The sequence below is a fragment of the Romboutsia sp. genome (assembly GCF_056995035.1).
In genome coordinates, this window is record NZ_JBXKIW010000051.1 from 1 (window position 1) to 115,343 (window position 115,343).

122 protein-coding genes, 1 tRNA gene and 1 riboswitch (1 of these 124 running past the window's edge) are annotated in these 115,343 nt (G+C 28.1%); of the genes, 15 read left to right on the forward strand and 108 right to left on the reverse strand.

Translation table 11 applies throughout. The features are described 5' to 3' along the window. From AC11VW_RS08035 to AC11VW_RS08095, 13 genes are all read right to left on the reverse strand, one after another. Positions 1 to 185 (reverse strand): flagellin N-terminal helical domain-containing protein (locus AC11VW_RS08035; RefSeq protein WP_484300891.1); only part of this gene is annotated, 185 nt, incomplete at its 3' end. 105 nt (positions 186 to 290) lie between these two features. Next, complete coding sequence (gene fliT / locus AC11VW_RS08040; RefSeq protein ID WP_484300892.1) at positions 291 to 617, reverse strand: flagellar protein FliT; 327 nt, start codon at positions 615 to 617, stop codon at positions 291 to 293. Between the two features lie 15 nt (positions 618 to 632). Then, the gene (fliD, locus tag AC11VW_RS08045; RefSeq protein ID WP_484300893.1) at positions 633 to 2,093 is read right to left on the reverse strand and encodes a flagellar filament capping protein FliD; all 1,461 of its coding nucleotides are present in this window, start codon (positions 2,091 to 2,093) and stop codon (positions 633 to 635) included. 11 nt (positions 2,094 to 2,104) lie between these two features. Continuing rightward, positions 2,105 to 2,488 carry a flagellar export chaperone FliS gene (gene fliS, locus AC11VW_RS08050; protein ID WP_484300894.1) on the reverse strand — a complete coding sequence of 128 codons (384 nt, stop codon included), beginning with the start codon at positions 2,486 to 2,488 and terminating at the stop codon, positions 2,105 to 2,107. A gap of 15 nt (positions 2,489 to 2,503) precedes the next feature. Then, positions 2,504 to 2,716, reverse strand: a complete 213-nt coding sequence (csrA, locus tag AC11VW_RS08055; protein WP_484300895.1) for a carbon storage regulator CsrA — start codon at positions 2,714 to 2,716, stop codon at positions 2,504 to 2,506. Beyond that, entirely contained in the window at positions 2,700 to 3,098 is a 399-nt protein-coding gene (fliW, locus tag AC11VW_RS08060; protein ID WP_484300896.1) for a flagellar assembly protein FliW, read from the reverse strand. The genes csrA and fliW overlap by 17 nt, the downstream gene beginning before the upstream one ends. A gap of 13 nt (positions 3,099 to 3,111) precedes the next feature. Then, on the reverse strand, positions 3,112 to 4,134 hold the full coding sequence (gene flgL / locus AC11VW_RS08065; protein WP_484300897.1) for a flagellar hook-associated protein FlgL: 1,023 nt from the start codon (positions 4,132 to 4,134) through the stop codon (positions 3,112 to 3,114). A gap of 13 nt (positions 4,135 to 4,147) precedes the next feature. Next, entirely contained in the window at positions 4,148 to 5,461 is a 1,314-nt protein-coding gene (gene flgK / locus AC11VW_RS08070; RefSeq protein WP_484300898.1) for a flagellar hook-associated protein FlgK, read from the reverse strand. A gap of 16 nt (positions 5,462 to 5,477) precedes the next feature. Beyond that, positions 5,478 to 5,891: a flagellar protein FlgN gene (locus AC11VW_RS08075; RefSeq protein ID WP_484300899.1), complete on the reverse strand. Its 414-nt coding sequence runs from the start codon at positions 5,889 to 5,891 to the stop codon at positions 5,478 to 5,480. Continuing rightward, complete coding sequence (gene flgM / locus AC11VW_RS08080) at positions 5,892 to 6,158, reverse strand: flagellar biosynthesis anti-sigma factor FlgM (RefSeq protein WP_484300900.1); 267 nt, start codon at positions 6,156 to 6,158, stop codon at positions 5,892 to 5,894. A gap of 89 nt (positions 6,159 to 6,247) precedes the next feature. Further along, positions 6,248 to 6,577 (reverse strand): FliM/FliN family flagellar motor switch protein, encoded by a 330-nt coding sequence (locus tag AC11VW_RS08085; RefSeq protein ID WP_484300901.1) that lies wholly within the window; start codon positions 6,575 to 6,577, stop codon positions 6,248 to 6,250. Between the two features lie 12 nt (positions 6,578 to 6,589). Then, positions 6,590 to 7,012, reverse strand: a complete 423-nt coding sequence (locus AC11VW_RS08090; RefSeq protein ID WP_484300902.1) for a YaaR family protein — start codon at positions 7,010 to 7,012, stop codon at positions 6,590 to 6,592. 170 nt (positions 7,013 to 7,182) lie between these two features. Beyond that, positions 7,183 to 8,505, reverse strand: a complete 1,323-nt coding sequence (locus AC11VW_RS08095; RefSeq protein WP_484300903.1) for an EAL domain-containing protein — start codon at positions 8,503 to 8,505, stop codon at positions 7,183 to 7,185. A gap of 280 nt (positions 8,506 to 8,785) precedes the next feature. On the opposite strand from AC11VW_RS08095, the gene AC11VW_RS08100 reads away from it, so the two are divergent. Beyond that, on the forward strand, positions 8,786 to 9,499 hold the full coding sequence (locus AC11VW_RS08100) for a LytR/AlgR family response regulator transcription factor (protein ID WP_484300904.1): 714 nt from the start codon (positions 8,786 to 8,788) through the stop codon (positions 9,497 to 9,499). Between the two features lie 116 nt (positions 9,500 to 9,615). On the opposite strand, the gene AC11VW_RS08105 is transcribed toward AC11VW_RS08100, so the two are convergent. Both AC11VW_RS08105 and AC11VW_RS08110 read right to left on the reverse strand, forming a co-directional pair. After that, positions 9,616 to 10,278, reverse strand: coding sequence for a lytic transglycosylase domain-containing protein (locus AC11VW_RS08105; RefSeq protein ID WP_484300905.1), 663 nt, complete (start codon positions 10,276 to 10,278; stop codon positions 9,616 to 9,618). A 238-nt stretch (positions 10,279 to 10,516) separates the two neighbouring features. Next, positions 10,517 to 11,113: a hypothetical protein gene (locus tag AC11VW_RS08110; protein WP_484300906.1), complete on the reverse strand. Its 597-nt coding sequence runs from the start codon at positions 11,111 to 11,113 to the stop codon at positions 10,517 to 10,519. A gap of 490 nt (positions 11,114 to 11,603) precedes the next feature. Here AC11VW_RS08110 and AC11VW_RS08115 point away from each other — a divergent pair, with 490 nt between their 5' ends. Then, positions 11,604 to 12,872, forward strand: a complete 1,269-nt coding sequence (locus AC11VW_RS08115) for a dicarboxylate/amino acid:cation symporter (protein ID WP_484300907.1) — start codon at positions 11,604 to 11,606, stop codon at positions 12,870 to 12,872. Positions 12,873 to 13,190: 318 nt separating this feature from the next. On the opposite strand, the gene AC11VW_RS08120 is transcribed toward AC11VW_RS08115, so the two are convergent. The 16 genes from AC11VW_RS08120 to AC11VW_RS08195 form a co-directional block, all read right to left on the reverse strand. Beyond that, positions 13,191 to 15,209: an FtsX-like permease family protein gene (locus AC11VW_RS08120; protein ID WP_484300908.1), complete on the reverse strand. Its 2,019-nt coding sequence runs from the start codon at positions 15,207 to 15,209 to the stop codon at positions 13,191 to 13,193. After that, positions 15,199 to 15,966, reverse strand: a complete 768-nt coding sequence (locus AC11VW_RS08125) for an ABC transporter ATP-binding protein (protein ID WP_484300909.1) — start codon at positions 15,964 to 15,966, stop codon at positions 15,199 to 15,201. Before AC11VW_RS08125 ends, AC11VW_RS08120 begins: the two co-directional genes overlap by 11 nt. A 101-nt stretch (positions 15,967 to 16,067) precedes the next feature. Continuing rightward, positions 16,068 to 17,105, reverse strand: coding sequence for an ATP-binding protein (locus AC11VW_RS08130; protein WP_484300910.1), 1,038 nt, complete (start codon positions 17,103 to 17,105; stop codon positions 16,068 to 16,070). A gap of 2 nt (positions 17,106 to 17,107) precedes the next feature. After that, positions 17,108 to 17,776 carry a response regulator transcription factor gene (locus tag AC11VW_RS08135; protein ID WP_484300911.1) on the reverse strand — a complete coding sequence of 223 codons (669 nt, stop codon included), beginning with the start codon at positions 17,774 to 17,776 and terminating at the stop codon, positions 17,108 to 17,110. A 218-nt stretch (positions 17,777 to 17,994) separates the two neighbouring features. Next, positions 17,995 to 18,645, reverse strand: a complete 651-nt coding sequence (gene fsa, locus AC11VW_RS08140; protein ID WP_484300912.1) for a fructose-6-phosphate aldolase — start codon at positions 18,643 to 18,645, stop codon at positions 17,995 to 17,997. Between the two features lie 336 nt (positions 18,646 to 18,981). Beyond that, on the reverse strand, positions 18,982 to 19,548 hold the full coding sequence (locus AC11VW_RS08145; RefSeq protein WP_484300913.1) for a chromate transporter: 567 nt from the start codon (positions 19,546 to 19,548) through the stop codon (positions 18,982 to 18,984). Further along, positions 19,545 to 20,084 carry a chromate transporter gene (locus tag AC11VW_RS08150; protein ID WP_484300914.1) on the reverse strand — a complete coding sequence of 180 codons (540 nt, stop codon included), beginning with the start codon at positions 20,082 to 20,084 and terminating at the stop codon, positions 19,545 to 19,547. Before AC11VW_RS08150 ends, AC11VW_RS08145 begins: the two co-directional genes overlap by 4 nt. A 183-nt stretch (positions 20,085 to 20,267) precedes the next feature. Next, entirely contained in the window at positions 20,268 to 21,410 is a 1,143-nt protein-coding gene (grdD, locus tag AC11VW_RS08155; RefSeq protein ID WP_484300915.1) for a glycine/sarcosine/betaine reductase complex component C subunit alpha, read from the reverse strand. 13 nt (positions 21,411 to 21,423) lie between these two features. Beyond that, positions 21,424 to 22,956, reverse strand: a complete 1,533-nt coding sequence (grdC, locus tag AC11VW_RS08160; RefSeq protein ID WP_484300916.1) for a glycine/sarcosine/betaine reductase complex component C subunit beta — start codon at positions 22,954 to 22,956, stop codon at positions 21,424 to 21,426. A 141-nt stretch (positions 22,957 to 23,097) separates the two neighbouring features. Beyond that, the gene (grdB, locus tag AC11VW_RS08165; protein WP_484300917.1) at positions 23,098 to 24,447 is read right to left on the reverse strand and encodes a glycine reductase complex selenoprotein B; all 1,350 of its coding nucleotides are present in this window, start codon (positions 24,445 to 24,447) and stop codon (positions 23,098 to 23,100) included. A 24-nt stretch (positions 24,448 to 24,471) separates the two neighbouring features. Further along, complete coding sequence (grdA, locus tag AC11VW_RS08170; RefSeq protein ID WP_484300918.1) at positions 24,472 to 24,951, reverse strand: glycine/sarcosine/betaine reductase complex selenoprotein A; 480 nt, start codon at positions 24,949 to 24,951, stop codon at positions 24,472 to 24,474. A 46-nt stretch (positions 24,952 to 24,997) separates the two neighbouring features. Next, entirely contained in the window at positions 24,998 to 26,284 is a 1,287-nt protein-coding gene (locus AC11VW_RS08175) for a glycine/sarcosine/betaine reductase component B subunit (protein WP_484300919.1), read from the reverse strand. A gap of 212 nt (positions 26,285 to 26,496) precedes the next feature. Further along, positions 26,497 to 26,814, reverse strand: a complete 318-nt coding sequence (gene trxA / locus AC11VW_RS08180) for a thioredoxin TrxA (RefSeq protein ID WP_484300920.1) — start codon at positions 26,812 to 26,814, stop codon at positions 26,497 to 26,499. Between the two features lie 53 nt (positions 26,815 to 26,867). Beyond that, the gene (gene trxB, locus AC11VW_RS08185; RefSeq protein WP_484300921.1) at positions 26,868 to 27,833 is read right to left on the reverse strand and encodes a thioredoxin-disulfide reductase; all 966 of its coding nucleotides are present in this window, start codon (positions 27,831 to 27,833) and stop codon (positions 26,868 to 26,870) included. A 108-nt stretch (positions 27,834 to 27,941) separates the two neighbouring features. Beyond that, the gene (locus AC11VW_RS08190) at positions 27,942 to 28,313 is read right to left on the reverse strand and encodes a GrdX family protein (RefSeq protein WP_484300922.1); all 372 of its coding nucleotides are present in this window, start codon (positions 28,311 to 28,313) and stop codon (positions 27,942 to 27,944) included. Positions 28,314 to 28,412: 99 nt separating this feature from the next. Further along, positions 28,413 to 28,527: riboswitch (glycine riboswitch) on the reverse strand. Between the two features lie 171 nt (positions 28,528 to 28,698). Continuing rightward, the gene (locus tag AC11VW_RS08195) at positions 28,699 to 30,393 is read right to left on the reverse strand and encodes a M3 family oligoendopeptidase (RefSeq protein ID WP_484300923.1); all 1,695 of its coding nucleotides are present in this window, start codon (positions 30,391 to 30,393) and stop codon (positions 28,699 to 28,701) included. A 282-nt stretch (positions 30,394 to 30,675) separates the two neighbouring features. Between AC11VW_RS08195 and yidA the strand changes: the two genes are divergently transcribed. Next, positions 30,676 to 31,491 (forward strand): sugar-phosphatase, encoded by an 816-nt coding sequence (gene yidA / locus AC11VW_RS08200; protein WP_484300924.1) that lies wholly within the window; start codon positions 30,676 to 30,678, stop codon positions 31,489 to 31,491. A 72-nt stretch (positions 31,492 to 31,563) separates the two neighbouring features. On the opposite strand, the gene AC11VW_RS08205 is transcribed toward yidA, so the two are convergent. The 15 genes from AC11VW_RS08205 to AC11VW_RS08275 form a co-directional block, all read right to left on the reverse strand. Continuing rightward, entirely contained in the window at positions 31,564 to 31,851 is a 288-nt protein-coding gene (locus AC11VW_RS08205; protein WP_484300925.1) for a hypothetical protein, read from the reverse strand. Positions 31,852 to 31,868: 17 nt separating this feature from the next. Next, positions 31,869 to 32,168, reverse strand: coding sequence for a hypothetical protein (locus AC11VW_RS08210; protein ID WP_484300926.1), 300 nt, complete (start codon positions 32,166 to 32,168; stop codon positions 31,869 to 31,871). Further along, a complete protein-coding gene (locus AC11VW_RS08215) occupies positions 32,165 to 32,491 on the reverse strand; it encodes a peptidase associated/transthyretin-like domain-containing protein (protein ID WP_484300927.1) in 327 nt (108 codons plus the stop codon). Before AC11VW_RS08215 ends, AC11VW_RS08210 begins: the two co-directional genes overlap by 4 nt. 13 nt (positions 32,492 to 32,504) lie before the next feature. Beyond that, positions 32,505 to 32,819, reverse strand: coding sequence for a hypothetical protein (locus tag AC11VW_RS08220; protein ID WP_484300928.1), 315 nt, complete (start codon positions 32,817 to 32,819; stop codon positions 32,505 to 32,507). Between the two features lie 50 nt (positions 32,820 to 32,869). After that, positions 32,870 to 34,597 carry a motility associated factor glycosyltransferase family protein gene (locus AC11VW_RS08225; RefSeq protein ID WP_484300929.1) on the reverse strand — a complete coding sequence of 576 codons (1,728 nt, stop codon included), beginning with the start codon at positions 34,595 to 34,597 and terminating at the stop codon, positions 32,870 to 32,872. Positions 34,598 to 34,673: 76 nt separating this feature from the next. Then, positions 34,674 to 34,979: a hypothetical protein gene (locus tag AC11VW_RS08230; RefSeq protein WP_484300930.1), complete on the reverse strand. Its 306-nt coding sequence runs from the start codon at positions 34,977 to 34,979 to the stop codon at positions 34,674 to 34,676. Between the two features lie 101 nt (positions 34,980 to 35,080). Beyond that, complete coding sequence (locus AC11VW_RS08235) at positions 35,081 to 35,380, reverse strand: hypothetical protein (RefSeq protein ID WP_484300931.1); 300 nt, start codon at positions 35,378 to 35,380, stop codon at positions 35,081 to 35,083. 15 nt (positions 35,381 to 35,395) lie between these two features. Further along, the gene (locus AC11VW_RS08240) at positions 35,396 to 36,217 is read right to left on the reverse strand and encodes an SPOCS domain-containing protein (RefSeq protein ID WP_484300932.1); all 822 of its coding nucleotides are present in this window, start codon (positions 36,215 to 36,217) and stop codon (positions 35,396 to 35,398) included. 38 nt (positions 36,218 to 36,255) lie between these two features. Then, positions 36,256 to 37,242, reverse strand: coding sequence for a hypothetical protein (locus tag AC11VW_RS08245; protein WP_484300933.1), 987 nt, complete (start codon positions 37,240 to 37,242; stop codon positions 36,256 to 36,258). Between the two features lie 203 nt (positions 37,243 to 37,445). Continuing rightward, positions 37,446 to 38,486 carry a pseudaminic acid synthase gene (gene pseI, locus AC11VW_RS08250; RefSeq protein ID WP_484300934.1) on the reverse strand — a complete coding sequence of 347 codons (1,041 nt, stop codon included), beginning with the start codon at positions 38,484 to 38,486 and terminating at the stop codon, positions 37,446 to 37,448. Positions 38,487 to 38,493: 7 nt separating this feature from the next. Further along, on the reverse strand, positions 38,494 to 39,525 hold the full coding sequence (gene pseG, locus AC11VW_RS08255; RefSeq protein WP_484300935.1) for a UDP-2,4-diacetamido-2,4,6-trideoxy-beta-L-altropyranose hydrolase: 1,032 nt from the start codon (positions 39,523 to 39,525) through the stop codon (positions 38,494 to 38,496). A gap of 14 nt (positions 39,526 to 39,539) precedes the next feature. Next, positions 39,540 to 40,721, reverse strand: coding sequence for a GNAT family N-acetyltransferase (locus AC11VW_RS08260; protein WP_484300936.1), 1,182 nt, complete (start codon positions 40,719 to 40,721; stop codon positions 39,540 to 39,542). A 7-nt stretch (positions 40,722 to 40,728) separates the two neighbouring features. Continuing rightward, a complete protein-coding gene (gene pseC / locus AC11VW_RS08265) occupies positions 40,729 to 41,925 on the reverse strand; it encodes a UDP-4-amino-4,6-dideoxy-N-acetyl-beta-L-altrosamine transaminase (RefSeq protein ID WP_484300937.1) in 1,197 nt (398 codons plus the stop codon). Positions 41,926 to 41,959: 34 nt separating this feature from the next. Continuing rightward, positions 41,960 to 42,964, reverse strand: a complete 1,005-nt coding sequence (pseB, locus tag AC11VW_RS08270) for a UDP-N-acetylglucosamine 4,6-dehydratase (inverting) (RefSeq protein ID WP_484300938.1) — start codon at positions 42,962 to 42,964, stop codon at positions 41,960 to 41,962. Positions 42,965 to 43,151: 187 nt separating this feature from the next. Then, positions 43,152 to 44,366: an ion channel gene (locus AC11VW_RS08275; protein WP_484300939.1), complete on the reverse strand. Its 1,215-nt coding sequence runs from the start codon at positions 44,364 to 44,366 to the stop codon at positions 43,152 to 43,154. 212 nt (positions 44,367 to 44,578) lie between these two features. Between AC11VW_RS08275 and AC11VW_RS08280 the strand changes: the two genes are divergently transcribed. Together AC11VW_RS08280 and AC11VW_RS08285 are read left to right on the forward strand one after the other, a co-directional pair. Beyond that, positions 44,579 to 45,010, forward strand: coding sequence for a hypothetical protein (locus AC11VW_RS08280; RefSeq protein WP_484300940.1), 432 nt, complete (start codon positions 44,579 to 44,581; stop codon positions 45,008 to 45,010). Positions 45,011 to 45,157: 147 nt separating this feature from the next. Beyond that, a complete protein-coding gene (locus AC11VW_RS08285) occupies positions 45,158 to 45,466 on the forward strand; it encodes a DUF1540 domain-containing protein (protein ID WP_484300941.1) in 309 nt (102 codons plus the stop codon). Positions 45,467 to 45,520: 54 nt separating this feature from the next. On the opposite strand, the gene buk is transcribed toward AC11VW_RS08285, so the two are convergent. From buk to AC11VW_RS08310, 5 genes are all read right to left on the reverse strand, one after another. Next, on the reverse strand, positions 45,521 to 46,606 hold the full coding sequence (buk, locus tag AC11VW_RS08290; RefSeq protein WP_484300942.1) for a butyrate kinase: 1,086 nt from the start codon (positions 46,604 to 46,606) through the stop codon (positions 45,521 to 45,523). 118 nt (positions 46,607 to 46,724) lie between these two features. Beyond that, a complete protein-coding gene (locus AC11VW_RS08295) occupies positions 46,725 to 47,318 on the reverse strand; it encodes an indolepyruvate oxidoreductase subunit beta (RefSeq protein WP_484300943.1) in 594 nt (197 codons plus the stop codon). Between the two features lies 1 nt (position 47,319). Next, on the reverse strand, positions 47,320 to 49,119 hold the full coding sequence (gene iorA / locus AC11VW_RS08300; RefSeq protein ID WP_484300944.1) for an indolepyruvate ferredoxin oxidoreductase subunit alpha: 1,800 nt from the start codon (positions 49,117 to 49,119) through the stop codon (positions 47,320 to 47,322). A gap of 68 nt (positions 49,120 to 49,187) precedes the next feature. Next, positions 49,188 to 50,456, reverse strand: coding sequence for a pyridoxal phosphate-dependent aminotransferase (locus AC11VW_RS08305; RefSeq protein ID WP_484300945.1), 1,269 nt, complete (start codon positions 50,454 to 50,456; stop codon positions 49,188 to 49,190). Positions 50,457 to 50,715: 259 nt separating this feature from the next. Continuing rightward, the gene (locus tag AC11VW_RS08310; RefSeq protein WP_484300946.1) at positions 50,716 to 52,677 is read right to left on the reverse strand and encodes a sigma 54-interacting transcriptional regulator; all 1,962 of its coding nucleotides are present in this window, start codon (positions 52,675 to 52,677) and stop codon (positions 50,716 to 50,718) included. A gap of 233 nt (positions 52,678 to 52,910) precedes the next feature. Here AC11VW_RS08310 and AC11VW_RS08315 point away from each other — a divergent pair, with 233 nt between their 5' ends. After that, entirely contained in the window at positions 52,911 to 53,558 is a 648-nt protein-coding gene (locus AC11VW_RS08315; protein ID WP_484300947.1) for an SIMPL domain-containing protein, read from the forward strand. Between the two features lie 56 nt (positions 53,559 to 53,614). Here AC11VW_RS08315 and AC11VW_RS08320 read toward each other — a convergent pair whose 3' ends face one another. Together AC11VW_RS08320 and AC11VW_RS08325 are read right to left on the reverse strand one after the other, a co-directional pair. After that, positions 53,615 to 54,034, reverse strand: coding sequence for a DUF3785 family protein (locus tag AC11VW_RS08320; protein ID WP_484300948.1), 420 nt, complete (start codon positions 54,032 to 54,034; stop codon positions 53,615 to 53,617). Positions 54,035 to 54,048: 14 nt separating this feature from the next. Further along, on the reverse strand, positions 54,049 to 54,987 hold the full coding sequence (locus AC11VW_RS08325; protein ID WP_484300949.1) for a transglycosylase domain-containing protein: 939 nt from the start codon (positions 54,985 to 54,987) through the stop codon (positions 54,049 to 54,051). A gap of 232 nt (positions 54,988 to 55,219) precedes the next feature. Here AC11VW_RS08325 and AC11VW_RS08330 point away from each other — a divergent pair, with 232 nt between their 5' ends. Next, positions 55,220 to 55,390 carry a 4Fe-4S binding protein gene (locus AC11VW_RS08330; protein WP_484300950.1) on the forward strand — a complete coding sequence of 57 codons (171 nt, stop codon included), beginning with the start codon at positions 55,220 to 55,222 and terminating at the stop codon, positions 55,388 to 55,390. Positions 55,391 to 55,471: 81 nt separating this feature from the next. Here the strand turns inward: AC11VW_RS08330 and AC11VW_RS08335 are convergent, their stop codons facing one another. From AC11VW_RS08335 to AC11VW_RS08395, 13 genes are all read right to left on the reverse strand, one after another. After that, on the reverse strand, positions 55,472 to 55,954 hold the full coding sequence (locus AC11VW_RS08335; RefSeq protein ID WP_484300951.1) for a hypothetical protein: 483 nt from the start codon (positions 55,952 to 55,954) through the stop codon (positions 55,472 to 55,474). A gap of 250 nt (positions 55,955 to 56,204) precedes the next feature. After that, positions 56,205 to 57,260: a serine/threonine-protein kinase gene (locus AC11VW_RS08340; protein ID WP_484300952.1), complete on the reverse strand. Its 1,056-nt coding sequence runs from the start codon at positions 57,258 to 57,260 to the stop codon at positions 56,205 to 56,207. After that, on the reverse strand, positions 57,251 to 57,550 hold the full coding sequence (locus AC11VW_RS08345) for a hypothetical protein (protein WP_484300953.1): 300 nt from the start codon (positions 57,548 to 57,550) through the stop codon (positions 57,251 to 57,253). Before AC11VW_RS08345 ends, AC11VW_RS08340 begins: the two co-directional genes overlap by 10 nt. A 149-nt stretch (positions 57,551 to 57,699) precedes the next feature. Continuing rightward, entirely contained in the window at positions 57,700 to 58,206 is a 507-nt protein-coding gene (locus AC11VW_RS08350) for a 3'-5' exonuclease (protein ID WP_484300954.1), read from the reverse strand. Positions 58,207 to 58,492: 286 nt separating this feature from the next. Then, positions 58,493 to 59,260 carry a hypothetical protein gene (locus AC11VW_RS08355; RefSeq protein WP_484300955.1) on the reverse strand — a complete coding sequence of 256 codons (768 nt, stop codon included), beginning with the start codon at positions 59,258 to 59,260 and terminating at the stop codon, positions 58,493 to 58,495. A gap of 155 nt (positions 59,261 to 59,415) precedes the next feature. Then, positions 59,416 to 60,504: a murein hydrolase activator EnvC family protein gene (locus AC11VW_RS08360; protein WP_484300956.1), complete on the reverse strand. Its 1,089-nt coding sequence runs from the start codon at positions 60,502 to 60,504 to the stop codon at positions 59,416 to 59,418. An 18-nt stretch (positions 60,505 to 60,522) separates the two neighbouring features. Continuing rightward, the gene (gene ftsX / locus AC11VW_RS08365; protein ID WP_484300957.1) at positions 60,523 to 61,419 is read right to left on the reverse strand and encodes a permease-like cell division protein FtsX; all 897 of its coding nucleotides are present in this window, start codon (positions 61,417 to 61,419) and stop codon (positions 60,523 to 60,525) included. Continuing rightward, entirely contained in the window at positions 61,403 to 62,089 is a 687-nt protein-coding gene (ftsE, locus tag AC11VW_RS08370; RefSeq protein WP_484300958.1) for a cell division ATP-binding protein FtsE, read from the reverse strand. Before ftsE ends, ftsX begins: the two co-directional genes overlap by 17 nt. 191 nt (positions 62,090 to 62,280) lie before the next feature. Then, positions 62,281 to 63,234, reverse strand: coding sequence for a S8 family peptidase (locus AC11VW_RS08375; RefSeq protein WP_484300959.1), 954 nt, complete (start codon positions 63,232 to 63,234; stop codon positions 62,281 to 62,283). A 67-nt stretch (positions 63,235 to 63,301) separates the two neighbouring features. Next, positions 63,302 to 64,480, reverse strand: coding sequence for an MORN repeat-containing protein (locus AC11VW_RS08380; protein WP_484300960.1), 1,179 nt, complete (start codon positions 64,478 to 64,480; stop codon positions 63,302 to 63,304). Between the two features lie 185 nt (positions 64,481 to 64,665). Continuing rightward, on the reverse strand, positions 64,666 to 64,935 hold the full coding sequence (locus AC11VW_RS08385) for a hypothetical protein (protein WP_484300961.1): 270 nt from the start codon (positions 64,933 to 64,935) through the stop codon (positions 64,666 to 64,668). A 130-nt stretch (positions 64,936 to 65,065) separates the two neighbouring features. Beyond that, positions 65,066 to 66,082, reverse strand: a complete 1,017-nt coding sequence (locus AC11VW_RS08390) for a 3'-5' exonuclease (protein WP_484300962.1) — start codon at positions 66,080 to 66,082, stop codon at positions 65,066 to 65,068. A 137-nt stretch (positions 66,083 to 66,219) separates the two neighbouring features. Further along, positions 66,220 to 67,080 carry a tRNA 2-thiocytidine biosynthesis TtcA family protein gene (locus AC11VW_RS08395; protein WP_484300963.1) on the reverse strand — a complete coding sequence of 287 codons (861 nt, stop codon included), beginning with the start codon at positions 67,078 to 67,080 and terminating at the stop codon, positions 66,220 to 66,222. 240 nt (positions 67,081 to 67,320) lie between these two features. Here AC11VW_RS08395 and AC11VW_RS08400 point away from each other — a divergent pair, with 240 nt between their 5' ends. The 3 genes from AC11VW_RS08400 to AC11VW_RS08410 are packed head-to-tail and all read left to right on the forward strand — an operon-like array spanning position 67,321 to position 68,395. Next, entirely contained in the window at positions 67,321 to 67,530 is a 210-nt protein-coding gene (locus AC11VW_RS08400) for a spore coat associated protein CotJA (protein WP_484300964.1), read from the forward strand. Continuing rightward, on the forward strand, positions 67,530 to 67,796 hold the full coding sequence (locus tag AC11VW_RS08405) for a spore coat protein CotJB (protein ID WP_484300965.1): 267 nt from the start codon (positions 67,530 to 67,532) through the stop codon (positions 67,794 to 67,796). Before AC11VW_RS08400 ends, AC11VW_RS08405 begins: the two co-directional genes overlap by 1 nt. A gap of 26 nt (positions 67,797 to 67,822) precedes the next feature. Further along, positions 67,823 to 68,395, forward strand: coding sequence for a manganese catalase family protein (locus AC11VW_RS08410; RefSeq protein WP_484300966.1), 573 nt, complete (start codon positions 67,823 to 67,825; stop codon positions 68,393 to 68,395). Between the two features lie 436 nt (positions 68,396 to 68,831). Here the strand turns inward: AC11VW_RS08410 and AC11VW_RS08415 are convergent, their stop codons facing one another. From AC11VW_RS08415 to dut, 5 genes are all read right to left on the reverse strand, one after another. Next, complete coding sequence (locus AC11VW_RS08415; RefSeq protein ID WP_484300967.1) at positions 68,832 to 69,182, reverse strand: PqqD family peptide modification chaperone; 351 nt, start codon at positions 69,180 to 69,182, stop codon at positions 68,832 to 68,834. Continuing rightward, positions 69,172 to 71,094 (reverse strand): OPT family oligopeptide transporter, encoded by a 1,923-nt coding sequence (locus AC11VW_RS08420; RefSeq protein WP_484300968.1) that lies wholly within the window; start codon positions 71,092 to 71,094, stop codon positions 69,172 to 69,174. The genes AC11VW_RS08415 and AC11VW_RS08420 overlap by 11 nt, the downstream gene beginning before the upstream one ends. A 519-nt stretch (positions 71,095 to 71,613) precedes the next feature. After that, complete coding sequence (locus tag AC11VW_RS08425; protein ID WP_484300969.1) at positions 71,614 to 72,021, reverse strand: hypothetical protein; 408 nt, start codon at positions 72,019 to 72,021, stop codon at positions 71,614 to 71,616. Positions 72,022 to 72,209: 188 nt separating this feature from the next. Then, positions 72,210 to 73,373 (reverse strand): C40 family peptidase, encoded by a 1,164-nt coding sequence (locus AC11VW_RS08430; protein ID WP_484300970.1) that lies wholly within the window; start codon positions 73,371 to 73,373, stop codon positions 72,210 to 72,212. A gap of 452 nt (positions 73,374 to 73,825) precedes the next feature. Beyond that, positions 73,826 to 74,257: a dUTP diphosphatase gene (gene dut / locus AC11VW_RS08435; protein ID WP_484300971.1), complete on the reverse strand. Its 432-nt coding sequence runs from the start codon at positions 74,255 to 74,257 to the stop codon at positions 73,826 to 73,828. Between the two features lie 124 nt (positions 74,258 to 74,381). On the opposite strand from dut, the gene AC11VW_RS08440 reads away from it, so the two are divergent. Then, positions 74,382 to 75,014, forward strand: a complete 633-nt coding sequence (locus tag AC11VW_RS08440; protein ID WP_484300972.1) for a hypothetical protein — start codon at positions 74,382 to 74,384, stop codon at positions 75,012 to 75,014. Positions 75,015 to 75,097: 83 nt separating this feature from the next. Continuing rightward, a complete protein-coding gene (locus tag AC11VW_RS08445) occupies positions 75,098 to 77,302 on the forward strand; it encodes a type IA DNA topoisomerase (RefSeq protein ID WP_484300973.1) in 2,205 nt (734 codons plus the stop codon). Positions 77,303 to 77,338: 36 nt separating this feature from the next. Here AC11VW_RS08445 and AC11VW_RS08450 read toward each other — a convergent pair whose 3' ends face one another. The 16 genes from AC11VW_RS08450 to AC11VW_RS08525 all read right to left on the reverse strand — a co-directional run bounded on the left by AC11VW_RS08450 (position 77,339) and on the right by AC11VW_RS08525 (position 92,749). Then, on the reverse strand, positions 77,339 to 77,587 hold the full coding sequence (locus AC11VW_RS08450) for a hypothetical protein (RefSeq protein WP_484300974.1): 249 nt from the start codon (positions 77,585 to 77,587) through the stop codon (positions 77,339 to 77,341). A 244-nt stretch (positions 77,588 to 77,831) separates the two neighbouring features. Beyond that, the gene (gene ppdK, locus AC11VW_RS08455) at positions 77,832 to 80,456 is read right to left on the reverse strand and encodes a pyruvate, phosphate dikinase (RefSeq protein ID WP_484301018.1); all 2,625 of its coding nucleotides are present in this window, start codon (positions 80,454 to 80,456) and stop codon (positions 77,832 to 77,834) included. A 34-nt stretch (positions 80,457 to 80,490) separates the two neighbouring features. Then, complete coding sequence (locus AC11VW_RS08460; RefSeq protein WP_484300975.1) at positions 80,491 to 81,327, reverse strand: pyruvate, water dikinase regulatory protein; 837 nt, start codon at positions 81,325 to 81,327, stop codon at positions 80,491 to 80,493. Positions 81,328 to 81,337: 10 nt separating this feature from the next. Next, positions 81,338 to 81,976 (reverse strand): transcriptional regulator CcpN, encoded by a 639-nt coding sequence (gene ccpN, locus AC11VW_RS08465; protein ID WP_484300976.1) that lies wholly within the window; start codon positions 81,974 to 81,976, stop codon positions 81,338 to 81,340. Between the two features lie 383 nt (positions 81,977 to 82,359). Continuing rightward, on the reverse strand, positions 82,360 to 84,426 hold the full coding sequence (gene glyS / locus AC11VW_RS08470) for a glycine--tRNA ligase subunit beta (RefSeq protein ID WP_484300977.1): 2,067 nt from the start codon (positions 84,424 to 84,426) through the stop codon (positions 82,360 to 82,362). Then, positions 84,426 to 85,304 carry a glycine--tRNA ligase subunit alpha gene (gene glyQ / locus AC11VW_RS08475; RefSeq protein WP_484300978.1) on the reverse strand — a complete coding sequence of 293 codons (879 nt, stop codon included), beginning with the start codon at positions 85,302 to 85,304 and terminating at the stop codon, positions 84,426 to 84,428. The genes glyS and glyQ overlap by 1 nt, the downstream gene beginning before the upstream one ends. Before the next feature lie 182 nt (positions 85,305 to 85,486). Beyond that, complete coding sequence (locus tag AC11VW_RS08480) at positions 85,487 to 86,080, reverse strand: DUF4342 domain-containing protein (RefSeq protein WP_484300979.1); 594 nt, start codon at positions 86,078 to 86,080, stop codon at positions 85,487 to 85,489. Further along, on the reverse strand, positions 86,073 to 86,846 hold the full coding sequence (recO, locus tag AC11VW_RS08485) for a DNA repair protein RecO (RefSeq protein ID WP_484300980.1): 774 nt from the start codon (positions 86,844 to 86,846) through the stop codon (positions 86,073 to 86,075). The genes AC11VW_RS08480 and recO overlap by 8 nt, the downstream gene beginning before the upstream one ends. Next, a complete protein-coding gene (locus tag AC11VW_RS08490) occupies positions 86,812 to 86,967 on the reverse strand; it encodes a YqzL family protein (protein ID WP_484300981.1) in 156 nt (51 codons plus the stop codon). The genes recO and AC11VW_RS08490 overlap by 35 nt, the downstream gene beginning before the upstream one ends. 72 nt (positions 86,968 to 87,039) lie before the next feature. After that, a complete protein-coding gene (mgtE, locus tag AC11VW_RS08495; RefSeq protein ID WP_484300982.1) occupies positions 87,040 to 88,419 on the reverse strand; it encodes a magnesium transporter in 1,380 nt (459 codons plus the stop codon). 11 nt (positions 88,420 to 88,430) lie between these two features. Beyond that, positions 88,431 to 89,321 carry a GTPase Era gene (gene era, locus AC11VW_RS08500; RefSeq protein WP_484300983.1) on the reverse strand — a complete coding sequence of 297 codons (891 nt, stop codon included), beginning with the start codon at positions 89,319 to 89,321 and terminating at the stop codon, positions 88,431 to 88,433. 31 nt (positions 89,322 to 89,352) lie between these two features. Continuing rightward, complete coding sequence (locus tag AC11VW_RS08505) at positions 89,353 to 89,763, reverse strand: cytidine deaminase (protein ID WP_484300984.1); 411 nt, start codon at positions 89,761 to 89,763, stop codon at positions 89,353 to 89,355. Between the two features lie 189 nt (positions 89,764 to 89,952). Beyond that, positions 89,953 to 90,675, reverse strand: a complete 723-nt coding sequence (locus tag AC11VW_RS08510) for a diacylglycerol kinase (protein WP_484300985.1) — start codon at positions 90,673 to 90,675, stop codon at positions 89,953 to 89,955. Between the two features lie 5 nt (positions 90,676 to 90,680). Beyond that, positions 90,681 to 91,139 carry an rRNA maturation RNase YbeY gene (ybeY, locus tag AC11VW_RS08515; protein ID WP_484300986.1) on the reverse strand — a complete coding sequence of 153 codons (459 nt, stop codon included), beginning with the start codon at positions 91,137 to 91,139 and terminating at the stop codon, positions 90,681 to 90,683. A 68-nt stretch (positions 91,140 to 91,207) separates the two neighbouring features. Then, on the reverse strand, positions 91,208 to 92,500 hold the full coding sequence (locus tag AC11VW_RS08520) for a sporulation protein YqfD (RefSeq protein WP_484300987.1): 1,293 nt from the start codon (positions 92,498 to 92,500) through the stop codon (positions 91,208 to 91,210). Between the two features lie 12 nt (positions 92,501 to 92,512). Continuing rightward, positions 92,513 to 92,749, reverse strand: a complete 237-nt coding sequence (locus AC11VW_RS08525) for a YabP/YqfC family sporulation protein (RefSeq protein ID WP_484300988.1) — start codon at positions 92,747 to 92,749, stop codon at positions 92,513 to 92,515. A 197-nt stretch (positions 92,750 to 92,946) separates the two neighbouring features. Here AC11VW_RS08525 and AC11VW_RS08530 point away from each other — a divergent pair, with 197 nt between their 5' ends. Further along, positions 92,947 to 93,951: a hypothetical protein gene (locus tag AC11VW_RS08530; protein ID WP_484300989.1), complete on the forward strand. Its 1,005-nt coding sequence runs from the start codon at positions 92,947 to 92,949 to the stop codon at positions 93,949 to 93,951. A gap of 89 nt (positions 93,952 to 94,040) precedes the next feature. Here AC11VW_RS08530 and AC11VW_RS08535 read toward each other — a convergent pair whose 3' ends face one another. From AC11VW_RS08535 to AC11VW_RS08580, 10 genes are all read right to left on the reverse strand, one after another. Then, positions 94,041 to 94,538 carry a TspO/MBR family protein gene (locus AC11VW_RS08535; protein WP_484300990.1) on the reverse strand — a complete coding sequence of 166 codons (498 nt, stop codon included), beginning with the start codon at positions 94,536 to 94,538 and terminating at the stop codon, positions 94,041 to 94,043. A 117-nt stretch (positions 94,539 to 94,655) separates the two neighbouring features. Then, positions 94,656 to 95,099 (reverse strand): GatB/YqeY domain-containing protein, encoded by a 444-nt coding sequence (locus tag AC11VW_RS08540; RefSeq protein WP_484300991.1) that lies wholly within the window; start codon positions 95,097 to 95,099, stop codon positions 94,656 to 94,658. Positions 95,100 to 95,125: 26 nt separating this feature from the next. Then, positions 95,126 to 95,305 (reverse strand): 30S ribosomal protein S21, encoded by a 180-nt coding sequence (gene rpsU / locus AC11VW_RS08545; RefSeq protein WP_021125460.1) that lies wholly within the window; start codon positions 95,303 to 95,305, stop codon positions 95,126 to 95,128. Between the two features lie 160 nt (positions 95,306 to 95,465). Then, a complete protein-coding gene (locus AC11VW_RS08550) occupies positions 95,466 to 95,816 on the reverse strand; it encodes a histidine triad nucleotide-binding protein (protein WP_484300992.1) in 351 nt (116 codons plus the stop codon). Between the two features lie 140 nt (positions 95,817 to 95,956). Next, complete coding sequence (gene mtaB / locus AC11VW_RS08555) at positions 95,957 to 97,258, reverse strand: tRNA (N(6)-L-threonylcarbamoyladenosine(37)-C(2))-methylthiotransferase MtaB (protein WP_484301019.1); 1,302 nt, start codon at positions 97,256 to 97,258, stop codon at positions 95,957 to 95,959. 1 nt (position 97,259) lies between these two features. Next, a complete protein-coding gene (locus AC11VW_RS08560) occupies positions 97,260 to 98,012 on the reverse strand; it encodes a 16S rRNA (uracil(1498)-N(3))-methyltransferase (RefSeq protein WP_484300993.1) in 753 nt (250 codons plus the stop codon). A gap of 8 nt (positions 98,013 to 98,020) precedes the next feature. Then, positions 98,021 to 98,959 carry a 50S ribosomal protein L11 methyltransferase gene (prmA, locus tag AC11VW_RS08565; RefSeq protein ID WP_484300994.1) on the reverse strand — a complete coding sequence of 313 codons (939 nt, stop codon included), beginning with the start codon at positions 98,957 to 98,959 and terminating at the stop codon, positions 98,021 to 98,023. Between the two features lie 273 nt (positions 98,960 to 99,232). Further along, positions 99,233 to 99,550, reverse strand: coding sequence for a DUF1540 domain-containing protein (locus AC11VW_RS08570; protein ID WP_484300995.1), 318 nt, complete (start codon positions 99,548 to 99,550; stop codon positions 99,233 to 99,235). Between the two features lie 369 nt (positions 99,551 to 99,919). Beyond that, positions 99,920 to 99,995: transfer RNA gene (locus tag AC11VW_RS08575), tRNA-Lys, on the reverse strand. Positions 99,996 to 100,215: 220 nt separating this feature from the next. Further along, on the reverse strand, positions 100,216 to 100,950 hold the full coding sequence (locus AC11VW_RS08580) for a hypothetical protein (protein ID WP_484300996.1): 735 nt from the start codon (positions 100,948 to 100,950) through the stop codon (positions 100,216 to 100,218). A 250-nt stretch (positions 100,951 to 101,200) separates the two neighbouring features. Between AC11VW_RS08580 and AC11VW_RS08585 the strand changes: the two genes are divergently transcribed. Further along, positions 101,201 to 101,749, forward strand: a complete 549-nt coding sequence (locus AC11VW_RS08585) for a hypothetical protein (RefSeq protein ID WP_484300997.1) — start codon at positions 101,201 to 101,203, stop codon at positions 101,747 to 101,749. Positions 101,750 to 102,117: 368 nt separating this feature from the next. Here AC11VW_RS08585 and AC11VW_RS08590 read toward each other — a convergent pair whose 3' ends face one another. The 10 genes from AC11VW_RS08590 to gpr all read right to left on the reverse strand — a co-directional run bounded on the left by AC11VW_RS08590 (position 102,118) and on the right by gpr (position 114,426). Further along, complete coding sequence (locus AC11VW_RS08590) at positions 102,118 to 103,506, reverse strand: metallophosphoesterase (protein WP_484300998.1); 1,389 nt, start codon at positions 103,504 to 103,506, stop codon at positions 102,118 to 102,120. 473 nt (positions 103,507 to 103,979) lie between these two features. After that, positions 103,980 to 105,125 (reverse strand): molecular chaperone DnaJ, encoded by a 1,146-nt coding sequence (dnaJ, locus tag AC11VW_RS08595; protein WP_484300999.1) that lies wholly within the window; start codon positions 105,123 to 105,125, stop codon positions 103,980 to 103,982. Positions 105,126 to 105,301: 176 nt separating this feature from the next. Next, positions 105,302 to 107,140 carry a molecular chaperone DnaK gene (dnaK, locus tag AC11VW_RS08600; protein WP_484301000.1) on the reverse strand — a complete coding sequence of 613 codons (1,839 nt, stop codon included), beginning with the start codon at positions 107,138 to 107,140 and terminating at the stop codon, positions 105,302 to 105,304. A gap of 129 nt (positions 107,141 to 107,269) precedes the next feature. Next, the gene (grpE, locus tag AC11VW_RS08605) at positions 107,270 to 107,848 is read right to left on the reverse strand and encodes a nucleotide exchange factor GrpE (RefSeq protein WP_484301001.1); all 579 of its coding nucleotides are present in this window, start codon (positions 107,846 to 107,848) and stop codon (positions 107,270 to 107,272) included. 18 nt (positions 107,849 to 107,866) lie between these two features. Then, positions 107,867 to 108,886, reverse strand: a complete 1,020-nt coding sequence (gene hrcA / locus AC11VW_RS08610) for a heat-inducible transcriptional repressor HrcA (protein WP_484301002.1) — start codon at positions 108,884 to 108,886, stop codon at positions 107,867 to 107,869. Positions 108,887 to 108,984: 98 nt separating this feature from the next. Then, complete coding sequence (hemW, locus tag AC11VW_RS08615; RefSeq protein WP_484301020.1) at positions 108,985 to 110,124, reverse strand: radical SAM family heme chaperone HemW; 1,140 nt, start codon at positions 110,122 to 110,124, stop codon at positions 108,985 to 108,987. A gap of 182 nt (positions 110,125 to 110,306) precedes the next feature. Continuing rightward, complete coding sequence (gene lepA, locus AC11VW_RS08620) at positions 110,307 to 112,112, reverse strand: translation elongation factor 4 (RefSeq protein WP_484301003.1); 1,806 nt, start codon at positions 112,110 to 112,112, stop codon at positions 110,307 to 110,309. A gap of 117 nt (positions 112,113 to 112,229) precedes the next feature. Further along, complete coding sequence (locus AC11VW_RS08625; RefSeq protein WP_484301004.1) at positions 112,230 to 112,490, reverse strand: hypothetical protein; 261 nt, start codon at positions 112,488 to 112,490, stop codon at positions 112,230 to 112,232. Between the two features lie 25 nt (positions 112,491 to 112,515). Beyond that, positions 112,516 to 113,457 (reverse strand): stage II sporulation protein P, encoded by a 942-nt coding sequence (gene spoIIP / locus AC11VW_RS08630; RefSeq protein WP_484301005.1) that lies wholly within the window; start codon positions 113,455 to 113,457, stop codon positions 112,516 to 112,518. A 12-nt stretch (positions 113,458 to 113,469) separates the two neighbouring features. After that, a complete protein-coding gene (gene gpr / locus AC11VW_RS08635; protein WP_484301006.1) occupies positions 113,470 to 114,426 on the reverse strand; it encodes a GPR endopeptidase in 957 nt (318 codons plus the stop codon). Positions 114,427 to 114,800: 374 nt separating this feature from the next. On the opposite strand from gpr, the gene rpsT reads away from it, so the two are divergent. Beyond that, positions 114,801 to 115,067: a 30S ribosomal protein S20 gene (gene rpsT, locus AC11VW_RS08640; protein WP_484301007.1), complete on the forward strand. Its 267-nt coding sequence runs from the start codon at positions 114,801 to 114,803 to the stop codon at positions 115,065 to 115,067. 109 nt (positions 115,068 to 115,176) lie between these two features. On the opposite strand, the gene holA is transcribed toward rpsT, so the two are convergent. Further along, positions 115,177 to 115,343 carry the final stretch of a DNA polymerase III subunit delta gene (gene holA, locus AC11VW_RS08645; protein WP_484301008.1) on the reverse strand. The gene runs 877 nt beyond the window's last position, so the window shows 167 of its 1,044 coding nt (coding positions 878-1,044); its start codon lies beyond the right edge, outside the window; its stop codon occupies positions 115,177 to 115,179.

Below are 115,343 nucleotides of genomic sequence, written 5' to 3' on the forward strand. Positions count from 1 at the left end.
GCTTGTTCCATACCTCTTATTTGACTTCTCATCTTTTCAGATATAGCAAGTCCTGCTGCATCATCACCAGCTTTGTTTATTCTTAATCCTGATGATAATTTCTCCATTGCATTTCCTGCTAATGCAGTATTCTTAGTCATATTATTTGTAGCTAGCATTGCGTTCATATTAGTGTTTATTCTCATGTTTTTACTCTCCTTAGTTTTTTATTGACATCCTTGTCATTTTTTTGTGTAATACTTTACAAAGTATCCTTTACAATATATATATCGTCATTATACTTTGAAACTTTATACTTTTTCGTTAAAAATATTTAGGTTTTCTTTACTTGTTTTTATATATGAATAGTTTACTTGTTTTATTTTTTTTTGAGTCTTTATTTCATTCTTTATATTGGATATTTTTTTTCCAAATATATTCTTTAGTTCTTTATCTATTTCAAATACATCACTTTTAACATATAATTCTTTAAACTCAGAGTTTTGTTTTTTATCTAATGCTTCAATTATGAAACTTCTTTTATCTAATATCTCATCTATTTCATCAAATTTATCTTCTTTTAATATTTTCAAAAGTTCCATCGATAAATTTTTATATAAATCTAACTGTTTATACATTTTATCTCCTTAAACCTATTGGCCCATTAAATGATTCATTTGTGAATTAAACTTATTCATAGATGCTTCTAGTGCTGCAAATTTTTGATATAATTGTTGTTCTTTGTCTTGCATCTTTCTTTGTATATTTTTTATATTTTCTTGTTGTTGTTTTATCTGATCTGAGTAAAAATTATTTGCAACTGATGCTGTTTTTTCAATACCTGCTTTTTTCGCAAACAAAGATGATGAAGTGCCTACATATTTATACATACCATCTTTCATTTTCGCCATTACACTATTGTCACCTGATGTAAATATATCATATACTTTTTCACCATTGTCTTGAATCGCTTTCGTAAACTTTGCTGTATCTAATGATAACTGACCCTTTTTGTTATAATCCGGGTGAGTTGTTAATCCAAATTCATTTAAAGTTTTTGAATGTTCTCCAAATATAGCATTTTGCATATGATCCATGAATCTTCTCATTTCAGAATCATTTCTAAGTACACCTTTTTTAGCTTTTTCTTCCCATATTTTTATTTCATCTTCATCCATATCTTTTTTTTGTTCTTCTGTTAGTGGTTTATAGTCTCTATTTCCTTTTTCAGTTACAAGGTCATATACTTTGTCCATTATTTTATTGTAGTCTTCAACAAACTTTTTCATATTATCTACAACAGGTTGTGCATCTGTTTTAGATGTTATATGAGCAGTTCCTATCGCACTAGCATTGTATGTGATATTATCTATAGTAAATGAATTGGTTTCTTTAGTTAAAGTGTCAATAGGTTTACCTTGCGAAGTTACTACTATTTTGGAATCGCTACCTTTTGTATCAGTAATATCAAAGCCTATAGTTTTTAATTGTGAAGCAGCATCTCCTTTTTCATTTACAATTGTAAGTTTAGAATTAGCTCCTGTTTTTTGCGTTTCTATAGTAAGTTTGCCTGTCATTTCACTATATGATGCTTTAACTTCACCCTTCATTTTTTCATTTATGGTTTTTACCATAGTTTCGACAGTATCTCCTGAACTAAGATTTATTGGATCATATGTTTTACCATCACCTAAATCTATTTTAAAACTAATATCTCCTGTTAATCCTAGATTTTGATTTTTACTAGCAAATGATGCACTCATTTTAGCAGGTTGAGCTAATTCTTGTACATCAAAATCATAATCTACTTTGCTAGCTCCTGCACTTCCACTTGCAGTTATAACATTAGAATCCGAACTACTTACACTTAATGTATTCCAAGATTTACTACTTATTATTGAATTAGGAGAAGTTATTGAAAAATAATCATCTTGAAATCCTTTTACATCTTTTATAATATTCCTATATATTTCTTGTTGCCATTTTATAGTTTGTTCTTTTTGTTTTACTTTATCTATTTTATTCTGTTCTCCAGTTAGCATATCTTTTATTATCTTATCCGTATCCATACCTGTTGCAAGACCTGGAATTCTTACAGAATTTACTGATGCCATATAATTTCCCCCTATCTAATTTGTTTAGCTTTTTTTGCTACTTCATGCCACATATCTCTTATTTCCTCTATAACTGGCAATATCTTATCTATTATTTCTATATCTTTTTTTATATTAGCTTTTGATAGCTCTTTTTTTATAAAATCATACAAGTTATATAGATCTTGCATATAATTCCCTACACTCTTATCCATAGTTACCATTAGCTCCGTAAATATATCTTGGACTCTTATCAATTCTTGATGCGCTCTTGGTATATCTTTTTGTATTATAGCTAATCTTGCTATTTTCGTGTATTTAACAGCACCATCTACTAACATTAATAATAATTGATCTTTTGATGCCATGTTTACTGAATTTTGTTTATATGCATTGTATGGATTTGCTGTATACATATTTTTCTCCCTCTCTTACTTAAATAACTTTAAAATTTCATCTGTATTTATTATAGCTTCTGAATTTTCTTTTTTAACTTTTTCATACACTTCTTTTCTAAGTATTATTTTATCTTTTGGAGCATCTATTGCTATTTTGACACTTCCATCTTCTATTTTAGTTATTTTTATTTCGATATCATCTCCTATCAATAGAGATTCACCTTTTTTTCTAGTAATTACTAACATGTTTTCCACTCCCTATTAAAGGTTCTTTTATTTGATGTTTATCATCTTGTAATATTAATTGTTTACCTTTATGGTTGTTTATATTTATTACTAAAGGAGCTTTTAAATTAACCGTGCTAGTTTCTAGAGTTTTTCCTAATGTTATTATGTTTAATAATAATACATCTTCTGGCTTTTGTATTTTTAATGTTTTTATCATTTCATCATTTAATTCTATTTCGTAATCTTTTTTCACTTCAAAAGGATATATCGCTACAAATCCTATATTTTCATCTTCTGTTGAAGTTATCATTTTTAATTTTTCATTTCCTTCTATATCATTTATTATGAATGTTTTATATTCTTCAAATCCAGGAATTCCTTTTTCAAACAATATTTCCATATAGCCCTCCACATTATCTCATATAGTCTAGTATTGTAGGTTGGATTAATTTAGTTCCAACTTGTATCGATGCTTGATAAACCAACTCTGCCGATTTTAATTCTATAAATTTTTCGACATGGTCTACATCTTGGTCTAGTGAGAGTACACCTTTCATATTTAATATGTTGTCATCATTAAGGTTTCTTACTTTCTCTGCTGTACTTACTCTTACACCAAGAGAAGTTCTTTCATCTAAAGCATGATTGAATAATTTGTCTATATTTTCTTTTGTAGTTCCTAATAGTTTTTCTTTGACTTTATTTTTTTCCTCTTCATCAATTTCTATTACAGTGCCATCCTCTTCAGTTCTTTTACCTGTAGCTATTTCATTCATATATTTTGATAGGTTATTTATATCATTAAGGAATCCATTATCTGTGATTTTCCCAGTAGCTTCATCAATTTTAACATTAAATATTTCTCCGACTGATACATTGTAATCTATATTTATGCCGTCTGATATATCCGCCTTTAAATCCCCTGTATTCGGTATGTCTTTATCAGATTCATCTTTGTTAAATTGTAACGTTACTGTTCCGTCTGGATTTTCTATCCTTTTAATCGGTGGCTCATCTACACTTGTACCACCAAACATATATTTACCTCCATAAGTAGTGTTTAAAATATCTCCAAGTTCTTTTATTTTCTCATTCATCTCTGCATTTAGAGCTTTCATTTCTTCTTCTGAATATGCACCATTTCCAACTTTTATTATACCGTCCTTTATATCTCCAAGTAAGTTACCGAAATTTTCTAACGACCCATCTGTAGTATTCATCCATCCTACAGTTTCATCTATATTGTAATTATATTTTTCTGTATATTTTATTTCATTATTTAAATTCATTATTCTTATAGCTTTATGTGGATCATCAGAAACTCTATTAATTACTTTCCCAGAGTTAATTTGTTCATTTATTTTATTCATTCTTGTTAAATTTTCTTGTGTATCATACATATGATTTCTTATCATTGAAGTGTTGGTTATTCTCATATTTATCTCCTAATTATCTCTTCAGACCATTTATTACTACATCTAATAAAGAGTCGATTGTTGATATTACTTTAGCACTTGCATTGTATGCATGTTGGAATTGTACCAGGTTTACCATTTCTTCATCTAATGATACTCCAGATACATTAGTTCTTAAGTTTTCTATTTCTTTTAATATTTTACTTTGATTTTTTTCATTTCTTATCACTTCTTGTGCTTCATTTCCTAGTTTTTGTATTATGTTATTATAGAATTTATCTATAGTCGTTTTTTCTGTACCTGTACCTATAGTTATTTTTTCATCTTTTAGTTTATACATTGCTGATGCTATATCTGTTGTTATATTCCATGCTTTAGGATCTTTTATTATCTCATCATTTACTTCAATTACAGGGTTTTTATATTCTCCTGTGACAGTATCTTTATTAATAATAAATAAATCTTTCCCAGGTGGGTTAAGTATTTCATTTACCCCTTTTGCTAAACCTTCAGCTAATTCATTTAGACTATCTGTATATTCTTTAATCTTATCTATCATGTCTATAGAACCTTGAACTTCTCCAGAAACATCACCAAGCGCTTTTATCTCATCAGGCGTAACGTCACTTCCATCTTTTATTTTTTCATCAACCAATTTCTTAACTGCATCATTTTCTATATTCATTTTAAAACTTAAATCATCAAGTATCTTATCTCTTTCATCCATCAAGTCATTAGGAGATTTTCCACTTCCTTGAACTATATTTATATGCTTATCTAGTTCTTTTAATTGTTTAAGCATATCATTTATTCCATCAACGTCATTATTAAGTTTTTCATTAGCTTGTGAACTTAAATCTTCTAATTTTTCTTTTATATGACTTATATTATTTGCTAAGTACTTACTATTTTGTATAACTATATCCTTAGATCCAGCATCATTTGGATTTTTAGAAAGTTCTTGCCAGCTAGAAAAGAAATTACTTATTGATGCAGATATAGATGTGTCTGACGGCTCATTAAATATTTTCTCCATATTTGTATAGTGTTCATATTTAGCACCTGTTTCTCCTTGATTATGAGATTCATTTCTAAATTGGAAATCATAAAAAGTATTTCTTATTCTTATAACATCAGTGGCTTCAACACCCGTTCCTAATTGTCCAGCACCCATGCTACTGTTGTACCCTGGATAACTATATGCACTTTTTGCACTTTGTTCTACTTCTTGTCTTGAGTATCCAGGTGTATTCATATTATTTATATTGTGTGAAGTTGTTTGTATTGATGTTTGACTTACTCTCATTCCCGAACTTGCTGATTGTAAGCTTCCTAATAGTCCTGACATATATTCCCTCCAATATTTATTTCCCTACTTGCCCATATGCATTATAGGTTCCTACACCTTTACTTGGCTTTATACAATTTATCATTTTCTTTGTGAAAAATAGTCTTTTCTTTATAAGCATTGCGTTTGCTTCTTTTTGTATTTCTATCATATTCAAAGTGCTTTTTATATCTTCATATGCTTGCTTTATGTTTTCATCATCACAGTTTTCTACAACTATTTTCATACTAGCTTCTCCGCCCATTATTTTTCTTCTTTTTATTTCTTTAGTTGCAAGCTCTTTTGCTAAGCTGTCTAGCTCTTGAGCTATTTTATCCATTTTCATAACTTCTTGATCTATAACTAGTTCGTATTGTTCGTCTAATAAGTTTAATAATTTATTTAGTATGTTTTTTTCTTCATATATTACTACTTTTAGCTCTGGACTCAATTATTTTTCTCTCCTCATATGTTCTATTATTTTTTTTGCTAAATCTTTTGAATCTACTTTATAAGTTCCATTTTCTATTTTTTGTTTTAGTTCATTTACTTTATCCATATTAACTTCTTCTTTATTTGTATTCATTTTATTTAAGTATTTTCCTAATTCGGATATTTCTATCACATCCGTTTTTTTATTTATTACAGGTTTTACTTGCATTTTATTAGCCTTATATATATTTTCAATATTTCTATAGTTAACTGTACTTACATTCATTAACATACCTCCTCACGAATTTGAGTCCACCGAATCTTTGAGCAACGGGCCTGTTTTTTAGACCGTTGGCGACATGAGCGCAGCGAATTTTAGTTCTCCTCATCCTCATCTGAATCTTTTATCTTTGATAATTTTATTGCTAGTTTATTGTCTAGTATTATACTTTCTCCACTTGCTATAAGTTTTCCGTTCACATTTATATCTAACGCTTCTTCTACATGTTTATCCAGTTCTATTACGTCTCCGATTTTTAGGTTTACTATTTTTTCTATCTTAGCTCTTGTAGATCCCATTGATACTGTTATGTCCATTTGAGCATTCATTGTCTCTTGCGTACTATTTATAGGTTCTTTTTCACCCTCTACTAATTGTTCAAATTCCACTTCATATATTAAATCATTTTTTTCTATTACTTTCATGTTAATTTCTCCTTACATGTATATATCTATTAAAAGCCCATTTATTTCATCTATTTTAGCTGCTACATCAATATTTTCTTTTTGTTCATATATTAGTTCTTTTGTTATTTCTTCTAGCTTTTCATTTACTGTTTTTACTGTTGTGAAATAATTTTTATCCCAAAAACTATCATTTTTATTCAAATCATAAACATAATCTACTATTGATTTTAAATATCCTTTTATGACTTGTTTATACTTTATCACATCAGTGTAGTTTTGTGTTACTGTTAGCCGTTCACCTGTTGTTTTTATTTCCTTTATATATGCCTCTAGTTCTTCTTTTGTTTTTGATCTATTTGTTTGATTAAAGCTATCACTAAAATCTAGTTTAGTTTTATTATTTTTACTTTCTATACTTAATCCTGCGTTCAGTCCTATATTTCTTACTTTCATATTTAACCTCTACAATGTTTTTTATAGCGCATAGGAAATTATATTCATTTTGAAATTGTAGATAAATATAATTTTCGTATATGTGCTTCAAAAAAGTCTTCCTTATAAATCTTCAATTAAAGACTTTTTTATAGCGAATTTTTATGTTATTAAAATAATACGGTTGTATATTATATTACTTGAGATAAGTTTAATCTTACTATTTCTAAGAGTTTCTCTAACTCCATAGGTTTATAACAATAGTAACCTTGAACTAAGTCGCATCCCATGTCTTGTAGACTCATATATTGAGATTTTTGTTCTACCCCTTCTGCTACTACTGATGTGTTTGTTGTATGAATCATACTAATTAAGTTTTCTATAAACATTGGGTTATTGCTAAGATATTCTATTAATGTTTTATCTATCTTTATTTCATCTATATTATAATTTTTTATGTAATCAATTGAATTGAATCCTTTGCCAAAGTCATCTATAGATACCTTTATTCCTGTATTTTTTATTTCTCCCAGTATGTCGTGTATCCTATCTATTGATTCCATATTTTCATTCTCTGTTATTTCAAGTTTTAATAATTTATAGTCGAATTTTACCTCTTCTATTATTTCTTTTATGCCTTGTACAAATTGTTTATCTTCTAACTGATATGGCGATATATTTATAGATAAGTCTATATTTTCATCCAATAATACATTAAGTTTTTGTATATCTTCACAAGCTCTTTTTATAATCCATTTTCCAAGTGTATTTATATATCCACATTTTTCTGAAAATCCAATTAGTTTTTCTGGAGTTATATATCCATGTTCTTTATTAAACCATCTTACTAACGCTTCTACACCTTTTATCTGTCCTGTTTTAGCATCAACTTTAGGCTGGTAATATAGTATTATTTCGCCTTCTTCAATTGCATTTTCTATAGCCCCTATATTTATATGTGTTTCATATTTTTCATTATATATTTCGTATTTATTGTTACCTTTTTTAATTGCATCCGACATGGACATGTCTAATTTATTTATAGCATCCGATAAATTAAAGTCATCATATTTATATATAACTGCTGCAACATTAGCTGATAATTTTACACTTTCTGAGGAATCACTTACATTTGATGCTATTAAAAATATATCATTTATTAATTTTTTTATATAATTTACATCAGTGTTTTCTGTATATACTCCAAATTTACTTCCTGATAATCTTGCTACTAAAGACTCATGTTGCATATTTTTTAAGTCTTCAGCTATATGCTTTATTATATCATCTCCTTCTTTTCTGCCACACTGTAAATTAACGTAGCTAATTCCAATAAATCTAATTCTTATCAGCGTTCCATTTTTTTTTCCCCTTAAGCAATAAAAGAAATAATTTCTATTATATAAATTCGTAAACTTATCTTTTTTGTTTATTTTTATCCTTATATTATCAACTATATATTTAATACCCCATTTATTTTCATCATCGTTTAATACTACGTTTTTATAATACATATATAGTATCTATCTCCTAATTTCATTTTTATTTACTCTCGCTCTTTATTCTTACTTTTATTCATCCTATCTCCCTATCTCCCTATTAACTAATTAAATTGTACGTACACTTACTTTTTTTCTTTAGTTTTTTATTATTTTATTTTTTAGGAATATAAGTTAAATTTTACATCTATAATTAGATATGTGATTAGATTTTTAAAGGTTTTTTTAGTTTATTGAAGAATTATATATATATTGATTGATGATATATTGAAAATTTTTTTTAAAGGAGTCTTCTATGTTAAATGTAACTATATGTTGCGATGATTTGGACCAGGTGACTATCTTGAATAGTTATTTAGTTAAGTTTTCTTCATGTCATAATTTTAAATACAAGCTTTCTAGTTTTAACTCTTTTGATGATTTGATAAATAAACCTCCTAAGCAGATAGATATCTTATTACTTAATGTTAACTTAACTAATAAACAAACTGCTTTTAATGCTTATAAGAAAATCGAATCTTTATATAATGGTACTCAAATAATTTTCATACCTGAGATAGTCGATTTTATGATTAATGGTTTTCATTTAAAGGACTTTAAGTATATACTTAAGCCTTTAAAATACACATCTTTTGAAGAAGAATTTTTATTATGCATTAAAGATTTTGGCGATACAAACAAACCTATAAAAAGTATACACAAAAGTCTTCTAACACTATTAGAAGGGGTATCTACTAGATCTATTTTATTTATAGAATCTAGAGGTAATAGTTGTATAGCTTATACTAATAGCACTTCTGTTAATATAGATCATACTATTGATTTATTAGAAAAGAATTTAGATTCTTCTACTTTTTTTAGATGCCACAATAATTACTTAATTAACCTAAATAAAATAAGTAAACTTAATAGAACCTCTGTAATTATAAATACTAAAATAATCCCTGTGTGTAAGTGTAGGTTTAATGAATTAAAAAATAGATTATTATTTATACTTAAAATAATATAAAAATCAGTTCTCGATGTGCTAATTTTTATATTATTTTATTATTCTTCTTTAATTCAAATAATAGATAATAATAAATATTGAAATCTATTATCTAAATCACATTGGATATAATATTTTTATTCTCTATAATATTTCATTACTTTTGGAACATAGTTTTGAGTTTCTTTTGGCATTTTATATATATCTTCTATAGATTTAACACCTCTTCTTGACATTCTGCTCGGCCCGCCGTTGTAAGCCATAAGGGCCATTTCTACGTCACCATTATACTTATTTAAATATTCTTTTATATGTCTAGTTCCACCATCTATATTTTCTTCTATATTAAATGGATCACCTACCTTTAAATCCCTACAGTTTTCTGGCATAAGTTGCATAAGTCCCTTTGCGCCTGCTGATGATGTACAGCTTGGATTAAAATTTGATTCAACCTTTATTATGGATTTTATTAAACTTTCATCTATTCCATATTTTTTAGATGCTATACTAACAGCATTATCTATCCTTTGATTTACATTTGAATCTTTCGATGTTGACTTTATCTTATTAGCATTTTGAATGCTATTTTCTGTTTCTAATGTTGTATTTTCATTGTGTGTATTGGTAGTATTAGTGATATTAGTATTTATACTATTAGTTATTTCTTTTTGAGCTACTGCTTTTAGTAAACTTATCATTATCATATCAAATGCACCTTTGTTCGAATTGCAATCACAGTTATTTGAATTACTCATCGATAATTTAGACGTCATTCCTAATAATTGTATTTTATCAATCATTTTATCACCTCAGATATTTTATTACTTTAATAGTACGGATAGATATAAAATTACTTTATAAAAAAGTCTTTAATTTAAGCGTTATATAAGGAAGACTTTTTTGAAGCACATATACGAAAATTATATTTATCAACAATTTTAAAATGAATATAATTTTCTATGTGCTATAAAAAACCCCTAATTTAAATTGAAACTAGGGGTTTTTTATAAGTTTTAATTTAAAGCTTATATCAATATCCTACATAGCTAATTCAAGATATCCACTTGGGTGGAAGTAGTATATACTAGCAGTATTCTTATCAACGAAGAATCCTAAATCCGTATCATAATTTGGGAAAAATACATATCCACTTAATCCTTTTTGACTTAAAACTTCAAAAGTATTTTCATCACCTTGGAATTCATAATTTACGCCTTTATTGTACATTTCTAATAATTCTTTAGCTTGTTCTTGGTTTAATACTTCTATAACTTCAACAGTATTTACGTCTTCTATTCGTTCTTTCTCTATAACCTCTTGTTTATTATTTTCAGTTGTTTGATTATTTTCATCTTTTTCTATTTCACTATTTATTTTCGATTCCACTTCACTATTAACTTCTGGCTTTACTATATTTTCGTTAGCTATATTTTCTTCATTCTTTACTATATTTTTATTAGCTATATCTTCTTCATTCTTTACTATCATTTCTTTATTTGTACTTGTATCCATGCTTTCAACTAACTCCGTAGCCAGTTTATTATTTGTATTTTGTGCAAATATTGTATTTGTAATTGGATTTATAAATAATAATCCTCCGCATAATAATGATAATGTTGTTATTGCTCTTTTCATGTTCATCCCATCCTCTGTTATTAATATTTATGTAAAAATTTCACTTCACTCATGTCGCCAACAACCTTGGAAGTCGGGTCTATTGCTGAAATTTAGTTTCTATATTTTCTATGATTTAATATTATCATATAGGGGTTACATATAACAGTTACACCACTGTTACTTTAGATTACAAATTCGTAATTAAAGTTACATAGCTGTTACTTTTCAGATTCGCAATGAATCACTTTTTTAAAATGAATATTCAATTTAAAATATTTCATTTTTGAAATTCCAAGTTTTAATTCAATATTTTATTTTTCATTGATAATAGTTTAGTTATTAACTATTTTCCAGTATATTCACTATATTTTACAAATTATATTTCATTGAAATCTACAGAGTCTTTTTTTGCATTATTGAATACTTTTTTTTATAACTTGCATTTTTTCAATAATTCATGTTATTATATTAATAATATATTAATATAAAATTATTTGAGGTGATCTGCATGAAAAAAAAATTAGGACTTACAAGTAAAATTTTCATAGGAATATTATTAGGAGCAATTCTAGGATTAATACTAAAAGGTATGCCAGATGGTACATTTAAAAATACAATCTTGTTAGATGGTTTATTAAAAGTTATGGGAAACGGGTTTATAAGTTCCATAAAAATGCTAGTAGTTCCCCTAGTATTTGTTTCTTTAGTATGTGGGTCATCTTCTATGGGTGATGTAAAAAAAATTGGTAGAATTGGTATTAAAACTTTAGGTTTTTATCTAATGACTACTGCAATTGCAATAACATTAGCTCTTGGAGTTGGTAAGTTAATAAATCCAGGTATAGGACTTGATATGTCAAATTTAATAACTCAAAACCCTACTATAGGAGAAAGTAAATCTTTAGTTGATGTAGTACTTGCAATGATTCCAGAAAATCCTATCCAATCTCTAGCGAGCGGCGAGATGCTACAAATAATAATATTCTCTTTATTACTTGGTGTATCTATTAGTATGATTGGTGAAAAAGCAGAACCAGTTAAAAAATTATTTGAATCTGCTAATGAAATATGTATGAAAATGGTTAGTATAATAATGTTATTAGCTCCATACGGTGTATTTGCTTTAATAACAAATACATTTGCTACAACTGGATTTGATGCTATCTTATCACTACTTAAATATATGTTTGCTGTTTCTTTAACTTTAGTTTTACAAGGATTTGTAATTTATACTGGTATGATTAAACTTTATACTGGCCTTAAATTAAAACCATTTTTCAAGAAATTTGTAAAGGTAGCTGCTGTAACATTTTCTACAGCTTCAAGTAATGCTGCTCTTCCCGTAACTATTGAAAGTATGGAAGAATTAGGTGTCGATAATTCTGTTGCTTCATTTACTCTTCCATTAGGTGCTACTGTTAATATGGATGGTACTGCTATAATGCAAGGGGTTGCTTGTATATTTATATCTCAAATATACGGTATAGATTTAGGCATCAGTTCATTACTTACAATAATTTTAACTGCTACATTAGCGTCTGTTGGAACTGCTGGGGTACCTGGGGTTGGTATGATAACTTTATCTATGGTATTAACTTCTGTTGGTCTTCCACTCGAAGGTATAGGGTTAATAATGGGTGTTGATAGATTATTAGATATGGCTAGAACTACTGTAAATGTTATGGGGGATTGTGCTTGTACTTTAGTTGTAAGTAATGGTGAAGGTGAATTAGATAAATCTATGTACTATGGAGAATCTGGTAAAATTGATGCTTAATTATAAATATAGTTTATAATCATTTAACGTAAAAAATTCGCTTCGCTCATGTCGCCAACGATATATCTTCGCTCTCGCTTCAGATACATCCGTTGCTCAAAATGTCATTTTTTACGTTTCTAAATGCATTAGTATTACTGTCATTCATAGTTTATCCACAGTTTTTTAGTGAATATAAAATCTTTGTACGTAAAAAATAAAGGGACTGTCTCAAAAAGTATTTTGAGATAGTTCCTTTATCTGTATTTTACTTAAATATCTATATTTTCACTACAACGTAACATTGATTTTTAATATTTTTCAAAATCAAAATTAACACTACTTATTAACTATTCTTTTATAACCATTATATGTTGTTACAAAGTAAATCGCATATACTATTAAAATAGCGACTATTGCAAATAAATTATTTTTTACTACATTAATATCTCCAAACATTTTCACAAAATCATTCGCTACTTTTATTCCAAATATACTATGAACTAATGCTAATAATATAGGTAAACTAAAATATAATAATACTTGAGTAAATATTGATTTATTTATCATTTCAGAACTTACACCAAGCTTTCTTAAAACTTTATATCTATTTAAACTTTCAGTTGCACCTGACAATTGACTAAGTGCAAGTACTGCTGCACTAGCTATTAAAAATACCATACCTACATAAATTCCTACATATAAAAACATAGTCGACATTCCAATAGTACCATCATAAGATTCTATTTTACTCAATCCATGTATGTTTAAATTTTGAACTTCTTTTGAATTGCTTTCAAGTTCATCAAAATCTTTTAATATTTTTTCTTCTGTTAATGTTTTTTCACCTTTATAATTTAAATTCAAACAATTTGTATGTACACTTAAATCTTTTACATACTTATCATTAACTATTAATGTTAAAAGATTCATACTCATAGTTGATGTATAAATTGCTTCGTACTCATAGTTATTTTTTAATTCAAATTCTTTATTAGTAAGTTTTATACTTTTGTTTTGTGATAAGTATTCTTCTATTGCTGGTTTCATAATAGGTACATCATTTAATAATAAAACTTCATTTTCATTTAAACCAATTTGTTCTTGTTTTTTCATTTTCTTTAATTTATTATAATCTGATAATTTTATTACTTCTACATTTAAATCTTTGATAAATTGAAATTGTTGTTTTGAAATTTTATCAGAATTGTTTTTAAATAATTCTCCATAGGTTATGTCACTAATATACACATTATAATCAACAAATTCTTCACTATATTTATTTATATCAAAGCCTTTTTGATTTAATAAATTACTTAAATTTTCATTACTACCATTTTTAGCTATATTTTCACTTAAAACATTAAAGCTTATATCATAAGGCGTTTTAAATTGCATTGATGTTTCTAAGGATTTTTTTATTCCAATCCCTGCCGATGTCATTCCTATTGCTATAAACAACATTATACATATAACACTCATAGACATATAATGAGTATTTATTTTGCTGTTTAGTTGTCTTAATGTGAAAGTATTTAAGTTTTTAAAATAATAATTTTTACTACTTTGAATAACTATTATTAAAAATCCTGCTAATGCTCTAAAAAATAATATTGTTCCTAAAACTCCTAAAATTATATACTTAAAATCTATTCCACCATTACTATATATTAATTGTTCGCCTAGAGTTGATTTATAAGCAACATATAAACATATTATTGATAAAACAAACAATACTAATGATAAAATTAAATTATTTCCTTTTAATTTTTCACTACGTTTTTCATTATTTATTAAATTTATTAATTTATATCTAGATACAACAATAAAATTTAATAAAATTACAACAATAAACATTATACTAAAATAAAGAATTGTTTTTAAACAAGCATCTTTTGAAAATATAAATTCATACTTACTCATATTAGCGTCAAACATTTTAGCAGTTAAACTAGCCATTCCTTGTGATAAAAATACACCTATAAATAATCCAACTAACAAAGATATAATACCTATTATTAATGTTTCAAAAAACAACATATATGATATTTTATTTTTGCTAATTCCTAATGTCATATAAACTCCAAATTCTTTACTTCTTCGCTTTATTATAAAGTTATTTGCATACATAACCAAAAATCCTAAAATAAATGATACAAATACTGATACATAAGACATCATTTTTGTAACCAACTTAGCTTGTTCTCTTTTACTTTCTGATAGTTCTATCATTACAGTTTGAGATTCTAGTGAGTTAAATACATAAAATATACAAACCCCTATTACTAAAGTTAAAAAGTATATACTATAATCTGCTACACTTCTTTTTACATTTCTTGAAGATAATTTAAATAACATTTTCAGTATCACCTCCAAGAAGTGTCACTACTTCTATTATTCTTTTGAAAAATTCCTTTCTACTATCATTTCCTCTTATAATTTCATTAAAAATTTTACCATCTTTTATAAATAATATTCTCTTACAATAACTTGCTGTAAAAGCATCGTGAGTTACCATCATTATAGTTGAATTTAAACTTTCATTTAGATTTTCTAAACTTTCAAGCAGTATTCTTGAAGACTTTGAATCTAGGGCTCCTGTTGGTTCATCTGCAAGTATTAATGATGGATTCGTAATTATTGCTCTTGCTGATGCTACTCTTTGTTTTTGACCTCCTGATATTTCATAAGGAAATTTATTTAATATATCAGAAATATTTAATTTATTAGCCACTTGATTTACACGAGTATTTATATCATTACCTTTTACTCCTGTTACAGATAATGCTAATGATATATTTTCATAAACAGTTAATGTATCTAACAAGTTAAAATCTTGGAATATAAATCCTAGATTTTCTCTCCTAAATTTTTCTATGTTTTTTCTACTTAAAGTTGTTATATCTTTGTCCTCTATTTTTATACTTCCTGTTGTTACATTATCTATTGTAGCTATACAATTTAATAATGTTGTTTTACCACTCCCACTAGGTCCCATTATTCCTACAAACTCACCTTTTTCAACTTCAAAAGATATATTGTTTACTGCTTTTGTTAAATTTCTTTTGTTCCCATAATATTTTTCTATATTCTTCGCTTGTAATACTGTACTCATATTTTCCCCTCCATATTTACTTTATAGTTATATTTTACACATATTAGAGGTTTACTTTAATAACTTAAACTTACATAAACCTTACATAAATGTAAGGTTTGCTAAATTTGAGTCATCTTACTTTGTGGAAGTGTAATTTTAACAATCGTGTACTCGTTTATTTTAGAATTTATATCAATACCTAAATACATCTTTTTGCATAATTTTTTAGAAATATAAAGACCCATACCAGTAGATTTGCTCATTTTTCTTCCATTTAATCCTGTAAAACCTTTTTCAAATACCTTTTTTAAATCCTTTTCATCTATTCCAATGCCATTATCTTCTATAAACAACTCTATATTAGTATTGTTTTCTTTTGTATAAATTTTAATTTTTCCATTTTGTTTTTCTAATTTTTTGTTTATATTTTTATTTCCTATATACTTTATAGAATTTATTATTATTTGATTAAATATAAATTCTAACCACTTGCTATCACAATAAACTTTATTTTCAAAATCCTCTATTTCTATCAAAATATTCTTTTCTCTTATAGATTTTTTATTTCTTTTTATTGTATTATTTATACTTTTTCTTACGTTTATTTCTTTTATTATGTAATCTTTTTCTAATTCATTACCTTTTGAATAATATAAAACTTGTTCTATAAAATTTTCTATTTTTTCGATTTCTTCTAATATACTTAATGTATTTTCATTTTTATTATTTTCTATTATCAACTTACTTGATGATATAGGTATTTTTATTTCATGTATCCACATATCTATATATTCCTTGTACTCTTCTTGAGAAAATATATATTTATTTACTTCTTCATTCATTGCTTTATCAGTAATGCTCAACACATCATATAATATTTGTCCTTCTAAGAAATTTGGAGATTCTATTAATACAGGTAATAAATATTTTTTATCTAAATCTTGCAATGAACTTATTACTTTATTATAATAACTAAATTTTCTATTATAATCATATAGAATTTCAATACTTGTCAAAGCTATCCATAAAATCATTATGAAATTTTTAGTTGTTTTATCTATTTGAAGCAAATTTAATATATAAATTATAAATAATATAAATATTAACCTTAAAATTATAGATAATTTCTTGTCTTTAATATAACTTTTTATATTCATAGTTATGGCATTATATAGCCTATCCCCCTTCTTGTTTGTATATAGTCTTTACAATTAACTAATTCTAATTTTTTTCTAAGCCTATTTATGTTAACTGTTAATGTATTATCATCTACAAATAAATCCAAGTCCCATAAATAATCCATCAAATTCCCTCTAGAAACTATTTTACCTTTATTTTTCATTAAACAATTAAGTATTCTAAATTCATTTTTAGTTAATTCTAATTCTTCATTATCAAAATATATACTGTTTCTTGATAAATCCAGTTCTAGTTTTTTATATCTAAGAACTTCTATGGAATTTTTTTTATATGTTCTTTTTAATATAGAATTTATATGTGCAAGTAATATTTGAGTATTATATGGCTTTGTTATAAAATCATCAGCCCCTAAATTCATACTCATTAGCTCATCCATTTCACTATCTCTGCTAGTAACTACTATTATAGGAATATCTGATTTTTTTCTTATTTCTCTGCATACATAATACCCATCATATATAGGTAAATTTATGTCTAATAACAATAGATGTGCTTTTTCATTTAAAGTATTTTCTATTATATTTTCAAACTCTGTCATTACTATTACTTCATAATTATAACTAGTTAAAAATTTTTTTAACTCTATTCTTATTTTTTCATCATCCTCAATTATAATGATTTTTTCCAATTTAATCCCCCATCCAGTATAATTACATTATATATATTATATCAATCGATTCCATATTTATCCAATTATATAATATATATTTATAGACTTATCACAATTAACCTTCATAATTTCACTATATCGTGACAAACTAAAATTATTATTAAAAATATATACAAAAAAAGTGTAAACTATTTAATTAGTCTACACTTTTGTATTTAAAATTAACTTTTTATTTATTATAACTTTAATGAAGCACCTTCCCAGTCTTTTATAAAATTCTCGATTCCTTTATCTGTTAAAGGATGCTTAATCATTTGGTTTATAACTTTAAGTGGTACTGTAGCTATATCTGCACCTGCTCTAGCTGCTTGTGTTACATGTATAGCATTTCTTACACTTGCAACTATTATTTGAGTTTCTATAGCATTTACACTGAATATATCTACTATTTCTTCTATTAAATCTAATCCATTTTGTCCTATATCATCTAATCTACCTACGAATGGGCTTACGTATGTTGCACCCGCTCTAGCTGCTAAAAGTGCTTGACCTGCAGAGAATATTAAAGTTACATTAGTCTTTATTCCCCTTTGAGATAATATCTTAGTAGCTTTTAAACCTTCTGCTGTCATAGGTAATTTTATAACTATATTTTTATGTATTTGCACTAATTTATCAGCTTCAGTTACCATTCCCTCATGATTTAAGCTTATTACTTCTGCACTTATTGGTCCATCTACTATTTCAGTAATTTCTTTAACTACCTCGATAAAATCTCTTCCTTCTCTAGCTATTAAAGATGGATTTGTAGTTACTCCACATATAACACCTAAATCATTTGCTTCTTTTATTTCTTCTATGTTTGCTGTGTCTATAAAAAATCTCATTATATAATCCTCCTAAAATTTAATTATTATATTTATGTAATTATAATTTGTCTCAATATTTAACAATTATTAGTATTTACCTATCAGTATTAAATATTCTAATAATTGTTAAATATCTAATACTATTATAGTCTAGATTACTATATCATACTTTTTTATTCTTTTCACGTTAATTTACTATTTAACTTTTTAATCAATTTTAAATAGTTTACATTATATTCAAATATTTTTGTGCCTTTATAATATATATCTTTAACAAAAAGTTGGTATCATTATACCAGCATTTAGTACTACCTAAATTTTATATGTATGTTCTAAAAAAATGCCTATCATATTTTATAATTTAAATACTATTCCTACTACTGCTCCTATTGCAAGAAATAGCTCTGGATGTTTTTTATACTTATTTGAAGCAATGAACAACATTACGAATAAAATTAGCGCCTTATAATCAAAAATATCTAATATATTTTTACTAGCTAAATATCTCTCAAAAGTAATAACAGATAATTTCATTACCTCAAGCCATGCAATTGCTATCAGTCCTGTTACTGTAGGTCTAAGTCCCCCAAATACTCCATTTACCAGCTTACTTTCTTTAAATTTATCTAGGAAATGAGCTACTATTAAAATTATAATAAATGATGGCATTACAATTCCTGTGGTTGCTATAAGAGATCCTAATATTCCTTTAGCTTCAAATCCTGCGTAAGTTGCCATATTTATACCTATAGGCCCTGGTGTTGATTGAGATACTGCTATCATATCTGCAAGCATAGCCTTATCAAACCATGGATACTTTTCTGCAATATCATATAAAAAAGGTAATGTTGCTAAGCCTCCACCAATAGAAAATAGTCCAATCTTTGCAAACTCAAAAAATAGTTGTATATATGTAATCATGATTTTTCTCTCCTATATGTTATTATAAGCCCTAATATACATGCTGCTATAACTATATATATAGGTGAAATATCAAAAAATGCTCCTAACACAAACGTTACAATAAAAATCATAATTCCAATTTTATCTACTATTGATGTTTTAAATAAAGTTATAACTGCATTTAATATTAGAACTCCGACAGCTACTCTTATTCCTGAAAATGCATGTTGCACTACTGCATATTTAGAAAGGTTTTGTAAAAATGTTGCTATAGCCATTATTATTATAAATGAAGGAAACACGACTCCAAGTGTTGCAAAAAAGGCTCCTATTGAACCTCTTACTTTATACCCTACTAAGGTAGCAGTATTGACTGCTATTATCCCCGGTGTTGCTTGACTAACAGCATAATAGTCTAACAATTCTTCGCTCGTTGCCCATTCTTTTTCTTCAACTACTTCTTTTTGTAACATAGGAAGCATTGCATATCCTCCACCAAAGGTTAACCCACCTATTCTACAAAATGCTTTAAACAAATCAAATAATTCGTTCAATTTTAACCCCTCCATATACTCAGCTATAAAATCATATTATATTTAACTCTTATATATTATCATAACATCGAATTGTATAATAATATATAAGAGTTAAATATATGTTTTAAAATTGTATATCTTAAAATACTATAAAGAGGCATGAAATCAATTGATTTTATACCTCTTTATATTTATATCTATTTACTTAGCAGTATATCCAGCTTTTATAAGAGTTTCAACAGCCACTTCTCCATTAGCATCATTAACTAATACTATAGGTCCTGTACATCCCATTCCACTTTCTGCATATATTCCATTTTTCCATAATTCTTTAACTGCTTCTTCTAAATCCATTATATCTATACCAGATATTTGAGTAGTAACTACTTGCTTTCGGGGCATTTTAACTTCTCCACTAGTTTTAACTTCTTTCTTAGTAACAGTAGTTATTATATCCTCAAATTTAGAACTCCTAGCACTCATAAATTCACTCTTAGCAACTTCACTTACATTTCCTTTTGCTACATCATAAGCATATTTTAGGGCATTTGCAACTACTGGAGTTCCTGAGGCTCTTGATAATATAAGTATCTTTCTATCGTAATCTTGCCCTACTCCAGGCCCATACCCATATCCACTAGCTTCATATTCTCCACCTGTGGTGAAAGAAGAAAATACCTTCATAAATATGTTTCCACTTAAAGTATCCGTAACCATAACATCTGGTGCACCTGCTAATAAATCATTACCTCTCATAACACATCCACCATCTGCTCTTATAGATTCTGCAAACTCTATGTCATATCCATTATCTTTTAATTCTTTTAAACATTTTTCAACTTGTCTAGCTCCATCAACATTAAGTATACCAATTTTAGGATTTCTTATTCCTATACTTTTAGCAGTAGCAACTCCATATATAGCATTTCTAACCATTGCTTCTATTCTATTAGTTGCACTAGTTCCTGTTGTAGTGGCTAATATCATTTCTTTTCCTTTGCCTGGTGTTATTACTCTACCAACTGTAGATACCCCTATTGGAAAATTATAATGCATCGTTACGCATGCATCTATATATCCACTATCTAATAATTCTTCCATTTTTGTATGCATTTCTTTTTCACAGTTTACTTCAACAACCTCAAGATCAGTATCTCCCTTAGGCCCTATAAGAACTATATCAAATAAATTAGACTTTGCTAAATGCGCTCCGTCTACTAAATTATCTACTCCATGCTCACTTCCGAGTGTAGTTAATCCTATTTTTATTTTCTTTCCAAATTCTCCGCTTTCTATTGCATTAGCGATTTCTAGGAGAGTTTCACCTATTATCTTTTTAGCCATAATATTGTTCCCCCTATTCTTCTATCATATCTAATGCTAATTTTTTAAGAGACTTCGCTATTATTTTCTTTATCTCTTCCTTAGATACTCCATTAGTTTCTTCAGTTATTCCATTGTTTCTTTCTACTACAAATGATACTCCATCAAATAAGTTAGTCATTCTTCCTAAGAATAAGCTTCCCTTTCCAACTATCATAGCTCTATTTTTATCCCCAGTGCTTAAATCATCTATTGCAAATCCTATATAAGGAACTCCTGATGGTATATGACCTTGAGTTGGAGCCCATCCTGGTAATCCTTTATTAGCTACGAAATCTTTTAAGTCTTTCTTTTCCATATCTCCACGCTTAACAGCTAATGCACCTATCATTTTATAATTAGCTTCTGGTACATCTCCTGCTCCTGCTGGTTTTGTTATATCTGGATTTTGCATTTCAACAGAGAATACATCTACATCAGTTATTTTTAAATTCGCTCTATCTAGTCCTGAAGTTATAAGAGCTGTCATAACTGCTTGAGGAGAAGAACCTGTTCCAACAGTATGTTTTCCTACTAAATCAGTTCTAATTATTGGATTAATTCCATCATTTTCAGATACAAGCACAGCAAATCCACCTACTACATCTTCTAAAACTGGAAGACCTTTTTTAATATGGTCTTTGGCATTCATTCCAAGTTTTGCACTAGCGCCACCTGCAACTACTACTACATTTTTATATATACCTGATTTTACAAGCGCTGCAGCTTGAATTAATGCATGAGTTGGAGCTGCACAGAATCCTCTAGTATCTGCACCTGTAGCATTGTTAAAACCTGCTATTTCTGCTATAGATTTAGCAAAATTTCCTCCACCTCTTTGATTTATATCTCCACAAGCTTCTTCTGAACATTCTATAACATAATCTATGTCTAATGAATTTATTTTACTACTTCTTAATAAATGAACACATGATAACACTCCAGATGCCTTAACTACTAAATTTTCAAGGATAGTATGTGCATTTAAGTTAACATCTACATCATGAGCCCTTTTTATATACCCAACAAATTTTCCTTCATGATACAATCCTTCTGCTATATGGGTATTTATTAATTCTAAACCTTCTTCTATATTATTACCCTTTAGTTTACCTACAAATGGAGATAATTCAGGGTAGTTATTTTCAATTTTAGTTTTTACACTGCTTGCAAACTCTTCACTTAATTTTACTAAATCAAAAGCATCACACATTTGCATTAAAGCAAAAAATTCATCTTGAGGCATTATCTCCCCTAATTTTCCAGTTCTATTTCCTTCTATTTTTGCATTGCACCAAGGCATAGCTAAATTTTTTAATTCTTCTGGTCTATTGTTTCCTATGTAAACTTGATTTGGCATGTAGTTAATTACATCTTTATAACTTCTTAGATTATTACTTATTTCTTTTAAAAAATCTGAATCTGGATTTGTAGCTCTTTCAACATTACAAGTACTCCCATTTTGTACTATCATATCTGGAGTATGAACAAGTACATAACTTGCACCTTTTAATACTGGATAACTCATAAACGCACCCCCAATAAATTTTTAGATATATCCAACACCATAGTCTTAAAGAGGTGCTGGTTAATATTATGTATTTTCACAAATAGATGGACCAAAAGTCCATCTATTTGTTTTTTATATATTTAATTAATACTATATAATTTAAGCCATAGATTTAGGTTTAAGTGCACTAGTATCTACTTTTTCAAATACTGTTTGATCCTCTACTTCTGTAGTTAAAGCTATTAAAGCTTTTTCCACCAATCCCCTTCTTAATGCTTTTTCCTCAGTAGGATCAAGCGCAGGATTTCCAAGTGGATGAGGTATTGCTATAGTTGGAACTATTCTGTTTGCTCCAACTGTTAATGATATAGGAACTACTGTACACATATGAACCACAGGCACTTCAGTAACTCTTTCTATTTCTTTTACCATCGTTGCACCGCAACGAGTACAAGTACCTCACGTAGAAGTTAATATAATAGCATCTACATTAGCTTCTTTTAATTTATTTCCTATTTCATTAGCATATTTTTTTGCATTTGCAACTGAAGTTCCATTTCCAGTAGTTGCATAAAATGTTTCATGTAACTCTTTTATTATACCTTCTCTTACCATATCTCTTAATACATCAACTGGTAAAACTCTATCTGCATCTAAGTTAGCATACACTGGGTCATATCCACCATGTGCAGTTTCATGAGTTTCTTCAGTTAAGTCATCAAATCCTACTAATGAATATTCTCCATACTTAGAAGCTGAAGAAGATTCTATTCTATCAGGATTTCCTTTTGGAACTATTCCTCCTGAAGTAACTACTGCTATTTTTGCATTAGCTAAATTTTTAAGTGCAGGACTTGGATCAACTCTATCAAATACTGGCATTGGATATTCAGTAACAAATTCCTCACCTTTAATTTTTTTAAGGAGCATATCAACAGCTCTTTTAGATCCTTTTTCTTCATGGAAGAAATTTACTCTAATACCTCTTTCTATGTATCCTTCTTCTTTAGGTGAACATATTTTTTCTCCTTTAGCTAACTTTTGTGCAAATTTAACCATCTTAGGAAGAGCTTTTCTCATACCCGCAGCAGAATCCGATGTTTCTACTATATAAACATCTTTTTTGAACATGTCTGCACCTGGGTTTTCTATGTACATTCCAGTAAGAACAGGTATATTTAAGTTTTCTTGTACTACCTTAGTTATTGCACCTGCTGCAACTCCATATCTACCAGCATTGAAAGCTGGACCTGCTATGAAAAATTGAGGATCAAAGCCTTTTATCATTCCTAATACTTCATCACTTGCACTTTCTAAATTTTCATTGAAATAAGTATCTCCACATACTACTGTACCAACTATTTCCATGTTATCCCCTAATAACTTGTTAAGTTGAACACTTATTGGAGGTAAATTTTCTGCCACATGTGGCTTAGTATCAGCTTTTTCTTCCCCCCCAATTCCAGCGAAGAACTGATTTATATAATGAACTACTCTTAGTTTTTCCATATATTTCACCCCTTTTTTGTTTAATTAATCATTAAACTTACAGAATTGTTCTCTAACACTAGACATTTCTTCTACTATTTCATCAACTTCAAGTACCATTTCCATCATACTTATTTGTTCATCGTAAACAGCAGCATCAAATTCCGCTTTCATTTCTTCTTCTACAACATGATATACTCTAAGTCCTAATTCAACTCCAGCAAGTGGTCCAGCGAAAGTTGGATCACCAGCAGTTACTGTCTCAGCTGCAAGCCCCGCAGCTTCGGCTTCAGATGCACCTAATAAAACCACAAGATTGTCTGCTCCGTGTTTTTCACAAGCTTCTTTAACTCTCTTTTGGTTTTCTAAGTCCATAGCCCCTGCAGCCGTTCAGACAAAACATTCTGTTGAAGAAAATATTACTTCTGCTCCCTCTATACCTTTTATACACTCTTCTATCGCAGGTCCTGGTATACCATCACGGTCACCTATTATAAGGACCTTTTTATTCGCAAGTATGCTCATAGTTATCCCCCTTTAATTTATACGTACTACCTAACTTATTTATATATTAATAAGTTACTGTAGATAATTTTCCAAATCCTGTTTCATTAGTAGCTCCAGTTATAACTTGTATTTCAGCTTCTATGCTTCCATCTTCTCTTAAACTTCCAGCAAATCCACCAGCTATAAAATCTACTACTTCTATATGACCTATTATTTTATCCATCTTAGGAAGTACTATTAATTCATTAGCATTTCCACCTGTTACAACTGCATTTGCTAATACATCTGCATCTGCAAGTGATTGAGAACCTCCATCACGTCCTGCATATTCATCTGTTACTATAACAGTTTTTATATCTTCATTCTCTATTTTTTTACAGTTCATTATAAGATCTGTATCTGGATTTCCAAATCCTTCTTGAGATATTATAACTGCATCTAATCCTAAATACTTACATAACTTAGCAGTCCAGTTAGATGATCTTTCTTTATCTGCAAGGTATACGTTTTCATTAGTTATAATTACACCTACAAAGTTTATTTCTTTTCCATGTTGTGCATATAAATCTTCTACTACAGAGTTATTTATATGAACATAAGATGGATTTTTATCACATGCAGAAACACAGTTACCACTTACAATTGCTCCATCCATAAGTTCTGTTGGGTAAAGCATAGTTGGAACTATTTGTTTTGCATCTACTCCGTATACATATGTATCATGAAGTAATCCTTGAGTTTGAAGCATATATACATATCCTACTTTTGGAAGATTAGGATACTCTGCTATTGACTCTAATAATGGCTTAGTTTCATAAGTTTTTATTTCATCAGGAGTTACATTTCTTCCTGCTTCTCCTAAATATGCTGCAGCTTTAAATCCTATCATTCTAACAGCTTTTTCATGGTTATGTTGCTTTAATCCATCTACAGGTTCTGCTATGACTACTACATTATTAAGTGTAGAGAATGGACAATAATCAGCTCCAGGACCAGTCATATCTATTATACCTTCTTGGAAACCAACTATTTTTCCTGTAGTTACAACTGCACAACCAGAAAGTGCATGAGTTCTTCCTTCTCCTACAGTATCAACTTTTGATATTATTCCTGGGAATATTCCTCCCCTACCTTCAACTTTAACTCTTGGCTCTATAACATCTTTTACTGGTGTTATTCTTACACTTTCACCTGGACGAACTAAATCTATATCTATAGATTTTATGTGCTCATCTCCACCAATTGCTTCAAGCATCTCTTCTTTATTTACGTATAAAACTCCATCTCTTACCTCAGTAACGTCAGCAAACTGAATGTCTTTTATGAAAATTTTTCCTAATTCAAGACGCATACTTGCACCCCCCAATTTTTTACTTATTAAGAATTTAGTAATCTTTAAGTTTGTAAATAGCTTAATCATATAATTTAAAATACTAATTAAGTTATGTATATTTACTCTTAAACCTCAAATAGTATCTATGTCTATTGATTAAGTCTATTGATTAAGCTATTTAACTAAACTTATATATATAGATTTGAGATTTTCTCAAATTTATAGCAATATTAAAGGTATTTTTTAATCATTTCTTCTATATTAGATTTTGTAGCATCATCTTTTGTAACTTCATCTATTTTTGCACCATCTTTGTATATAGCTATAGTTGGAAGACCTAATACTTTCTCTTTTATAGCTAATCTTCTAGCCTTTGTAGTATCTAATTTACAAAACTTGAAGTTATCACCATATTGGTTAGCTAACTCTTCAACCTCTGGAAGTAATGCTTTACAAGGCTCACACCCTTCACTCCAGAAATCTACAACTACTATACCTTCTTGTTTTAAAACTTCTTCTTCAAAAATATTTTTATCTAAAACTACCATATTTTAAATCCCCCTTCATATTTTAATATCTTATTTTAAAGCAAAACATATTTTTATACTTTTGCTTCTTCTAAGTGTTCTAATTTATTATCAATATATTTTTCAGCCACTATTGTAGCTATTGCACCATCACTTGTAGCTGTTACCACTTGTCTTAAAGTCTTAACTCTGCAATCTCCTGCTGCAAATACTCCTTCTACATTAGTTCTCATCTCTTCATCTGTTATTATATATCCTCTTTTATCCATATTTATTTTACCTTTAAATAAGCTTGTTTGAGGATCAAGACCAACAAATACAAATACTCCCATTGTTCCATCCTCTTCATCTGCTTCATATTCTGTTAACTCACCTGTTACAGTATTTTCAAATACAACTTTTTCTAGTATTCCATCACCATGTAGTTCCTTTATAGATGTATTAAACATAAATTCTATATTTGAATTTCCTTTAGCTTTATCTGCTATTGATTTAGCACATGATAACTCATCTCTTCTATGAACTATCGTTACTTTTCTAGCAAACTTAGTTAAAAACATACCTTCTTCAACTGCACTATTTCCTCCACCAACTGCAAATACTTCTAAGTCTGTGAAGAAATCTCCATCACATGTTGCACAATAAGATACACCTTTTCCAGTAAGTTCTTTTTCTCCTGGAGCTCCTAATTTTCTTGGAGTTGCTCCCGTTGCTATGATAACAACTTTGCCTTTATATTCACCTTTTTCGCCTTTTAGTACTTTTATCTTACCATCTATATTAGCTTCAACTATGTTGTCTTTAATCATTTCAGCCCCAAAGCTTTTGCATTGTTCAACCATCCTAGCTATTAACTTTGGTCCACTTGCATCTTCTACAGAACCTGGATAATTTGCTACATCATGTGTAGTAACTATCTGTCCACCAGTTTTTCCTTTTTCCAATATAAGTGTTTTAAGCTTTGCTCTTGCACCATAAAGTCCTGCAGAAAGACCTGCTGGTCCTGAACCTATTATGATTAAATCATATAAATTTTCCATTGAACTACCCCCTTTTATATTTCAATTAAAGGAATTTTAAAATTCCATGTTTGAGAAACCAAATCATATCACTCTTTGTTATTTCTTTAACAACGAAGTAAGATATTGTTATATATATTGAATTCTTTGTAATGTATTATTTAATATATCAAAGTCTATAACTTTAAAATCATCTGTAACTTTTTCTGTCCAATTTGGAGTTATTTTATTTTTTTGAAATTTACTACAAGTGGCTATCGCTTCTTCTATCAATATTAGTGAATTTGTATCTAGATTTTTTCCTTTTTTCATTATTATACTTCGATATGGCGTTTCATTAGGTTTTACGCTTCCGTAAAGTGGGTGTGATAAAAGCTCATAGCCCTTATGTATTAGGTCTCTACATTCTTTTAATATTTCTATGTATGTAATATCTTTATGCAAAATTTCTTTATTTGTAATTTCTTGTTTAACAATTGGGTTATTAGTGATTATTATCATGAATCCCTCTCGCTTTCAAAATTCTATTTTTTTTGCAAATTAAAAACAGAGAAAACAAACCCCAATTTGTTCTCTCTGTTAATATACTCTTCAGAGGTCCGTCTAGGCATAGTATTTTTACCTGAGAATTTCACTTAATTTAATTTGGATTAATAAATTAAGTTTGTCCCTTCGGTCACTTTTATATTTAAAAGTTGTCTCCCATGCCCTTCATTCGGATATCTATTTTTTAATTATAATATTTCTTCCTATAAGTATTATCTATATCATCTAAGTTAAGTATATAAACTTTCTATTTATTTTTCAATATATTTTTCAGAAAATTTTGTATCATTTTTCGAGTTATTTTTATATAAAATTCACTTTTTTGTATATATTTGTATTTTTATAGGTTACTATCATCCACTTGATCTAACCATTCTTTAATAGCATCTATAACATTGTCTACACATCCATCTTCAAATGGAGATTTTAGATTACCTATATTAACAATTTCTAAGAAAGATTTAGTTCCACCAACCCTACATATATCTAAATAACTATTCCAACCTTGTTCTTTATTTTCCCTCATCTTTTTCCAAAACTGTAGCGCACATATTTGAGCTAGAGTATAGTCAATATAATAAAATGGATTTTTAAATATGTGGCCTTGTTTAAACCACCAACCTCCATTTTCTAGGAACTCACATCCCTCATAGTCTTTATGAGGAAGATATTTTTTCTCTAAATCTCTCCATACTTTTTTTCTTTCTTCCTTACTCATAGTTGGATTTTCATATATATCATGTTGGAATTCGTCTACTAATATTCCATATGGAATAAATTTAATTGCTGAAGACAAATGAGTAAATTTATATTTTTCAGTATCTTTTTTAAAGAATAAATCCATCCATGGCCAAGTTATAAATTCCATACTCATAGAATGAATCTCACAACTTTCATAAGTTGGGAAATTTATTTCTGGCATATCGATCCATGTAGACATATATAATTGGAAAGCATGCCCAGCTTCATGAGTTAATACATCTATATCATCTGATGTTTGATTAAAGTTTGAGAATATAAACGGTGCTTGATAATTAGGTATATAAGTACAATACCCACCTGCTGCTTTTCCTTTTTTAGTTACTAAATCCATAAGTTCATTTTCTAGCATAAATTCAAAGAATTCTTTTGTTTCTTTTGATAACTCTGAGTACATTTTTTTCCCATTTTCAATTATATACTCAGGGTCTCCTTTAGGAGTTGCGTTACCACTTAAAAATTCGAAGTTTTCATCTACATATACTAACTTTTCTATCCCTAATCTTTTTTCTTGTCTTTTGTAAAGATCACTTGCAACAGGAACTATATACTTAAGAACTTGTTTTCTGAAGTTTTTAACCATCTCAGAATTATAATCAGTTCTCATCATTCTTATATAACCTAGTTCTACAAAGTTATTGAAATTAAGTTTTGTAGCCATTTTTGCTCTTAATTTTACTAACTTATCAAATATATCATCAAATTTTTCTTCATTTTCTTCAAAAAAATTGTAATAAGCTTTCGATGCTTTTATTCTCATATCTCTATCTTTAGATTGCATAAATTTACCTAATCCAGATAAATTTCTTTCTTCATCCTCAAAGTTTATTTTTGCAGATGCTAGTAATTTACTATATTGCGAGCAAAGTTTATTTTCTTCTTGTAATTCTTTTATTATCTCTTTGGAAAAAGACTTTAAAGAATACTGCGATATTTTTACAAACTGTTGTCCAAAATCTTTTTCTATTTCTTGCTTAAACTTAGACTCTACTACTGATTTATAGAACTCTGAGTTTATCTCTTCGTATAGGGGTGAATATTCATCCCAATATCTTTTTTCTTTTTCATAAAATTCATCTTCAGTATCTATGCTATGTCTTATTGAACATATAGTCTGCATAGTTTGTATATTGTTTCTTCTTTCATTAAGCTCATTTATATTTTCTCTTTGTTCCTTGTAATTAGATGATGTATTTATCTTTTGCACTAAATTTCCAATTTCCTTTTTATTTTCTTCATAATTTGGTCTTTCATATTTGAATTCTGAAAATTTCATATCGATCTCTCCTTATGTTATTTAGCTATATTATTATATATACCAACTATGAGATATCTTATGCAATTATAATTAACTATCTACAAATAATTACTCCATATCTCAAGTTACATTCCATATTATACCATATATTATAAATTCAATATCTACTCTCAAATAACAGGTATCACATTTAGGTTATTAAATACATAATCAGAGTAATTTTTTATTTTAGTTTATAAACTCTGCATATATTGATATAATTATATTTGTCTTATATTTTATATTATTAGGAGGATTAGTATGTATAAATTAATAGCTCTAGACATAGATGGAACTTTATTAAATAGTGATAAAAAGATTACATCAGATGTATTTAACTCTATCCAAGAAGCAAAGAAACAAGGTGCAAAAGTCGTATTGTCAACAGGTAGACCTCTACCAGGAGTCACTCCACTTTTAAATGAATTGAATCTTACAGATGAAGGTGACTACGTTATATGTTTTAATGGAGCAGTAGTCCAAGAAGTGAAAAGTGAAAAGGTGATTTCTAATATAGAGATGACTTATGATGATTTTAAAACTATATATAAAATCGTAAAAGAACTTGATACAAAGGTTCATATAAACACACCAATTAATGTAATAACTCCGCATGAAGAACCTAGTAAATATACGTTACTAGAAGCTGAGTTAAACCAAATACCTATTGTTTATAAAAGTGAAGATGAAATAGATGATAGTATAACATTCTGTAAAATAATGATTATCGATGAGCCTGAAAAATTAGAAGAAATTTTAAATGTTCTTCCTAAAGAAATTTTCGAAAAATATACAGTGGTTAGATCCGCTCCTTTCTTCTTAGAGTTTTTAAATAAAGCCGCTAATAAAGGTACTGCGCTACAAGCTTTATGCGAAAATATAAATATACCTATCGAAAAAACAATAGCTGTTGGTGATGAAGAAAACGACCAACATATGATAAAATTAGCAGGTCTAGGAGTTGCTATGGGAAATGCTCGTGATAGTATAAAAGATATCGCTAGTTATATAACTAAAACTAACAATGAACATGGAGTTGCTCATGTTATAGATAAATTTATATTAAATAAATTATAAATTCATCTATAATATAATTTCCTATGTGCTATAAAAAAATATAAGTAGTATAGTTAAATTTAACTATACTACCTATATTTTATCTAGTTTTGACATGCTATAAGATATCTGTAATGAGTTTATTTCTGTTGGATATATTTTAACCTTATAGTATGAGGATTTATTGTATATTTTCATATAAAATTCACCATTTATATTTGTTGTTGTATATCTATTTAAGGGACACTCACAAATTTGACAACCTTCATAAATAGGATTAACACTACAATTTCTAATCTCTTGTACCTCTACAAGTGCATCTCTTACAGGACTACCATCATCATATTTAACTATTCCATATAGTAAATTACTTTCTTTCATGCTCGCCCTCCTATGTATTATACTGGAGGATAAAATTCTAGAAGATAGTCAACTTTATCTATTTTTTCAAGATAGGTTATAAATTTTCCCTCTATATCAGTTATTAAAAATCCTATCTTAGTTGTTATTGGTGGATTATAGTTTGAATCAATTTTAGATATTATCACTGAAGTGTCGCTTGCAGGAGTTTCGTCTTTATATACTACTTTTCCTATTATTAATACTTGATGTATCTTTGGTATTATAATAGTCTTACATACTAAATAATTTTCTTTTAATTCTTGCGGTGTAATTATGATTTCAGTGTACGTCTTCATATTGTATCACTCTTTGAATTTTTAATTAAAGGAGAATATGCAGTTATCTTATACTCAAGATTAAATGTTGGAGATACAGCAAATACATATTCTCCAATATCATTAGAAAAAATATTTCCTATAACTTTACTAGCTCCACTTATTTTGTCAATTTCCATAATTTCTATAGATGCATGAGATAGTGGATATAAATTTTCATCATAAACTATACCTTTTATATTATATTCTTTTTTTTGGGGAATAATAATTTTTACATCATAAGGTTTTCCTTCAACTAAGTCAGAACTTTTTATAATTATATAATTGGTCTCTAATTCTTCCATTTATTAGACCCTTTTATTTTTTTATAAATCTTTTTATTGAATCAATTATTTTTCTTATCCAGGACTTAGTTTCTTTATTTTCTGTAACTTCTGATATACTAAGTTGCTCGCCTCTATCTATGTTTTCTATAGATTGTATTTGTGGTGAATCAGGCTGTACACTTTCTTCAACAACTGATGTAACAGCTATTTTTAGATTCATAGTTCCACCTTTATTATTTAATCCTGGTGTTATTACATTCCCATCAGTTTTTACTCCATCTATTTCTACATAACTAATTGTTCTTTCTGTATATTCCTTACCATCTATGATAACTTTTTTACTCATATACATGCCTCCATTGTCAATGTCTATATTTTTTATATTATAATATGATATTAATCTAAATTTGGTACAACAGTTAAAAATAAGTCTTTTACTTCTTCTAGTACAATTTTTAAATCTTCAAAATAATTTAATAAAGCATTACTTTGATATTTAAAATTAGAAGTTAATTTTGAATAATCTTGTGCTGACATTTCAAAGTGTTTTTGCCTTACATCAAATAAAAATTTCACTAAATAACTACCCAAATAATAACTTGTTTTATTACTTTCAAATTCTTGTAAAACATTAAATACATATAAAAATTGTTGTAAATTTATATCATCTTCATTCATATCTAATAATGAATCTAATGCATCTCTAGTTAAAAGCTCTTTGCATATATTTATACATTTATTAGATTCATCTATAAATTTATTTATAGATTGTAGAATTTGTCTTATTATTTCATTAGAATCTATGTTAATACATTTGTCAGGAGTTAATTTTTTTGCATCTTCATTAAAATTCATTGATGTTATTATTTCTTCTAATTCTCTATGAGAAGCACCAACTATATCTGCTCCATAAGATGCATTTATAAATTCAACTTTTTTATATTGCTGAACTAAATTTATATATTCTTCAATCTTACTTTTAAAAAGATTTAATGTGACTGTTGTTTTTATTTCATTCCCGTATACATCTTCAATTAAAATTAATCCTGATGGATCTGGATTTTTATCTATATTAAAAGTTGCATTATCTGAATGATGTTTGTCATAAGTAAGTGCACAATCTTGACCTACTAATATTATGGGGTTGCATCCCATAATTACAGCTGCATCTATGCAGGTATGAGCAACAGAACCACCAGCATAGGTTCCTGTTAGATTTTTTAAATCTTCTATAATGTATGAAAATAGTTCTGATATATATATTTTTTCCCCTTTATAATCCTTTACTAAGTCTTTATTACTATATTCATAAAAAGCAAATGGAACTTTTTCATCTAAGTATTTTTTCATCATACTATAATTGATTGGTGCTGGGTCTACAGATATGACTAAATTGGGAGTGATTCCATTTTCAATAAGAGAACCCATAGTTCTATTCCCTGCTACTATAAAAAACTTGTCTAACTGATTTTTATATTTCAACATAGTCTGAATATTTTTATCTAAGGATGGGCCAGCCGATACTATTATAGCTGGTATATTTTCATTTGAATTTATATATGAATTTAAAGGTGACGAGTCATTTATCATTAACAGATTTGAAATCATATTTTCAAAAAACATTTGTCTAAACCTATAAGCAAGCCCTATTGATGCACTAGCTACATAATATCTACTATCTAAAATTTCTATAAATTTTTTATATTCTTGCTCATACAGTTGTTCATAATTTCCAAAACAGTGAACATGTAATCTATTGACATTCTTATAATTTATAATGTTTTTTAAAATTGATTTTATCATTTCTTCATCATATAATATTAAATTAATATTATCCTTTTCTATATTATCCTTGTGAATATCATATATTTCTTTATTTGGTTCTATTATTATAACTAGATTACATTCGCATAATCTATTTTCTAATTCAGTAATATATTCTCCCGCATCAATGCCAAATATAAATACTACAGAATCAAATAAAAGTCCCTCTAAATTATCTATTAAATTTTGTATATTTTTTTTGTAATTATATCTATCTCCTAAATAATAGGATTTTTCACCAATATTTACTTCATATAGGTAGTAACCATCATCACTTTTCTGCTTTTTTAAATTAAACATAACTCCTCCTAAACAAGTATTATTTGTACTAAAGTTGAAGATTAGCCATAGGCTAATCTCCATTTGATTTATACTATTAACTGTATATTTTAACTACATACTTGTTACTACTTGCAATAGTTATTCCATATCTACCATAATTATCTGTAAAAGTCATATAATCCGCTGATTCAATAGTACCAGCTGACGCAGTATTTGCCCAAATTATAACAGTTCCATTTGAAATAATTTGTGCATCTGTTGCCTCAGCAACACCTCCTACGAATATTAGAGGCCACTTACTAGTTTCTAAATTAGTAGTTACTATTGGCACAGCAGCTTTAGTAGTATCTGCTGTTGTTATAGCTGTTTGTTTCGGTCTATAATTTCTTTTTGTTGCCATATAAATCTCTCCTATATTATATAGTTAAGGATTCTTCATCCTTGGTCTATAATATTCTAAAATTCGAATACTGTTACATTTTTATTTTATAAATCTTCATTTTACATTCCGCAATATGGCACAAATTTATATTCATAGTTATTTTTCCACAATAAAGATACTCCATAAGTTCCCTCTTCATTTGAAAATGTAACTCCTAAAAATGTTTCTATAGGTGGAGTTGTATTTTTATCTATTAGAGTAATTGCTACAGCTACATTTGATAAAACTTCTTTATCTGGACTATATACTTTTCCTGTTACAAAGATATATTCTTGTACATCCATATAAACATCTGCTATTGCTCCACCATTTTTAATAATTTCACTTCCATCAACATAAACACTATTAGATTCTCCCATTTCAACACCTTTTCATTAACTGCATAAGATTTTAGCGTTCACTAATACTATTGCGTTTGTTAAATATTCTTTAACATTTAATTTTTTATAATAAATATCTTCCACTATTCCATCAACTTCTAATTTACTACCTATTACGTAATTTTCTGCTAATACTATAAATGTACCAAATGGAATATTATAATGAGATGAATATATTAGTCCATCCTCTGATGTGTATTGTACTGTATATTTAATTAATCCATAAATTATTAATTTATATCCTGATAAATTTTGATTTTCTAAGGATTTTATGTTAGGTGTGGCTATTACATAATATTTAATTATCTCTATTTCTGATGTTATGTTAAGTATTTCTTTTATATCTGGCTTTACACTGTCCATTAGTAATTTTTTTTCTATACTTATTTGTCTAAAATTATACATTGGAACATTATTCATACGAACTAAATTTTCCTCATTTTCTAAACTTTTAATTAATTTTTGATTATTAGATATGGAATAGTTATATTTTACACTGTCTAAACTTTGTTCATAATTTGAATAAGCTGTATTTGTTATAACTACCTCATAACTGATTGTTATAGTTTGACTAGCGCTAAGTTTTGGAATTAATATTCCCGATAAAATATCGGCGTCTGGAGTTTCTGTTCCATTTATTATTACAGATCCCGGTATGAATTGTATCGATGGATTCAATGAATCTTCTATATATATATTATAAATATCGTTTCTTCCATTATTTAAAGCTTTCATAGTGTAAATTATTATATCTCCTATATCTGAATAATGCCCAGATGGTATTTTACTTATTGTAAATTGTGCATTTGTTGCCACTATATAACCCCCTTTATATATGTTCATGCTATTATACTTTAGCAAATTTTCACATCTACAAGTAACATCATACATAAATCTATTGATTTGCTATTTAACTTTTTAAATTTAACACCTTCAACGTAAGGAGTTACACTTATCCTATCTGCTCTGACTAAATCATAAATATTTCTTCCATTTACTTCGCTAGGTATTACTATGTTTATGATTTTCAAGTTTTCATGGTAACTAATTTGAGCCATTTGAGTAGGTTCACAGGCTATATAGGTTATTTTTTCTTTTACTTTGACTTCTACTACTAAACTTACTCCACTTAGTATTTGCCCTTCATTTGATGTTCCTGTAACTGTATCTATTAACTTCATACTTGCTATTTCAGGCCATACGGATATATCGATAATTCTTTCTATGTCTAGTTTTTTAGGGTCTATATTTATAATTTCACATATCATTTCTTGTGTGAAATAGGTAGGCATAATTGGAAGTAGATTTTGATTACAATTATCTGTTTTTATATTTAAGTCTTTTCCCAAGTAAGATACATCTGCTATTAGCATCATTGTTATATTATTATATATAGATCTTAAATCCATTTTCTCTGAGAATATATCTTCTATACCTATGCTTACGTTTACAACAGAATCTATGTTTATTTGCTGTGGTAATACTATATCTCCATAAAATGAAAAACTTATCTCTGCAGTATTAATGGGTATATTACATTCACAGCTATGACAGGACTCACACTCTAAATATTCTATCTTCATAAAAATTTCTCCAGACACCATAACATCATATCCTTCTAAATTTTGTCCTTCTAAAGATTTTCCTTTTACTGTCGATATTACTTTTGAATCTGTTATAGTTCCCTCTGCATATACACTAACTATTCTATCTATATCTGGTTTTTGCGGTGGTATAGAAAATATATGTTCAACATTTAATTGTGTAAAATATGGCATATTTTCATATGGACATATTGTTATTCCGTCATATTCTATTAACTCTCTCATTACCTTGGACATTATTATCCCCCTTAATTCTCTCATTTCCCACTAGTATTACTTTATATTATGAATAGTAAAATGTTTTTGAAACTACTTTGCCTAATTTAATGTAAATATAAAGTTCAAAACAAAAGGATATATCAAAACAATTAATAAAATTATTTTGATATATCCTTTTGTATCTTTTAAGTAAGATTATATAAACTCAGTGTATATATTTTTTAATCAATTAATTCAAACGTTAATGGCGTACCTTTCTTTATATCTTTATTTATTTTTTTGCCTATAATATTATTATAGTATTTTGGATGTAGACCAAATCCAGGGCGTATTGATTTTACATTTTTTTCGGTTAGTATTTCACCTTTTTTAACATCTTCAACTATAAATAAAGATCTTGAAAGTTCTCTACTTTTTTTCTTTTTTTCGCTTAATTCATAGTCTACTATACCTATAGCTTTTTCTACATTTCTAATAGCATCAACCATAGCCTTGAATTGTTGTGGCTCTAGTGAAAATGATGCATCTGGTCCTCCTATATTTCTATCTAATATAAAATGCTTTTCTATAACTTTTGAACCTAATGCAACTGCAGTTATAGGAACTTCTACATCCATCGTGTGGTCTGATAATCCTGCTACAACATTAAATCTATTTTTTAAATCTGCTATAGTTGATAAGTTTGCATCTTCTAATTTAGCTGGATATGATGATGTACATTTTAATAAAATTATATCATTGTTACCCATTCTTTTACATGCTTGAACTGCCTCTTCTATATCTTCTATATTAGCTATTCCTGTAGATATTATAACTGGCTTACCTTTGGATGCTATATATTCTATAAGTGGTATATCAGTTATTTCAAATGAAGCTACTTTATATGCAGGTACGTCTAAATCTTCTAAAAAATCTACTGCTGTTTTATCAAAAGGACTTGAAAATAAAATTAACCCTATGCTTTCAGCATACTCCTTTAATTCCTTTTGCCATTCCCAGGGTGTATATGCATCTTGATACAACTTATATAAGGTTGCTCCATCCCATATGGTATTTTGCTTTATTTGAAAATATTCATTATCACAATCTATAGTTATAGTATCTGCCGTATATGTTTGGATTTTTATAGCATGTGCTCCACTTTCTTTAGCTGCTTTTATAGTTTTTTTAGCAATCTCTATATCATGACCATGATTTGCTGATAACTCTGCTATTATAAAACATGGAGAATTGTTATCTATATTAAAGTTGTCAATTTTCATTGTTATCTCATCCTTCAATACTATATTTATAATTTATTATTTCATTTACTATATTTCTAACACCATTGCTGTCAATAGTACTTATTGCTATTTTGTTCATTCTTTTTCTCATATCTACATCATTGATAAGTTTTTTTACTACTTTATATATTTCTAATAAATCTATTTCATCATATTTTCCTAGATTTATCATCATTCCTAAATCATTTGCTTTTTTTGCTATATTGATTTGATTATCTATTTGAGATATTAATATAGTAGGAATTCCTAACACCCCTAATTCATATGCAGTTGTTCCAGATGCAGAAATAGATAAATCACATTTTTCCATAACTTCTTTCATGTTAGTGGGATTAAATATAAGATTTATATTTTTATTTTCTCTAGCTATATCAATTAACTTTTCGCTACATTTAAATAGACTTCCAACTACTACATCTATAGTTACATTATCTTCTATTTCCGATAAACTGTCTAAAACTATAGGAGTAAAGTTGTTAATATCTGCCCCTCCCATAGTAACTAGGATTCGTTTTACTTTAGATTTTATTTTTATAGGATTTATGTTTTGGAACTCTTTTCTAAGCATTGAATACTTGGTTCCAAGTAAAGTAATGCAATTGTCATTTTTGAATTTATAATTCAAATCCTTGGCGTATAGGTTGGAATTTATAATTATATCACTTGGGTATTGATATAAACTGTTATCATCTATGGAAATTAAAATTTTCGAAATCCTTTTTAATCTTTCTAAATATTCATTACTTAACCAATATGAATCTGTTAAAATATAATCAAATTTTATTATTTTTAAAATTTTCTCTACTTCCTCTATTTCACTATATATATCTATAGATTTTATATCTATATACTCTATATCGTGTTCACTTAATAAGTTACTTACACTTTTATCTTTTTTAATTATAAAAATCGGTTTTATTCCTCTATCTCTAAACTCCTTTGCTATAGCTATACATCTCATTATATGGCCCATACCTTTATCAGCACTACCATCAGCCCTTATTCCTATATACTTCATACAATACCTCTAATTTATATAGATATAAACTTTATATAATCTTTTTCTATAATTTTTTTATATCCAGCACTTTCAAATGATTTGATTGACGCAATATTATCATATTTTACTAATCCTACTAATTTTCTTTCTTTTATGTTATCCTTCATATACTTGAGAACCGCTTTGCCAATTCCTTTTCCTCTAAATTCACTAGCTATGCTATAACTAATCATAGCTTCTCTATCTCTATTCTCAATTCTAATAGTTCCAACATTATAGTTATCATTTAATATTATATATAGTTCTATATTTTTATCTTGTAATTTATCTTCTAACCATCGTTTATGAGTTTCAATATCTATTTTTTCAGAGTTAAACGAATTAGCTCTTACTACTTCATCATTAAACCAATCAAATAATAAATAACAATCCTCATAAGTTGCTTTTCTCAACTTTATAGTAATAGGACTTCCTATATTATATTTTTTTTCAAAATCTTTATTTATATCATGTAATCTAGGATTTTTTTCTATAAATTTTACTACCTCATATAAATAAAAATCGTGATTACCATTATAAAAATGGTTGTATATTTCATTTATTAATATAAAATCCTCTCTAGTATCTAAAGTCCATCTATATTTTGAATAGTCTATATCATTTAAATAATAATATACATTATCAGTATTTTCATATATATAAGGTGTTACATGTTCTCTTTGGTAAGTCTCTTTTGCCTTTAAATTAGCAAGTTCAAGCTGCTCAAATGAAAATACCTCTGTATCTAATCCTCTAGGATATGTTCTCTTTGATAAGTCTGCTACTGCATTTGTTACAATATCATACTTATTATTTAAGTAATATTTAACTAATTGGTCAGTAATATTAGGATCTATAAGCGGACAATCTGAGGTTATTCTTACAACTATATCAGCATTATTTGATTTTGCAGCATTGTAATATCTACTTAAAACATCTGACTCGCTACCTCTAAAATATAATACTCCTATATCTTGTGCTTCTTTCACTATATCATCATCTTGTTCTAAATTAGATGTAGCTATCACTATATCATTTATATACTTACATTGTTTTACTCTTTCAGCTACATGATATAAAATCGTCTTTCCTTTTATCTCTTTAAGTACTTTTCTAGGCAATCTAGTAGATCCAACTCTAGCTTGAATAATAGCTACTACTCTTTTTTGATTCATTTTATTCCTACTTTCTATAGTAATCTAATACCTTATTTACAGCATTTATTACATCTTCAAAATCATTATCACTCATTGCAGGATATAGTGGTAACGTAATCATGGATTTATATAACTTTTCTGCATTAGGGCACAGACCTTTCTGATATCCTAACTTTTGATAATATGGATGTAAATATACAGGTAAGTAGTGAACATTCACTCCTATATTTTCAGCAAGTAATGCCTCAAATATCTCTTTCCTACCTACTGTAAACTTATCTAAATCTAATTTAATTATATATAAATGTCTACTAGTATCTGAAATTTTTTCCTCCTTTTGAATAATAATCCCATCTACTTTACTTAGCTCTTTATTGTACATCTTAACTAGTTCTTTCCTTCTTTTTATAAAACCATCTATCTTATCCATTTGGCTCAATCCAAGTGCACATTGTAAATCAGTTATCCTGTAATTGTAACCGAGGTCTATTTGTTCATAATACCAATGTCCTTCTTCTTTATGAGACATAACTTCTGAATTCTTTGTTATCCCATGAGTTCTAAATAATATAAGCTTTTCATATAATTCTTTTGAATTAGTTGTTATAATTCCACCTTCTCCTGTAGTTACAGTTTTTACAGGATGAAAACTAAATTCAGCCATATGAGATATACTTCCAATACATTTACCTTTATACTTAGTTCCTAAAGCATGAGCAGCATCTTCTATAACTATAAGATTATATTTTTTGGCAAGTTCCATTATAGGGTCTAAATCTACACTTTGGCCTGTGAAGTGTACTGGTATTATAGCTTTAGTTTTATTTGTTATCTTAGCTTGTATTTCCTTAGGATCTATGTTGTACGTATCTGGATTTATATCTGCAAATACAGGTTTACCTCCACAATATAAAATACAATTTGCTGAAGCTGCAAATGTCATAGGAGATGTTATAACTTCATCACCTTCTCTTATTCCAGCTGCATAACAAGCTGCATGTAGTGCAGCTGTTCCATTAGATACTGCTACTGCATATTTTGTACCTACATATTTAGCTACCTTATCCTCAAATTGTTTAATGGTTGGTCCTGTTGTTAAGTAGTCTCCATTCAATATATTTATAATAGCTTCTATATCACATTTGTCAATGGACTGTTTCCCATAAGGAAGATAATTGACTCTTACAGGCCTACCTCCATTAATTGCTAAATCTAACTTCATTTTACTCCCTCCCCTCCTCCTTTTATAGTGATTTTTATAAACCTAGTTTATCTATCTCTATCCTTAAATCTTCTATGCTTAGCCAATCTGTATTATTACCTGAGTTATATTCAAATCCATTTTCTATAGGTTTTCCTCCTGTTGTAAAAAACTTTTCTTTATTCCACCATTCAAAATTAGGATATATTATATAGTGTTTTTCATATTCATAGGTAATTCTTGAATCATCTTTAGTTATCATTACCTCATGTAGTTTTTCTCCTTCTCTTATCCCGACTTCCTCAAGCTCACAATTTGGTAATATCGCTTTTGCTAAATCTTTTACATTAAATGATGGTATTTTGGATATATACGTTTCTCCACCCTTTGCTTCATTTAATGCTTTGAGTACTAAATCTACGCCTTCTTCTAAACTTATCCAAAATCTTGTCATACTAAAATCTGTGATTGGTAATACTGTATATCCTTGCTCTATCAAGCTTTTAAAAAATGGTATTACTGATCCTCTACTACCTGCAACATTTCCATACCTTACTACTGAAAATATTGTTCCTTTACCTGCTGCGTATGCATTTGCAGATATAAATAACTTATCTGAAACTAACTTCGTTCCACCATATAAATTTATAGGGTTTACAGCTTTGTCAGTTGATAGTGCAACAACTTTTTTTACACCTTTATCTATAGCAGCATCAATTATATTTTGTGCTCCATGTATATTAGTTTTTATAGCTTCAAAAGGATTGTATTCACAGGTTGGAACTTGCTTCATTGCAGCTGCATGTATTACATAATCGATACTATTAAAAGCTCTATATAATCTATCTTTATCTCTTACATCTCCTATAAAAAATCTCATTTTATCCATTTTATCAGGAAACATCATTGATAGTTCTTTTCTAAATATATCTTGCTTAAACTCATCTCTTGAAAATATTATTATTTTTTTTGGATTATATTCACTTAATACTCTTTTTGTAAAGTATTTGCCAAATGATCCGGTTCCACCTGTGATGAGTATTGATTTATTGTTTAACATAAGGTATCTCCTCTTTTTATATAAATATTAATATTTAAATTAATTAATTCTTAATATAATATATCAATGATAACTTGAAATTGTGATATATACTTGAAATTAAATTATTATGTGTTTTTTTAATAACATTAAAATGGCATCTTTTATTTATATAGAAGATGCCATTTGCCAATATAGTTTTCAGATTTTATCTTGTTATTTTTCTAGCCAAAGTGGCTGTCCATATACCAACCATAGTTACACCTAATAACATTTCTATTCCCGATAATAGTATACTATATCCTATAGGAGTTATATCGCCATATCCTACTGTAGTAAATGTTACTATACTAAAATATAATGATTTCATAAAGTCTGTATCTAAATTTTGATATGGAAAACCTTGTAAATATACATCTTTATAATTTATCTCGTATTCCCCTACATTTAACCCCGTTAACATATACATGATTGCAAATACTAAGACAATCTCTAAAGAAGTTATTAAAGCAAATGTAGGTCTTTCTCCATATCCACAAAATAACCAAAATATAGCTGCTTTCACTTTATTCATCCCGGTTAGATATTTATATTCCATACACTTTGACATATAATAGTATTCACCTGCATTATTTAATAAGGCATTAGCTTCAAATTTTGATGCTATCCCTTTATACACCTTAAATGCTACTGAATAACTTTGCTTATATTTCTTATCTATTTTTATCTTATCTATAAAAGTGTATTCGTCAAATTTAGTTAAATAATTATCTTCAAATTCAAATTCTTTAACATCTGAATTTATAATTTTAAAAGACCTACAATCGCAATCTGTTATACACACATTGTTTATGTATACTTTTTTTAAAATAGAATCTTTTAAATTTGTATGTTCAAATTTTATGTTATATAAATCTACATTTTGAAATATACTTTTTTCCATATTACAATTTTTAAATTGGCAGTTAGTAAATATAGTTTTACTATTACATATCAAAATGCATTCATTTATATCATAAAAATTACAGTTAATAAATATAATATTTTTAAATCGGCAATTTGAAAATATATTGCCAAAAAAAGTACAATTATAAAATTCTATATTGTTAAAATTACAATTAGTGAATGTATTATATTTAAATTCTATATTCCTTAGTTTTTCAACTTTTATGTTATACTTATCATCAAATTCACCTATACTTTTTTTTTCTATTTTTTTTATTATTATCTTGCTTTCATTATCTATTTTATAAATATCATCGTAGCCTATCTCAGATTTCCCAGGTATATATTCTGATTTTATTGCAAATTTATTTTTAAATAGTTCAATCTGAAAACCATATTTTTTTTCATTATCAACTTGCCTATTTTTCAACTCTATATTAATTTCATCTCTTATTTTGTCAAAACTATAAGTTTGCATTATCTCACCCTAACTATTTTTTAGTTTATTAATAGTAAATACTTTATTTATTATTAAAATCCTTTATTTATAGAATACTTGTCTATTTTTTTTAATATATTTTATAAAGACATAATATTTATTTTAACTCAGATAAACTAAGTGTGAATTTGGGTAGTAAATGTCATCTACTTGCTTTAATAAAATTTTTTAATTTTTTTGGGAGGTTACTTATGAATAATAAAATAGAAGAACTGAAAGAAAATTTACCTAAAGAGTGCTGTTCTTTTTGCTCACATCTTTCTTTAGAGGGACCTAATGACGATTATAAATATAATATAAAATGTATAATGTTAGACTCATTACCTAAATCAAACAAATATTGCGATTATTTCCAACCAGAGAATTCAAATCTTACTAGCAATGACTTAAATCATTTATACTCAGAGTTTTTAGAAGCTTGTATTAGAGTAAATTATAAAGATTATTTAAACTCTATTCATTGGCAAATTTTTAAAGATTATGCTTTAAATCAAAATAATAATACTTGTTCAATTTGTGGATGCAATAACGATATAGAAGTTCAGCATACTAATAAAAACTTTGGGAGAGAAACTTTAAATGATGTAATTGTTGCATGTAGTGAATGTGTTCATAAATTATAAATTCATAATCATAGATTCTGATTTACAGGTTATCTAGCTTATATAATCTAGTGCCATGACTAAAACTATGTGTATTAAGTTTTATTACATAAAATTATGTATTTGTCGCATAATAAGGTAGATAACATTATCAGGAGGTATATACAAATGTCAAACAGTAATTTAAGTTGCTCCGCAACTAATTGTGCTTATAATAATGCTAGTAGTTGTTATGCTGGAGCTATAAGTGTAGCTGGTTCTAATGCTAGTACTACATCTTCAACTGCATGTGTATCATTCGAAGATAGATCTACATCTGGTATGACAAACTGTGCTGGAGGATGTACTTGCACTAAAACGGGCAGTATAGCTTGCCAAGCTCAAAATTGTAAACATAATAGTAGTGGTTCTTGTAAGGCATCTAGTGTTCAAATAAATGCACAAAATGCAAGTTGTGAAACTTTTGTTTGTAAATAAACATAAAAATATTACTGGATAAATTAATATCCAGTAATATTTTTATACATATAACTATGCATTTACTAAATTTATTTCTTCATATTCTCTAGCCTTTTCTTCTCCAGTTAATACTCTTAAAGTTCCTAATGATAGTGACTCTAGCTCGTTTTCTCCTGGCATAATTTCAACCTTAGATATAAACTCTACTCTTTTCTTGATATTTGATGTCATCATCTTAGAATATGCAATTCCTCCAGTTATAACTATTGCATCAACTTTTCCTTCTACAACTGTAGCTAATTCACCTATAGATTTAGCTACTTGATAAGCCATCGCTTCATGAACAATTTTCGCTTGTTCATTTCCTTCGCTTATCATACTTTCTACTTCTCTAACATCTACAGTATTTAAATATGAAACTATACCACCTTTACCTCTTATAGTTTTTAACATTTCTTTATGAGTATATTTTCCTGAGAAGCATCTATCTATTAATTTTTTGCATTGTATTCTTCCTGATCTTTCTGGTGAAAATGCTCCCTCATCATCAGATACTATATCTATCATTCTTCCTTTTTCATGAACACTAACACTTATGCCTCCACCTAAATGAGCCACTATTAAATTTAAGTCACTGTATTTAGCATTATTATCTTTAGCATACTTTATAGCCATTGCTCTAGAGTTAAGTGCATGACTTAAACAATCTCTATCCATTCCACTAACACCTGATAATCTAGCAACATCTATAAATTCATCTACTGCTACAGAGTCATATATGTAAGCATTTATACCTAATGGTCTAGCTATTTCATAAGATATTATAGCTCCTAAATTAGATGCATGTTCTAAAACCGGTCTATTTTTTAGTCTATCTATCATTTCATCATTTACTAAGTATGCTCCTGATTTAACGGGTGGAAGCAATCCTCCTCTTCCAACAATAGCACTTAAAGTGTTTATTTCTATATTATTTTCTTCAAGAACTTTTAAAACTTCTTGCTTTCTCATATCAAATTGATCTTGTATTCTATCATACTTTGCAATTTCTTCTGCTGGGTGGTCTATTCCATTTACTAGTATTTGTTTATCATTATCGTATACTGCTATTTTTGTAGATGTAGATCCTGGATTTATAGCTAATACTCTGTAATTCATAATTATCCCCTTTTCACTTTAAATTCGCTTTACTGGTTTCTTCCACATTATTTATCAATAATAATATTTAAATTAAGCTATTACAAGTGTATCTACACTCATAATAGCTTATTAATAATTAATTTGTAGCTACTGCCTCTTTAGATACTAATTGCATACCTTCTTTAAAAGCTTTTATGTTTACCTCTACAAATCTTTCTTTTACATTATCTCTTATTATTTTTTCCCAATTTATATCTTCTAGACTCATAGATTTAACTAATGCACCTAATAATATTATATTCATAACTTTAGAGTTTCCAAGCTCTGCTGCCTTGTCTGCTGCATTTAGTAATGTTGCATCTAATCTTTCAAGTTCTGCTTCTATTTCTTTTTCCTTATATTCCGCTTTTCCAGTAAGTACTGGCATAGAATCCATTCTATAGTTATTTGCTATTATCTTTCCTTCTGGCTTTAAGTAGTTTAACCATCTTAGCGCTTCCATCTTTTCAAAAGATACTAATATATCAGCGCCACCTATTTCTATAACAGGAGAATGTACTGCTTTTCCGTATCTAACTTGAGAAGATACTGAACCACCCCTTTGACTCATACCATGTATCTCACTCATTTTTACATCATATCCTGATTCCATAAGTCCCATAGTTAATAATTTACTTGCAAGTATAGTCCCTTGACCCCCTACACCTACTAAAAGAATACTCTTAGTCATCTTACATTACCCCCTTGTTTACAGCATTATTAGATATAGCTTCTTTAGGACATACTTGTGAACAAATACCACATCCTACACATTGATTTTTATCTATATTTACTAATTTAGCTTCTTTATCAAATGACATTGCTGGACATCCAGTCTTCATACAAACCTTACATCCTATACAATTATCATGGTCAACTTCACACTTAGATGTAAATGGATTGTTGAATTCTTCTATATCTTGCTTAGAGAATTTTTTAAGTACACATGGCCATCTAGTTATTATTACAGAAGGCTCATCTAAGTCAAATGCCCAATCTAGTGTTTCTTTTACTTCTTTTAAGTTATTTGGATCTATATTTCTTATATGCTTAACTCCACAAGCTTTAACTAAGCTTTCAATATCCACTTCATTAGTTATATCTCCTTGTAATGTGTATCCTGTTCCTGGATTTTGTTGATGTCCTGTCATACCAGTTATTCTATTATCTAATATTACAGATATTGAGTTTCCGTTATTATATACAACATCTAATAATGAGTTAATTCCTGTATGGAAGAATGTTGAATCTCCAAGTACTCCTACAACTCTCATTTTATTATCTTCTTTCATGTTGAATACCTTTTGAGCTCCATGTCCTGTACTTAAACTTGCACCCATACAAACAACTGTATCCATTGCATTATATGGTGGGGCAAATCCAAGAGTATAACATCCTATATCTCCTGTTATCATTACATTTTTTCTTTTTCCTATTTCATAGAAGAATCCTCTATGTGGACATCCTGCACATAGTCCTGGAGGTCTTGGTACTACTAAATCTTTATTAAATTCTATAGTATCATTTGTTTTTCCAAATATAGATTCTCTTATAGTATCTGGTGTCATCTCTCCGTATACTGGTAATACATCTTTTCCTATACAATCTATTCCAGCAGCTTTCATTTGATCTTCTATAAATGGATCATTTTCTTCTATAACATAAATTTTATCTACTTTAGAAGCAAATTCTTTTATCTTTTCCATTGGCATTGGATTTGTAAATCCTAATTTCATGTATGATGCATCTTCACCAAATACTTCTTTTGCATATGTATGGCACATTCCTGAAGCTACTATACCTACTTTAGTATCATTTATTTCATAGTGGTTTAATTCTGTATTATTAGAGTAATCTGCAAGCTTCTTTAATCTATCTTCTACTGAGATTCTTAAAACTCTAGCATGTGCTGGAACTGTAAGATTCTTTTGAGGATTTTTTACGTAATCTTTTATTCCTACTTCAACTCGGTCAGCACAATCAACTATTCCTTTTGAATGGCATAATCTCGTTGTTACTCTGTATAAAACTGGAGTATCATACTTTTCACTTACTTCAAATGCTTGTTTTAACATATCCTTAGCTTCTTGGCTTGTTGCTGGCTCAAATAAAGCTATTTTAGCAAATTTAGCATAGTTTCTATTATCTTGTTCATTTTGTGAAGAGTGCATCCCTGGCTCATCAGCAGTTATTAATACCATCCCTCCATTTACTCCTGTATAAGCAAATGTGAATAATGGATCTGCCGCTACGTTTATACCAACATGTTTCATAGATGCCATAGTTCTAGCCCCCGCTATAGAACCACCTATTACTGCTTCTAGTGCAACTTTCTCATTGGTTGCCCACTCTGCTACTATATCTTCTTTATATGTAGCTACATTTTCTAATATTTCTGTACTTGGAGTACCTGGATATGCAGATGCATACTTTACACCAGCTTCATATGCTCCACGAGCAATAGCCTCGTTACCTGTCATTAATTGTTTCATTTTTTAATTCCCCCATAATAATATTAATTTCAAATCTCTTCCCTAGTAATTATTTAATAATTTACTATCTATTTATCACTAACTAGTTGCTGACTCTTAACATATTCAAGTGCATTTTTTATAATACTTGGAGCTATTCTACATTTATTTTCATTTACTGCACATATAGCAAATCTAAGACCCATTTTTAAAGGCACAAGATATACATTATCTTTTGTTAGTTCTTCACACACCGTCATTGGATCATCACATGGTATACTTACAAAGAATCCATCTATATATGGAAGTATATCTAGTCCTACCTTTTCAGCTTCTTCAACAAATACACTTGCTCTTCTATTTAACATTGCTTTATGCATTGTTTTTTCTTCATAATATTTATTAAACTTTTCTTGGTCCTTAACTATGTTCGCCAATAATTTCATAGCACCTCTATTACAGTTTGACCAGTTCGCTCTGCATGAGTGAACACATGCATAGTGGAATTCTTCTGCAACATTTTCACTAGGTGTTATACATATTGCTGCTCCCATTCTCATCCCATAAGCTGTAAATCCTTTTGACATACTAAATCCTACTATTACAAGTATGTTTTCTGGAAGGTTTGAGAATTTTTTAAAGAATTTTCTACTTGCATTGTCATCTTTTACAAAATCAATATATGCAATATCTACAAATAGTACTATTTTTTTATCTGGATTTTTAGCTACGTCTTTTGATAGACCTATGATTTTATCCCACTCGTCGTCTGATACACTGTATCCAGTAGGGTTATGTGCTGGTGTATTTAGGATTGTGAATATTCTTTCTTGCTTAGATGCTATATTTAAAAATTCTTCTTTAAATGAATTGAAATTGAAATTATTATTTTCATCAAATAACTGATATGTTCTTACTTTTCTACCTATTTCTTCTGTTATACTTACATATGGACTCCAGAACCAATCTGATGTTAATATTTCGTCGCCTTCTTCTGTATAGTTCCAAGTTGCTAATTTTATCGCTCCACTTCCACCTGGAGATGCTACTGCTCTTATATGTCCCTCTGGCATATATTCTTTGAAGCATACTTTTTTAACAGCTTCAAGATAATCTGGCTGTCCTTCTAAAGAAGCGTATGCTGATATGTCTTTATTGTCTAATGATTTATATTCATTAAACACGGTATCCATTGTTATTAGCGTTCCATAGTCATCCATAAGAGCACCTATAGTAGCATTTATTACATTATCTCTTCCTATAGCTTTTTCTGCTTTTTGGGCTCTCTCTGATAAGTTAAATATTATATCCTTTTTTCTCGGCCACATAGAATGTTTTGCTACCATACTTTGACTCATACTATCACCCCTATTCTAATTTTTACATCTATAATTCAAAGCAACTCATATGCCAAGACTACATATTTTTTTATATTTTTATTAAATTAAGCTAAATTATGTTTTTACGCACTAAAAAACAGGCCATATCAAACTTTGGCCTATTTTATTATATTTTTTTAACTTATTATTATTCTTTATTTTTAAATATTTAAATTATTTTATACTAAGCGTTAACTTTAATTTACATTTGTTAATTTTAGTTAACATTTTTATATAATTATACATTTTTATTATATTTTTTCCATAAAGCTGTTCTGCTTATTCCAAGAATACTAGCTACTTCGGTTTTCGAGAGGCCTTGGTTAAATAACATATCTATGATTTTATTTTCTACATATTTATTAATCTCTTTTATATCAATATTCATTTTACTATAATCAGCGTCATCTACTTTATCTTTAGCTTCTAATTCATTGCTTTGATTTTCTTCATCTAAGCATATATATTTTGTCTCTTGCGTATCAGTAAAAGATATTTTTATCTTACCTGTTATTACATACTTCTGTGCAACATTTCTTAATTCTCTAACGTTTCCTGGCCAATCATAACATTCTAACTTTAAGATTTGTTCTTTACTTAATTTAAAGTTTTCATCTATAGAATTTAAGTTATTTAAGATATTTTTATTTAATATTATTCTTACAAAATGTTCAAACAAAAATACTATGTCCTGCTTTCTTTTTCTTAAAGGAGGTATGTTTATTTCTAAGCTACTTAACCTGTAAAATAAATCTGCTCTAAAAGTTTTTTCTTTTATTTTAGGTATTAAATGTTCATTTGTTGCAGCAATAATTCTAATATCTAGTGGAATAATATGATCTGATCCTATTCTCATTATTTGCTTTTCCTCTATAACCCTTAAAAGCTTATTTTGTACATAGAGTGGTAAGCTATTTATTTCATCTAAAAATATAGTTCCACCATGTGCTAATTCAAATAATCCTAGTTTTCCACCTTTTCTCGCTCCTGTAAAAGCGCCTTCTTCATATCCAAACAATTCACTTTCCAATAAACTTTCTGAGATTGTGGCACAATTTATAGCTACAAAAGGCCTGTCCTTTCTATTGCTTATATTATGAATACTTTGAGCTAATATTTCTTTTCCTGATCCACTTTCTCCATATAATAAGGTTGTATAATCACTTTTCCCTATTTTTTTAGCTTCTTCTATGAACTCTTTACTTGCGGCATCTTTGTATATGTAATCAGCAAAAGTATGCCTCGCATATAAACCCTTTTCATTTAAGTCTATTCTGATTTTTCTTTCTAATTTTTGTAATTTAGTAATATCTTGAAGTATCGCTAATACCCCATAAATTTCTCCATCCACCTTCATAGGTACTGCCCTTGTGTTTACTACAAAGTTATCTATCTGCCTTATTTGCCTTTTATTATCTTCAGCAGTATATAAACATTCTAATATCCAGTCCATATTGGAAAATACCTCACCTATAGGCTTATTTGATACATCTTTTTTTTCAGCTTTTAATATTTTTTTTGCACTTTCATTACACAGTATAATATTTCCTTTTGTATCGGTAGCAACTATTCCATCTTTTACTCCGTCTAATATATTTCTTAATACTTCATTATTGAATTTTTCTTCTTCTAATGAATCAAGTAGCTTTTTAGAATATTCAATTGCTTCTTTTATTGAGTCATCACTCGCATTAATAAATACACTATCCATTTTATATTGTCTCGCAAAAGAACATGCTATGCCACTTCCTACAATAACTACATCATCTTTTTGATTTAAATATTTTGTGACTCTATTTCTTATTTCATATTTTGATTTGAACCATTCTTCAGTTATATCTATATTAATTATACTTTTCCAATCTGCATAGTCAAAATCAACTTCATCATATCCTAAAATAAGCACTATCTTTTTAGAATATGTACTTGCTATTTTTATTGATTTTAATAAATCTATAATCTTCATATTTAAAGGTATTATTGGTACATTTACAGTATCTAATATTAATTTATATCCTCCACCTCTACCAATAATAACTTGTGCACCTTTATCTACTAATATTTTCCCCTGCTCTTCTAATAAATCTACTTTTATAAGATCTATTATAATATTTCCATTTTTTACATCTTTTAAATAAAGCTTCTCTATTCTTTCTTTTAATTCATAATCAGATGCTATAACACCTATGACTTTTTCCAATTTATACTCTCTCCCCTTATTTTAGATATTTTTTTATATCTATGAACTAGAATATATTTTTATTTCCCTACATTTTACTTAATCTACTTTTATTTATCTGTATTATATCATATATGATTTTTTTATTAAATAAAGGCATTTTTATATTACTTCATATCTTGTCTTCATAAACTTATATCCACTTGAATATTATATTATAAGTTGATATGTGTTTTTTAGGGAGGTAATATAAAATGCAATATAGAAATGCTAAAATGTATATGCCAACAGATAAAGGTTCTTTATCTGTTCATGGAACAAGTTATCTAGAGGTAAATTCTGATAGGGCTAGATTGAATGTTAGAATATCTACTGAAAACAAGATTTTAGAAGAAGCTGAAGATTTAAATAAGAAAATCTATAATAACTTACTTGCTAGTTTATATGATTATGGTATAACTAAAGAGAATATTCATAGTGAAGATATATCTGTAATTAGAAATTATGATTATAACAACAATACATTAATTTCTTATAAAGTTACTCAATTAATCCGTATACTAATCGATGATTTTAATAAACTCGGTGAGGTATATTCATTAGTTATAGAAAATGGTGCTAATGATGATATTAATGTAGATTTTATTCTTTCAAATCCTAGTCACTACTACAATAAAGCTTTATTTAAAGCATCTCAAGATGCCTTAAATAAAGCTAATATACTTGCTAAAAGCTTTGGAGTTAAATATAATCCTATACCTTATAAAATAACTGAACTTAGCTCTCCATTATATGCTATTACATATTCTTCTAGTTCTGTGAATTACTATCAAAATATAGCTACTGGACTAGTTAAAATAACAGCAGAAATTGAAGCTATATTTTTAACTCATCCATTTTAAACAATTTTTTAATAATATATGAAAAAAGTCTACTGATATATTCAGCAGACTTTTTTCTATACTATGCAGTTTTCTATCTGTATTATATAATCCTGGCAGTTTTCACAAGCTATTATGCTAACCATATAACTGTCATCAACTTTACCTTGTCTTGATAATTTATTAAAAGATAATCCTTCATACTCTTTACTTATATCACTTATTACATATTCTCCATCTCTTGTAAATATATAAAAATGGTATTCTAAAAACCCGAAGAATTTTTGTTTTTCCGATACACCAGCTAAGCATTCTGGGCATGCTTCTTTATAATATTCAATATCAAAGTCAACATTCATAGCATCATTTAATACTTCTAATATATTCTCTATTTTTATTCCTCTTACTGGTTTTTCTTCGTCATTTATCATATCACTACAGTTATCTTCAGTTAATAAATACTCTTTGTTTTCATAGTTAAATTTGTATAAACTCATATTTCACCTCATTATTATTCTATTTCTGATTTAAATATTACTTTTTCTGATAATGCTTCATTATATTCTTTATCATTTATATATCCAAGTTCTTGCATCTTATATAATATAGTTTCTTGCCTTTCTTTAGCTTCTCTATATTCACTATATCTTGCTGGATTATTTGTTATCCCTGCAAGCATAGCACACTCTGCTAAACTCAAGTCACTTATATCTTTACCGAAGTAAGTTTTTGATCCCTTCGCAACACCATAGGAGGATTTCCCTAAATATATATTATTTAAATATACTTCTATTATATCTTGTTTACTCATATTTTTATTCATAGAAGTTGCATTAAAAATATCCTTTATTTTTCTTTTTATAGTTCTATCATCACTAGTTAGCAAGTTTTTAGAAATTTGCATTTCTATAGTACTTCCACCCTGAGTAGTATTAGTTAGTATATTATGAACTAATGATCTTACTAAAGATATCTCATCCACTCCATTATGTTTATAAAAACGCTCGTCTTCTATAGAAACAACCGCATCTACTAAATATTTAGGCATTTCATTTTTACTAACAACTTCACTACTTATATAATTAGATGTTAGTAATTCTTTTGTTACTTTTGGAGAATCTTTTAATACTGTAAATACCAGTGCTGAACCCATTGCTGACAGTATAACTAAAATTAGTAATATGATTACTAAAAACTGTTTTGCTATATTTAATAGCTTTTTATTTTTTTTTATCTTTCTTTTATTTCTTTTAGAATTTGATTTATTTATGTTTTGCTTTTTTTTATTACTCTGATTCGGTCTATTTATAGGTTGTCTTTCTCTTTTTGTATTGTTAGCTTGTTTATTATCTCCATCATTTCTAAAATCTTTTGAAGGCTTTGAGTTGACATTACTAGAATCCACTTTTCTTCGCCTTATTTTATTTTGATCGTCATTTTGATAGCTCATCTAACCCTCCTCATTTTATAGAATAATTATACATGGTTATACAAAATAAATCAAAGAACAAATTTGTAAGATTAAAATTATAATGTTTTGTATAATTTTATGTAATCTTAGTTAAAAAATTCTTTACTTTTGTTTGATTTTTAAAAATTTATTATTTTTTATTGATTTTGAGATAAAAAATAATTTTTGGGGTATTATATAATATGAATTATAATTAAAGGAGGTATAAAAAATGTCTTATATTATACATGATGCTTGCATAAGCTGTGGTGCTTGTGAACCTGAATGCCCAGTTAACTGTATTTCTGCTGGAGATGACAAATATGTGATAGATCCTGATATATGTATCGAATGTGGAGCATGTAACAGTGTTTGTCCTGTTGATGCACCTCAACCAGAATAGTACATAATAAAAAAAGAAAAGCATGTGCTTTTCTTTTTTATTTTGAGCAACGTTTTGAGCAACGTGTTGGCGAAATGCCCTTTATTTTATCTTTATACTTTTCATTACTTTTTCATTCGTTATATCCTCTATGTTAGACATTTCTAACTTTATAGATTCTTTTGTGTTATGTAGTGCTACTCCTATTTTAATGTTTTTACTATCTCCACTTTTTATATTACCTATAAACCCACTTATATTATCTTTAGATGTAGTCACAAAGTATTTAATCGGCTTACCTCCTTGGTATGGATAAATATCTATATTAGACAATTCTACATCATATAGACCGTTATTTGCTACATTCATAGTTATTATAGCCGATGCATTATAACTATCTCCTATATTAATTTTCTCTTCTACTATATTTACATCTACTACTCTAATTTTCAAATCATTATCACTCATGTTATTTATCCATACATCTTTACCATACCCTTCATTATTATCTATACCTACTGAGGTAGTACACATTAGTACTATAAACAACATTGTGCACATACCTATTAATTTAACCTTTTTCATAGATTCCTCCTAAGCATTTTTTCTTATGTTATGCATAGGTAATTTTTTCATTCACAATTTTAAGTCTTTATTTTTTATAATTTTTATTTAAATATATTTTAATAAAAATTTTTTCTATTTTAAAAATAGATTTTTATTGCTTTTCTTGTCGAATTTTGTTATTATTAATTTAAGGTTATTCCCCTAATAACCAATTATTTACTCCCCAAATAAAATATATTCCCTAATAAACCCCTTTTTATAATATATTTTACCCCTTTAGTGGCCTTACTTGATCGGTTAAAGTAAGGCTATTTTTTTCGTGATTTTTTATTATTTCTCTTACTTCTCTATAACCTCTTGCCTTACTTTCTATAAAAGGTATTATTTTATCATCATTTATAATATTCCACGCATCATTTTCTTTATATAATGCTATTTGTATACTTTTTTGATCTTGGTCTAATGTCCATGTGAAGTAATTTTTATCTCTTTTGCTATAATGCCAATCCAAGTTTTCATTTACATTTGATATATCATTCATCATTTCTAAAACATTATCATATCTATCTTGTGGATTTATCATTAAACATTTCTCTATTATACTTATTATTGATTTAGGTATATGAGGTAAATATTTTTTTCTAATTGGAAACCTTCCTTTTGCACAAGCCAACTTTAAGCTGTTTAAATCCTTATACTTTCTTGCTTGTTTGTTATACTCTTCATTTCCATTACACATTCTGTATAAAGTAGTTCCTATTTGATATATATCTATTTTTTTGCTAATAATAGAGTTTGTGCATTGTTCCGGTGCTATATGCTTATAATAGACATTTTTTAATCTCGCATTTCCTAAATAATTTAAATAAAGCGCAGACCCAAAGTCTGTTAATACCGCATCCATAGAATCATTTATTAATATATTATTTGGCTTTATATCACAGTGTACTATACCATTACTATGAATATATTGTATGGCCGATAGGAAATCTAGTGAATATTTTATTATTTGTCTTATTGTAAGATTTTTATTTTCTAATAAATGATATAAAGATCCATTTTTAAAATATGGCATTGTAATATACACATACTCATCATCATAAGACGCTGTGTTTATAGATATAATATTAGGATGCTTAGAATTATATACTTTTCTAGATTCTTCAAAGTACTTATCTACCTCTTTGAAATTCTTTTTATCAATTTGTTTTAAAATGAATCTAGAACCTAATTGTGTATCTTCTACAAGGTATAATGCAGAATTGACTCCTTCTGAATGTATTTTTTCTACTATTTTAAGATTAAATTTTGGACTTATTTGCATATTTTCACCCCACAATTTGAAAGTAATTCTTCAATTACACCTTCAATTTTAACAATATTAATTATATCTATGCCTATACTATCTTCTATATTTATATGTGACTTTTTTATACTATACTGATTTATAAGTGTCACTATAAATTTCCTTAAATAGTTTAATTTATTTCCTATATCAAAAGATTTAGGAATTATTATTTTATCTTTAATTATATCTGTTTTATTTTTATCTTGTAATTTAAATATGTTAAATTCTATTTTATCTATAAATATATCAATATCCATAAAAATCATAATATCAACCCCCCAAAAGGATTTTTTTTGTCTATTATATATTATGAAGTCATGTTTACTTTAACCACTAAATATAATTAATTTTTTGTTTTATATTGTTCATAATTATTCATATATAAACAAAAATAAGTGTAAAATTTACACTTATTTTAATTATCAGCTTTTATTTTCAAGAATAATTTTGCTGTAGCTAATGTATCACTGTCAGCTCTATGAGCATTTTTATTTTCTATATTATAATAATCACATGCTGTTTCTAGCTTTTTATTTTTACCTTTATATGTTTTGCTACTCTTTAACAATTCTAACGTACATATATGCTTGTCTATCGGCTCTAAATTTAACTCTTTAAGATAATAATTCAAAAACTTTAAATCAAATTTTGCATTATGAGCTATTATTGTTCTATCACCTATGTAATCTCTAAATCTAGGTAATACAGTTTCTATATCTGCTTCATTCTTAACCATTTCATTAGTTATGTTTGTTATATCTGTTATAAAATAAGGTATGATTGATTTTGGCTTTATAAGCCTAGAATAGTTTTTAATTATTTTATTATTAACTATTTCAGTAATGCCTATTTCTATTATTTCACATCCTTTATATGGATCAAGTCCTGTTGTTTCTAAGTCTACAACTACATATTCCTTCATATAAGTCCTCCTTAAGTTTTAATTGATTTATTATATTATAATTCAATTCGTTTAATCATTACAATCTTGTATATTTCTAATTTCCTATATTTTATAAATATATTATAATTAATTTATCCACAACTTTAAAATTAATATAATTTCCTATGTTCCATAAAATATTCTAAAATAACTAAGATTCCATACAAAAAGAAGTATCTCTTAATGATCAAAATCATTTTGAGATACTTCCTTTTGTATCTTTGTTTAGATATTGAAAGTATCAATAATTTATTTTTTATTTTATCTAATTATTTCCTAATTCCCTAAGCTTGTTTTCTACTTCACTAAGTTTGTTTTTAACTATAACCTCTTTATCTGTTACTTCATTTATTTTGTTTTTTACTTCATTTGCTTTGTTTTTTACTTCATTTACTTTGTTTTTTACTTCATTTACTTTGTCTTTTACTTCATTTATTTTATTTTTTACTTTATCTATTTTGTCTTTTACTTCAGTTATTTTATCTTTTACTTCAGTTATTTTATCTTTTACTTCATTTATTTTATCTTTTACTTCATTTGTTTTGCCTTCTATTTCATTTATTTTGTTTTCTACTTCATTTATTTTGTCTTCTGCTTCATTTATTTTGTCTGCAACTTCATTTAATTTATCTTCAGTTTCACTCATCTTATCTCCAGCACTATCTCTAACTTCACCTATTTTTTGGCTAGCATCATCTATTGTTTGATCTAAATTTTTTATTTCCGTACTAATTTTATCTACCGAATCTTTTAAAGAATCTACTTTTTCATCAGCCTTATTCATCTTAGAACTTGCATCATCTACTTTTTTAGAAAACTCATCTGACAAATCATCTGCTTTGCTTAATTTAGAATCTATCCCAAATTTACTTAGCTTATCTTTTATAATCTTTCCTGCATCTATATCTACACTTGGTTCAGATTCATTTTCTGTTGTACTTTTTACTTGTTGCATTTGTACAGCATCATTATTGGAACATCCAGTTAAAGATATTAAGGCTACTATTGCCATTGTCATATATATTTTTTTCATATTATCTCTCCTTTATCACTACATTTTATTTAGAATTCTAACCATATTATACTCTTTTTTTTATCCCTTGTATATTTATTTTTATTATATTTCCAAACTCAAAAATAAGTACCTGCTATATAAAACAGGTACTTATTTTTAATGCTTCCAATTCTTTATTTTATATATGAAACTGGATTTGTATGCTTTCCGTTTATTCTTATTTCAAAATGTAAATGTGGTCCAGTTGATCTTCCTGTTGATCCAATTTTAGCAATAACTTGTCCTTTTTGAACGCTTTGTCCTACTGATACTAACAACTCACTATTATGAGCATATAATGATACCTTTCCATCATCATGTTGTATCATAACAGTATTACCATACGTTCCTTGAACTCCTGAGTATATTATTGTTCCATTATCTACTGATACTGCTGGAGTTCCTGTTGGAGCTGGTATATCTATTCCTGTGTGCATCTTTTGAATGTTTAAAACTGGGTGTAATCTATATCCATACGGTGAACTTATTCTACTGTATCCTGGTACAGGCCAAGATCCACTAGATATTATTGCTCCATTTAAGCTATCACTCGAATTTGTTCCATTTTTTGCTGCTTGCTTCGCTGCACTTTCTACGGCTAATTTTTCTATTTCACTTTCTAAATTATCTTCCTCAGTTTCTAGTTCTCTTTTTAAGACTTCTAACTCACTTTTGTCAGCTTGTACTGTTTCATTATCCTGTTGTAATGCTACCTTAAGCTCTTCTTGTATCTGTTTTTTATCATTTAATTTTTTTTCTTTACCTTCAATTTCAACTTTATTATCATCTAATTCTTTTAATATTTCTTTATCTTGTTCTACAACTTGTTTAACTATATAAATATTATTAAAAAAATCTGATAAAGAAGTGCTACTAAATATAACTTTAGTATATCCCATAGAATAATTGTTATTAATAGCTTTTAATCTTTTACCCAAAGCTTCTTCATTGTCTTTAATACTATTTTGTAATTTTTCTATTTCTAGTTTAGTTGTAACTATTTCTGAATCTAATGTTTCTATTTCATTATTAGTTTCATTTATATTTTTTTCAATTTCTTCTATCTTATAATCTAAATTTTTAATTTTACCTTCTAACGTACTTTGCTCTTGTCTATTTTCATTTAGCTCTTTATTTAAATTATTTTGCTTATTATCTGCATATATAAAGTTTGTGCTAAACAATAATACACAAACAGTTATTACTGACATTGTCTTTTTCACTCAATCTTCCCCCTATTTTTACACTTTTAAATGTTTCTTTACTGATACAATACTTCCTAAAATACCAATACTTATACCGGTCATCATTAGAACTACTATAAGCGGTGTTGATATACTAGTTAAAGGAAGTATAGCATTTCCCATAACAGAACTTATAAGTTCTGTTATTTTTTTTATTATATATCCATACATTCCTATACAAATTCCTACAGCTAAAGATGATCCTAAAATTCCTATAGCAAATCCTTCTACTATAAAAGGTGCTATTACAAAACCATTACTAGCCCCTACATATTTTATTATCTGTATTTCTTCTTTCTTGCTATATACTCTACTTTTTATTGTATTAGCTATTATTACTAGGCATATTAAAAGTAAACATATTATTAACATTCCACCAAATTTTTTAACAGTATTTGATATAGTTAAGAAATTTTGCATTATATCTTGATAATAGTTTACATCTGCTGTTCCTTCTAATTTTAATATTTTATTAGATATACTTTTTATATTTTCTGGGTTATCTATTGTAATAATATAAAAGCTCTCTAATGGATTTTCAATTCCTTCTAAAAGATATGCATCTTCTCCCCAACTCTTTTTTAGATCTTTAAAAGATGATTCTTTTGTTTTATATTCGATGCCTTTTACACCTTCAATTTTACGTATACTATTTTTTAACGCAATTCGTGTATCATCATCTATATCTGCTTCTACAGATACTCTAACTTCATTAATTTCATCTTTTGTAGCACTAATAAATTGATTTATATTTAACACTATAGTAAGTACTATTCCAAGTATTATTAACGATGCTGTAACAGAAATTATTGATATAAAACTCATTGTTTTATTGTGAAAAATCCCTTTAATTCCTTGTTTTAAACTATATAAAAATTTAGACACTAACTTCATATAAATCCCTCTTCGTATCTTTGATTATTTTTCCTTTTTGAATTTTTACAACTCTTTTTGGAAATAATTTCAAAATTTCAATATCATGAGTTGCCATTATTACAGTAACACCTTCTAAATTTATATCATTTAATAAATTCAATATTCCTATAGAGTTCTCTATATCTAAGTTTCCTGTACACTCATCTGCTATTATTATTGATGGCTTATTTACTATTGCTCTAGCTATACCTACTCTTTGACATTCACCACCTGATAATTCTGATGGATATTTACTGTGTTTCTCTGCAATGCCCACCTTGTCTAATACTTCCATTACCTTAGGTTTTATATATTTAGGCTTTACTCCTATTACTCTCATCGCTATTTCAACATTTTCAAACACAGTTTTCTCTTGAAGTAACTTAAAATCTTGAAAAACAATTCCTAAATTTCTTCTGTATTTGTGTATTTTATTGGTTTTTATTTTTGTAATTTCTTCTCCTAAGACAGAAATTCTTCCCGATGATGCTTTTTCTTCTCTGGTTAACATTTTAATCAAAGTAGATTTTCCAGCTCCTGAATGACCTACTAAAAATACAAATTCCCCTTGCTTTATACTTAAATTTATATTATCTAATGATTTATTACCATCGTCATACACTTTATCTACATTAGTAAACTTAATCAAGTTTTATCACTCCATTTTTTCTTTTTAGTTAGTTTTTTAAGACTTCATTATTTATATTTAATTATACATTATTTCATCATTTTTGTAACCTTTTTGTAACTAAAATTATAACTAAAATTGTAATTTTTTGTTCTATATTAAAAAAATCTCTTGCATATTCAGTATTTATACTTAAATATGCAAGAGATTTCTTAATATTTTATCTTTCCTTTAAGTTTTGTTTGCGCTAAATAAACTAATCCGTTACCCTGTACTGCACGTGAATATTGTAATAGCTTCGTATGCTTAACAAGCTGTGCATATAATTCCTTTGAATTTAAATCCCTTTTAAACTCTTCCTTAGACCAGTTTTTGAGTAAAGCTAAACTTCCACTTACATGAGGCGCTGCCATACTAGTTCCACTTAATATTGCAAATTGATTATCTGGATAAGTTGAAAGTATGTCTACTCCCGGTGCTACTACATCTATAACTAAGTTTGCATTGCTAAAATTTGCAGGAACTCCTTTTTTATCTACAGCACCTACAGCTATTACTTCCGGATATGCAGCGGGGTACGAGTATTCAAAATCATTTGCATTTCCATCGCCTTCATTTCCTGCTGCACAAACTATTAAAATATCTTTATTTATAGCTTCTTTTACGGCTTTCTCTAGTTTTTCTGTACTTTTAGACATTCCTAAAGACATAGATATTATATCTACTTTTTGTTCAATTGCATAATATATAGCATTTATAACCCAGCCCAATTTACCTGAACCTGTTCTATCTATAGCCTTTAACACATATATATCAACTTTAGGTGCTACCCCCATTATATTAGTATTATTCCCATTTGCTGCAATGGTTCCCGTTACATGAGTACCGTGTCCTACTCTATCTATAACTATATTAGGGTTTTTACCATCTTCGTCTGTAAAGTTTCGAACTGCAACAATGCTATCTTTTAAGCTCTCATGATGTATGTCACATCCTGAATCTATTACTGCGATTTTTACATTTTTACCTTGAGTCGAATCTACCCATAAGTTTTTTGCTTTTATCATTTCAACTCCATACGGAGTTTTTGATTGCGTTCCTCTAACTTGCCTGTTTAATATGAACGGTATTAACTTTACATTTATATTATCAGGGTTATATTTCATCACCATCACTCCAAAATTTGTCTTATATTTAATTATATATATTTAGAATGATTATGGTGATTGTTTATTACTGACTAGCCTCTAAAGACATGTTATTTTTCTTTTTTAAATAATGATTTATATTTTCTAATATACTTTTTTCATTGTCTTCTCTTATATCTAAATCATATAAATACATTTCCTTTTTATCCTTTAGCTTATATACACCTTGTACTATTTTTTCATCTTCTATGATTACATCTAAAGTTGCTTGTGAACTTAAATAATAGGTGCCTATCTTTCCTTTTTTATTTTCGACCCATTCTCCAACATACTTGTATAAATCACATGTATATGTTCCTATTCCATCTCTTTTACCAGTTTTAAAATCTCCTTCATATACACTTTTATCATAATATATATACCTACCTATACCATCAAATAAATCATCTTTAAAACTACCTTCATAGGTATCCTTATTTCTGTATTTGAGTATCCCATTGCCTCTTCTACATCCATATTTATACTCACCTTCATATATATTACCTTCTACATCTGTATAGCATCCATGACCATGAAATACATTGTCTTTAAAGTTGCCTACGTACTTGCTTCCATCTTTAAATTTGTATTCGCCTTTTCCATTAAGCTTGCCTTTAATAAAATTTCCTTCATAAAAATCTCCATTTGATTTTATTAACGTACCCTCTCCACTTTGCAGATTATCTTCCCACATACCAGTATACTTACTACCGTTTTTGTAATACAAAACACCTTTCCCGCTCTTTTTATTATTTATAAAATATCCTTTATAGATATCTTTATTTTTATAGGTATACATTCCTAGTCCTTCTAATGCTCCATTTCTAAAATCTCCACTGTATACAGACCCATCGGTATATATATACTTTCCTACACTGTGCATTTTATCATCTTTCCAAAGTCCCTCATATCTTTCTTTGTTTGCAAATATACATATACCAAAACCATTTCTTTTTCCTTTTACAAACTCACCTTTATACATATCTCCATTATCATATTTGCAAACTTTCTCTCCATTTAAACTATAACTTTGTTTATTTTCACTATTAATATCATTTAGACTTATACTTACTGATTCATATTTTCCTCTAGTATATTTTTTATTTTTAAATTCATTTTTCCTTGAATTGATAATAAATTTCATTAGTAGTATCAAGATAAATATTGATGATAAACATATGAAAACAGCCAGTATTGTCATAATATAATTTTTTATTTGGTCCATTGTAACATTCCCCTCCTAATTTTATATAATGCTTATGTTAATTTATATTTATGGCTTGTCATCTTTATTCATAAATTTAGGGGGAATAATTTTGCATATAAAAAATTCGCTTTACTCAAACCACCAATTACCTATAAACTAGGCTCCTTGCTCAAGTAAAACGAATTATCTATTTGTAATATAAATTATTTAATAATATTTTCATATAATTTTTCAAGCTTTTTTATATTTATCTCTATTGCCTTATCCTTAGCTAATTCTTTATATTGATTGTAATTTAATACAGATTCTTCTATTTCATTTAGTTTATTTTTTATATATTCTAATTTATCTTCTTGATAAGTATCATTTATTCCTTCTTCTTTACTGTCATATTTAGATATTATATTTTGAACACTTTCTACAAATCTATTTAGATATGACGATTTACGCAAAAATTTATCTGATACATACATATTAAATTCCCCTTTTTCCCCTTGGTTCTACTTAATTAATTTTAAGACTATTTATATTATAAATATTTATACCATATTTTTCAATGTTTATATCTTTTTTGACATAAAAAATTGTCGACATAATAATACATCAACAACTTTTTTCTAGAAAACAACTAGGGTCTATATTCTCATAACTTAAATCTCCATCAAATAAATTAACTATATTCCCAAGCTCTTCTTTATATTCTTCTTTATTTAATTTATATAACATTAAGTCTTCTAATAAATCTTTCATATCAAAATATAAATTTGCTAAAAGATAAAAATAACCTGATTTTATATCTTTAATTTTATCTATTGTATCAAATTTTTTATTAATATCTCGTAGAACATCTATATTATATATATCTATATTTTGTATAGATGTTAAATATATACGTACCGCCTTTATTACTTCTATAGACAGATAATACTCATTATACTTACCTTCATTGCTATAAAAACTACTTGTATACCTTGCAAAATTTTCTTCTAAATCTTCATTCATTATAATAAATGGGGCTCTTACAAAGTCCTTTATTATTAATATATCTCTAATATCTTCATTATTTTCTAAAACTTCATCTAAGACATACAGATTGTATGCATCATATAATGGATCATGTGCATCTCCTTGAAATTCTATATTTGCGCATTGTAATAAGTTTTTTAAGGATATATAGTTCATACATTTTATCCCATAGTCTAAATATTTATCTTTTATATCTACAAATAAATTTTTAATATTATTTATAAACCTAGGATGATTATACTTTTGTGCACTTTTTTTATCCGTATTGTTAAAACATGTTAAGTCTAAGCTCCCAAAAGTATAAATCCCTTCAATTTGAGAAAATGTACCTAGCCATTTTTTAAACCTTCTCATAACTTCTTCATAAGTAGATGCGTTTTCTAAATCTTCTTGCGTTATTTGTGTCAATTCTTCTATATGTGGATAAATATTGGGATTACCTACAGGTTTTATTAAGGATTTGAATTCATCTATACCTCCCGTATCAGTGTCATATTGTATTGCACCTATTGCTATTATATCTGCATTTAACATATCCCTTTTACTTCTAGCACTTGGCATATTCATTTCAAAGTCTATATATATTTTTTTCAATATAAACCATCCCCTTCTAAGTCCCTCTAATTATATTTTATCATTTTATTTCACTTTTTTTGATATATTTTTTTAAATATAAAAAAACCGGTGATAGTTTTGCTTTACCAACGGTTTTTTATTATCTAAATTTTATTTTATTCGTGCTTTTCCATGAAAGAGTGTTTCACGTCATCTTGTTGCCATCCTAGTACTGAATCTATATTTACATTTTCAGCCGCTCTAAAAATAGATTTTTCTACATTTTTAAAGTTTTCTCCTAGATTTTTTATTAATTCTTTTATTTCATATCTCTTATTCGCAGTCTTTTTAGCCGCAACCATACAAGCACAGTTTAATGGCCATATCCCACTATTTTGTATAAATCTTATTATATCTTCTTCTCTTATATAATAAAGTGGTCTTATTATTTTTATTCCATCAAAATTTGTAGAATCTAATTTAGGTAACATTGTTTTAAAACTACCTGCACATAATAAGTTAAGCATTGTTGTTTCTATAACATCATCATAGTGGTGTCCTAGAGCAAGCTTATTACACCCTAATTCCTGTGCTTTAGAATATAGTGCTCCTCTTCTCATTCTTGCACACATATAACAAGGATAGTCTTTTGCTATTTCATCTGCTATTTCAAATATTTTTGAATCAAATAAATGTATAGGTATATCTAGGTACTCACAGTTTTCTACAAGTAATTGCCTTATATCACTATGATATCCTGGGTCCATAGCTATAAACTCTATATCAAAATTAACCTGACCATGTCTTTTTAGTTCTTGGAACATTTTAGCCATAAGTAAGCTATCTTTTCCTCCAGATATTGCAATAGCGATTTTGTCGCCTTCTTCTACTAATTTATAATCTTTTATTGCTTTTATAAATTTTGACCATAAATTTTTTCTATATTTTTTTATTATACTTCTTTCTATCTCTCTTAATGGCTGTCTTTCATCAAAAGGTACTATAATCTCACAGCCTTTTCCTGCTAATTCACTCATTTTTTCACCTCATCATTATGGAAACATGCAAATCATTTTATCATAATTAGCATTACTAATTCAAGTAATTGATATATTTACTTATGATATCATTTTTAACCTTATTTTATTACTTTTTTTGTTTTATTATTATTCTATTTACAATATCATATTTTTTAATTTAGTGGAACTATTTTTGCTTGTACGAATATTATATTATTAGCTATACATTATTTAGATTTAGACAAGGAGGATTATTAAATGCAAAATGACAACAGGGGAATTACTAAGGAAGGTGGTTGTTCTTTAGCTAGACCATATATTAATAACCAAACTTTTACAAAAATGTATAATACTTCAACAGCTTTAAGAAAAGGTACTATATTTCCAGAATTATTTTTACTGGATTCTGAAATGTATAACAAAGATTTATATTCTACTCCTAAAAAAAGAAATGGAGGTAGAAAATAATGAGAAGAGAATCTAGACATGAACTTTTAATAAAGATTCAAGAACTTGGTTTTGCATGCTTAGATATGAATTTATATTTAGATAATCATCCAGAAGATAAAAAAGCCATTAGTACTTATAATACTTTCTGTGCTGAGTTCCTAAAAGCTAGATGTGCTTATGAAAATAAATATGGACCATTAACAAACTTTGGATATTCACCAAGTAAATGCCCTTGGCAATGGGTTGAAAATCCTTGGCCTTGGGACAAAGAGTTTAATTATTAGATAATTATTGGGGAGGGTTAAAATTTATGTGGATATATCAAAAAACATTACAACACCCTGTTAATCTTAAGAATGGGGATTTACAAATGGCTAAATATCTAATAACTCAATTTGGTGGACCAAATGGTGAATTAGGTGCAGCTATAAGATATTTAAGTCAAAGATACACTATGCCTACAGGAAAATCTCGTGCACTTTTAACTGATATAGGTACTGAAGAACTTGCTCATGTAGAAATAATTGCTACTATGGTTTATCAGTTAACTTATGATGCTACACCTGAGCAATTAAGAGCAGCAGGACTTGGTTCTAGCTATGCTCAAAATGGTTTCGGAATTTTTCCATCTGATTCTAATGGAATACCTTTTAGTGCTGCTCCAATAGCTGTTATGGGTAATGCAGTTACTGATTTGCATGAAGATATGGCCGCTGAGCAAAAAGCTTTAGCAACTTATTACCATCTTATAAATTTAACTGATGATGTTGATATAATAGAAGTATTAAGATTTTTAGGTGAAAGAGAAGTTGTACACTATCAAAGATTCGGAGAAGCTTTGATGGATGTTTATGATTTTGAAGAAACACAGAATATATTTTAGCATTTTATATTTTTATAATAATAAAAAACTCTTACTAAGTATTATAGTAAGAGTTTTTTATTGGTTTTCTTCATTATTAACCACGACTATTCTCCTTTTGCAATATTTGTATACATAATTTATCATCTTAATATACAAAATGAATCCATTTTGTATGTTTATTCATTTACTCGATATTATAGTCTGGTGTATAATCATATTCTATTTCACTTTCATAATCAAGATATAGTAAATCTAAACCATTTTCCATATATATTTCCTCCTACTTTATTATTTGTTTTATTTGAATATGAAATTTTTATATTTTAACTTTCATATTTAATTTAATATATGCAAGCATCATTTGAAAATTTCCATTTATTGTAGTTTTATTTTTATTTTTAAATTATATAATTAAGTAGGAGCTAAATAAAATAATTATTTAACTCCTACTTAATTATGAATTTAATTTTTCAATATAACGATAATTCACTTCAATATGATTTAAAAAAAGTAGTAATCGTTCATAAAGTGGATGAGATTCTTGGCCATATTTAAACTCTAGGTTTTGACCTATTTCTTTGACAGTTTGTTTGCCATCAACTTGTAAAAATATACAACTGCTGTATTTATCCAATTCTATTTTTTTGTGCATTGGAATTTTAAATTTTAACTTTCTAAGAAATCTTTGAATCCTGTAATCTTGTTTCTCAAGTACAGTAACAATCCCTGACTTATCCACTTCATATTCTATTTTATCAGAAATTCTAAATACTATATCTAAAACTTCGTTATTATTATTTATCATGTATTACCTTAGATGAAACAATAGGTACTGCTGTAAGAATAACTAAAACTATTAATAAAATTATTGCCATTGTATTTCCTGCAGCAAATCCACTTGGTGCATTTGCTTTGACAACTCCTGTTACTTGTAATATAATACCCACTAGACCTATTATAGAACCACCAGCAACAAGACCAGAAGATAAACTTATACCATTGGCAACTTTAACTTCTTTTTCATGATCCGTTTTAGAAGTCTTTTCAACAAGTACACGGATTAATGCTCCAACTAAAATTATAGAAGTTGTTGCAATTGGTAAGTAGAATCCTATAGCAACAGTCATAATTGGTAATCCTAAAAAATATAAAACAATTGCCATAAATACACCAGCAATAATCATAACCCAAGGCAATTTACCTGACATAATACCAGAAGTCAGTGTTGACATTAAATTTGCTTGAGGTAATGCAAATGGTGGATTATCACCAGTAATTTTAAGTTGATCTTCAAGTAATAATATTGTACCTGCAACAACGATTACACCTACTATACCAGCAAGTGCAAAGTAACGTTGCATTTCATTTTTGCTACCTCCCATAATGTAAGTTACTTTTTGAGACTGGCTGTAACCACCTGCAACCGCAATCGCAACAACTATAAACGTACCAAATAGAAGTAATGATTTGTTATCTGATTGACTAGTCCATCCCATAGAAACAAATATTAATGTTACAATAACTAAAGATGCAATCGTCATACCAGATACTGGAAGATTTGATGTTCCGATAGTACCTGTTAAACGTCCAGCTACAATAACAAATAGTAACGATAATAAAAGAGAAATAGTAGCTCCAACAATCGCCATTACAAAATTACCTGAAATTAAGAATCCTGTTATAAATGCAATTATAATACCACCTAGTAAAATAAAAATCTGAATAGATGAACTATCTTCAGCACCTCCAGAACTTGCTTTTGCGTTAACTGTTTCTTTAACCGAAGCTATAATAGTTGGAATAAGTTTAACTGCGCCAATAATACCACCACAAAGCATCATACCCGCACCTATATATTTTACATAACTACCAGAAATTGCATTTACATCCATTTGATTAAGTGCCACTGAAGGATTATTCCATACTTTAGCACCTGCTCCAGCCATATCAGTAAAATAACCTATTAAAGGTGCAACCGCAAAGTTTGATAAAATAGAACCAGCAAACATCATTAAAGACACTTCAAGTCCTACAATAAATCCAATCCCTAAAAGAAGAGGATTAACCTCTACTTGGAATTTCCACTTATAGAATCTACTTCCAAAGTAGCTTATTACGTTATTTGCTACATTTAAGAATGAACCTGTTAATACGGTAATAATACCACCAATTCCAAATCCAATTCCCATGTATTTCATAGAATCTCCGCCACCCTCTGAGGCAACAAGTGTCTCTGAAATAGCCATCGACTCTGGATACATAAGTTTACCGTGTTCTTCAATAATTAAATAATTATGAACAAGTGATGCAATTCCAATACCAAATAACACCCCACCGACTCCAGTAGCTATACCTTCTAAAAATGTAATTTGGCTACCAATTAAAATAATAGAAGGTAATACAAAAATCATACCACTGGCGATCGACTCACCACCACTTGACATACCTTGGATTAGATTTTTGCCAAGAATGCCTTTTTTATTAGCAAATGCTCCAACAAATGCTGAACCTATTATGGAACCTGGAATTCCTGCCGCAACTGTAAGACCTGCTTTCATACCAGAATAAGCTGTTGAAGCGGCAAATACAGCAGCTAAAACAAGACCTATAATTAATACAATAACATTTCCACCTGGCTTAGAGTTGTCTGTTATATAAGGAACATAATCTTTTCCAGATATGCCTCCATATGCACCCTTAGGTAATTTTTTATTCATTAAGATTCACCCTCCTTTGTTTTACTTAGACGTATTAATAGCAATAGGTAAGACTTTGATATTATCTAATTATAAATTTAAAATCAATATGATTTTCTTACGTTACTAAAAATACTCAATTCCAGTAATATTTCTTATTTGTAAGAAATACTAATACTGGTATCCTATACACATTTATTATGTGTTTGATTTTTTAGTTTATACAATAAATTTACCATTTCAAAAAAATCCTATTATATATGAACTCTGTGTTTTACCTTCAAATATTATTGCTATATATCCTAAAATAGAAGACATATTTTTATTTTTAGTATATCCGTATCTAATTGCTTTAAGGTTTTTATACGCTATTTTTAGTCGATCCATATTGACCTAGATCAAATATTCTTCCTTTATAAAATCTTTTGCAGTAATAAAAACCATCTATTTAATTTTTAATAGATGGACATTTATTACAGTTTTATTTTCATTTTAAAATTATATGCAGAAAAACTCCCCCTACATTGTAGGCAGAGTATATTAAATATTTGATAAAACTCTTACTTTTATATCTTCATTTAAAGTACTAAATCCAGATATATTTTCTATGTCTTTAATTAAAAATACTTGTAAATAATCGTTTAGCGCCTTTAAAGAAATGTATTCACTTCTATCACTAAAGTAATAATATAAGTTCTTTATATATTTTAGATAACATTTATTAATTTTAACTTCTACATATAATGAATCTGTATCCATCCTAGATGATTGCAATAATTCCTTTAATCTCATATATGCACACTGAGTATCTTTGCTAATATACATATTACTTAGCCTCTCATCTAAAGCTTCTTCAATACTTATCACAGCAGCCCTATTAACAAATAAATCTATATAATAATCACTTCTGCTGTACTTAAATTGATAAAAATCAGTTATTACGCTCATGAACTACACTCCTTATACTTCATCTCTGATTTTTGTTACCATTATATATTATTTTCAATATTCACTACTATTTATACGTGAATTAGTAATTTAAATTTTAGTTATTAATTTACGTATAAATAATAATAGAGTATAGGAATATATTAAATATATTCTTATACTCTATTATTATTTATACTATATTATTTTTATAAAACTCTACGTGCATTTACAAATGCGCCATTGTAATAGCTACTGAATTCTGATATTAGTACTTTTCCTTTACTTGATGCTGCATGTATAATTTTATTATTCCCCATGTATATAGCAACATGAGTTACATTTCCATTCTTTGATCCCTCTGTATCAAAGAATATTAAATCACCTTTTTGAAGCTGATTTTTGCTTACAGATTGACCAAACTTACTTTGGTCTCTAGATACTCTAGGTATACTAACTCCTGCAGATTTTTTAAATAAATATTGAGTAAATCCTGAACAGTCAAACGTATTAGGACCTTCCGCTCCCCATACATATTTTTTATCTAATAAAGTCTTTGCTAAATCTAGGACTTTATCTGCTTTATTGCTAGATGGAAGATTTGAAGACGTTTTATCTCCTAAATATTGACTAGACATATATCCTACGCTTCTATTATAGCTTATCTTTGCCCATCCATTTGATTCTGATATAAACCCTACTTCTGCTCCCTTAGATAAGGTAGTTATTTTTGAATAACTTGTACTTGGTCCTGTTCTAAAGTTTACAGATCCTCCAGTTACTACCTTTGTTGATCTTATAATATTATTCATATCTTGTACTGGTGGGTTAAGTGTTGGTGTTCCACTCTTATTTGATAAATACTGACTAGACATATATCCTATACTTCCATTATAACTTATCTTTGTCCATCCATTTGACTCTGATATAAATCCTACTTCTGCTCCCTTAGATAAGGTATCTATTTTTGAATAACTTGTGCTTGGCCCTTTTCTAAAGTTTATAGAACCTCCAGTTACCACCTTTGTTGATTTTATAGTATTGTCTGTATTATTACTTGATGAATCATTATTAGACGAAGCAGAAACATAATTTGCATGTACATATCCAACATTACCATTATACTTAATGTTTGTCCATTCTCCACTCTTACCTATATACTCAACTTTATTTCCTTTATTCAATTTACATATTGATGAATGACTTGTACTTGGACCTGTTCTAAAGTTTACTGAATTCGCTGTTATTGTTCTATATTCTATATTTATTTGTTGTATATTATCTTCATCTGCGTGTACCATAGTTACTGACATAGGCAGTACTATAGATGTGGCTATTAAACCAGCTGCTAATCTTCCTTTATTAATATTCATAATGTTTTATCACAGACACTATAGTCTGTAATTTACTCATCTCCTCTCTCTTTTAATAATGTTTTTTTCTTACTTTCAAGCTATACTAAACGTATACCGATTAAATCACTATATCGTTGTATCTTGGAAATAATTGTACATTATTATTTAACAATACCTAAAATATATATAAAGCTCTCATTAATACATAGGCTTTATAAATCAATTTAATTCTATCTATAATATATTTAATTTTTAATTAAAATCTTATTTTTGTTCTATTAATTTATGTAAGTATTTTTTAACTTAATGAAAGATAGAATATTCATTATACCTTTTTTGTTATACTAATATTATTACAAATTTGTCACTTTTTGTCTATATAAATAATCTATTTGTAATTTTTTACATATTTTGCAATGCAAAATAAGAGGATTCACCAATAAGTAAATCCTCTTATCCTTTATATATTTTTAATATCCAGTAGATCCGAATCCACCTTCGCCTCTATCTGTGTCATTTAATTCATTCACTTCTAATATATTTATATCATAGATAGGTTTAACTACCATTTGAGCTATTTTCATATTTTTAGTTACTATAAATTCTTCTTTTCCGTGATTTATTAGTATAATACCAATTTCACCTCTGTAACCTTCATCAATCGTACCCGGTGTATTTAAAACTGTTACAGAGTACTTAAGTGCTAAACCACTTCTAGGTCTTATTTGTGCTTCTGTGTTTTTAGGAAGAGCAATGCTTACTCCAGTTTTTATAAGTCTTGATTCTGTAGGAGGAATAATCACTTCCTCTATCGAATATAAATCCATACCAGCATCACCTTTATGAGCAAAATTAGGGATTGTAGCATCTTCATTCATCTTTTTTATCTTAAGTGTATACATTTAATCTCTCCTTTTGTAATTATATATCTCTATTATATACTAAATTATTTTAACTAATATATTTTATTCCAGTAATTTATAGATTTAATTTAAATAATCAAATTAATATTTTAGGAGGAAAGAAATGAATTTATTACCTATACCTTGGATGAAACAAAAACTTGAAGTTATTTATGATTCAAACTTATATGGTAACTTCTATTTAATGTACAATAATCTCAACTTTAAAAATTATACAGATACTACAACTACAATTTTACTTAATCTATTAGATGACTATAATATTGAAGTGGATCAAAATACTCTGCTCTATTTATATTTACCTATGGAAGTAGATTTATTTATTAAAGATTTAATACTTTCCTTTAAATCTTTATTTAAACAAAATATATACATCGTATTAGGAGGATATATGAAAAATTATCCTAGCTATCATGAATTAGATTATGTAGCTGATTTATATATTAAGTATGAAGAACTTAGCGGTCTAGTAGATTTTGCATACTTAATAGATGACTCTAAATGTTATGAAATTTTCACATCTTTGTCAGATACACAAAGAATTTATATAAATCCAATTTCATCTTGCACTATATCTGGACCTACGCTAAATTATCATATAAAAAATATTAATCCTAATAATACTAATCACATTTCATTTGTAAACTTAATGGACGATACTATGGCAAGCAACTATGTTGATTGCTACTTAAAGGGTTTAACTAATAATAACAATAATTTTAACTATAATTTCTAGACTGCCTTGCAGTCTTTTCTTTTTTTATGATAATATATTAAGGTTGTGACTAAATATTTAAGCACTTTGAAAGGAGGTTCCTTATGAAACTTATATTAGCCGAAAAACCATCTGTTGCTAAAACTATCGCATCCTTCTTAGGTGCTAAAACCAGAGGTGATGGGTATTTTGAAGGTAGTGGATATATAATTACTTATGCAGTTGGTCATTTAGTCGGTTTGTACGATATGAAAGATTATGATAAAGATAGATATTCAGGTTCCTGGAGAATGGATAATTTCCCCTTTATACCTACTGATAAATTTAAATTTAAAGTAGATAGTTCTAAGAAAAAACAATTTGATATAGTAAAAAATCTGCTACATAGAGATGATATTGAATATGTTATAAACGCTACTGATAATGATAGAGAGGGAGAATTAATTTCATTTCTTATATTCTTATTAGCTAAAAATAAAAAACCTGTAAAAAGAATTTTAGTTAATGAATGGACTCCTGAGGATATTACAAGAGGTATTAACAATTTAAAAGATGATTCTGAGATGAGAAACTTACAAGCTGCTGGTTATACAAGACTTCTAACTGACTGGCTTATAGGTATAAATTTCACTTCCGTTGCCACTTTAAAATATGGTAATGGTAAATTGCTTAACATTGGTCGTGTAATTTTACCTACTGTAAAATTAGTTTATGATAGAGATATGGAAATATTAAATTTCGTACCTAAAACTTACTATGAAATAGAAGGTAGCTTTAAATGTGATAATGGACAATACAAAGGGAAATACACAAAGGGAAAAGAAAGTAAATTCGATACTATCGAAGAAGTTAATGAGGTTATAAATAGCATAACTTCTACTATTGGTAAAATATCAGATAAGAAAGTCAGCATGTCTAAAGAGTATGCTCCTAAACTTTTCAGTTTAACTTCTTTGCAAGGATATATAACTTCTAAATACTCAAATTTCACTTCAGATAAGGTTTTAAGCGTATGCCAATCCCTTTATGAAGGAAAAGGTAAAGGTGGATATATTACATACCCTAGAACTGATTCTATTTATTTGGAAGAAAGTTTAACATCTAAAGTTTCTCAAGCTTTAGATAAGCTAAAATTAGGACTACCTTATGAAAATCAAATTAAATTTTCTAAAACGAAAAGAGTTTTTGATTCATCTAAAGTTGATAGCCATAGTGCCATTATACCTACTTATATAATTCCTAGTAACTTGAGTAGTGATGAACTTATTGTATATAATGCTATAAAAGATAGATTCATAGCTAACTTCATGCCTCCTGCAGAGTATGAAAATACTGAAATAAAAACTGATGTTGATAAATATATGTTTTTAACTAAAGGTAAAGTCCTTAAATCTAAAGGTTATCTTGAAGTTTATAATAAAGAAGAAAAAGATGACTTATTACCTATGGTTAATAATAATGATATTGTAGATGTGTTAGAAATAAATCCTTTAACTAAGCAAACTACGCCTCCAAAACCATATACAGAGGATACTTTACTTAAGGCTATGAAAAATTGTGGTAAAAGTGTTTCTGATGATGATACCACTGTTTTATCAGGGTACTCTATAGGTACTTCTGCAACTCGTGCTGATGTAATGAAAAAAATACTTCAAGTTGGATACGTTGGTAAAAAAGGTAAATCTTATTTTATATCAGATCTAGGAAAAAACTTAGTTGAAGTATTCCCTGTTAAAGACTTATTTGATGTTGATTATACAGGTAAGCTAGAAAAAAGTTTAAGCGATATTCAAAAAGGTACCTTCACTAGAAAAGAATACTTAACCAACATAATGAGCTTTATTTATGAGAATGTTCAATTGATAAAAAAAGATTCACCTAAAAATATTAGTACAGAGAGCTATGTATATAATGCTAAAACAAAAAAATATACAAAACAATCTACTAAAACTTCAGGTAAAATTAATTCTACTAAAAATATTTCTCCTGAAAATAGTACTACTTCCTCTAATAATAAAGAGGAAAGTCTTGGACAATGTCCTATATGTCAAGGAAATGTAGTTGAAATAGCAAAAGGATATATTTGTAACAATTATAAAGAGTGTAAATTTGGAATTTGGAAAAATGATAAATTCTTAGAATATTATAAGAAAAAACCTAATAAAACAATGGTTAAGGGTATATTAAAAAATGGCCAAGCTAAAGTTAAGGCTTTGACTTCAAAACAAGGCAATAAATTTGATGCTATTCTTAAATATAATAAAAAAGAAAATGGTTATTTTGAGTGGGATATAGAAATAGAAAAATAAATATTAATAAAGGTTGCTAATCAAAATTAGCAACCTTTATTCTTTTTCATTTAAAGTTTCATCTATTTTACATCTTGCCATCTTTATAAAATCCGAAAAATTATAATTTTTAAGTTTACATCCGCACTTAGGACAATACTCTAATTTTTTAGATACTGATGCCCTACAATTTGGCTCTGGGCATCTTGCTTTTTCATTCACTTCTGATACTTTGAGTCCACATCTCGGACATATAGTTCCTGGTCTTGAAGATACATCCTTTCCACATCTTGGACATTTTGTCATGTTAATCCCTCCCCCCACTTCTATTACAAAATCTCAATATATATTATGATACAACTTATATATATGTGATTATATTTATTATTTAAAATAGAACCACATATATTACCATGATAAATAAATACAAAAAAATCTCCTTAATAAGGATTTATATAATTCTTGTTAAGTATTATATAAATCGTTTTAATTAAAGAGATTTTTGTTATATATTAAATTTTATCTCATTTTAGCTTCCTATAGTTTTATATTATCTAGGGTTCTTTATAGATGCTTGTGCCGCTGCAAGTTTTGCTATTGGAACTCTAAATGGTGAACATGATACATAGTCAAGACCCATTTTATAGCAGAATTCTACTGATGATGGTTCTCCTCCATGTTCTCCGCATATTCCTAGTTTTATGTCAGGTTTAGCAGATCTTCCTAGTTTAACACCCATCTCAACTAATTTACCTACTCCTTTTTGATCTAAAACTTCAAATGGGTCTTTTTCTAATAATTCTCTATTTACATATTCTCCTAAGAATTTACCTGCATCATCTCTTGAATATCCAAATGTCATTTGAGTTAAGTCATTAGTTCCAAAACTGAAGAAATCAGCTTCCTCTGCTATTTCATCGGCAGTTAAACATGCACGAGGTATTTCTATCATAGTACCTATTGTATAATCTATATTAACGCCTTCTTCTGCTATTATATTGTCTACTGTTTCTTTAATCATTTCTCTTATAACTTTTAATTCTTTGACTTCTCCTACTAACGGTATCATTATTTCAGGTATTACTTTAACACCTTCTTTAGTAGCCGCTATAGCACCTTGTATAACTGCTTTAGCTTGCATTTCATATATTTCAGGGAAAGTTATTGCAAGTCTACATCCTCTATGCCCAAGCATAGGGTTAAACTCATCTAAATCTACAATTCTTCTTTTTATTTCACTTACTTCTATTCCCATAATATTAGCAAGATGACTTATAGATTCATCATCATGAGGTAAGAATTCATGTAATGGTGGATCTAGTAATCTTATATTCACACATTTTCCATCCATAACTTTAAACATTGATATAAAGTCTTCTCTTTGCATTGGTAATAATTTTTCAAGTGCAACTAATCTTTGTTCTAATGTTTTAGCTAGTATCATTTCTCTTACTGCTGGTATTCTGTCTTCTTCAAAGAACATATGCTCAGTTCTGCATAATCCAATTCCTTCTGCACCAAATTTAATTGCCATAGCTGCATCTCTTGGATTATCAGCATTTGTTCTTACTCTTATGTTTCTATACTCATCTACCCAACTCATTAATTTTTCAAAATTTCCAGTTAAGGCTACATCTGTTTTTTTAATTTCGCCTAAGTAAACACATCCAGTCGAACCATCTAGTGAAATGTATTCGCCTTCTTTTATAATAGCATCTTGTGTTCTAACTTCTTTGTTATATTCATCAACCTTTATTTCTGAACATCCGGCTACACAACATTTCCCCATACCACGAGCTACAACAGCAGCATGAGATGTCATTCCTCCTCTAGCTGTAAGTATACCTTGAGAACAAACCATTCCTTCAATATCCTCTGGAGATGTTTCAAGTCTTACAAGTATTGCTTCTTCTCCTCTATTTTTAGCTTCTACAACATCATGCGCATTAAAATATACCTTACCACTTGATGCACCAGGTGAAGCTGGTAATCCTTTAGCTATAACTGTTGCATTTTTTAAAGCTTTGCTTTCAAAACTTGGATGCAGTAATTGGTCTAATTGTTTAGGTTCAACTCTCATAATAGCTTCTTTTTTATCTATTATGCTGTCTTCTACTAAGTCAACCGCTATATTTATAGCTGCCATAGCTGTTCTTTTTCCATTTCTAGTTTGTAATATATATAATTTTTCTCTTTCTATAGTAAACTCTATATCTTGCATATCCTTATAATGATTTTCAAGTATAGAAGTAATTTCCACAAATTCATCATACGCCTTTGGCATAACATCTTTAAGTGAAGATATATCTTGAGGAGTTCTTATTCCTGCAACTACATCTTCTCCTTGAGCATTAATTAAAAATTCACCAAATAGTTTATTTTCTCCTGTAGATGGGTTTCTAGTAAATGCTACTCCTGTACCACTAGTTTCTCCCATATTTCCAAATACCATTGATTGAATATTTACTGCAGTTCCTAATTTATGAGGTATATCATTTAATTTACGATATACAGCTGCACGAGGATTGTTCCATGATTTAAATACTGCTTCTATCGCAAGCATTAATTGTTCTTTTGGTTCTTCTGGAAAATCACATCTTATTTCTTTTTTATATATTGCTTTATATTTTTTTACTATTTCTTTTAAATCATCTGCATTTAAATCCGTATCAAATTTATATCCTTTAGACTCTTTTGCATTGTCTAATACATTTTCAAATTTATATTTAGGTATTCCCATAGCTACATCAGAAAACATTTGAATAAATCTTCTATAACTATCATACGCAAACCTCTCATTTTGGGTAGCATTAGCTAATGCTAATACACTTGTATCATTAAGTCCTAAATTAAGTATAGTATCCATCATTCCTGGCATAGAAAATACTGCACCTGATCTAACTGATAATAAAAGCGGATTTTCACTACATCCTATCTTTTTATTTAAATTCTTTTCTAAACTTTTTAAATGTTCTTCTATTTCTTTAATTATTTCTGCTCTTATTTCTTCATTGTTATCATAATAATCATTACATGCGCTTGTAGTAATTGTAAATCCCGGAGGAACAGGAAGTCCTATTTTAGTCATTTCTGCTAAATTTGCACCTTTGCCTCCAAGTAAAGATTTCATATCTTTGTTACCTTCATTAAAACCATAAACATATTTAGCTTCCATCATTTAAAACACCCCATTAATTTATTTTTATATATTATTTATCACTATCTTTGTATACTTTAAGTCCATTTTCTTTCATAATATCAAGAATTATACCTGCAGTTTCTTCTATTGCCTTGCTAGATACATCTATTACTGGGCACCCAATTCTTTTCATAATGTTTTCTGAGTAATCCAATTCTTGAAGTATTCTCTCTAAGTTAGCATAACTTGCATTGCTAGATAACCCTAATGCTTTAAGTCTTTCTTGTCTTATTCTATTAAGCTTCTCAGGAGTATTAGTAAGACCTATAATTTTTTTCGGATTTATTTCAAATACCTCTTTAGGTATAGGTATCTCTGGTACTAATGGTACATTTGCTACCTTAATATTTTTATTCGCTAAATACATACTTAAAGGAGTTTTAGAAGTCCTCGATATTCCGACTAAAACTATGTCTGACTTCAAGATACCTCTAGGGTCTTTACCATCATCATATTTTACAGCAAATTCTATAGCTTCAACTCTTTTAAAGTAACTTTCATCCATTTTTCTTATTATTCCAGGCTCTCTTTTAGGCTTTATATTTGTCTTATTTGCTATTTCTCTTAAAAGAGGTGTCATTAAGTCTATATGACTTAGCCCTTGTTCTTCACAGAATCTTTTAGTTGTATTTAATAGCGTTTCATCCACTAAAGTGTATACTATTATGGCATTTTCATTTTTACCACTATTTAATATCTCCTCTAAAAATTTCTGATCTATAACATAAGGAAATCTTCTTATTTCATAATTCTCATCTATTTTAAATTGAGATATAGCTGCTCTTGTTACGTGTTGAGCTGTTTCACCTACTGAGTCTGATATTACATATATAATTAAATTTTCCATGTATTCCTCCTTAATTGTCAGCTAGCTCTAAAAATAACTTTGTTATATTAGTTTTGGACATTCTACCTATAACCTTTACTTTATTGTTGTCATGGTCATCATGTTCAATTACAGGTATAGAATCAACTTCATGCTCTATTATTTTCTTAGCTGCCAATATAATGTCATCATTTTTATTAATAGTTACTACGTTAGGCATTCTAGTCATTATCATGCCTATAGGCATTTTATTTATATCATTTGACCCTATAGTCGCTTTCAATAAATCTTTTCTAGAAACAATACCACATAAATTTTCATTATCATCTATGATAAATATACTTCCTACGTCAGATAAAAACATAGTAACTATAACATCATATATACTAAGGCTCTTTTTGACTAATACAGGCATACTCATGATATCTTCAACTTTTTTATCTTTTATTTTATTGTTAATTAAGTTAATTCCGCTAACTCCAGAGTAAAAATACCCAACTTTAGGTCTTGCATCTAATATCCCTGTCATAGTTAATATAGCTAAATCAGATCTTAATGTCGCACGCGTTACGTTTAAATTAGCAGCAATACTTTCACTTGTTATAGGCTCATTAGCTTTTACTATTTCTATTATTTTTAATTGTCTTTGATTAAGTTGAATAATAGTCACCTTCTCTCATTTGTGCTATACTTTTTATTATCAATTCTTTATATAGTATATTATACATCTATATATATGCACCTGTAAACATTTAATTATATAAATGATATACTTTTTCCAAAATCAATGTATATTATTAAGACATTTAGTATGTATCAATGGGGTTTATGTCTTAAATAATGTAGCTAAATTATTTATACTAAATTCTATTATAATACAATATTACCTTTAGTAACTCATTTTAAAGTTAATTTCTTAATATATTTATATCTTATCCACTTATATTAATTTTAAATATATCTTTATACTTTGATTTTTAAAATTATATCAAGAAAAGTTTTATTTTAAAATAATAATAAGGCTAAAGGTTAATCTCCTTTAGCCCATATCTTTTACTTATACACTATCTTAGATAAATCACATATACTTAACATTGTGTCATATATTTGTTTAAGTAATCCTAGTCTATTGTTCTTTATAGCTTCATCTTTATCCATTACCATAACACTATCAAACATAGCATCTATATATGGTCTTAGTGATGCAAAACAATCTAGAGACTCACTATACTTCTTTGAATTTAATAATTCTTTTACTTTTTTTTGAGTATTATTAAATTCATTGTATAGTTTGATTTCTGCTTCTTCTTTTAATAATTGTTGATCTACAGTACTACAAACAGATTTTTGAGCTAATGTAGAAACTCTATTAAATGCAGTTAACATTTCTACTAATTCATCTTTTTGTAACCAGTTGTTAAGCTCTAATGCTCTTTCATGCATATCAGATATATCGTCTATATACGAACTTAATACAGCATCTATTACATCATATCTTATTCCTAATTCCCTGAATAAGTTCTTTATTCTTTCCTTGAAGAATTCCATCATTTGAGACACAACTTCTTCTTTATTAAACTCTAGATTAGTATAATTTTCTAATGATAATTTCACTAATTCTTTTAAGCTTACATCTAATTTTCTATCCATTATTATATTTATTACACCTAAAGCTTGGCGTCTTAATGCATAAGGGTCTTGAGAACCTGTTGGTTGTATCCCTATGGCAAAGAATCCTGCTATAGAGTCTAGCTTATCAGATATAGATAAAGCTACTCCAGAGTTCGTTTGAGGAAGTATATCTCCTGCAAATCTTGGTAAGTAATGTTCAAATATAGCTTCACTTACTACTTCATTTTCTCCGCCAACTTTTGCATATTCTCTACCCATTATTCCTTGAAGCTCTGTAAACTCAAATACCATTCCTGTAACTAAGTCAGCTTTACATAATTTAGCAGCCCTTTTTGTATCTTCGCTTTCATTATTTAAGTCTAATAATTCTAGTATTTTAGTACTTAGTTCTTCCATTCTTAAAGTTTTATCGTAAACTGTTCCAAGTTTAGCTTGGAATACAACACTCTTTAACTTTTCTATGTAAGTTTCTAAGCTTTTCTTAGTATCTTCTTTGTAGAAAAATAAAGCATCTGCAAGTCTTGCTTCCAATACTTTTTCATTACCTTTTTTAACATTATCTATTCTATAATCATTACCATTTCTAACAGCTATGAAGTTTGGTAATAATTGTCCATCTTTTAATACTGGGAAGTATCTTTGATGTTGCTGCATAGGTGTTGTTACAACTTCTTTTGGAAGCTTTGCATAGTCTGCATCAAATTCTCCATAAAACGCTGTTGGATACTCTACTAAATGAGTTACTTCTTCTAGTAAGTCTTCATCAAATTCTATTTCTCCACCTAATGAATTTGCAACTTCTATACATTGTTTCTTTATAAGTTCTTTTCTTTTTTCTTGGTCTAATATTACATAGTTTTCTTCTAGCTTTGCAAAGTAATCTTCTAGAGAAGTTACTTCAAACTCACTTTGACCTAAGAATCTATGACCTTTAGTTATGTTAGAAGATTTTATTCCTTCTAAATCTATTTCTAGTATATTATCATTTAATAATGTCACCATCCATCTTATTGGTCTAGCGAATCTCATGTTCTTTCCACCCCAACGCATAGCTTTAGGGAATACAACCATTTTAACCACTTCTGGTAATACTTCTTTTAATACTTCACTAGTTTCTTTTCCTGCTTGTTTTATAGTTCCAAATATATATTCATCTTTACCAACAACTTTAAATACTACATCTTCTTCTTTAAGACCTTTACTTTTCATAAATCCTAGTGCAGGCTTAGTAAAGTTTCCATTTTCATCAAGTGCTATTTTCTTAGCTGGGCCTTTTACTTCTTCTTCTAAATCACTTTGTTTTTCACTTATACCTTCAACTACGAAAGTTAATCTTCTTGGAGTTCCAAAACTTTGTATATTATCAAAGCTTATTCTTTTCTCATTAAATAACTTAGTTAAATTATTCTTAATTTGGTCTAATGTAGACGATACAAATCTTGCTGGTAATTCTTCAACACCAACCTCAAATAAAAGGTAATTATTCATTATTTGTCACCTTCCTTTAAAAGTGGGAATCCCATTTCTTCCCTTTGTTTTACGTATGCTCCTGCAACATTTCTTGCCATAGTTCTAACTCTACCTATGAACGATGCTCTTTGACTTACACCTATAGCTCCTCTTGCATCTAATGTATTAAATGTATGAGAACACTTTAGTACATAATCATAAGATGGAACTACTAGCCCTCTTTCCATAAGCTTTAAAGCTTCTTTTTCATATAAATCAAATAAATTGAATAACATATCTGCATCACATTCTTCAAATGCATATACAGAATTTTCATATTCAGATTTTTTGAATATATCTCCATAAGTTATTTCATCATTCCACTTTAAATCATAAACACTATCAACTTCTTGAATGTACATAGCTAATCTTTCTAATCCATATGTAATTTCTCCTGTTTCAAGTTCGCACTCTATTCCTCCAACTTGTTGGAAGTATGTAAATTGAGTTATTTCCATACCATCTAACCAAACTTCCCATCCAAGTCCCCAAGCTCCAACTGCTGTTGCTTCCCAGTTATCTTCAACAAATCTTATATCATGTTCGTTAGGGTCTATACCTATAGTCTTTAAACTCCCTAGATATAATTCTTGTATATTATCTGGAGATGGTTTTAATATAACTTGGAATTGATGGTGTTGATATAATCTGTTTGGGTTTTCACCATATCTACCATCTGCTGGTCTTCTGGATGGTTCTACATAGCAAACCTTCCAAGGCTCTGGTCCTAATGATCTTAAGAATGTATTAGGATTCATTGTTCCTGCACCCTTTTCTAAATCGTAAGGTTGCATCATAATACATCCTTGCTTAGCCCAGTAATTTTGCAATGTAAGTATCATATTTTGAAAATTCATAAGAATACCTCCTATAAGTTTACGACGTCGTCCATCGTTTATTGTTTGAAACTATAGTTTCCTTTAATATAACAAAGCCTCTCGTTTATACGAAAGGCCTTTTAATAGTTCGTTTCTAGCTTTTAGAATATCAAATTCTACAATTTTTGTCAATGTCAATACTGAATACTATGATTATATTGTTATTTTTTATCTAAGTCTATTTTTTCATCTTCTTCAATAAGTTCATCTGTTATGTCTTTATCATCTTTTTTATAGTCTACTACAACATCTTTTACTTCTTTCGCTGTATTAGTCAACATTTGTTTTAACATATTAAGTTTTTCTTCGGTTAATTCACCTAAATTAACAATCGATCCATCATCTTCATTTTGTATCATTATGTTATACTTTCCTAAAACTGCTGCTGATAATCCTACCAGTGTAACTAAAGGCCCTAAAGCTAATCCTACAACTCCAACTGTTAAAGGTATGTTCATCACTATTTTTCCATTTTTTTCAACTATAACTCTTATTACACTGCTTTTTTTAAGAAGTTCTTTTACCTGAAGTTTTAATTCTTTAAGATCTTCATTATCTTTAGAAAAAACTTCTTCCATTGTTTTTTTAGCTTGCTTTGTTTTACCGCCAGAACCTTTTTGAAGTTCTAATAATATAACAGCTTCTATAACATCTCCATCACACTCTAAAAGAGCTTGCTTGGCTTCTGCATACGTTGTACTTGAAACTCTTTCTATTACAGCATCTAACTTTTCAATCGTTATATTGCTATTCACCCTTATCAACTCCCTTATTATTTTGTATGCTTTGTAATAAGCTTAATGATTTTAAATTAACATTGTCAACATAAACATTTAAATACTTTCTTAAAGCTTTTTCTAGTTCATAGGTTATATATTTTGATACCTTCGCTTTACTACACTGTAATATATCATTACTTAATATATATTCCATTAACTTCAAAGTTGTTATATCAAGCTTTAAATTATTTTCACTATTTTCACTACATATATTACATAATACCCCACCTTCATATATATCGAATGTAGGATTAATTAAATTTTGAGTTCCACAACCACAACATCTATTAACTACAGGCCTAAATCCTATGTAATCTAGAAATTTCAATTCAAAAGCATGAGTTATAAATTTCTTATCTACATTTTTCTGTGTATATAAATATAATGTCTGAGCAAGTAGTATAAATAACCTGTTGTTAGTCTGATTTTCAAGAGTAGAACCTTCTACTAATTTTGTAACATATGTTGCATATGAAAAAGCTTCTATATCATATGATATATCATAAAAACTTTTTATTATATCACTTTGACTTACTCTATACATACCACCTTGTTTTTTCAAAGTATAGTTTGAATAAGAAAATAGCTGTGAAGATGAAAGTAAAGAGCTTTTATTTCTTTTTGCTCCCTTCGCCAATGCAGCTACTTTCCCAAGCTTCCTTGTAAACAAAGTTAATATTACATCATTTTCTTCATACCTTACTGCTTTAAGTACTATCCCCTGGGTGTTCAAAATTATCATAGTCAGTATCTGTCTCCCTCATATCTTCGTTTTCTGGATTCAAGTTTTTACAATTTTGTAAATACAGATAGGCTTCTATACTACCCGTCTTTTTAAAAACTTCCCAACATAAATTGTTCATTTTTAAAAAACCCCCTTCTTACGGTTCTATTTATATTTTTAGTAAGAAGAGGGTAAATAATACATGAAGTTATTAAACAATTTTTGACAATAAAATAGTTGTTATTATAAGATATACAGCTATTCCAGTTATATCAAGCAATGTAGCTATAACTGGAGCAGAAATTATAGATGGATCCACATCTAATTTTTTGAATAAGACTGGCATAAACGCACCTATCATTGCACCTACTATCATATTTATAAACAATGATATTGATACTACTAGCACAATATTAATGTCTTTTATAAATATAAATGTTATAACTGCTATCATTAAACTACATATTATTCCTGTAATAAAGCCTACAATACCCTCTCTTATCACATTACTAAATTCTAAATTTTTATTAGATAGTGCCATCACCGTTAACGCTGATGATTGTGTACCTATATTGCCACCCATACCCATTGCCACTGGTATAAAAAATACTAGGGGTGCATAAGTTGGATTCATTATAAAGTCTAAGTTTGAAAATATTAATGTTGATAATAAGCCTCCTATTAAAGTTATTATCAACCAAGGAATTCTAGCTCTAACAGATGATACAATTTGTTCTTTTGGTGTAGGATTAACCTTTTCTACAAAGTCTCTTTCCTGCTCTGAAGTACCTGCAAACTTATACATATCTTCAGTTGCTTCTTCTTCCATTACATCTATTATATCATCTACAGTTATTATTCCCTTTAGCCTTTGTTGTCTGTCTATAACTGGTATTGCTATTAAATTATATTTAGAAACTAGCCTTACAGCTTCTTCTCTATCTTCATCTACATATACATAAATTATATTTTCACTCATCATATCTTCTACTATATTGGCATCTCTAGCCGTTATAAGTTCTCTTAAAGATAAAACTCCAACTAATCTTTCTTCATTATCAACCACATATATATAATATATAGTTTCTGCATCTTGAGCATGTTCTCTCATATGCTTAATAGCCTGCTTAGCGGTCATGTCTTTATTTATCTCTATATATCCAGTGGTCATTATCCCACCGGTAGATTCTTCTTCGTAAATTAATAGTTCCTTTACGTCCTCAGCATCTTCCTGGCTTAAAAGTTCCATCACTTCTTCTCGTTCATCCTCTTCTAACTGACTTAATATATCCGCCATATCATCAAGAGACATTAACTCCAATATATTTTTTCTATGATCTATATCTATTTTTGATAGTATTTTACTAAAAAAATCAACATCACTTTCTTCTAATATCGATGCTGCCATGTCTAAAGGAAGAACTTCAAATAATTTTATTTTCATATTTTCTTCTAAGTGCTCCATAATATCAAAAATATCTATTATATGATATTCCTCAAGTAATTCTCTTAGTTCTAATATTTTATTATTTTCAATTAATATCTTAACTTCACTTAATAAATCCTTGGAAGCCTCTTGTTTCCTGTCCATATAATCCACCTTTATTTTTCAGTATATCCAAAGTTACTTACAGAACTTTGAAGATTTCTCCAATTCTCCTTAACTTTAACCCACACTTGAAGATTTATTTTAGAACCTAAAAGCAATTCCATATCTTCTCTTGCTGATTTCCCTATTCCTTTTAGTTTTCTACCATTTTTACCTATTATTATACCTTTGTGTGAATCTCTTTCACAGTATATAACAGCAGATACATCAACTATTTCTTTATCTTTTCTTGATTTCATTTTTTCTATCTCTACAGCTACTCCATGAGGTATTTCATCATGAACATAGTGAAGTACTTTTTCTCTTATTAATTCTGCTACTAATACTCTTTCTGGTTGGTCAGTTATCATATAATCTGGGAAGTACTTAGGACCTTCTTCTAAATGATTTTGGATTACTTTTAGTAATTCTTTAACATTTCTTCCCTTTAATGCTGATATAGGTACTATTTGTTTAAATACACCTTCTGCATGATACATTTTCATCATATTAAATAAATCTTCTTCTTCTATCTGATCCATTTTGTTTATAACTAAAACCACTGGAGTTTTGATTTTTCTTAAATCTTCTATTATCATTCTATCCCCAGGTCCTATTTTTTTAGAATCATCTACCACAAATAATACTACGTCTACATTCTTAAATGCATCTGTAGCTGATTTTACCATAAACTCACCTAATTTATTTTTAGGTTTATGTATCCCTGGTGTATCTAAGAATACTATTTGCCCATCTTCATCTGTATATACTGCTTGTATTGTGTTTCTTGTAGTTTGAGGCTTATCACTCATTATTGCTATTTTTTCTCCAACTACATTATTCATAAGAGTAGATTTACCTACATTTGGTCTTCCTACTATACTAACAAATCCTGATTTAAACATATTGTCATTTCTCCTATCATTCTCTTTTGTATTATTTAACTTCTCTAAAGTCACTTCCTGTGAAATAATTTGGGATTAAATCTTTTATTTTACATTCGTAGATTTCACCTTCAGAATATCCTGTTATTATTCTTATTTCAGTTCCAAACTCTATTATTACTTGCCTACATATTCCACATGGGTATGTTGGTTCATTTTTTTCTGAATTATCACTTGCTATTGCTATTGCCTCTATATTGCTACAACCTTCTGATATAGCTTTAAAGATAGCTGTCCTTTCAGCACAATTAGTTCCTCCGAAAGATGCACACTCAATATTACATCCTGTATAAACCTTATTATCTTTTGTTAAAAGTGCTGCTCCCACTCTAAAACTTGAATAAGGAGAATGAGAATATTCCCTTGCATCTTCTGCTATTTTTAATAGTTCTTGATTGTTCATAATATGTGCCTCCTAGATTTTATTTCTATAAATTTATATTATAAAAAATGTACGATAAATATTCTTATTTTCATATAATTTATTATTAATAATTCTGTTTAGTACATTCCATTATAACATAAAAAAAGAAGTCTTGCAGACTTCTTTTTTTATAGGTGCTGCCAATAAAACTCACATCCCTTCCTGTTTTTATCTTAGGTTGAAACTTTCCATTTGGTAAACTACTAATCCTATTAACACCCCTAATAAAGCCCCCGCTACAGTTTCCCAAAATGTATGTATTTTACCTTCTATCCTACTTTGTGCTACTAGTACAGCCATTAAATATGCTAATGTTGATGGAACAAGCCCTGATGCAATAAGCGTTATACCTGTAGCCATCGCAAATGATAAAGCTGCATGACCACTAGGCATACCTCCTTTTAGTGGCGTCCCTGTTGAAGTTAATGTCTTCACTACAACCACTGCTATAAGAACCAATACTATACAAATCAAAGTTACATGAAGTTCAGATTGTCTGATAGTATATATTAAAGAATCAGATATATCGGTTAATTTATCATAAAATATTATATATCCAACTACAAGTGAATTCAGTGCTGCAATTAAAACCCCTCCTGCAGCAACATCTTTTGCTATTTTAGCAAGAGGATGATAGGTATCAGTTACCATATCTATAGTTTTTTCTATAGCTGTATTAAACATCTCTGATATTACAACTAAAGATATAGCAAATATAAGTAATATCATTTCAACTTTACTTAAGTCAAAAAACAAACTTGCTACAAGCACTATTACCGCTAATAAGTAATGTATTTTCATATTTCTTTCTGATTTAAAAGTATATAATATACCTTCTATTGCAGCATTAAATGCTTGAACTAGCCCCTGACGTTTCTTCTTTTCTTTCATAAAACTTACTCCCTTGTTATGTTTAGCTTGTTTAATATATATTCTTCTTTTTGTCTCATTTCTTTTGTATTTTCTTCAGTATCATGGTCATATCCTAAAAGATGGAATGTACTATGGCAAATTAAAAAACATACTTCTCTTTCAAAACTATGATTATATTCTATACTTTGTTCAAATGCTCTTTCTAAAGAGACTACTATATCTCCTAGAGTTTCTTCTTCTAGTTCAATATCGAACTCATCACTTAGCATAGGGAATGATAATACATCTGTAGGTCTATCTACTCCTCTATATTCTCTATTTAGCTCATGTATTTCCTTATTATCTACAAAAGATAAACTTACCTCATAATCATCTTCATATCCTTCGTAATCTAAACACTCTACTATTATATCCTTTATCTTTTCTATTAATTCTTCACTTACATTCATTTTATCTTGTCTGTTGTCTACTATAAGTTCCATACTGCACACTTCTTCCTTTGTAAAATTTAAAAATCTAATTGTTCAATTTAAATAACTGTTAATATGTTTTATTGATTTTCTTCTGAGTCTTTTTTATCAGAATCATTTTCATTATTTTGAAATTCATTTCTTATATCATTTATAGGCCTTTTCTCCGGATTTTGAGGAACTGGTTCTTCTCCATCTTTGGGATTATTCTGGTCTTTTATCAATTGCTCTGCTTCTGCTTTACTAAGAGAGTCTACTTGAGCTATATTTTCAGATGTTTGTACTATTATTACATATTCTAACATATTTTTATTAACTTTATAATCATGCGATACATCTATAATTCTCGCTGAAGCTGGTATTATATATTCCAACTCTTTTAAGGACTTTTCCGATAATTCCTTTTTAAGTTTTTCTTTATCTTTTTTTATTTCAACATTTTTAGTTTCACTAAAAGTGCTTGCTTTTATTCTTACTGGAAAAGTATAATTTCCTATAGATAACTTGTACTCTTTGTTATCTATAGCGTAATCTTTATATTTTATCTTTCTCCTTATAGTATACTTTTTATCATAGAAATTTATGGTATATACTTTTTTATTATTACCAGTTTGTTCCTTTATGACATCTTCATAACTAGCACTCTTTGATACTTCATAAAAAGTAGTTGCCCATACCTCTGGTACTGATTTTGTGTTAGCGCCACTTATTAAAACATCACCTTTTTGAACAATTTCACCAGGATTTATAACCTGATTTCCACTTCTTGGTATTACACTTTCTATTATACCATTTTTCTCTGCAATTATATTACAATAATTTGATTCTTCAGTTGATTTTAGAGTTTCTGCTTTTTTAGTTACTGTTACAAATATATTTGTACCTTTTACATTTATAGATAAATATGCCATTTCATCAAATTTTAGCATTAATTGATCTCTAATTTCTTTTCTATCTATATTTTTCTTATATACTCCTGGTTTAAGACCTGCATTATATAGTTCTTTCTTTATTTCTTCCTTTTTTATACCTTCAGGTACTTGAATATATATGTCCGTTACAAATTGAGAGGTCATCATTAATAGTATTAAAGAAACCACAGCACAAATCCACATACCCTTTAATTTATATATCCTTTTTAAAATAAATGGTATACCAGTTTTTTGTTTAACCTTAACTTCAAAATTACTTCCCCTATACGCTTGCTTGAAAGATTTCATATCTTCTCTTTCAATATAAAGCTCTATTTTAGTATTACTTATTCTATTAACATTATAAACCCTTATGTTGTTTCTTATAAGATGATTTAGAAATCTTTCGATTCCTATACCTTCTACGCTTATAATATAGTATCCCCTAATATAGCTTATCACTTGTATCTCCTCCTAATCCACATATTCTACAGTATATATAGTTCCTTTTATACCTATCTCCCCATCAGTAATGTATTTTAATGAAAGTTTGTCCCCACATATTTTAATTGATTTTACTTTTGTCTTTATTTTTATTAAATCAGTCTCATAAGTTATTATAGATAAATAATTTTCTATCCCTATAAACGTATTACCTATAATAGTCACTGTAGGTTGATTTACCAGTAAATCAGCTGATATATCCATCATACGCATACCCCCTTAATCTATTTTATGTTGATATCCTACTTAAATTACAAATTTATACTCTTTTAAAATTTATTTAGAATATCCATAAATAATTACCATTTTTTACAATATGCTTTTATTTATATATCTGTGTAAACTTCTATTCATATTTAGAATAAATATATATATAACTATATTTTTTGAGAAAGGATGGTTACATGAAAAATGTATTTGTGAGCTTAGTTCAAAAATGTATATGTGTAGATTTTTTAATTAATGCATTAATACACTCGAATTCTCATCAATATCTAAATCTTTTATATAATATGAAAGATGAGAACTTGAGAAATATAAAGTTCATTTGCTATCTTTATGAATATACTTTCAAAGATTCTCTGATACTTGAAGATATTGATTGTATTAAAATTGATAAGAATTATGAAGATAATTTAAGTACACTGCTTCAACTTAATTTTAAAATTTTATCCAATTTAGAAACCTTAAGAAAATGCAAGCTTGATATTTATTCTTCAAATCTGCTACAAGCACTAATTTACAATTACTTTAACTTTGTATCTTCAATACAATACTTTTGCTCTATAAAACCAAATAAGAGTTCAAATCCTAGTGAAATTATCAATATAGAAAAGGCTTCTAAAATGAAGACTACAAATAATATTCGTTTTTTTGACTTCCCTACCAATGACCTGCTAGATGAAACCTCCGAAGATATGCCTATAAATCAGGTGCACGAAATTTCTATAAATGCAATAAATATTTTCTGTAATTACTCTTTAATTGATAATAAGATTATAGATGAATACTATGAAGTTTTTTTTGAAAACAATCCTGATAGTAAATTTTATCAATACTTTTTTAAGACTTCTGATAAAATTTTCAAAGTAAGAACTTCTTACAAAACAAGAAAAATTTTCTATATATATCAATGCCCTCAGGATAATACAAAAATTTTTCCACCTTTAGATAAAGAAAACTCAAAAAAATTAGTTGATGAATATTTACAAGAAAAATTCGATACTGAGTTTGAAAATCTATTATATGATAAAGACTATTTAAACACTTCAGTTTATGATAATTTGATTGAAAGTTATAAATTTAAATATAATTATAAAGATGACTTAGGAAAAATAAACCTTAATAAAGGTTTTTATATAACTATAAATACATTATCTTTAATCATTCAAGAAATTTCCTTGTTTTAGGTACAATAAAAATACTGAGAATTTATTTCTCAGTATTTTTATTGTATATTTTCAATTTCATTATTTAATACAATACCATCTTTATATATTCATCTATTTATTATCCATATAAAATAATTTAAAGCTAAAGCATATATAAGCCATATTATATACGGAATATTTAAATATGCTGATTTCTTATCTAACTTATCAAACTTTAAAGTCATTATTATTACTACTATCAATAATATTCCTAAAGTTACTAAAGCTGTAAATCTTAGGCCTAAGCCAAAGAATAAAATGCTCCACAAAAAGTTTAATCCTAATTGTAACCAGTAGTAAAGCATTGCATCTTTAACTTTTGTAAGTTCATATCCTTTTTTCATAATTCTATATGCTGATATACCCATCAATATAAAAAGTATTGTCCAAACTATAGGGAATATAAAGGTCGGTGGTGCAAATCCAGGTTTTATTAATTGAGAATAGTAAGTAGTAGTATCAACTCCTGCTATTAATTGAGATATAAAACTACTTGAATACCCCACAACTAATGGTATAAGTACGCTTATTAAAAATTTTATAACTTCTTTTACTGATATAATCAAATTTTTTCCCCTCTTTCTCCTTTTGTATTCTTTACTTAATAAATATGTACAAGACCATTTTATTATGACAAGTTTTTGAACGCAAAAAACCTAGAGATTTCTCTCTAGGTTTTTAATCTATTGTAAGTTATTTTTTACTAACTCATTTATAAGTTTTCCATCAGCTCTACCTTTTACTTTAGGTTTCATAGCCGACATTATTTTTCCCATATCCTTCATAGAAGTCGCTCCTAATTCAGATATAGTAGATTTTACTATTTCGTTCAGCTCTTCTTCGCTTAACTGTTGAGGTAGGTACTCTTTTAAAACTTCGATTTCAGCTTCTGTTTCACTTACTAAGTCTTCTCTTTTAGCATCTTTAAACTGAACTAAAACATCTTTACGTTGCTTTAGTTGTTTAGCTATTATATCAATAATATCTTCGTCTTCAAGTTCAACTCTATTGTCGACCTCAGATTGCTTTATAGAAGCTCTTATCAAAGTTACTACAGATTTTCTCACTGTATCTTTGTTCTTCATAGAAGACTTTAAATCTTCTTGTAACTTTTGTTTAAGGGACATCCCCTTCACCTCTTTATTCTTTTTTACTATTTCTTAGCGTTTTTTCTTCTTGCTGCTTCTGCCTTCTTCTTACGTCTAACGCTTGGCTTATCATAGTGCTCTCTTTTTCTAACTTCAGACATGATGCCAGACATTGCACATGAACGCTTGAATCTTCTTAAAGCGCTGTCTAATGTTTCATTTTCTCTTACTCTTACTTCTGACATTTCTTTTTCCCTCCCTCCGATAGCGCGAATTATGCTGGGACTGTAACTACGATTATATCTGCATAAATGCATTACAACCTCACACTTTGTTTATTATAAACTAATATTAATTTTTTTTCAAGTATTTTGTTTAATAAGAAAGTTATTTTTTGAATTAAATCTATTTTTTCTGTGATTCATAAAGAGGTAGTTTCTTCCCAGCTAGAATATGATAGTGAACGTGCTTCACCTCTTGACCACCATCTTCACCACAATTGTTTATAATTCTAAACCCTGTTTTATCAAATTTTATCTCACTAGCTATTCTATTAATTACATTGTGAATATGTGCAATAATTTTCATTTCTTTTTCAGGTATATCTATTATACTTTCGTAATGTTTTTTAGGTATAACTAATATATGGTGTGGAGCCACAGGATTTATATCATTAAATGCTAAGACTTTATCATCTTCATAAACTTTGCTACATGGAATTTCACCATTTATTATTTTACAAAATATACAACTCATTTGTAACACCTCCTATCCTATGCAGAATCCATTCCACTCATTTTGCTAACAATATAACATTTTTGCCAATCACTTCGCATTGGTTCAGTCATATGCGTTGCTCAAAAATTGCAGTTGGATTTATAGCTTATTTCTACGTCTTATACTAAAATACCTTCTACGTATTCATTTTTCACGTCACTTATCTTAACTTTTAGTATTTGACCTTGAATATCTTTATTACTATATACTACAACTCTTATATAATTAGGAGTTAATCCTTCATACTTGTTATCTACTATATTTTGTTCAAATAGTACTTCTAATTCTTTTCCTATAAACTTACTTGCAAATTTATTGAAGTTTTCTTTACTTAAATTTAAAAGATTTTCACTTCTAAATTGTTTCATTTGAGGATCTATTTGATTTTCCATAGTAGCTGCTGGAGTACCTTTTCTTGGTGAATATTTGAATATATGCATTTGAGAAAGTTCAATGTCCTTTAAGAATTCATAGGTTTTATTGAATTCATCATTAGTTTCTCCAGGAAATCCTACTATTACATCAGTAGTTATTGCTACATTAGGTATATTTTCTCTTAATCTATCTACTATTTCCTTATATTCTTTTGTAGTGTATCTTCTGTTCATTCTATTTAGAGTTTCATCACAGCCACTTTGTAATGATAAGTGATAGTGTGGACATACCTTTTTCATTTTGCATACTTCTCTTACAAACTCATCCGTAAATAAAACAGGTTCAACTGAACTTAATCTTATTCTTTGAACTTCTTCTACTTTATTTATTTCTTTTATTACATTTAATAAATTCATTTGCTCATCTTCTAGGTCTTTTCCATAAGATGCAACATGTATACCTGTTAAAACAAATTCCTTGTATCCATTAGAAACTAATTTTTTAACTTCTTCTAATATACTTTCCATGCTTCTACTTCTTACTTTACCACCTCTTGCATAAGGTATTATACAGTAAGAACAGAATCTATCGCATCCATCTTGTATTTTCATAAATGCTCTTGTTTTTCCATTAGATTGACTAATTTCAATTTCCTCAAAAGCTCTAACTTTCATTATATCGTCAACAGTACTAACTTTCTTACTTGCATCTAGTTTTTTAATTTCTTCAACTATAGTTCTTCTTTCGTTAGTTCCCATTACTAAATTCACTTCTTCTATATCAAGTATTTCCTCTGGAGATACTTGAGAGTAACATCCAACAACTGCTATTATCGCGTCTGGATTTTTCTTTTTCATTCTTCTTATATACTGACGTGATTTTCTATCACTCATATGTGTTACTGTACATGTGTTTATAACATAAACATCTGCAAACTCTTCGCTATCAACTTGAGCATATCCTTCTTTTTCAAACATCTCAAGCATTGCTTCTGTTTCATATTGATTTACTTTACATCCTAATGTGTAAAAAGCTACTTTTTTCATCTTATTCATTTCCTCCTAAGTCGCTTAATTCATATAGAACTATAGATGAAGCGACAACTGATGCAGTCTCTGTTCTTAATATTCTAGGTCCTAAAGATACTGATTGTCCCCCAAGGTTTTCTATTTCTTGTATTTCCATTTCATCAAATCCACCTTCTGGACCTACAAAAATACCTATATTGTTTATATTTGCACCTTTTATAGCTTGTTTAATCGATTTTGTTCTTTCGTTTTCATAAGGCGCTATATTAAAGTCATTTTCTTTCATATCTGCTAAAGCTTCTTTAAAAGTTAAAACTCCTCTTAATTTAGGAATTTGTCCTCTTTTGCTTTGCTTTGCAGCCTCATATATTATTCTTTCCCAACGTTCAATCTTCTTATCTTCTTTTTTATCTTCAACCTTAACTACAGTCCTTTTAGTTTGAACTAATATTATTTCATCCACTCCAACCTCAGTAAGCTTTTGAAGTATCATTTCCATCTTAGGTCCTTTTGGTAAACCTTGATATAATTTAATCTTTAAATCTGATTCTCTTTTTATATCAACTTTTTCTAATATATCTAAAGTTACAACACTTTTATCTATATCAGTTATTTCGCATATATATTCATTATTGTTATTATCACATACTTCTAATTCTTCTCCGATTTTACATCTTAAAACCTTAGATATGTGTTTAACGTCTTCACCTTCTATAATACATGTTTTATTTTCTACATTTATATTTTTATTTTCTACAAAAAATCTATCCATAATTTCACCTACTTACGCTTAGATACTATTGCATTCCACTCGCCTAAAGATTGTACGTCTATTATCTCTAGTCCATTTTCTTCCAGTGATGCTTTAACTTCATCTACTTTAGCATGTATTATACCAGAAGATATAAATACTGCATCATCTTTCATAAAGTCTTTGATATCCTTAGCTAATATTTTTATTATATCTGCTATTATGTTTGCTACTACTATATCAGCTTTATCTGTTACCATATCCATTAAATTTCCGTGCTTTGCAATAACTTTTTTTTCTACATTATTTAATTCTATATTTTCTTTAGATACTCTTACCGCAACTTCATCTAAATCAACTGCTAATACATCATTAGAACCAAGTTTTGCTGCAGCTATTGCAAGTATCCCACTTCCACAACCTATATCAAATACTTTCGAATCTTCTTTAACGTATTTTTCAAGTTCTCTTATACACATAGTTGTAGTCTCATGAGTTCCTGTTCCGAAAGCCATACCTGGGTCTAATTCTATTATTAAATCTCCATCTTGAGCTTCATATTCTTCCCATGTTGGTTTTACAACCACTTTTTGACCTAATTTTGTTGGCTTATAGTAGTTTTTCCATTCATTAGCCCAATCTTCTTCATCAACTTGAGAAAGCTCAACTGTAGCATCTCCTATATCTATTCCGAATTCTTTTAATCCTTCTATCTTCTCTTTTATTATGTTTATATCTTCTGTTACATCTCTTTCTTCTGTTATGTAAGTCTTTATTATAACTCCGTCATATCCACTATTGAATATTTCTTCTTCAACGAAATCCCAATCATAGTCATTTTTCTTTTGGAATTTAAAATCTTTAGGATCTTCTATAGATACTCCACCTACATTTTGCTCGTATAATATATTAGTTATAGCTTCAACTGCTTCAGTTGAAGTTTTTATTGTTATTTCAGCCCATTTCATCTATTAAGCACCGTCCTTATCTTTAATCATCTTATTTTTGATAAGCTTTATTATATCATAATTATTATTATCTTTAATACCATTCTTTAATCTATTTTACAATGTATATATAATAAATAAAATTTAGTAGTACTTAATATCCGATATTATAGAATAAATTTTTCTTATACATCTTTGAATATAACCTGTGTTTCCATTATAAAAAGCTGACAACTATTCACTGTCAGCTTTTGTAATTTAATGTAATTAAGTTACAGTTTCCTTATATACCTTTTATCTTAATTTAAATGTAGAGCATTTTGTTTCTGTATAAATATTAACACTTGTTCCTGAAACTGATATACAATCTGCGCTACATAGTTTGTTATTATTATATGTACAAGTTTCAACTTCACAAACTAAGCAATCACAAGACCCATTAGAATTCGTATTATTAGTTAATGTCGAATAATTAACTTTATCAAGGAAAGACCCACAACAAGTATTACAAGACTTTTGTGCACCTTTTCCACCTACATTAACACGATTTGCATAGCAAGATGCTTCTTTATTATGAGAACAATTATTTACACTACAATTTATTTTACTCATTTTAATTCATCCTTTCGAATCTATTAATATTTATAAATCTAATACATATGTATTATTTGTATATAGCTTGTTTCTATTCATGATTATGCTAATATAAAAGATTGTCTTAAAATTAATAGTCCTATTTAAAGTCATAAAACGCTTATAAAAAAAGACTGTTTACGTTACAGTCTTTTTTATAAGCGTTTTATAGTTTTGCGATTTCAAATACTATCTCTAGGGGATATCGTATTTTCTAATATTTAAGAGTAATAAAAATATATGATTAATATCAATCAATTATTATAGCTGTTGTATTTGGTATATTTTTATATTTATTAATATTTTTTTACAAATAAAAAAACTCTTAGATTATCTAAGAGTTTTAACTGGTGATCCATCCGCGACTCGAACGCGGGACACCCTGATTAAAAGTCAGGTGCTCTACCAACTGAGCTAATAGATCATACTTTTCTATTTTTTTTCATATCGTTTTGCTACAATTACTATTATATTTGATTATTTGATTTTCGTCAACATTTTTTAAATTTATTTTATAATTTTATTTTATACATATATTACAATTAATATACGAATCATTTTATATTATTTCATTATGTAGTTAACTACTCACCGCGTATATATCCTAGTTATTGTGCTTAAGAAGGATATATACGCACTAAATATTAAAATCTAAAATCAATAACTTTATCATTATCTAAAATCAATGTATAAATTTCTTCTACCGATTCTTCTCTTTCTTTTTTTAATTCATATGCATTGTAAGTTTTCAACTTTTCTTCATCTTTAACTACCTTATCTAAATCCTCACTTTTTTTTAAAATATATAGTACTTTTTCAATTTTATCTATGTATTTATCTTCTATAAAGATAATCTTTTTTGCCTTTGGCTTTTTACTTTTAAATTTATTTATCTTATCTATTGATATATATCGTGACAAACTTTGAGGATTTTTCATATAGCCTTCTCTGACAAAAGGCGGTCTTATCCTATATTTTTTATACCAATCATAAGTTTTTTCTACACCACCCAATTCATATAATTTTTCAAGTACTTCTATTTGATTTTTATACAATGCAGTATATATATATCCATCTATTCCATTTCCGAATTCTTTCAGTATATGATATTTACCTTCTCTATATTGTGCTAGCATCCAATTATCTTGTATATATTCATCTGTACTTTCTAGTACACAATGCTTTTGTCCATGAGACTCGAAGTTCCAATGGTCTGAAATCCTCAAGCTACCTTCTGGCTTATACTCCCAAGATATATCTCCTGTATCATAGTAAGTTTGACTATATGGGCTTTTATGAATTTCTTTAAATTTTTCAATTTCTTCATTCACTTCTATTGGTTTAAGTTTTGATTTTATAGGTACTAATATCTTTTTCATAATTAATATTCCTTTTGTTTTTATATTCTTATTTTATATTATTCTCGCTATGGCCTTAATTATTTACTACATATACAGATATACAACTTATTTTTAGTTTCAATTTGCTATATTTGGTGTTAATTTTCAAGAAATAGATAAATAAATGAAAATATATCAGAAAAAAATTTCTTTATTATATGGAATTAATACCTTATACTATTGTTATTATGTTAAATACATATAAGTAATAACCTAGGGGGAATTTATTATGAATAAACTTGAATCATTAAAATTATTCCAAAATTTGCAACTAGTTTCAACAAAATATACTCATTTAAAACTTAAAGATAATGATAAAGAAATTGAAGACAATAGAAAATTAAATTCATTATTACAGTTTTATAAATCTAATATAAATCAAATAAAAGAAAAATCACATTTCATCTCTAATCAAACTATATATGAATTAAAAAATTTCAGTTCTAAAGATATTTATAAGGCTCTCCTAGATCTTAATAATTTTGCTAGTGAAAAGTATAATTTTATAAAAGAAAACAATATGGATATAGAATCCACTACAGTTAAAGCTATTATGCTTTCAACTATTGATGAATTAGTTCTTATAAATGAATCTATTAAAAATAAAGACTACTTACAAGATAAAGATACTTACTTCTATATTTATGAAAAGATAGTTATAAATGCTTTTATGACATTTCTAGCTTTAAAAGATATGGATATTGAAGCAGAAAAAAGAAATAACCTATCTCAAGCTATATTTAGTCAAATTAAAGCATTATCAATTATATCTATGTAATTCAAGTTATAATAGAAAATTCACTTAGCTTCTATCACCAATGCCCTTAAAAATAATACTTCTAAGCACCTTAATAAACATACATGTTACAAAATACCTTAATACATAAAAAGGCCTAGGAAAATTATACGAACTTTTTTGATAATACAAAATCAGTTATATAAATTACCAACGATGTAGATATATTTGTGTAAAAACAAATTTACCTACATCTTTTTAGTATATTAAATTAGTAAATTCGGAATAATATTCATATAATGAAAATTATTGAAAAGTGGACATCTCCAAATCAGATGTGAGGATGAATAATTCAATATTAATATTTTAGCACCTATGTTTTTTAATAAACTAAAGATATGTTCTAATTTTTAATTTTTTATATTTGTAAAACTCATGCTAAACATACCATTCTCTTCTTCTTTTCTTTCTATTTTAAATTTATCATTTTTGTTAGGATAAATAGTTGATATATTATCTTTAAAATCTGATTCATCAATTTTCCATTCTTCTGTATCTGCAGAGAAATAGCTTACTACCTTTCTCTTTTCTATAAATACTACCTGCAAGATATTTTCATCTTCAATATCAGTAATACTTGCCCATTTATAACCTACTTTATTATATATTTCTTCTTTAGTTATTGGCCCTTTAAAAACATATGCTTTCCCCCATTTAAAAGGAGCTACTTGTTCTAGAACTGTTTCTTTTATATTTTCATCTAAACTGTACATTTTATTATAAAGTTTATTTGTGTTTTCAAAATGAGGAGCTTGTTCAATTCTCTTTAGATTACTTGATTTATTAATAACCTTCCATCCATCTTTATTTTTAGTTAATTCAAAGTTTATTTTAGAAACAAAATCTCCATGGGCTCCAGGTTGAGTTACTATTACATTTTCACCCGAATCGTTTTCATAGTCATGTTGTGTTATTTCCTTATGAGTGTGGCCTGCTACAATTGCATCTATTCCATCAACCTCTTTAGCTAATTCTTGAATTCTATTTCCTGGATTTTTAGGATTTTTAGGCTTCTCACCCGAATGTACTACTGCAACTATTACATCTGCATTGTCTTTTTTCATAACTTTGACCCACTTTTTAGCATCTTCTACTAACTCATTCATATATAGCTTTCCTTTATATCCTGGATTATCTTTTAATTCTCTCGATTTGGCTTTTATCTTATTTCCATTTTCATCAAAGTCCCACTTTTCTCCAATTTCTTTTATTGTAAGTCCTAAAATACCTAAATTCACTTCTCCTTCAGGAGTACTTACTTTTTTGATTATATATGGCTTTACATAACTATCCCCATTTTCATTATACAGATTTGCAGATAATACATCTATTCCTTGTTTATCAAAGTCTGATATCATATTGTCTAAATCAAACTTATCACATGATACAAATTCATGATTTCCAAGAACTACAGCATCATAACCCACATCTTTCATGTCTTTTGCAAGAGGTACTTCTCTGTAAATTTGTTTATTATTATAAAAATCTTTACACTTTAAATCAAAGTATTTAGCCATTTCGCCACCCATATCTCCATCTAAGAAATCTCCAGCGTCTACTAATGCTACATTTTCATCTTTTTTAAGTTCCTCTTTTGCATATTCTGATAATTCATATGGTATACTACCATGTAAATCCGCTGTTGCTAATACATTTATTTCTGTTGTTTTAGTTGAACTACACCCCGACATTAATAAGGTAGACAATCCTACCATTGTAATTATTGCTTTTTTTCTCATAAAATCCCCTTTTCATATTAATACTTATATATTTGAGTGAAATTAATAAATTATATCCATTACAAATTATTTTTTAATCTATATTTTCTCTACCTCTTTAAAATAATATAATTTTCAATTTTTACCACATGTATATTACCATATATTCCCCCCATTTATATATATTCTCGTAAAGTTTGTAATCTCCAATATGCCATTTCATTAATATTAAAATATAGGTAATATACTAAGTAAATACACCACTTTACAAGTAATTGAGAAGTTAAATTCAAATAAAAAATTCGCTTCATCCATGTCGCCAACGATATCTCTTCGCTATCGTATCAGGTACATACGTTGCTCAAAATGTCCTTTTTTACATTTTCAGATACATTGATATCACTTTTGCATACAAGTTATCAACAGATTTTTAGCTAGTATAAAATTTTTGCATGTAAAAAATGTCCTAGGAATTAAATCCTAGAACTTCTTTTTTACTTTTTTTTTAGCATATCTTCAATTTTTTGTCCAAAAGTTTTTTTCTTTTCATGAACTTCTTCACCACATTCTTCAGCGAATTGTCTTAATAAGTCTCTCTGCTTCTCATTTAACTTTTTAGGAGTATCTACAACAACCTTGATATACTGATCTCCTCTAGTATTACCTCTAAGTCTTGGTATACCTTTTTCTCTTAATCTGAATACTGTCCCTGTTTGAGTTCCTTCTGGTACAGTATACTTAACTTTTCCATCTAAAGTTGGAACTTCTATTTCATCTCCTAATGTAGCTTGAACAAATGTTATTGGCATATCGAAATAAATGTCATTTCCTTCTCTTGTAAATAATGGATGAGGTTTTACATTAATTGCTATATATAAATCTCCTCTTGGTCCACCTTTACTTCCGACTTCACCTTGACCCGATAACTTGATCATTTGACCATCATCTATACCTGCTGGTATATCTACTTCTATCGTCTTAACTTTTCTAGTGCTTCCTTGACCATGACACTTAGAACATGGAGTTTCTATTACTTCTCCTTCTCCATTACATGAACTACAAGGTCTTGAACTTGCTATATTTCCAAATGGAGTTCTTTGAACTGTTCTCACTTCTCCCGCACCATTACATGTTGGACAAGTTCTTTTTGATGTTCCTGGTTTAGCTCCAGATCCATTACATTCACTACATTCTTCACTTCTATTTAACTTTATAGAAACATTTTTACCAAATGCTGCTTCTTCAAATGTTATGTTTACACTTTGTCTTATATCGTCTCCGCGTTCTGGTCCTCTTCTTCTACTTCTTCCTCCGCCGCCGAATATATCTCCAAACATATCTCCAAATATATCTTCAAATCCGCCGAATCCTTGACCACCAAATCCGCCTTGGCCTCCAAATCCGCCTTGACCATTCATCCCTGCATGCCCAAATTGATCATAAGTTTGTCTTTTAGCATCATCAGATAATACTTCATAAGCTTCACTTAGTTCTTTGAATTTTTCTTCTGCTTCTTTATTATCTGGATTTCTATCTGGATGGTACTGCATTGCTAATTTTCTATAAGCTTTCTTTAACGCTTGAGCATCTACATTTTTGTCAACACCCAGAATTTCATAATAATCTCTTTTAGTACTCAAATTTTGCCACCGCCTTTATATTACAAAACAATAGCTTGTAGAAATATCATACTACAAGCTATTATTATTATTTTAAGCACTTAAATCTCATTTAATTAATGATATTATGCTTATAAAAAGATACTCTCATCTTTTATACTATATTAATTATATACAAATATGTCTATTTGTGTAACTTATTTTTCTTCATTTACTTCTGTGAAATCAGCATCTACTACATTATCATCTTGTGGTTGAGCTTGCTCTTCACCTGGGTTAGCTCCAGCTTCTCCTTGAGCTTGTTGATACATTTGCTCTGATATCTTATGGAATTTATTCATTACTTCATCCATAGCAGTTTTTATTTCTTCTGCAGTTGCCTCTTCTTTTTCTTTAACAGCTTTTAAGTCCGCTATTGCAGTTTCTACAGCACCTTTATCTTCAACGCTTACTTTATCACCAAGTTCATTTAAAGTCTTTTCTGTTTGATATATAGTTGAATCAGCTTGGTTTAATGCTTCTATTTTATCTTTCTTTTGTTTATCAGCTTCAGCATTCATTTCAGCTTCTTTTACTTTTTTCTCTATTTCTTCTTCAGAAAGGTTTGTTCCTGAAGTTATAGTTACTTTTTGCTCTTTCCCTGTTCCTAAATCCTTAGCAGTAACGTGAACTATACCGTTAGCATCTATATCAAATGTAACTTCTATTTGAGGTATTCCTCTTTGAGCCGCTGGTATATCTGTTAATTGGAATCTTCCTAAAGTACTGTTGTCATAAGACATACTTCTTTCACCTTGTAATACATGAATATCAACAGCAGTTTGGTTATCTGCAGCAGTTGAGAATACTTGTGATTTCTTAGTTGGTATTGTTGTGTTTCTTTCTATTATCTTAGTCATTACATTACCCATAGTTTCTATTCCTAAAGATAATGGAGTAACATCAAGAAGTAATAAATCATTAACTTCTCCAGTTAATACACCTGCTTGTATAGCAGCACCTGCTGCAACACATTCATCTGGGTTTATTCCTTTATGAGCTTCTTTTCCTATGAATTTCTTAACTGCATCTTGAACAGCTGGTATTCTTGTAGATCCACCAACTAATAATACATCATCTATATCAGATGTAGAAAGTCCTGCATCTTGTAATGCTCTTCTTGTTGGTTCCATAGTTTTTTCTACCAATGCAGCCGTTAATTCATCAAACTTAGCTCTTGTTAAATCTATATTTAAATGTTTTGGTCCTTCCATAGTAGCTGTTATGAATGGTAAGTTTATGTTTGTAGACATTGTAGATGATAATTCTTTTTTAGCTTTTTCACCAGCTTCTTTTAATCTTTGAAGCGCCATCTTATCATTTCTTAAGTCTACACCTTCAGCTTTTTTAAACTCTTCAGCTAAGTAATCTATTACTATTTGGTCAAAGTCATCTCCACCTAATCTGTTGTTACCAGCAGTAGCTAAAACTTCAAATGTTCCATCTCCGATTTCAAGTATAGAAACGTCGAATGTCCCTCCACCTAAATCGAATACTAATATTTTCTTTTCTTGATCTAATTTATCCATACCGTAAGCAAGAGCTGCGGCAGTTGGTTCGTTTATTATTCTCTTAACCTCTAATCCTGCTATTCTACCCGCATCTTTAGTTGCTTGTCTTTGAGCATCTGTAAAGTATGCTGGAACTGTTATAACAGCTTCTGTTACTGGTTGACCTAAGTAAGCTTCTGCATCTGCCTTTAATTTTTGTAATGTTATAGCAGATATTTCTTGTGGCGTATATCCTTTACCATCTATGTCAACTTTGTAATCTGTACCCATATGAGTTTTTATAGATATTATTGTTTTATCAGCATTTGTAACTGCTTGTCTTTTTGCTGGCTCTCCTACTATTCTTTCACCATCTTTAGTAAATGCTACTACTGATGGAGTAGTTCTCATACCTTCTGCATTTGTTATTATTTGAGCTTCTCCACCTTCTAAAACTGCAACACATGAATTAGTTGTTCCTAAATCTATTCCTATTATTTTTCCCATTGTTTAATTCCTCCTAAAGTAATTTTTTATATATTAATTTTTTATTTTAAATTTTACGTTTGCTTTTATGCAAACATTTTTTATTAGCATAATTAATTTTAAGTACTGTATTGTGTATAAAGTTAATTACTAGCAAGAAACCTTAACCATACTAGCTCTTAGTACTTTAGTTCCTAATTTGTATCCTTTTTGAAGTACCATTACTATTTTATTGGCATCTACTCCTTCTACACTTTCTTGCATTACAGCTAAGTGTAGGTTTGGATCAAAGTCACAATCTAGTGCTTCTATCTCTTGTACTCCAAATTTTGTTAAAGTACTTTGAAGTTGCTTATATACCATATCTATTCCTTGGTACATAGTATCTTCTTTGTTTTCACAAGCTTGAAGTGCTCTCTCCATGTTGTCTATAGCTGGTATTAATTCTCCTAATATCTTTTCATTTGCAAATAATCCTATAGTTTCTTTCTCTTGTTGAGTTCTTCTTCTATAGTTTGAATATTCTGCTTGAAGTCTTTGATATTGTTCATTAAGTACATCTATTTCTTCTTGTAATTTATTTTCTTGTAACTTATCATTTATGTCAGAAACATTATCTTCACAGTTACTTTCTTCAGATTCTTCTATATCTTCAGTTTGAACTTCTTCATCTACTAAAGCATCTACTTCTTCTTTTAGCTCTTCTTGTTCTATATTTTTTTCTTGCAAGATATTACACCCCTCAATTTATTTTTTGTTAAATAATAAGCTCATATAATTTACTATTGCATAAATCCTAGAATAATCCATTCTTGTTGGACCTATAAAACTTATACGACCTACTAAATCTTTATCAATATTGTATGTTGCTGTAACCATACTGCAATCTTGAGCCAGTTCACAATCATTGTCACTACCAATAATTATGTTTATGTTATCTTTTTGAATCCCCTTTGATTTCATCATACTAGCTATAATTTCTTTTTGTTCTAACATGTTTAGAAATGATTTAGCTTTTAGTATGTCATTAAATTCTGGATAACTAAATATATTAGTCGCTCCATTTAAAGAAACTAAAGAGTCTTCATCTGATATATCAAAATTCAAAGCACTTATAAGTTCATCTATAAATGCTGAATATTCACTTATTTCATATTTTATAAATTCAATTAGCCTTGTATCTAAGTTTGTGAAACTTTTCCCTCCAAGCTTCTTAGTAAGATTGTCAGAGATTAAATTTAACTTAGATTGGTCTAAATAAATATTAGTGGTAAGGTTAGCATTTTTTATATCACCTTTGTCCGTTACAACTATTAGTAATATTTTATTATCATTCATCTCTACCAACTGTATGTGTTTGATAACACTTTGATTTACTAAACTTTTAGTCACTGCTACCGTTGTATAGTTAGTAAGCTGAGATAATAGCTTAGATGTTTCATGAATTAAATCTTTTATATGATTTACATTATTGTGTACACATTGTTCCATTAATATCTTTTCTTGATCACTTAATTCTCCTTGGCTCATAAGTAAGTCTACATAAAGCTTATAACCTTTTTCAGATGGAACTCTACCTGCAGAAGTATGTGGCTGAATAAGATAACCAAGCTCTTCAAGGTCAGCCATTTCATTTCTTATAGTCGCAGCACTAATACCTAAGTCATACTTTTTAGATATCGTCCTTGATCCTACAGCCTCGGCTGTTTGTATATAATCTTTAATTATAGCTCTGAGGATATTTAATTTTCTTTCATTCAATTCCATACTACACCTCCTAGCTGTTAGCACTCACTATATTCGAGTGCTAAAAAGATTATATATATTATATATCATTATATTTTATCTTTGTCAACACTTTTGAATTAATTTATGAATTCTACAAAAACACTATTAGATATTTCTCTACCTCTTTGAGTGAGGCTAAATCCAGCTATACTTTCATTTATAAGTCCTTTTTCTTTTAGTTCTTTAATTTGATTACTATATTTTTCCTTAACATCTACATTAAATTGTTTTTTTAAATCATCAAATTTTATTCCTTCATTCATCCTAAGTCCCATAAATATTTTTTCTTGAATTTTATCTTCTATACTTAATTTTTCTAAATTTTCTATAGGTTTTTTGTTTTTACTTAATTTTTCATGATAATCTTGCAAACTTTCTACATTATTATATCTATAATTGATTAAATATCCTGATGCTCCTGGTCCTAAACCAATATAGTGATCACATTTCCAATATAATATATTATGCCTACATTCAAATCCTTCTTTAGCATAGTTTGATATTTCGTATTGATTATATCCATTTTCTTTTAGATAATTTATTGTGTAATTATACATATCTATATCTGTATCTTCATCTGTCATTTCAAATTTATTATTTTCATACATATCATATAATTTTGTTCCCTCTTCTAATATAAGTGAGTATGCTGATATATGTGATGGATTTAATTCAACTATTTTTTCAAGACTTTCCTTCCACTCTTCTGGTTTTTGATTAGGAAGTGCATACATTAAGTCTACATTAATATTTTCAAAACCAACTTCTATAGCTTCTTTATAGTTTTTTTCAAACTCATTGTAAGTATGTATTCTTCCTATAGACTTTAAATGGTAATCTTGTACAGCTTGTAATCCCATACTAAGACGATTTATACCTACCTCTTTCATAGCCATTAACTTTTCCTTAGTTAACGTTCCAGGATTACATTCTATTGTTATTTCTGCATCTTCTCTTATTTTGAAGTTTTCTTTTATACTTTCAAAAATATATTTTATTTCTTCACTACTTAATATACTTGGAGTTCCTCCACCTAAAAATATACTACTTATTTCTTCTTCATTATTATTTTTTCTTTCTTGTTTATATAGATTCATTTCTTTCTTTAAATCTTGTATATATGTTTCTTTTGAGTTTTTGTCTATTTTATATGAGTTAAAATCACAATAGTTACACTTACTCACACAAAATGGAATATGTACGTACAATCCTAGCATTTCATTTCCTCTTTTCATATTTTATCCAAATTAAATTATACATTTTTATTATGTTTCAATCTATCAAATTATATTTAATTATTTAAACTTACTATTATGTGTAAAAACAAAAAAACCTATAGAAAGACCTTTTAAAGTATCTAATCTATAGGTTCAATATATAAAAATTAATTTACACTATATTATTCATCTAATTTTAATACAGACATAAATGCCTTTTGAGGAACTTCAACAGATCCTACTTGTCTCATACGTTTTTTACCTTCTTTTTGCTTTTCAAGAAGTTTCTTCTTACGAGATATATCTCCTCCGTAACACTTAGCAAGAACATCTTTTCTAAGCGCACTTATAGTTTCTCTAGCTACTACCTTATTACCAACAGCTGCTTGTATTGGCACAGGGAATTGATGTCTTGGTATTTCATTCTTTAATTTTTCACACATAGATTTACCTCTTGTGTATGCTCTAGTTTCATGAACTATAAAGCTAAGCGCATCTACTTGTTCTTTATTTATTAGTACATCAAGCTTAACAAGAGTAGATGGAACATATCCTTTTATTTCATAGTCTAGTGAACCGTATCCTCTAGTTCTTGATTTTAATGCATCAAAGAAATCATATACAACTTCATTCAGTGGTAAATCATAATGAAGCATAACTCTTTTTTCATCAATGTACTCCATGTTTATCATGTTTCCACGTCTTTCTTGACAAAGGTCCATAACAATACCTACATAGTCCTTAGGCACTATTATATCTCCTTTAACTATAGGTTCTTCTATCATTTTGATTTCAGATACCTCAGGTAAGTTAGCAGGGTTTTGTATCAGCACAACTTCTCCATCAGTTTTTGTAACTCTGTATATAACAGATGGCGCAGTTGTTATAATATCAAGATTAAATTCTCTTTCTAATCTTTCTTGGATTATTTCCATGTGTAAAAGTCCTAAGAAACCACATCTAAATCCAAATCCTAATGCTGCTGATGTTTCAGCTTCAAACTCAAGTGATGCATCATTTACTTGTAATTTTTCAAGTGCATCTCTTACATTCTCATACTTTTCGCCTTCACCTGGATATATACCACAGTAAACCATTGGAGTAGCTTTTTTATATCCTGGCATAGGGTCATCAGTAGGATTTTCTGCATCAGTTATTGTGTCTCCTACGTGACAACTTCTTATATCCTTTATACTAGCTGCAATGTAACCAACATCTCCCGCTGCTAGTTCATCAAGTTCAGTTTGACCTGGAGCCATAACACCAACTTCAGTTACTTCGAAATTTTTGTTCGTGTTCATCATTTTTATTGTCATACCTTTTTTAACAGTACCTTCAAATACTCTAACATACGCTACAACACCTTTGTATGCATCATAGTAAGAGTCAAATATTAAGGCTTTTAAAGGTGCTTCTTTATCTCCACCTGGTGCTGGCACTTTTTCTACTATAGCTTCTAATACATCTTCTATATTTAATCCACTCTTAGCAGATACTAATGGTGCTTCACTTGCATCAATACCTATTATATCTTCTATCTCTGTTTTTATTTCATCTGGTCTCGCACTTGGAAGATCTATTTTATTTATAACTGGTAATATTTCTAAATCTTGATCTAGTGCTAAATAAACATTAGCTAAAGTCTGAGCTTCAACACCTTGAGCTGCATCTACTACTAGTAATGCACCTTCACATGCTGCTAAACTTCTTGATACCTCATACGTAAAATCTACATGACCTGGTGTATCTATAAGATTTAAATAATATTCATTTCCATCCTTAGCTTTATATACTAATCTTATATTTTGAAGCTTGATAGTAATTCCTCTTTCTCTTTCAAGATCCATATTATCTAATAATTGAGCTTTCATATCTCTGTCACTAACAAGCCCAGTCTTTTGTATTAATCTATCAGCTAAGGTAGACTTACCATGGTCTATATGCGCTATTATACTAAAATTTCTCGTTCTACTTTGTTTGCTGTCCACCTTTATTCCTCCTTTTATTATTTATCATAACTTTTATTTTATAATATATCCTCTTTTATGTAAATAAGGTGAACAAAAATAAGACTTATCTTTATTAATAAGTCTTATTTTTTTACCTCATTTATTGAATTGTACTAACAATTCTTTAGCAATTCCATTTATATGTCCAACTTTTTCATTTATAAATGATTGCATCTCTATTATAACAGGTTCTATACTATACGTCTCTTCACCTAACATCATTTTTGCATTTTTATCTATTATGAATATACATATCATCAAATTTACACTCATAAACAAAATAAATAGTATTTTACTTATAAATCTTAATTTTCTTCCTTTAGATTTTTTTTGTATAGTTTTTTCTAATCTACTCATTTGTTTCTCCTATTGACTTGCCTACTTACTTTGTTTTAAAATATTCGTCCAATACTTGTGCCACATATTTTGCACTAGCTTTGGCTTCTTCAGCGCTAGTACCATTACTTCCTACCTCTATAAGCATATGATTTTTAGCTACGTATTGATTATATCTTCCATAAGGTTTTACAACTACGGGAAGTATTAATCCAGGATATTTTTTCTGACCAAATTTAGTTATATCTTCTGCTAAAGCTTTCACCTTATCTACATTAGGATTTTTGGCACCAACTACAAATAAGAATTTTGACACTTTCTCTCCATTAATAGTTGTAGTCGTCCTTTCTTCTTCTAATTTTTTTTGAGATTCATTTTTTATATCTCTTGCATCTCTATGTATGTCTATGGCTATATCTATACTATTATGTTTAGACAACACTTCTTGTATTGTCTTATAACTACTCGCATAAGAGTTATTAAAATCAGGATAGTCATGATATTTTGTACTATGAACTACTCCCCATCCCTTTTTATTTAACTCTTCTGTTACTACCTCTCCCACTGCCATTACTGAGTTTGCCTTATCTTTTGAATGGTAATTTCCTTCAGGTGAATTTGAGTATGTTTCTGCTGAATGTGTATGATATATTAATATTCTAGGATTTTCTTTAGTAACCCTTATATCGTTTTTATATTCAGAATCACTAACACTTACAGTCTCTGTTATTTCTTGCTTCTCGTTTGTAGTTGGTATATTTTCTTCTCCTATATGAAATTTTATGTATTCTTCGTCATTTTCTTTGCTATTTGTATTTGCCTCACTTTTATCTTTTCCATTTTCTATATCTTCAACCTTAGATTCCGGATACGATGAATTTACTAAAAATTTTAAGAACTCATCTTTATCCATAGCACAAGATATTATAGGTAAAATACAAACTAACACACAGGACATAAATAATGTCTTAATGCGTTTTTTTAACATACTTTCTCCTCCTTATTTGGTGATCCTACCCGGGTGAAGAGACCTATTTAGTCCTTCGCTTATTATTACTGCTAAATTTTCAATTGTTTCATCAATATCTTTAGGTGTTACTATTAGATTTTTATCATATGGATCTAATGAGTCTTTTATTAATTGATATTTTTCTTCTTCTTTTAATTTCTTTAGCATTGAATAAAAATTTTCTACACCCTCAGATTGACTCATTAAGTTGTCAATAGCTAAATCTAATACGTCATTTGTAAGTGTTGCGGCATCAACTACTGTTGGAACTCCGATAGCTATAACATCCACTCCTAAATATTCTTTATTCAATGCTTTTCTTTTATTTCCAACCCCTCCTCCAGGTGCTATACCTGCAGTTGATATTTGTATTGTACTATTTACTCTTTCCATTTTTCTTGATGCTAAAGCATCTATTGCTATTACTCTATCTGGTTGTATTTTATCTACTATCGATTTTACAATTTCACTAGTTTCAATTCCTGTAAGTCCCATAACTCCAGGACTTAAACCTGCAACCTCTGTAAAATCATCATCATAATCTTTGTTGTAATTTTTAAATATATGTCTAGTTACCAAAGTTTTAGATACTGTTTTAGGTCCTAGTGCATCTGATGTTATATTCCAGTTTCCAAGTCCAATAAGTAAAGTTTTTTTAGTCTTATCATTTCCTAAAATTTCTACTAATTCATCTTTTAAGTACTCTATCATTTCTTCTCTAGATTCATCATCATCGAATTTCATAAGATTACTTTCTAATGTTATATACTTACCTATTCCTTTGTTCATTATCTCAGAGCCTTGTTCATCTATAACTTCAACTTTTGTTACTATACAATTTTCTAATTCTTTTTTTTCAACTTTTACTCCAGGTATTTCTTTAGAAGATTGTTCCTCTTCACACATTTCTCTAGCTTCTAAAGCCAAGTCTGTTCTTATACTAATCATGTTAAACCTCCAAGTACAATTTAAATGCTATTTATAAGTGTTAACAAATTTTAGTATTTTATAACAAAATTTTCTTCAAAATTTAGAACATATTTTTTTGAATATAGATATAACAACATTACATTCGTCTATAATCATAATTAAATATAGTTTTTTATTCTCTATATCATTAAAGTTATAATTTTATAAATCTTTGAATATTTAATTTGGTTATTGTAAATTATTTTTATATAGGTTATAATCTTAAAAGTCAAAACAAAAGACATTATACAAAAAATTATAAATAATTATCCTTGATTTTTAGATTTATTTCTGTTAAAATCTAATATGTTGACGATGAATATAATAAAAAAACACACGAGGGGGTGAACACGGTGGCAAACATAAAATCAGCTAAAAAGAGAATAAAAGTTATCGAAAAGAAAACTGCTTTAAATAGAGCTAGAAAATCTCAAGTTAAAACTGCAATAAAAAGATTCGAAGAAGCTGTTACTGCAGGAAACAGAGAAGATGCTGTTGCAAAGTTCGAATATGCTCAAAAGAGAATATGCCAAGTAGCTTCTAAAGGTACTATACACAAGAACGCTGCATCTAGAAAAGTAGCTAAATTAGCTCAAAAGTTAAACGGAATGAACGCTTAATTAACCGTTTAAGCTTAATAGATATTACCCTTGATTTTTAATCAGGGGTTTTTTATTTGTTTCAAAAAAAACCCTTAGATAAAGAATTTCTCTTTCTAAGGGTTTTTTTTTAACTTATTTTACGTTGGCAATACTTACTTACTAACATCTCTAATGCCAAAGTATCTCTAACTAGTCCATTTTTTATTTTATAATCACTTTCTAATATATAATTTAACATTTCTATTATTACATCATCAGAAAAATTATTAGATTGCTTTAATGCTTTTCCAGCTA

Bases quoted from the DNA above. Each gene is read 5' to 3' on its own strand.
- fliT (WP_484300892.1), bottom strand. From the start codon at position 617: ATGTATAAACAGTTAGATTTATATAAAAATTTATCGATGGAACTTTTG.
- fliD (WP_484300893.1), bottom strand. From the start codon at position 2,093: ATGGCATCAGTAAATTCTGTAAGAATTCCAGGTCTTGCAACAGGTATG.
- fliS (WP_484300894.1), bottom strand. From the start codon at position 2,488: ATGTATACAGCAAATCCATACAATGCATATAAACAAAATTCAGTAAAC.
- csrA (WP_484300895.1), bottom strand. From the start codon at position 2,716: ATGTTAGTAATTACTAGAAAAAAAGGTGAATCTCTATTGATAGGAGAT.
- fliW (WP_484300896.1), bottom strand. From the start codon at position 3,098: ATGGAAATATTGTTTGAAAAAGGAATTCCTGGATTTGAAGAATATAAA.
- flgL (WP_484300897.1), bottom strand. From the start codon at position 4,134: ATGAGAATAACCAACACTTCAATGATAAGAAATCATATGTATGATACA.
- flgK (WP_484300898.1), bottom strand. From the start codon at position 5,461: ATGTCAGGACTATTAGGAAGCTTACAATCAGCAAGTTCGGGAATGAGA.
- flgM (WP_484300900.1), bottom strand. From the start codon at position 6,158: ATGAATGTAAGTACAGTTAACTATAGAAATATTGAAAATATATATAAG.
- AC11VW_RS08085 (WP_484300901.1), bottom strand. From the start codon at position 6,577: ATGAAAGTAATAGAAAAAAATGATTTAATATATGAAGTGGAATTTGAA.
- AC11VW_RS08090 (WP_484300902.1), bottom strand. From the start codon at position 7,012: ATGAAAGTAAGAAATATAGGACTGAACGCAGGATTAAGTATAGAAAGT.
- AC11VW_RS08095 (WP_484300903.1), bottom strand. From the start codon at position 8,505: ATGTATTATAAAAACGTAGTATTAAACGATGATGAAAATAAATGGGGT.
- AC11VW_RS08100 (WP_484300904.1), top strand. From the start codon at position 8,786: ATGTTAAATGTAACTATATGTTGCGATGATTTGGACCAGGTGACTATC.
- AC11VW_RS08105 (WP_484300905.1), bottom strand. From the start codon at position 10,278: ATGATTGATAAAATACAATTATTAGGAATGACGTCTAAATTATCGATG.
- AC11VW_RS08110 (WP_484300906.1), bottom strand. From the start codon at position 11,113: ATGAAAAGAGCAATAACAACATTATCATTATTATGCGGAGGATTATTA.
- AC11VW_RS08115 (WP_484300907.1), top strand. From the start codon at position 11,604: ATGAAAAAAAAATTAGGACTTACAAGTAAAATTTTCATAGGAATATTA.
- AC11VW_RS08120 (WP_484300908.1), bottom strand. From the start codon at position 15,209: ATGTTATTTAAATTATCTTCAAGAAATGTAAAAAGAAGTGTAGCAGAT.
- AC11VW_RS08125 (WP_484300909.1), bottom strand. From the start codon at position 15,966: ATGAGTACAGTATTACAAGCGAAGAATATAGAAAAATATTATGGGAAC.
- AC11VW_RS08130 (WP_484300910.1), bottom strand. From the start codon at position 17,105: ATGAATATAAAAAGTTATATTAAAGACAAGAAATTATCTATAATTTTA.
- fsa (WP_484300912.1), bottom strand. From the start codon at position 18,645: ATGAGATTTTTTATAGACACAGCAAACATAGAAGAAATAAAAGAAGCA.
- AC11VW_RS08145 (WP_484300913.1), bottom strand. From the start codon at position 19,548: ATGATTACATATATACAACTATTTTTTGAGTTTGCAAAGATTGGACTA.
- grdD (WP_484300915.1), bottom strand. From the start codon at position 21,410: ATGGCTAAAAAGATAATAGGTGAAACTCTCCTAGAAATCGCTAATGCA.
- grdC (WP_484300916.1), bottom strand. From the start codon at position 22,956: ATGAGTTATCCAGTATTAAAAGGTGCAAGTTATGTACTTGTTCATACT.
- AC11VW_RS08175 (WP_484300919.1), bottom strand. From the start codon at position 26,284: ATGCGTCTTGAATTAGGAAAAATTTTCATAAAAGACATTCAGTTTGCT.
- trxA (WP_484300920.1), bottom strand. From the start codon at position 26,814: ATGGTAGTTTTAGATAAAAATATTTTTGAAGAAGAAGTTTTAAAACAA.
- trxB (WP_484300921.1), bottom strand. From the start codon at position 27,833: ATGGAAAATTTATATGATTTAATCATAATAGGTTCAGGACCAGCAGGT.
- AC11VW_RS08190 (WP_484300922.1), bottom strand. From the start codon at position 28,313: ATGATAATAATCACTAATAACCCAATTGTTAAACAAGAAATTACAAAT.
- AC11VW_RS08195 (WP_484300923.1), bottom strand. From the start codon at position 30,393: ATGAAATTTTCAGAATTCAAATATGAAAGACCAAATTATGAAGAAAAT.
- yidA (WP_484300924.1), top strand. From the start codon at position 30,676: ATGTATAAATTAATAGCTCTAGACATAGATGGAACTTTATTAAATAGT.
- AC11VW_RS08205 (WP_484300925.1), bottom strand. From the start codon at position 31,851: ATGAAAGAAAGTAATTTACTATATGGAATAGTTAAATATGATGATGGT.
- AC11VW_RS08210 (WP_484300926.1), bottom strand. From the start codon at position 32,168: ATGAAGACGTACACTGAAATCATAATTACACCGCAAGAATTAAAAGAA.
- AC11VW_RS08215 (WP_484300927.1), bottom strand. From the start codon at position 32,491: ATGGAAGAATTAGAGACCAATTATATAATTATAAAAAGTTCTGACTTA.
- AC11VW_RS08220 (WP_484300928.1), bottom strand. From the start codon at position 32,819: ATGAGTAAAAAAGTTATCATAGATGGTAAGGAATATACAGAAAGAACA.
- AC11VW_RS08225 (WP_484300929.1), bottom strand. From the start codon at position 34,597: ATGTTTAATTTAAAAAAGCAGAAAAGTGATGATGGTTACTACCTATAT.
- AC11VW_RS08230 (WP_484300930.1), bottom strand. From the start codon at position 34,979: ATGGCAACAAAAAGAAATTATAGACCGAAACAAACAGCTATAACAACA.
- AC11VW_RS08235 (WP_484300931.1), bottom strand. From the start codon at position 35,380: ATGGGAGAATCTAATAGTGTTTATGTTGATGGAAGTGAAATTATTAAA.
- AC11VW_RS08245 (WP_484300933.1), bottom strand. From the start codon at position 37,242: ATGTCCAAGGTAATGAGAGAGTTAATAGAATATGACGGAATAACAATA.
- pseI (WP_484300934.1), bottom strand. From the start codon at position 38,486: ATGAAAATTGACAACTTTAATATAGATAACAATTCTCCATGTTTTATA.
- pseG (WP_484300935.1), bottom strand. From the start codon at position 39,525: ATGAAGTATATAGGAATAAGGGCTGATGGTAGTGCTGATAAAGGTATG.
- AC11VW_RS08260 (WP_484300936.1), bottom strand. From the start codon at position 40,721: ATGAATCAAAAAAGAGTAGTAGCTATTATTCAAGCTAGAGTTGGATCT.
- pseC (WP_484300937.1), bottom strand. From the start codon at position 41,925: ATGAAGTTAGATTTAGCAATTAATGGAGGTAGGCCTGTAAGAGTCAAT.
- pseB (WP_484300938.1), bottom strand. From the start codon at position 42,964: ATGTTAAACAATAAATCAATACTCATCACAGGTGGAACCGGATCATTT.
- AC11VW_RS08275 (WP_484300939.1), bottom strand. From the start codon at position 44,366: ATGCAAACTTATAGTTTTGACAAAATAAGAGATGAAATTAATATAGAG.
- AC11VW_RS08280 (WP_484300940.1), top strand. From the start codon at position 44,579: ATGAATAATAAAATAGAAGAACTGAAAGAAAATTTACCTAAAGAGTGC.
- AC11VW_RS08285 (WP_484300941.1), top strand. From the start codon at position 45,158: ATGTCAAACAGTAATTTAAGTTGCTCCGCAACTAATTGTGCTTATAAT.
- buk (WP_484300942.1), bottom strand. From the start codon at position 46,606: ATGAATTACAGAGTATTAGCTATAAATCCAGGATCTACATCTACAAAA.
- AC11VW_RS08295 (WP_484300943.1), bottom strand. From the start codon at position 47,318: ATGACTAAGAGTATTCTTTTAGTAGGTGTAGGGGGTCAAGGGACTATA.
- iorA (WP_484300944.1), bottom strand. From the start codon at position 49,119: ATGAAACAATTAATGACAGGTAACGAGGCTATTGCTCGTGGAGCATAT.
- AC11VW_RS08305 (WP_484300945.1), bottom strand. From the start codon at position 50,456: ATGAGTCAAAGTATGGTAGCAAAACATTCTATGTGGCCGAGAAAAAAG.
- AC11VW_RS08315 (WP_484300947.1), top strand. From the start codon at position 52,911: ATGCAATATAGAAATGCTAAAATGTATATGCCAACAGATAAAGGTTCT.
- AC11VW_RS08320 (WP_484300948.1), bottom strand. From the start codon at position 54,034: ATGAGTTTATACAAATTTAACTATGAAAACAAAGAGTATTTATTAACT.
- AC11VW_RS08325 (WP_484300949.1), bottom strand. From the start codon at position 54,987: ATGAGCTATCAAAATGACGATCAAAATAAAATAAGGCGAAGAAAAGTG.
- AC11VW_RS08330 (WP_484300950.1), top strand. From the start codon at position 55,220: ATGTCTTATATTATACATGATGCTTGCATAAGCTGTGGTGCTTGTGAA.
- AC11VW_RS08335 (WP_484300951.1), bottom strand. From the start codon at position 55,954: ATGAAAAAGGTTAAATTAATAGGTATGTGCACAATGTTGTTTATAGTA.
- AC11VW_RS08340 (WP_484300952.1), bottom strand. From the start codon at position 57,260: ATGCAAATAAGTCCAAAATTTAATCTTAAAATAGTAGAAAAAATACAT.
- AC11VW_RS08345 (WP_484300953.1), bottom strand. From the start codon at position 57,550: ATGATTTTTATGGATATTGATATATTTATAGATAAAATAGAATTTAAC.
- AC11VW_RS08350 (WP_484300954.1), bottom strand. From the start codon at position 58,206: ATGAAGGAATATGTAGTTGTAGACTTAGAAACAACAGGACTTGATCCA.
- AC11VW_RS08355 (WP_484300955.1), bottom strand. From the start codon at position 59,260: ATGAAAAAAATATATATGACAATGGCAATAGTAGCCTTAATATCTTTA.
- ftsX (WP_484300957.1), bottom strand. From the start codon at position 61,419: ATGAAGTTAGTGTCTAAATTTTTATATAGTTTAAAACAAGGAATTAAA.
- AC11VW_RS08375 (WP_484300959.1), bottom strand. From the start codon at position 63,234: ATGAAATATAACCCTGATAATATAAATGTAAAGTTAATACCGTTCATA.
- AC11VW_RS08380 (WP_484300960.1), bottom strand. From the start codon at position 64,480: ATGGACCAAATAAAAAATTATATTATGACAATACTGGCTGTTTTCATA.
- AC11VW_RS08385 (WP_484300961.1), bottom strand. From the start codon at position 64,935: ATGTATGTATCAGATAAATTTTTGCGTAAATCGTCATATCTAAATAGA.
- AC11VW_RS08395 (WP_484300963.1), bottom strand. From the start codon at position 67,080: ATGAGTGAATTAGCAGGAAAAGGCTGTGAGATTATAGTACCTTTTGAT.
- AC11VW_RS08400 (WP_484300964.1), top strand. From the start codon at position 67,321: ATGCAAAATGACAACAGGGGAATTACTAAGGAAGGTGGTTGTTCTTTA.
- AC11VW_RS08405 (WP_484300965.1), top strand. From the start codon at position 67,530: ATGAGAAGAGAATCTAGACATGAACTTTTAATAAAGATTCAAGAACTT.
- AC11VW_RS08410 (WP_484300966.1), top strand. From the start codon at position 67,823: ATGTGGATATATCAAAAAACATTACAACACCCTGTTAATCTTAAGAAT.
- AC11VW_RS08415 (WP_484300967.1), bottom strand. From the start codon at position 69,182: ATGATAAATAATAATAACGAAGTTTTAGATATAGTATTTAGAATTTCT.
- AC11VW_RS08420 (WP_484300968.1), bottom strand. From the start codon at position 71,094: ATGAATAAAAAATTACCTAAGGGTGCATATGGAGGCATATCTGGAAAA.
- AC11VW_RS08425 (WP_484300969.1), bottom strand. From the start codon at position 72,021: ATGAGCGTAATAACTGATTTTTATCAATTTAAGTACAGCAGAAGTGAT.
- AC11VW_RS08430 (WP_484300970.1), bottom strand. From the start codon at position 73,373: ATGAATATTAATAAAGGAAGATTAGCAGCTGGTTTAATAGCCACATCT.
- dut (WP_484300971.1), bottom strand. From the start codon at position 74,257: ATGTATACACTTAAGATAAAAAAGATGAATGAAGATGCTACAATCCCT.
- AC11VW_RS08440 (WP_484300972.1), top strand. From the start codon at position 74,382: ATGAATTTATTACCTATACCTTGGATGAAACAAAAACTTGAAGTTATT.
- AC11VW_RS08445 (WP_484300973.1), top strand. From the start codon at position 75,098: ATGAAACTTATATTAGCCGAAAAACCATCTGTTGCTAAAACTATCGCA.
- AC11VW_RS08450 (WP_484300974.1), bottom strand. From the start codon at position 77,587: ATGACAAAATGTCCAAGATGTGGAAAGGATGTATCTTCAAGACCAGGA.
- ppdK (WP_484301018.1), bottom strand. From the start codon at position 80,456: ATGGAAGCTAAATATGTTTATGGTTTTAATGAAGGTAACAAAGATATG.
- AC11VW_RS08460 (WP_484300975.1), bottom strand. From the start codon at position 81,327: ATGGAAAATTTAATTATATATGTAATATCAGACTCAGTAGGTGAAACA.
- glyS (WP_484300977.1), bottom strand. From the start codon at position 84,426: ATGAATAATTACCTTTTATTTGAGGTTGGTGTTGAAGAATTACCAGCA.
- glyQ (WP_484300978.1), bottom strand. From the start codon at position 85,304: ATGAATTTTCAAAATATGATACTTACATTGCAAAATTACTGGGCTAAG.
- recO (WP_484300980.1), bottom strand. From the start codon at position 86,846: ATGATAATTTTGAACACCCAGGGGATAGTACTTAAAGCAGTAAGGTAT.
- AC11VW_RS08490 (WP_484300981.1), bottom strand. From the start codon at position 86,967: ATGAACAATTTATGTTGGGAAGTTTTTAAAAAGACGGGTAGTATAGAA.
- mgtE (WP_484300982.1), bottom strand. From the start codon at position 88,419: ATGGACAGGAAACAAGAGGCTTCCAAGGATTTATTAAGTGAAGTTAAG.
- era (WP_484300983.1), bottom strand. From the start codon at position 89,321: ATGTTTAAATCAGGATTTGTTAGTATAGTAGGAAGACCAAATGTAGGT.
- AC11VW_RS08505 (WP_484300984.1), bottom strand. From the start codon at position 89,763: ATGAACAATCAAGAACTATTAAAAATAGCAGAAGATGCAAGGGAATAT.
- AC11VW_RS08510 (WP_484300985.1), bottom strand. From the start codon at position 90,675: ATGAAAGAAAAGAAGAAACGTCAGGGGCTAGTTCAAGCATTTAATGCT.
- ybeY (WP_484300986.1), bottom strand. From the start codon at position 91,139: ATGGAACTTATAGTAGACAACAGACAAGATAAAATGAATGTAAGTGAA.
- AC11VW_RS08525 (WP_484300988.1), bottom strand. From the start codon at position 92,749: ATGATGGATATATCAGCTGATTTACTGGTAAATCAACCTACAGTGACT.
- AC11VW_RS08530 (WP_484300989.1), top strand. From the start codon at position 92,947: ATGAAAAATGTATTTGTGAGCTTAGTTCAAAAATGTATATGTGTAGAT.
- AC11VW_RS08540 (WP_484300991.1), bottom strand. From the start codon at position 95,099: ATGTCCCTTAAACAAAAGTTACAAGAAGATTTAAAGTCTTCTATGAAG.
- rpsU (WP_021125460.1), bottom strand. From the start codon at position 95,305: ATGTCAGAAGTAAGAGTAAGAGAAAATGAAACATTAGACAGCGCTTTA.
- AC11VW_RS08550 (WP_484300992.1), bottom strand. From the start codon at position 95,816: ATGAGTTGTATATTTTGTAAAATAATAAATGGTGAAATTCCATGTAGC.
- mtaB (WP_484301019.1), bottom strand. From the start codon at position 97,258: ATGAAAAAAGTAGCTTTTTACACATTAGGATGTAAAGTAAATCAATAT.
- AC11VW_RS08560 (WP_484300993.1), bottom strand. From the start codon at position 98,012: ATGGATAGATTTTTTGTAGAAAATAAAAATATAAATGTAGAAAATAAA.
- prmA (WP_484300994.1), bottom strand. From the start codon at position 98,959: ATGAAATGGGCTGAAATAACAATAAAAACTTCAACTGAAGCAGTTGAA.
- AC11VW_RS08570 (WP_484300995.1), bottom strand. From the start codon at position 99,550: ATGAGTAAAATAAATTGTAGTGTAAATAATTGTTCTCATAATAAAGAA.
- AC11VW_RS08580 (WP_484300996.1), bottom strand. From the start codon at position 100,950: ATGAAAAAGATATTAGTACCTATAAAATCAAAACTTAAACCAATAGAA.
- AC11VW_RS08585 (WP_484300997.1), top strand. From the start codon at position 101,201: ATGAATAAACTTGAATCATTAAAATTATTCCAAAATTTGCAACTAGTT.
- AC11VW_RS08590 (WP_484300998.1), bottom strand. From the start codon at position 103,506: ATGAGAAAAAAAGCAATAATTACAATGGTAGGATTGTCTACCTTATTA.
- dnaK (WP_484301000.1), bottom strand. From the start codon at position 107,140: ATGGGAAAAATAATAGGAATAGATTTAGGAACAACTAATTCATGTGTT.
- hrcA (WP_484301002.1), bottom strand. From the start codon at position 108,886: ATGGAATTGAATGAAAGAAAATTAAATATCCTCAGAGCTATAATTAAA.
- hemW (WP_484301020.1), bottom strand. From the start codon at position 110,124: ATGCTAGGATTGTACGTACATATTCCATTTTGTGTGAGTAAGTGTAAC.
- AC11VW_RS08625 (WP_484301004.1), bottom strand. From the start codon at position 112,490: ATGAGTAGATTAGAAAAAACTATACAAAAAAAATCTAAAGGAAGAAAA.
- spoIIP (WP_484301005.1), bottom strand. From the start codon at position 113,457: ATGTTAAAAAAACGCATTAAGACATTATTTATGTCCTGTGTGTTAGTT.
- gpr (WP_484301006.1), bottom strand. From the start codon at position 114,426: ATGATTAGTATAAGAACAGACTTGGCTTTAGAAGCTAGAGAAATGTGT.